This is a genomic window from Simplicispira sedimenti (genome assembly GCF_022760965.1).
GTDB lineage: Bacteria > Pseudomonadota > Gammaproteobacteria > Burkholderiales > Burkholderiaceae_C > Simplicispira > Simplicispira sedimenti.
The window spans coordinates 1-114,304 of the sequence record NZ_JAKVIJ010000002.1; the positions used below are offsets into that span (position 1 = coordinate 1).

General features: G+C 65.6%; 97 protein-coding genes and 1 riboswitch (1 of these 98 cut by a window edge). Of the genes, 71 read left to right on the forward strand and 26 right to left on the reverse strand.

The genetic code is table 11. The features are described from left to right. The 8 genes from MJ602_RS02520 to hslU all read left to right on the forward strand — a co-directional run. A partial coding sequence (locus MJ602_RS02520; RefSeq protein WP_423246678.1) for a MotA/TolQ/ExbB proton channel family protein occupies positions 1–604 on the forward strand: 604 nt, incomplete at its 5' end. Then, positions 597–950, forward strand: coding sequence for a DUF2149 domain-containing protein (locus MJ602_RS02525; protein WP_243019280.1), 354 nt, complete (start codon positions 597–599; stop codon positions 948–950). The genes MJ602_RS02520 and MJ602_RS02525, both read left to right, overlap by 8 nt. A gap of 27 nt (positions 951–977) precedes the next feature. Continuing rightward, entirely contained in the window at positions 978–2,198 is a 1,221-nt protein-coding gene (locus tag MJ602_RS02530) for a class I SAM-dependent rRNA methyltransferase (RefSeq protein WP_243019281.1), read from the forward strand. A gap of 153 nt (positions 2,199–2,351) precedes the next feature. Continuing rightward, entirely contained in the window at positions 2,352–3,452 is a 1,101-nt protein-coding gene (locus tag MJ602_RS02535) for a CobW family GTP-binding protein (protein ID WP_162017383.1), read from the forward strand. Between the two features lie 164 nt (positions 3,453–3,616). Continuing rightward, positions 3,617–4,330: an RNA polymerase-binding protein DksA gene (gene dksA, locus MJ602_RS02540; RefSeq protein WP_162017382.1), complete on the forward strand. Its 714-nt coding sequence runs from the start codon at positions 3,617–3,619 to the stop codon at positions 4,328–4,330. 45 nt (positions 4,331–4,375) lie between these two features. Further along, entirely contained in the window at positions 4,376–6,121 is a 1,746-nt protein-coding gene (locus tag MJ602_RS02545; RefSeq protein WP_243019282.1) for an STAS domain-containing protein, read from the forward strand. A gap of 205 nt (positions 6,122–6,326) precedes the next feature. Continuing rightward, on the forward strand, positions 6,327–6,890 hold the full coding sequence (gene hslV, locus MJ602_RS02550; RefSeq protein ID WP_162017380.1) for an ATP-dependent protease subunit HslV: 564 nt from the start codon (positions 6,327–6,329) through the stop codon (positions 6,888–6,890). An 84-nt stretch (positions 6,891–6,974) separates the two neighbouring features. Beyond that, positions 6,975–8,297 carry an ATP-dependent protease ATPase subunit HslU gene (gene hslU, locus MJ602_RS02555; RefSeq protein WP_162017379.1) on the forward strand — a complete coding sequence of 441 codons (1,323 nt, stop codon included), beginning with the start codon at positions 6,975–6,977 and terminating at the stop codon, positions 8,295–8,297. Here the strand turns inward: hslU and MJ602_RS02560 are convergent. Continuing rightward, on the reverse strand, positions 8,287–8,655 hold the full coding sequence (locus tag MJ602_RS02560) for a hypothetical protein (RefSeq protein WP_243019283.1): 369 nt from the start codon (positions 8,653–8,655) through the stop codon (positions 8,287–8,289). The two genes, hslU and MJ602_RS02560, sit on opposite strands and share 11 nt — an antisense overlap. Between MJ602_RS02560 and mraZ the strand changes: the two genes are divergently transcribed. The 19 genes from mraZ to MJ602_RS02655 all read left to right on the forward strand — a co-directional run bounded on the left by mraZ (position 8,647) and on the right by MJ602_RS02655 (position 32,109). Continuing rightward, on the forward strand, positions 8,647–9,075 hold the full coding sequence (gene mraZ, locus MJ602_RS02565; RefSeq protein ID WP_162018150.1) for a division/cell wall cluster transcriptional repressor MraZ: 429 nt from the start codon (positions 8,647–8,649) through the stop codon (positions 9,073–9,075). The two genes, MJ602_RS02560 and mraZ, sit on opposite strands and share 9 nt — an antisense overlap. Positions 9,076–9,082: 7 nt before the next feature. After that, complete coding sequence (gene rsmH / locus MJ602_RS02570) at positions 9,083–10,012, forward strand: 16S rRNA (cytosine(1402)-N(4))-methyltransferase RsmH (RefSeq protein ID WP_423246679.1); 930 nt, start codon at positions 9,083–9,085, stop codon at positions 10,010–10,012. Then, positions 10,009–10,305 carry a cell division protein FtsL gene (gene ftsL / locus MJ602_RS02575; protein ID WP_162017377.1) on the forward strand — a complete coding sequence of 99 codons (297 nt, stop codon included), beginning with the start codon at positions 10,009–10,011 and terminating at the stop codon, positions 10,303–10,305. The genes rsmH and ftsL overlap by 4 nt, the downstream gene beginning before the upstream one ends. Beyond that, positions 10,302–12,047 carry a peptidoglycan D,D-transpeptidase FtsI family protein gene (locus tag MJ602_RS02580; RefSeq protein WP_162017376.1) on the forward strand — a complete coding sequence of 582 codons (1,746 nt, stop codon included), beginning with the start codon at positions 10,302–10,304 and terminating at the stop codon, positions 12,045–12,047. The genes ftsL and MJ602_RS02580 overlap by 4 nt, the downstream gene beginning before the upstream one ends. After that, positions 12,044–13,534: a UDP-N-acetylmuramoyl-L-alanyl-D-glutamate--2,6-diaminopimelate ligase gene (locus MJ602_RS02585; RefSeq protein ID WP_243019285.1), complete on the forward strand. Its 1,491-nt coding sequence runs from the start codon at positions 12,044–12,046 to the stop codon at positions 13,532–13,534. The genes MJ602_RS02580 and MJ602_RS02585 overlap by 4 nt, the downstream gene beginning before the upstream one ends. Continuing rightward, positions 13,531–14,952 carry a UDP-N-acetylmuramoyl-tripeptide--D-alanyl-D-alanine ligase gene (locus MJ602_RS02590; RefSeq protein ID WP_243019286.1) on the forward strand — a complete coding sequence of 474 codons (1,422 nt, stop codon included), beginning with the start codon at positions 13,531–13,533 and terminating at the stop codon, positions 14,950–14,952. Before MJ602_RS02585 ends, MJ602_RS02590 begins: the two co-directional genes overlap by 4 nt. Positions 14,953–14,970: 18 nt before the next feature. Further along, the gene (mraY, locus tag MJ602_RS02595; protein WP_162017373.1) at positions 14,971–16,149 is read left to right on the forward strand and encodes a phospho-N-acetylmuramoyl-pentapeptide-transferase; all 1,179 of its coding nucleotides are present in this window, start codon (positions 14,971–14,973) and stop codon (positions 16,147–16,149) included. Further along, positions 16,146–18,014 carry a UDP-N-acetylmuramoyl-L-alanine--D-glutamate ligase gene (gene murD / locus MJ602_RS02600; RefSeq protein WP_243019287.1) on the forward strand — a complete coding sequence of 623 codons (1,869 nt, stop codon included), beginning with the start codon at positions 16,146–16,148 and terminating at the stop codon, positions 18,012–18,014. The genes mraY and murD overlap by 4 nt, the downstream gene beginning before the upstream one ends. After that, positions 18,011–19,291 carry a putative lipid II flippase FtsW gene (gene ftsW, locus MJ602_RS02605; protein WP_243019288.1) on the forward strand — a complete coding sequence of 427 codons (1,281 nt, stop codon included), beginning with the start codon at positions 18,011–18,013 and terminating at the stop codon, positions 19,289–19,291. The genes murD and ftsW overlap by 4 nt, the downstream gene beginning before the upstream one ends. Positions 19,292–19,454: 163 nt before the next feature. Further along, the gene (gene murG, locus MJ602_RS02610) at positions 19,455–20,516 is read left to right on the forward strand and encodes an undecaprenyldiphospho-muramoylpentapeptide beta-N-acetylglucosaminyltransferase (RefSeq protein WP_243019289.1); all 1,062 of its coding nucleotides are present in this window, start codon (positions 19,455–19,457) and stop codon (positions 20,514–20,516) included. A gap of 265 nt (positions 20,517–20,781) precedes the next feature. Continuing rightward, positions 20,782–22,215, forward strand: coding sequence for a UDP-N-acetylmuramate--L-alanine ligase (gene murC, locus MJ602_RS02615; RefSeq protein WP_243019290.1), 1,434 nt, complete (start codon positions 20,782–20,784; stop codon positions 22,213–22,215). Further along, positions 22,212–23,219, forward strand: a complete 1,008-nt coding sequence (locus MJ602_RS02620; protein WP_279235682.1) for a D-alanine--D-alanine ligase — start codon at positions 22,212–22,214, stop codon at positions 23,217–23,219. Before murC ends, MJ602_RS02620 begins: the two co-directional genes overlap by 4 nt. Then, positions 23,216–24,013, forward strand: coding sequence for a cell division protein FtsQ/DivIB (locus MJ602_RS02625; RefSeq protein ID WP_162017368.1), 798 nt, complete (start codon positions 23,216–23,218; stop codon positions 24,011–24,013). The genes MJ602_RS02620 and MJ602_RS02625 overlap by 4 nt, the downstream gene beginning before the upstream one ends. Before the next feature lie 34 nt (positions 24,014–24,047). After that, on the forward strand, positions 24,048–25,277 hold the full coding sequence (gene ftsA, locus MJ602_RS02630; RefSeq protein ID WP_243019291.1) for a cell division protein FtsA: 1,230 nt from the start codon (positions 24,048–24,050) through the stop codon (positions 25,275–25,277). A 164-nt stretch (positions 25,278–25,441) separates the two neighbouring features. Beyond that, positions 25,442–26,674, forward strand: coding sequence for a cell division protein FtsZ (ftsZ, locus tag MJ602_RS02635; protein ID WP_243019292.1), 1,233 nt, complete (start codon positions 25,442–25,444; stop codon positions 26,672–26,674). 208 nt (positions 26,675–26,882) lie between these two features. Further along, complete coding sequence (lpxC, locus tag MJ602_RS02640) at positions 26,883–27,806, forward strand: UDP-3-O-acyl-N-acetylglucosamine deacetylase (protein WP_243019293.1); 924 nt, start codon at positions 26,883–26,885, stop codon at positions 27,804–27,806. 176 nt (positions 27,807–27,982) lie between these two features. Continuing rightward, positions 27,983–28,159, forward strand: a complete 177-nt coding sequence (locus MJ602_RS02645; protein WP_243019294.1) for a hypothetical protein — start codon at positions 27,983–27,985, stop codon at positions 28,157–28,159. Between the two features lie 9 nt (positions 28,160–28,168). Beyond that, a riboswitch (TPP riboswitch) is annotated at positions 28,169–28,287 on the forward strand. A gap of 112 nt (positions 28,288–28,399) precedes the next feature. Further along, positions 28,400–30,295 (forward strand): phosphomethylpyrimidine synthase ThiC, encoded by a 1,896-nt coding sequence (gene thiC, locus MJ602_RS02650; protein ID WP_243019295.1) that lies wholly within the window; start codon positions 28,400–28,402, stop codon positions 30,293–30,295. Positions 30,296–30,444: 149 nt separating this feature from the next. Beyond that, positions 30,445–32,109, forward strand: a complete 1,665-nt coding sequence (locus tag MJ602_RS02655; RefSeq protein ID WP_243019296.1) for a methyl-accepting chemotaxis protein — start codon at positions 30,445–30,447, stop codon at positions 32,107–32,109. On the opposite strand, the gene MJ602_RS02660 is transcribed toward MJ602_RS02655, so the two are convergent. From MJ602_RS02660 to ilvA, 3 genes are read right to left on the reverse strand one after another with little or no spacing between them, the layout of a single operon-like run. Beyond that, entirely contained in the window at positions 32,102–32,677 is a 576-nt protein-coding gene (locus MJ602_RS02660) for a histidine phosphatase family protein (protein ID WP_243019297.1), read from the reverse strand. The two genes, MJ602_RS02655 and MJ602_RS02660, sit on opposite strands and share 8 nt — an antisense overlap. Then, positions 32,674–33,489, reverse strand: a complete 816-nt coding sequence (locus MJ602_RS02665; RefSeq protein WP_243019298.1) for an adenosylcobinamide-GDP ribazoletransferase — start codon at positions 33,487–33,489, stop codon at positions 32,674–32,676. Before MJ602_RS02665 ends, MJ602_RS02660 begins: the two co-directional genes overlap by 4 nt. A gap of 56 nt (positions 33,490–33,545) precedes the next feature. Next, a complete protein-coding gene (gene ilvA / locus MJ602_RS02670; protein ID WP_243019299.1) occupies positions 33,546–35,108 on the reverse strand; it encodes a threonine ammonia-lyase, biosynthetic in 1,563 nt (520 codons plus the stop codon). Positions 35,109–35,397: 289 nt separating this feature from the next. On the opposite strand from ilvA, the gene MJ602_RS02675 reads away from it, so the two are divergent. After that, positions 35,398–35,847 (forward strand): OsmC family protein, encoded by a 450-nt coding sequence (locus MJ602_RS02675; RefSeq protein ID WP_243019300.1) that lies wholly within the window; start codon positions 35,398–35,400, stop codon positions 35,845–35,847. 2 nt (positions 35,848–35,849) lie between these two features. Here MJ602_RS02675 and coq7 read toward each other — a convergent pair whose 3' ends face one another. Further along, positions 35,850–36,467 (reverse strand): 2-polyprenyl-3-methyl-6-methoxy-1,4-benzoquinone monooxygenase, encoded by a 618-nt coding sequence (gene coq7 / locus MJ602_RS02680; RefSeq protein ID WP_243019301.1) that lies wholly within the window; start codon positions 36,465–36,467, stop codon positions 35,850–35,852. Between the two features lie 325 nt (positions 36,468–36,792). Between coq7 and MJ602_RS02685 the strand changes: the two genes are divergently transcribed. From MJ602_RS02685 to MJ602_RS02730, 10 genes are all read left to right on the forward strand, one after another. Beyond that, the gene (locus MJ602_RS02685) at positions 36,793–37,719 is read left to right on the forward strand and encodes a porin (protein ID WP_243019302.1); all 927 of its coding nucleotides are present in this window, start codon (positions 36,793–36,795) and stop codon (positions 37,717–37,719) included. 294 nt (positions 37,720–38,013) lie between these two features. After that, positions 38,014–39,594, forward strand: coding sequence for an ABC transporter substrate-binding protein (locus MJ602_RS02690; RefSeq protein ID WP_243019303.1), 1,581 nt, complete (start codon positions 38,014–38,016; stop codon positions 39,592–39,594). 111 nt (positions 39,595–39,705) lie between these two features. Further along, positions 39,706–40,686 carry an ABC transporter permease gene (locus tag MJ602_RS02695; protein WP_162017356.1) on the forward strand — a complete coding sequence of 327 codons (981 nt, stop codon included), beginning with the start codon at positions 39,706–39,708 and terminating at the stop codon, positions 40,684–40,686. A 1-nt stretch (position 40,687) separates the two neighbouring features. Beyond that, on the forward strand, positions 40,688–41,908 hold the full coding sequence (locus MJ602_RS02700; protein ID WP_243019304.1) for a M20 aminoacylase family protein: 1,221 nt from the start codon (positions 40,688–40,690) through the stop codon (positions 41,906–41,908). Positions 41,909–41,964: 56 nt separating this feature from the next. Further along, complete coding sequence (locus tag MJ602_RS02705; protein WP_243019305.1) at positions 41,965–43,545, forward strand: ABC transporter substrate-binding protein; 1,581 nt, start codon at positions 41,965–41,967, stop codon at positions 43,543–43,545. A gap of 100 nt (positions 43,546–43,645) precedes the next feature. Continuing rightward, entirely contained in the window at positions 43,646–44,557 is a 912-nt protein-coding gene (locus MJ602_RS02710) for an ABC transporter permease (RefSeq protein WP_243019306.1), read from the forward strand. A gap of 178 nt (positions 44,558–44,735) precedes the next feature. Next, positions 44,736–45,713 carry an ABC transporter ATP-binding protein gene (locus MJ602_RS02715; RefSeq protein WP_243019307.1) on the forward strand — a complete coding sequence of 326 codons (978 nt, stop codon included), beginning with the start codon at positions 44,736–44,738 and terminating at the stop codon, positions 45,711–45,713. Then, positions 45,710–46,735, forward strand: a complete 1,026-nt coding sequence (locus MJ602_RS02720; RefSeq protein WP_162017351.1) for an ABC transporter ATP-binding protein — start codon at positions 45,710–45,712, stop codon at positions 46,733–46,735. The genes MJ602_RS02715 and MJ602_RS02720 overlap by 4 nt, the downstream gene beginning before the upstream one ends. 102 nt (positions 46,736–46,837) lie before the next feature. After that, positions 46,838–48,742 (forward strand): bifunctional metallophosphatase/5'-nucleotidase, encoded by a 1,905-nt coding sequence (locus MJ602_RS02725; protein ID WP_243019308.1) that lies wholly within the window; start codon positions 46,838–46,840, stop codon positions 48,740–48,742. A 69-nt stretch (positions 48,743–48,811) separates the two neighbouring features. After that, complete coding sequence (locus MJ602_RS02730; RefSeq protein ID WP_243019309.1) at positions 48,812–49,309, forward strand: YbhB/YbcL family Raf kinase inhibitor-like protein; 498 nt, start codon at positions 48,812–48,814, stop codon at positions 49,307–49,309. Between the two features lie 58 nt (positions 49,310–49,367). Here the strand turns inward: MJ602_RS02730 and tyrS are convergent, their stop codons facing one another. Then, positions 49,368–50,597: a tyrosine--tRNA ligase gene (tyrS, locus tag MJ602_RS02735; RefSeq protein ID WP_243019310.1), complete on the reverse strand. Its 1,230-nt coding sequence runs from the start codon at positions 50,595–50,597 to the stop codon at positions 49,368–49,370. Positions 50,598–50,786: 189 nt separating this feature from the next. On the opposite strand from tyrS, the gene MJ602_RS02740 reads away from it, so the two are divergent. Then, positions 50,787–52,148: a M23 family metallopeptidase gene (locus MJ602_RS02740; RefSeq protein WP_243019311.1), complete on the forward strand. Its 1,362-nt coding sequence runs from the start codon at positions 50,787–50,789 to the stop codon at positions 52,146–52,148. A gap of 42 nt (positions 52,149–52,190) precedes the next feature. After that, the gene (locus MJ602_RS02745) at positions 52,191–53,300 is read left to right on the forward strand and encodes an anhydro-N-acetylmuramic acid kinase (RefSeq protein WP_243019312.1); all 1,110 of its coding nucleotides are present in this window, start codon (positions 52,191–52,193) and stop codon (positions 53,298–53,300) included. 31 nt (positions 53,301–53,331) lie between these two features. On the opposite strand, the gene erpA is transcribed toward MJ602_RS02745, so the two are convergent. From erpA to MJ602_RS02775, 6 genes are all read right to left on the reverse strand, one after another. Continuing rightward, the gene (gene erpA, locus MJ602_RS02750; RefSeq protein WP_423246686.1) at positions 53,332–53,664 is read right to left on the reverse strand and encodes an iron-sulfur cluster insertion protein ErpA; all 333 of its coding nucleotides are present in this window, start codon (positions 53,662–53,664) and stop codon (positions 53,332–53,334) included. Positions 53,665–53,763: 99 nt separating this feature from the next. Beyond that, complete coding sequence (locus tag MJ602_RS02755) at positions 53,764–54,162, reverse strand: bactofilin family protein (protein ID WP_162017344.1); 399 nt, start codon at positions 54,160–54,162, stop codon at positions 53,764–53,766. A gap of 43 nt (positions 54,163–54,205) precedes the next feature. Then, the gene (locus MJ602_RS02760) at positions 54,206–54,943 is read right to left on the reverse strand and encodes a DUF6776 family protein (protein ID WP_243019314.1); all 738 of its coding nucleotides are present in this window, start codon (positions 54,941–54,943) and stop codon (positions 54,206–54,208) included. Positions 54,944–55,069: 126 nt separating this feature from the next. After that, on the reverse strand, positions 55,070–55,462 hold the full coding sequence (rpsI, locus tag MJ602_RS02765) for a 30S ribosomal protein S9 (protein ID WP_162017342.1): 393 nt from the start codon (positions 55,460–55,462) through the stop codon (positions 55,070–55,072). 11 nt (positions 55,463–55,473) lie between these two features. Continuing rightward, positions 55,474–55,902, reverse strand: coding sequence for a 50S ribosomal protein L13 (rplM, locus tag MJ602_RS02770; protein ID WP_162017341.1), 429 nt, complete (start codon positions 55,900–55,902; stop codon positions 55,474–55,476). 228 nt (positions 55,903–56,130) lie between these two features. After that, positions 56,131–58,062, reverse strand: coding sequence for a serine/threonine protein kinase (locus tag MJ602_RS02775; RefSeq protein WP_243019315.1), 1,932 nt, complete (start codon positions 58,060–58,062; stop codon positions 56,131–56,133). 241 nt (positions 58,063–58,303) lie between these two features. On the opposite strand from MJ602_RS02775, the gene MJ602_RS02780 reads away from it, so the two are divergent. Continuing rightward, positions 58,304–59,176 (forward strand): 23S rRNA (adenine(2030)-N(6))-methyltransferase RlmJ, encoded by an 873-nt coding sequence (locus MJ602_RS02780; protein WP_243019316.1) that lies wholly within the window; start codon positions 58,304–58,306, stop codon positions 59,174–59,176. A gap of 15 nt (positions 59,177–59,191) precedes the next feature. On the opposite strand, the gene MJ602_RS02785 is transcribed toward MJ602_RS02780, so the two are convergent. From MJ602_RS02785 to MJ602_RS02795, 3 genes are read right to left on the reverse strand one after another with little or no spacing between them, the layout of a single operon-like run. Continuing rightward, positions 59,192–59,671, reverse strand: coding sequence for a CreA family protein (locus MJ602_RS02785; RefSeq protein WP_243019317.1), 480 nt, complete (start codon positions 59,669–59,671; stop codon positions 59,192–59,194). Beyond that, entirely contained in the window at positions 59,668–62,247 is a 2,580-nt protein-coding gene (gene cphA, locus MJ602_RS02790; RefSeq protein ID WP_243019318.1) for a cyanophycin synthetase, read from the reverse strand. The genes MJ602_RS02785 and cphA overlap by 4 nt, the downstream gene beginning before the upstream one ends. A 38-nt stretch (positions 62,248–62,285) precedes the next feature. Beyond that, entirely contained in the window at positions 62,286–64,493 is a 2,208-nt protein-coding gene (locus MJ602_RS02795) for a cyanophycin synthetase (RefSeq protein ID WP_243019319.1), read from the reverse strand. A 232-nt stretch (positions 64,494–64,725) separates the two neighbouring features. Here MJ602_RS02795 and MJ602_RS02800 point away from each other — a divergent pair, with 232 nt between their 5' ends. The 3 genes from MJ602_RS02800 (at position 64,726) to MJ602_RS02810 (ending at position 68,104) form a co-directional block, all read left to right on the forward strand. Next, positions 64,726–67,029 carry a cyanophycin metabolism-associated ABC transporter gene (locus MJ602_RS02800; protein ID WP_243019320.1) on the forward strand — a complete coding sequence of 768 codons (2,304 nt, stop codon included), beginning with the start codon at positions 64,726–64,728 and terminating at the stop codon, positions 67,027–67,029. A gap of 9 nt (positions 67,030–67,038) precedes the next feature. Next, positions 67,039–67,524 (forward strand): cyanophycin metabolism-associated DUF1854 family protein, encoded by a 486-nt coding sequence (locus MJ602_RS02805; protein ID WP_243019321.1) that lies wholly within the window; start codon positions 67,039–67,041, stop codon positions 67,522–67,524. Between the two features lie 148 nt (positions 67,525–67,672). Beyond that, positions 67,673–68,104: a hypothetical protein gene (locus MJ602_RS02810; RefSeq protein WP_162017334.1), complete on the forward strand. Its 432-nt coding sequence runs from the start codon at positions 67,673–67,675 to the stop codon at positions 68,102–68,104. A gap of 78 nt (positions 68,105–68,182) precedes the next feature. Here the strand turns inward: MJ602_RS02810 and MJ602_RS02815 are convergent, their stop codons facing one another. Both MJ602_RS02815 and gspF read right to left on the reverse strand, forming a co-directional pair. Then, entirely contained in the window at positions 68,183–69,088 is a 906-nt protein-coding gene (locus tag MJ602_RS02815; RefSeq protein WP_243019322.1) for a 5'-nucleotidase, read from the reverse strand. A gap of 8 nt (positions 69,089–69,096) precedes the next feature. After that, positions 69,097–70,317, reverse strand: a complete 1,221-nt coding sequence (gene gspF / locus MJ602_RS02820) for a type II secretion system inner membrane protein GspF (RefSeq protein WP_162017332.1) — start codon at positions 70,315–70,317, stop codon at positions 69,097–69,099. Between the two features lie 272 nt (positions 70,318–70,589). Here gspF and MJ602_RS02825 point away from each other — a divergent pair, with 272 nt between their 5' ends. Together MJ602_RS02825 and MJ602_RS02830 are read left to right on the forward strand one after the other, a co-directional pair. Then, positions 70,590–71,075, forward strand: a complete 486-nt coding sequence (locus MJ602_RS02825) for a CZB domain-containing protein (RefSeq protein WP_162017331.1) — start codon at positions 70,590–70,592, stop codon at positions 71,073–71,075. Further along, positions 71,059–71,769 (forward strand): MOSC domain-containing protein, encoded by a 711-nt coding sequence (locus MJ602_RS02830; protein ID WP_423246680.1) that lies wholly within the window; start codon positions 71,059–71,061, stop codon positions 71,767–71,769. The genes MJ602_RS02825 and MJ602_RS02830 overlap by 17 nt, the downstream gene beginning before the upstream one ends. Positions 71,770–71,776: 7 nt before the next feature. On the opposite strand, the gene MJ602_RS02835 is transcribed toward MJ602_RS02830, so the two are convergent. Together MJ602_RS02835 and MJ602_RS02840 are read right to left on the reverse strand one after the other, a co-directional pair. Continuing rightward, on the reverse strand, positions 71,777–72,538 hold the full coding sequence (locus tag MJ602_RS02835) for a LytR/AlgR family response regulator transcription factor (protein WP_243019323.1): 762 nt from the start codon (positions 72,536–72,538) through the stop codon (positions 71,777–71,779). Further along, positions 72,516–73,646 (reverse strand): sensor histidine kinase, encoded by a 1,131-nt coding sequence (locus MJ602_RS02840; RefSeq protein ID WP_243019324.1) that lies wholly within the window; start codon positions 73,644–73,646, stop codon positions 72,516–72,518. The genes MJ602_RS02835 and MJ602_RS02840 overlap by 23 nt, the downstream gene beginning before the upstream one ends. 51 nt (positions 73,647–73,697) lie before the next feature. Between MJ602_RS02840 and argH the strand changes: the two genes are divergently transcribed. Further along, positions 73,698–75,158 (forward strand): argininosuccinate lyase, encoded by a 1,461-nt coding sequence (argH, locus tag MJ602_RS02845; RefSeq protein ID WP_243019325.1) that lies wholly within the window; start codon positions 73,698–73,700, stop codon positions 75,156–75,158. A 15-nt stretch (positions 75,159–75,173) separates the two neighbouring features. Here argH and MJ602_RS02850 read toward each other — a convergent pair whose 3' ends face one another. Beyond that, the gene (locus tag MJ602_RS02850; RefSeq protein ID WP_243019326.1) at positions 75,174–79,007 is read right to left on the reverse strand and encodes an EAL domain-containing protein; all 3,834 of its coding nucleotides are present in this window, start codon (positions 79,005–79,007) and stop codon (positions 75,174–75,176) included. Positions 79,008–79,118: 111 nt separating this feature from the next. Continuing rightward, positions 79,119–79,658, reverse strand: a complete 540-nt coding sequence (locus tag MJ602_RS02855) for a hypothetical protein (RefSeq protein ID WP_162017326.1) — start codon at positions 79,656–79,658, stop codon at positions 79,119–79,121. A gap of 158 nt (positions 79,659–79,816) precedes the next feature. Between MJ602_RS02855 and MJ602_RS02860 the strand changes: the two genes are divergently transcribed. The 7 genes from MJ602_RS02860 to MJ602_RS02890 all read left to right on the forward strand — a co-directional run bounded on the left by MJ602_RS02860 (position 79,817) and on the right by MJ602_RS02890 (position 95,089). Beyond that, positions 79,817–85,807, forward strand: coding sequence for an alpha-2-macroglobulin family protein (locus MJ602_RS02860; RefSeq protein ID WP_243019327.1), 5,991 nt, complete (start codon positions 79,817–79,819; stop codon positions 85,805–85,807). Positions 85,808–85,859: 52 nt separating this feature from the next. Further along, entirely contained in the window at positions 85,860–88,121 is a 2,262-nt protein-coding gene (gene pbpC / locus MJ602_RS02865; RefSeq protein ID WP_243019328.1) for a penicillin-binding protein 1C, read from the forward strand. Positions 88,122–88,203: 82 nt separating this feature from the next. Continuing rightward, the gene (locus tag MJ602_RS02870) at positions 88,204–90,486 is read left to right on the forward strand and encodes a sensor domain-containing diguanylate cyclase (protein WP_243019329.1); all 2,283 of its coding nucleotides are present in this window, start codon (positions 88,204–88,206) and stop codon (positions 90,484–90,486) included. A gap of 168 nt (positions 90,487–90,654) precedes the next feature. After that, positions 90,655–91,818 carry an alpha-hydroxy acid oxidase gene (locus tag MJ602_RS02875; protein ID WP_341474726.1) on the forward strand — a complete coding sequence of 388 codons (1,164 nt, stop codon included), beginning with the start codon at positions 90,655–90,657 and terminating at the stop codon, positions 91,816–91,818. A 9-nt stretch (positions 91,819–91,827) separates the two neighbouring features. Further along, positions 91,828–93,057, forward strand: a complete 1,230-nt coding sequence (gene dinB / locus MJ602_RS02880) for a DNA polymerase IV (protein ID WP_243019330.1) — start codon at positions 91,828–91,830, stop codon at positions 93,055–93,057. Positions 93,058–93,150: 93 nt separating this feature from the next. Continuing rightward, positions 93,151–94,713 (forward strand): methyl-accepting chemotaxis protein, encoded by a 1,563-nt coding sequence (locus MJ602_RS02885; protein WP_243019331.1) that lies wholly within the window; start codon positions 93,151–93,153, stop codon positions 94,711–94,713. A 106-nt stretch (positions 94,714–94,819) separates the two neighbouring features. Next, complete coding sequence (locus tag MJ602_RS02890; protein WP_162017321.1) at positions 94,820–95,089, forward strand: hypothetical protein; 270 nt, start codon at positions 94,820–94,822, stop codon at positions 95,087–95,089. Positions 95,090–95,126: 37 nt separating this feature from the next. Here the strand turns inward: MJ602_RS02890 and queF are convergent, their stop codons facing one another. The 3 genes from queF to MJ602_RS02905 form a co-directional block, all read right to left on the reverse strand. Beyond that, on the reverse strand, positions 95,127–95,972 hold the full coding sequence (gene queF, locus MJ602_RS02895; RefSeq protein WP_243019332.1) for an NADPH-dependent 7-cyano-7-deazaguanine reductase QueF: 846 nt from the start codon (positions 95,970–95,972) through the stop codon (positions 95,127–95,129). Positions 95,973–96,033: 61 nt separating this feature from the next. After that, positions 96,034–96,810: a peroxide stress protein YaaA gene (gene yaaA, locus MJ602_RS02900; protein ID WP_243019333.1), complete on the reverse strand. Its 777-nt coding sequence runs from the start codon at positions 96,808–96,810 to the stop codon at positions 96,034–96,036. Positions 96,811–96,968: 158 nt separating this feature from the next. After that, positions 96,969–99,953 carry an Rne/Rng family ribonuclease gene (locus MJ602_RS02905; protein WP_243019334.1) on the reverse strand — a complete coding sequence of 995 codons (2,985 nt, stop codon included), beginning with the start codon at positions 99,951–99,953 and terminating at the stop codon, positions 96,969–96,971. A 590-nt stretch (positions 99,954–100,543) separates the two neighbouring features. Between MJ602_RS02905 and MJ602_RS02910 the strand changes: the two genes are divergently transcribed. From MJ602_RS02910 to tatC, 12 genes are all read left to right on the forward strand, one after another. Then, the gene (locus MJ602_RS02910; protein WP_423246681.1) at positions 100,544–101,575 is read left to right on the forward strand and encodes an RluA family pseudouridine synthase; all 1,032 of its coding nucleotides are present in this window, start codon (positions 100,544–100,546) and stop codon (positions 101,573–101,575) included. Beyond that, positions 101,572–102,243, forward strand: coding sequence for an HAD family hydrolase (locus MJ602_RS02915; RefSeq protein WP_243019336.1), 672 nt, complete (start codon positions 101,572–101,574; stop codon positions 102,241–102,243). Before MJ602_RS02910 ends, MJ602_RS02915 begins: the two co-directional genes overlap by 4 nt. Before the next feature lies 1 nt (position 102,244). Next, a complete protein-coding gene (locus MJ602_RS02920; RefSeq protein ID WP_243019337.1) occupies positions 102,245–102,625 on the forward strand; it encodes a Rieske (2Fe-2S) protein in 381 nt (126 codons plus the stop codon). A gap of 1 nt (position 102,626) precedes the next feature. Beyond that, on the forward strand, positions 102,627–103,673 hold the full coding sequence (locus tag MJ602_RS02925; RefSeq protein ID WP_243019338.1) for a S49 family peptidase: 1,047 nt from the start codon (positions 102,627–102,629) through the stop codon (positions 103,671–103,673). 24 nt (positions 103,674–103,697) lie between these two features. Next, entirely contained in the window at positions 103,698–104,087 is a 390-nt protein-coding gene (hisI, locus tag MJ602_RS02930) for a phosphoribosyl-AMP cyclohydrolase (protein ID WP_162017314.1), read from the forward strand. Between the two features lie 7 nt (positions 104,088–104,094). Further along, a complete protein-coding gene (locus MJ602_RS02935; RefSeq protein ID WP_162017313.1) occupies positions 104,095–104,442 on the forward strand; it encodes a phosphoribosyl-ATP diphosphatase in 348 nt (115 codons plus the stop codon). A gap of 28 nt (positions 104,443–104,470) precedes the next feature. Further along, positions 104,471–104,851, forward strand: coding sequence for a DUF4870 family protein (locus tag MJ602_RS02940; protein ID WP_162017312.1), 381 nt, complete (start codon positions 104,471–104,473; stop codon positions 104,849–104,851). Beyond that, positions 104,844–105,881 carry a patatin-like phospholipase family protein gene (locus tag MJ602_RS02945; RefSeq protein WP_243019339.1) on the forward strand — a complete coding sequence of 346 codons (1,038 nt, stop codon included), beginning with the start codon at positions 104,844–104,846 and terminating at the stop codon, positions 105,879–105,881. Before MJ602_RS02940 ends, MJ602_RS02945 begins: the two co-directional genes overlap by 8 nt. Before the next feature lie 196 nt (positions 105,882–106,077). Beyond that, a complete protein-coding gene (locus MJ602_RS02950; protein ID WP_243019536.1) occupies positions 106,078–106,443 on the forward strand; it encodes a histidine triad nucleotide-binding protein in 366 nt (121 codons plus the stop codon). Between the two features lie 77 nt (positions 106,444–106,520). After that, positions 106,521–106,766 carry a Sec-independent protein translocase subunit TatA gene (gene tatA, locus MJ602_RS02955; RefSeq protein ID WP_243019340.1) on the forward strand — a complete coding sequence of 82 codons (246 nt, stop codon included), beginning with the start codon at positions 106,521–106,523 and terminating at the stop codon, positions 106,764–106,766. 28 nt (positions 106,767–106,794) lie between these two features. Continuing rightward, positions 106,795–107,265 carry a Sec-independent protein translocase protein TatB gene (tatB, locus tag MJ602_RS02960; protein ID WP_162017308.1) on the forward strand — a complete coding sequence of 157 codons (471 nt, stop codon included), beginning with the start codon at positions 106,795–106,797 and terminating at the stop codon, positions 107,263–107,265. A 53-nt stretch (positions 107,266–107,318) separates the two neighbouring features. Then, positions 107,319–108,110 carry a twin-arginine translocase subunit TatC gene (gene tatC / locus MJ602_RS02965; protein WP_243019341.1) on the forward strand — a complete coding sequence of 264 codons (792 nt, stop codon included), beginning with the start codon at positions 107,319–107,321 and terminating at the stop codon, positions 108,108–108,110. 12 nt (positions 108,111–108,122) lie between these two features. Here tatC and MJ602_RS02970 read toward each other — a convergent pair whose 3' ends face one another. Then, complete coding sequence (locus tag MJ602_RS02970; RefSeq protein ID WP_243019342.1) at positions 108,123–109,271, reverse strand: trypsin-like peptidase domain-containing protein; 1,149 nt, start codon at positions 109,269–109,271, stop codon at positions 108,123–108,125. Positions 109,272–109,345: 74 nt separating this feature from the next. On the opposite strand from MJ602_RS02970, the gene MJ602_RS02975 reads away from it, so the two are divergent. Both MJ602_RS02975 and pdxA read left to right on the forward strand, forming a co-directional pair. After that, complete coding sequence (locus MJ602_RS02975; RefSeq protein WP_279235700.1) at positions 109,346–110,098, forward strand: Nif3-like dinuclear metal center hexameric protein; 753 nt, start codon at positions 109,346–109,348, stop codon at positions 110,096–110,098. A 55-nt stretch (positions 110,099–110,153) separates the two neighbouring features. Next, a complete protein-coding gene (pdxA, locus tag MJ602_RS02980; RefSeq protein WP_243019343.1) occupies positions 110,154–111,200 on the forward strand; it encodes a 4-hydroxythreonine-4-phosphate dehydrogenase PdxA in 1,047 nt (348 codons plus the stop codon). A 16-nt stretch (positions 111,201–111,216) separates the two neighbouring features. On the opposite strand, the gene mscL is transcribed toward pdxA, so the two are convergent. Then, the gene (gene mscL / locus MJ602_RS02985; protein WP_243019344.1) at positions 111,217–111,654 is read right to left on the reverse strand and encodes a large conductance mechanosensitive channel protein MscL; all 438 of its coding nucleotides are present in this window, start codon (positions 111,652–111,654) and stop codon (positions 111,217–111,219) included. Between the two features lie 156 nt (positions 111,655–111,810). Between mscL and petA the strand changes: the two genes are divergently transcribed. The 3 genes in view from petA to MJ602_RS03000 are tightly spaced (at most 17 nt apart) and all read left to right on the forward strand, a layout consistent with a single transcriptional unit that may run on beyond the window. Then, the gene (gene petA / locus MJ602_RS02990) at positions 111,811–112,410 is read left to right on the forward strand and encodes a ubiquinol-cytochrome c reductase iron-sulfur subunit (protein ID WP_162017302.1); all 600 of its coding nucleotides are present in this window, start codon (positions 111,811–111,813) and stop codon (positions 112,408–112,410) included. Positions 112,411–112,424: 14 nt separating this feature from the next. After that, the gene (locus tag MJ602_RS02995; RefSeq protein ID WP_162017301.1) at positions 112,425–113,840 is read left to right on the forward strand and encodes a cytochrome b; all 1,416 of its coding nucleotides are present in this window, start codon (positions 112,425–112,427) and stop codon (positions 113,838–113,840) included. A 17-nt stretch (positions 113,841–113,857) separates the two neighbouring features. Continuing rightward, positions 113,858–114,304, forward strand: the 5' portion of a protein-coding gene (locus MJ602_RS03000) for a cytochrome c1 (RefSeq protein WP_243019345.1). 297 nt of this gene lie beyond the right edge of the window; the window shows 447 of its 744 coding nt (coding positions 1–447); the start codon lies at positions 113,858–113,860; its stop codon lies beyond the right edge, outside the window.

The window sequence follows — 114,304 nt, forward strand, 5'->3', positions numbered from 1 at the left end:
TGCTTGTCACTCATCTCTGAACTCCTTGTCGGTATTTTCAACAAGGGTTAAGAACTCCACTTTCCAGGGGCAACCTCAGTTCTTCCTCACCCCGGTACTGGTGCTGCTGTGCCTGATGTTCGTCTATGCCCTGTTCAGCCTGGGGCAGGTGCTGGTCGAGGCCGTGGCACGCGCGCGCCTGCCGCAGGGCCAGCAGCCGCTGCACCGCTACTGGCAGCGCAATGCCCACCTGGGCAGCGACGGGTTGGAACTGTACGTGCTCAAGCAGCTCGAACTGCAGCGCATCGTCAGCCGCGTGGCGCCGCTGCTCGGGCTGGTGGCCACCATGATCCCCATGGGACCGGCCCTGGTGGCCGTGGCGGCCGGCAACACGCAGGGCATGGCGCAGAACCTGGTGGTGGCCTTCGCCGCCGTGATCGTGGCATTGCTGGCGGCCGCCATCACCTTTGTGGTGCAGACGCTGCGCAAGCGCTGGCTCATGGAGGAGCTCAATGTGCTGCTCATTGGCCTGGACGCTGCGCCCGTGGCCGTGCCAACGCCTGCGCACGGCCATGCACACGATGCGGTGCCCTCGCGCGCCACCCGGGAGCTGGCCCATGGCTGAATCCCGCCGCATGCGCATCGACATCCTGGGCGACTCCGACGAGGACGATCCCATCCTCAGCGTGGTCAACATCATCGACGTGTTCCTGGTGGTGATTGCCGTGCTGCTCATCGCCGTGGCCGAGAACCCGCTCAACCCCTTTGCCTCGCAGGACGTGGTGGTCATCAAGAACGCGGGCAAGCCCAACATGGAAATGCTGGTCAAGGAAGGCAACGAGCTCAAGCAGTACCAGTCCTCGGGCCAGATTGGCGAAGGCCGGGGCATGAAGGCCGGGGTGGCCTACCGCATGAAGGATGGCAGCATGGTCTATGTGCCCGAGACGGGGGCGGATGCCCCAAAGCGCTGACCGATGGCGACGGGCGACAATCCGGGGATGAAAACGATTCGCCTACGCCCCGGCAAAGAGCGCTCACTGCAGCGTCGCCACCCCTGGATTTTTGAAAGCGCCATCGCCAAGGGCGGCGGCGACAGCGGCGAAACCGTGCGCGTGGAATCGCACGAGGGCCAGTTCCTGGCCTGGGCGGCGTTCAGCCCACAGTCGCGCATCCGCGCGCGGGTGTGGAGCTTTGACGAGGCGCAGCGCATCGATGCTCCTTTTTTCATAGCTGCTTGCGCCCGTGCAATAAGCGCTAGAGTCCGATTTGACATACAAAGCAACGGCGTGCGCCTGGTGCATGGCGAATCGGACGGTCTGCCCGGCCTGGTGGTGGACCGCTACGGCGATACGCTGGTGGCGCAGTTCACCAGCGCGGGCACCGAGCGCTGGAAGGGCGTGCTGGCCGACGCGCTGCTCCAGGCCACGGGTCTGACGCGCCTGTACGAGCGCTCGGACGCCAGCGTGCGCCAGCTCGAAGGGCTGGAGAGCAGCACCGGCTGGCTGCGCGGCGGCCCGGCGGCCGGGGGTGAGGCGCCCCCGCTGGAGTTGGAGATCCACGAGCACCAGTGGCTTCTCACGCTGAACATCGCCGAGGGCCACAAGACCGGTTTCTACCTGGACCAGCGCGACAGCCGCAAGCGCTTTGCCGACTGCGTGCAGCGCCTGGGGCTGCGCCGTGTGCTCAATTGCTATTGCTATACCGGGGGCTTTTCGGTGGCGGCGCTGGCGGGCCAGCGCGCGGCCGGGGTGGAGGACGGCGAGGTGGTGTCCATCGACTCGTCTGGCCCGGCGCTGGAGCGGGCGCGCGCGCATGTGGCACTCAATGGCTTCGACGTGGCCCGTGCCACGTTTCTGGATGCCGATGTGAACGCCTCGCTGCGCCAGTTTCTGCGCGAAGGGCGGCGCTTTGACGCCATCGTGCTCGACCCGCCGAAGTTCGCCCCCACGGTCACGCACGCCGAACGCGCCGCGCGCGCCTACAAGGACATCAACCGCCTGGCGCTGCAGCTGCTGGAGCCCGGCGGTGTGCTCTACACCTTCTCGTGCTCGGGCGGCATCAGCGCCGACCTGTTCCACAAGATCGTCGCCTCGGCCGGGGCCGATGCGGGGGTGGACGGCTACATCCTGGAGCGCCTGGGTGGGGCGCCCGACCACCCCATGACGCTGGAATTTCCCGAAGGGGAATACCTCAAGGGCCTGGCCGTGATGCGCAAGTGAGTACGAATGCTATAAAAATAATAGCTGCTTGCGCTTGATGTGAAAGCGCCAGAGGCACAAATCACTCAAAGTTCATACAGCCCCTGCGCACAGGGGCTTGACAGCTCGGCTACAGTTTTTGGGTTGTCTCCCGTATTTCTCCCAAGGCTTCTCATGTCCCTCATCCCCGTCACCATCCTCACCGGCTTCCTGGGCTCGGGCAAGACCACCTTGCTCAAGCGTGTGCTGTCCGAAGTCCACGGCCAGAAGATCGCCGTCATCGAAAACGAGTTCGGTGAGGAGAACATCGACAACGACATCCTCGTGACCGACAGCGAGGAGCAGATCGTGCAGATGAGCAATGGCTGCATCTGCTGCACCATCCGCGAAGACCTGCGCGAAACCCTGCAATTGCTGGCTGCCAAGCGCCGCAAAGGCATGCTGGCTTTTGACCGCGTGGTCATCGAGACCACGGGTCTGGCCGACCCCGGCCCGGTGGTGCAGACTTTCTTCATGGACGACGAGATCGCCGAAACCTACCTGGTGGACTCCATCCTCACCCTGGTGGACGCCAAGCATGCCCAGCAGCAGCTCGACGATCGCCAGGAGGCGCGCCGCCAGGTGGGCTTTGCCGATCAGATCTTTCTGTCCAAGACCGACCTGGTCAGCGCCGAAGAAGTGGACGCGCTCATCCACCGCCTCAAGCACATGAACCCGCGTGCGCCGATCAAGGCGGTGCACTTTGGCGAGGTGCCGCTGTCCGAGGTGCTGGACCTGCGCGGTTTCAATCTCAACGCCAAGCTGGACATCGACCCCGATTTCCTCAAGGAAGAGGACGACCACAGCCACTGCGACCATGACCATGGGCAGTGCGAGCATGGCCATGACCACGGGCACCACCATCACCACGACCATGCGCATGGCGAGCACTGCAACCACCCCTCGCACCAGCATGGCCGCCACCATCACCACGATGACGACGTCAAGAGCTTTGTCTATCGCGCCGAGCGTGCCTTTGACCCGGCCAAGCTGGAAGACTTTCTGGGCGCCATCGTCAACATCTACGGCCCGCGCATGCTGCGCTACAAGGGCGTGCTGCACATGAAGGGCACTGAGCGCAAGGTCATCTTTCAGGGCGTGCACCAGCTCATGGGCAGCGACCTGGGGCCGCAGTGGGCCGAGGGCGAGAAGCGCCAGAGCAAGATGGTGTTCATCGGCATCGAGCTGCCGCGCGACATTCTGGAGCAGGGCCTGGACCAGTGCCTGGTCGCCTGATGCAGCGCCAGCGGTGTGGGGAATGCACAACGCCTGCCCCCAAGCAAGACAGTGCCTATACAATCGCGCCCCGGTAAAGCCAAGGGCATACTACGATCAAACCTCCCGCAGGTGGCGCCGCACCGCCACCGAAGCGGGAAGCCCGTACCGCGAGGAGACAGGACGTGAACGCTGCACCCAGCAAACCCAAGGCCCCTGCAAAGGCGTCTTCCACCGCGGCCTCACCGGCCCCGGCAAAAGTCAGCGCCAAGGCGGCTCCAGCGTCGCCTGACGGCTTGCCCGTGCGCAGTGCTCGGCCTTCTTCCCGCCTGGCCCAATTGACCGTACCATCCATTCAGCAGTCTGTCGCTTCGACGGCTGCCAAAGCGAGTTACACGAATACCATGCCCACCACCCTGCAAGCCCCGCGTGCTGCGGCCCCCAAAAAGGACCCCAAGCTGGCCAACCACTGGAAGACCAAGCCCTTGGAGGAACTGACCGACGCCGACATCCTCGCCATGCCCGACAGCGAGTACATGAACGACGTCCAGATGGCCTATTTCCGCCGCAAGCTGGTGCAACTCAAGCAGGACATGCACAACAACGCAGGTGAAACCACCGAGCACCTGCGTGAGGACACCGTGGTCGTGCCCGACCCGGCAGACCGTGCCACCATCGAAGAAGAACACGCCCTGGAGCTGCGCACCCGTGACCGCGAGCGCAAGCTGCTCAAGAAGATCGAGCAGTCCATCTCGCGCATCGACGCTGGCGACTACGGTTACTGCGACGAAACCGGCGAACCCATTGGCGTGGGCCGCCTGCTGGCCCGACCCACGGCCACGCTCTCGCTGGAAGCGCAGCAGCGCCGCGAGCTCAAGCAAAAGATGTTTGGTGATTGACGGGGAACTCCTTTTGAGCCTCTGCCGCGCAGTACGCAAGCCATCATGAGCAAGGAAGACAACCCCTCCTCCGGCGGTGGCCTCCTGTCCAAGGTGGTGCGTTTCGTGCGCAACCCCACGGTCAACTGGTCGGAGCTGGACTCCATCCAGGACGACAAGGAGAGCCAGTACAGCAAGCAGATGCTCAAGGAGATGATCGAGCGCAAGCGGCGCAACGACTTTGTGCGCCGCCGTGAATTCGATCAGCTGCGCAAACTGCGCCAGCGCGATGCCCTGAGCGGCCAGCGCACGGCCGATCCGGCGGCCCGACCCTCGTTCTTCCAGAGCAGCCTCACCTCGCCTGGCGAGCGTGCCGTCACGATCAAGAAGATCGACGAGATCGAGGCGCAGATGTCCATGCAGTGGTGGAAGAGCAAACAGGCGGGTGACAACCCCGAAGGTGCGGCCCCTGTGCAGGCGGGCGATGCCCTGGCAGACGCGACCACCGTGCCGGCCCACCCCAATGCCTACGCCCCGACGGCTCCCCTGGCTCTGCCACCCACCCCTCCCGCACGCACGGCGCCCGAGCCGCTGTTCGCGGGCGACAGCCTGGCCGCACAGGAAACCTCCCTGCCGCTGGAGGAGCCCGATGCGGCCACATGGAACATGGGGGGGGCAGGTACCTCGGCACCACCGGCCGCACCGGCCTTGGAGAAATTCGTGCACGAACCCGACCTCGAAGAAGCCGCCATCCGCTTTGCCAACGGCGATTACGCGGGCGCAGAGGCGGGCCTGCTGGAAGTGCTGGAGCGCCACAGCGCCGACGAAGCCGATGCCCAGTTCGAGATCTGGATGACGCTGTTCGACCTGTACCGCGCCACAGGCCAGCAGGACCGTTTTGACGCGCTGGCCATCGACTTTGCCGGGCGCTTTGCGCGCTCTGCGCCGCTGTGGTTTTCTATCCCCGAACAATTGGGCCTGCAGGCTGCCGTGAAGGCAGAGGCCACCGCAGTGCCCCAGCGTGAATTCAGCTGGAATGCACCGGCCGCCATGACGCTGCAGTCGGTGGCTGCGTTGCAGGCATCCATCAATCGCTCGGCCTCGCCCTGGACCCTGACCTGGACGCGGCTCAAGTCCATTGAAGACACGGCGCTGACCGCATTGGCCAACGAGTTCACCCGCTGGGCGGACATGAAGGGGCAGTTTGTGTTCACGGGCTCGCAAGCGCTGCTGACCTTGCTGCAGGAGTGCACCCAGTCGGGTAACCGCGAGACCAACCCGGAATGGTGGCGCCTGCGCATGGCGATGTTGCGCTTCATGGGCCAGGCCGACGAGTTCGAAATGGTGGCCTTGGATTACTGCGTCACCTACGAAGTGTCGCCTCCCTCCTGGGCCAACCCGCTGTGCGGCTACAGCGACGATTCCACCCCCGAGGTCGCGCCTGCGCCCGCCCCGGCCCAGGATCTGGTTGCGCGGCCGCACTGGAAAGACAGCACCACCCCGGCGCCGCTCACGGGTTTTGGCGATTCGGTGCCTGCGCTGGCCGGGCTGACCGGCCATATCGAGGGCGACGCCACCCACCTGCTCGAAGGCATGCAGGACCATGTGCCTGCGGGCCAGCCGCTGGCCATCCCGTGCGACAAGCTCATCCGCATCGACTTCACCGCTGCGGGCTCGGTGCTCAACTGGGCGGCCCAGCAGCAGGCCCAGGGGCGCGAAGTGCAGTTCCACAACCTGCACCGCCTGGTGGCGGTGCTGTTCAACGTGCTCGGTGTCAACGAGCATGCCTGGGTGCTGCCGCGGAAGAATTAGCGTACTCCCCCCTGAGGCCCTTCGGGCCTTCCCCCCTCTCTCGAATCGCTGCGCGATTCGGGAGGGGGGACGCTCCCGGCGCGGCGGGGCGGCCCTTGCGCGGGAGCCTTGGTCTGGGGTGTGCCAGTGTCACGCGGCACTGGAAGCGGCTTCACCACTAAAAACTGACTTGTATTGACGGTGGGCGCCCCCACCTAAGCGCCCTATGACCGCATCCAACGAATCCCCGGTGTTCCACGGAACCACCATCCTCAGCGTGCGCCGCCAAACCCCGCAGGGCGTGCAGGTGGCCATTGGCGGCGACGGCCAGGTCACGCTGGGCAATATCGTCGTCAAGGGCACGGCGCGCAAGGTGCGCAAGCTGCACCATGGCAAGGTGCTGGCGGGCTTTGCCGGCGCCACGGCCGACGCCTTCACGCTGTTCGAACGCTTTGAAGCCAAGCTGGACAAGCACCAGGGCCACCTGGTGCGCGCCGCCATCGAGCTGACCAAGGACTGGCGCACCGACCGCGTGCTGCGCCGCCTGGAGGCCATGCTCGCCGTGGCCGACCGCGAGGCCTCCCTCATCATCACCGGCAACGGCGACGTGCTGGAGCCCGAACAAGGCATCGTGGCCATCGGTTCGGGAGGCGCCTATGCCCATTCGGCCGCCAAGGCGCTGCTGACCAACACCGAACTGGGCGCCGAAGACATCGTGCGCAAGTCCCTGGCCATTGCCGGTGAACTGTGCATCTACACCAACATGCACCACACGATTGAAACCCTTTAAGGGAATTTCGTTTGCTATCAAAATAATAGCTGTCTGCGCTTATTTTATAAGCGCTATGTGCCTATTTGATTGGAATTTCTCTCCATGTCTTCCATGACCCCCCAGGAAATCGTCTCCGAACTGGACCGCCACATCGTCGGCCAGTCCAAGGCCAAGCGGGCCGTGGCCATTGCGCTGCGCAATCGCTGGCGCCGCCAGCAGGTGCAGGAGCCGCTGCGCCATGAGATCACGCCCAAGAACATCCTCATGATCGGCCCCACGGGCGTGGGCAAGACCGAAATCGCGCGCCGCCTGGCGCGCCTGGCCGATGCGCCCTTCATCAAGGTCGAAGCCACCAAGTTCACCGAGGTGGGCTATGTGGGCAAGGACGTGGACACCATCATCCGCGACCTGATGGAAGTGGCCGTCAAGCAGGAGCGCGAGGTGCAGACGCGCCAGGTGCGCACGCGCGCCGAAGACGCGGCCGAGGAGCGCATCCTGGACGTGCTCATCCCCGTGGCGCGCACGCCCGGCAGCGAGCCGCCGCCCGACAGCACCGCACGCCAGGTGTTCCGCAAGAAGCTGCGCGAGGGCCAACTCGACGACAAGGAAATCGAGATCGACCTGGCCGAGGCCCGCCCACAGCTCGAAATCATGGGCCCAGCGGGCATGGAGGACATGGCCGAGCAGCTGCGCGGCATGTTCAGCCAGATCGGGCAGGGCAAGCGCAAGACGCGCAAGCTCAGCATTGCCGAAGCCCGGCGCCAGCTCGTCGAGGAAGAGGCGGCCAAGCTGGTCAACGAGGAAGAGATCAAGCAGCGCGCCCTGCTCAGCGCCGAGCAGAACGGCATCGTGTTCATCGACGAGATCGACAAGGTGGCCGCGCGCCAGGAGAGCAGCGGCGCCGATGTGTCACGCCAGGGCGTGCAGCGCGACCTGCTGCCGCTGGTGGAAGGCACCACGGTGCACACCAAGTACGGCATGGTCAAGACCGACCATATCCTGTTCATTGCCTCCGGAGCTTTCCACCTGGCCAAGCCCAGCGACCTGATTCCCGAGTTGCAGGGGCGCTTTCCGATCCGCGTGGAGCTCGACTCGCTTTCGGTGCAGGACTTTGAAGCCATCCTCACGCAGACGCACGCCTCGCTGGTGCGCCAGTACCAGGCGCTGCTGGCCACCGAGGGCGTGGCGCTGGAGTTCACGCCCGAAGGCATCACCCGCCTGGCGCACATTGCCTTCGAGGTCAACGAACGCACCGAGAACATCGGCGCGCGCCGCCTGTCCACGGTGATGGAGCGTTTGCTCGACGAGGTGAGCTTTGACGCCGCGCACCGAGCGGGCCAGACGGTGGCCATCGACGCAGCCTACGTCGATGCGCGCCTGCAGGCGCTGTCGCAGGACGAAGACCTTTCGCGCTTCATTTTGTAAGATCACGAACACGTTCTAAGTGCCTTTTCGGTGCGGGCCGCCCGTTCCCTTGGGGGAGCGGGCGGCCTCTGTCTTTGGAATGCTGCAAAAAGGCAGACTGTCCACATGCCTCAGGTGTTACTTTCATTGGCGCGTCTAACTGCTTTGTGTAAAAGGTTTTTTGCCTGACATGCACATGCAAAACAGCGCCTAAGTCCTTGATTTCATTGCAAGAAGTTGTTGCAAACCCTGTTGCGAACGCTGCTTTTCCTGCTACAGTGCAAAAAAGTGCAATTAGGTGGTGAAAAGTGCCATTTCCGGTCTGTGGCAAGCCGGCAATGGATTCAATCAACAGCAAGGGGTCGGTGCAGTGTTTCAAGGGGCGTCTTCGCTCAGTCTGGATGCGAAGGGTCGGCTTTCTGTGCCGACCCGGCACCGTGACGTCCTGAGCGCCACCGCCGCCGGCCAGCTCACCATCACCAAGCATCCGCACGGCTGCCTCATGGTGTTTCCTCGCCCCGAGTGGGAGAAGTTCCGCGAGCGCATTGCGGCGCTGCCCATGTCGGCCCAGTGGTGGAAGCGCATCTTCCTGGGCAACGCCATGGACGTGGACATGGACGCCACCGGCCGCGTGCTCATCTCGCCCGAACTGCGCCAAGCCGCGGGCATCACCAAGGACGCCATGCTGCTGGGCATGGGCGAGCACTTCGAGCTGTGGGACAAGGCCACCTATGACGCCCAGGAGGCGCAGGCCATGCAGGGCGACATGCCCGATGTGTTCAAGGACTTCTCTTTCTGAGGCGCGCTTGACCACCACGGCTGCACACACCACCGTACTGCTGGACGAAGCGGTCGATGCGCTCCTGGCGGGCGCGGGCGACGCGCCTGCGGGCCAGTGGGTCGATGCCACTTTCGGGCGCGGAGGGCATTCGCGGCGCATCCTCTCACGGCTCTCGCCCCAGGGGCGTCTGCTGGCCTTCGACAAGGACCCCGAAGCCATCCAAGAAGCAGCGCGCATCCAGGATGCGCGTTTTTCCATTCGGCATGAAGGTTTTCGCCATCTGGCCGACCTGCCGGTCGGCAGCGCCGCTGGCGTGCTGATGGACCTCGGCGTGAGTTCGCCCCAGATCGATACCCCCGAACGGGGTTTCAGTTTCCGTTTCGATGGCCCGCTGGACATGCGCATGGACACCACGCGCGGACAAAGCGTGGCCGAGTGGCTGGCCAGTGCCGAAGTAGGGCAGATTGCGGAGGTGATACGTGAATACGGTGAAGAACGGTTTGCTGGCCCCATTGCAAAGGCGATTGTTGCTCGGCGGCAGGAACGGGGTCCTGTTGCATCCACCGCAGAACTGGCCGACCTCGTGGCTGGCGCGGTCAAAACCCGCGAGCCGGGCCAGAACCCTGCAACGCGCACATTTCAAGCTCTTCGGATTTTCATCAACGCCGAGCTTGAAGAGCTGCAACAGGCGCTAGAGGCCAGCCTGTCGGTGCTGCGGCCTGGCGGGCGGCTGGTCGTCATCAGCTTCCACTCGCTGGAGGACCGCATCGTCAAGCAGTTCATCGCGCAGCACTCCAAGGAGGTGTACGACCGCCGTGCCCCCTTTGCCGCGCCGCAACCCATGCGGCTCAAGGCGCTGGCGCGCATCAAGCCCGGTGCCGCCGAGGTGGCGGCCAACCCACGCGCGCGCAGCGCCGTGATGCGCGTGGCCGAGCGTACCGAGGTGCCGGCATGACGCGCCTGAACATCGCACTGCTGCTTGCGGTGATTGCCAGTGCGCTGTACCTGGTGCACACGCAGTACGCATCGCGCCAGCTTTATACCGAGCTGGACCGCGCCAACGCCGAGGCGCGGCGCCTGGAAACCGAGCAGCAGCGTCTGCAGGTGGAAAAGCGCGCCCAGGCCACGCCGCTGCGGGTGGAGCAGCTTGCGCGTGCGCGCCTGCAGATGCGCACGGCCACGCCGGCCATCACGCAGTACGTGGTGAATCCCCTGCCCACACCGGCCGCATCCGAGGTGCAGCGATGAGCCGCAGTGTGTTGTACGCCACCAGCCCGCTGCTGGCCAGCAAGACGCCGGTCTGGCGCAGCAAGTTCATCGTGGGCATGATCGCCCTGGGCTTTGTGGGCCTGGGCCTGCGCGCGGCCTACGTGCAGGTGGTGGGCAACGAATTCTTCCAGCGCCAGGGCGAGGTGCGCTTTGCGCGGACGCTGGAGCTGCCCGCCAACCGGGGGCGCATCCTGGATCGCAATGGTCTCATCCTGGCCTCCAGCGTGCCTGCGGCCAGCATTTGGGCCATTCCCGAGGACGTTGCGCACGACGATCCCCAGGTGCGCGCCAAGCTCAAGGAACTCGCCCGGCTCATGGGCATGCCGCTCAAGGACCTGATGGGCAAGCTGGCCGACGAGGACAAGACCTTCGTCTGGATCAAGCGCCAGCTCGACTGGGACCTGGGCCAGCAGATCGTGGCCCTGGGCATCAAGGGCATCTACCTGCGCAAGGAATACAAGCGCGAGTACCCCGAGGGCGAGGCCGCAGCCCATGTGGTGGGCTTCACCAACGTCGAGGACAAGGGCCAGGAGGGCATGGAGCTGGCCTTCAATGACCTGCTGGCCGGCAAGCCGGGCTCACGCCGCGTGATCAAGGACCGCCTGGGCCGCGTGGTCGATGGCGTGGGAGAGATCAGCCCGCCGGTCGATGGGCGCGACATGCAGTTGTCCATCGACAGCAAAGTTCAATTCTTTGCTTACCAGAAGCTGCGCGACCAGGTGCAGGCGCACAAGGCCAAGGGGGGCAGCGTGGTGGTGCTCGATGCCGTGACGGGCGAGGTGCTGGCCCTGGCCAACTACCCCAGCTACGCTCCCGACAAGCGCCAGAACCTCTCGGGCGAGCAGCTGCGCAACCGCGCGCTGACCGACACCTTCGAGCCCGGCTCGACCATGAAGCCCTTCACCATTGCGCTGGCACTGGAGACCGGGCGCGTGCGGCCCCAGACGGTCATCGATACCTCGCCAGGGCGTCTGACCATCACCGGATCGACCATTTCGGACACGCACAACTACGGCGCACTCACCGTGGAGGGTGTGATCCAGAAGTCCAGCAACGTGGGCACCACCAAGATCGCCATGCAGATGCCCGCGCGCGAGATGTGGGAAACCTTCTCGGCCGCCGGTTTCGGGCAAAAACCCCAGCTCGGGTTCCCCGGCGTGGTGAGCGGTCGCCTGCGCCCGTACAAGACCTGGCGCCCCATCGAGCAGGCCACCATGTCCTATGGCTATGGTCTCTCGGCCAGCCTGTTCCAGATGGCGCGTTCCTACACCGTGTTTGCGCACCAGGGGCAGATCATCCCGGCCACCATGCTCAAGAGCAGCGAACCGGTCGTGGGCGTGCCCGTGTTCTCGCCCAAGACGGCCGACGCCGTGCGCAAGATGCTGCAGATGGCCGCGGGCCCAGGTGGCACGGGCCAGAAGGCGCAGACCCTGGGCTACTCCGTGGGCGGCAAGTCGGGTACCGCGCGCAAGCAGGTGGGCAAGAGCTACGCCACCAACAAGTACCGTGCCTGGTTCACCGGCATGGCGCCCATCGACCGGCCACGCATCATCGTCGCGGTGATGATCGATGAGCCCAGCAACGGCGTGTACTACGGCGGTGCGGTGGCAGCACCCGTGTTCAGCGAAGTGGTGCAGCAGACGCTGCGCATGATGGGCGTGCAGCCCGACATGGACGTCAAGCCGCAGATCGTGGCCGAGGTGGTGGAGGAGCCGCTGTGATCCGCACCCTGACCGATTTCCACGAGGCCGTGCAGTGGCTGCGCGCGCGCGTCACCGGCACGCTGCACACCGACAGCCGCCGCATCGCGCCGGGGGATGGCTTCATCGCCTGGCCCGGCGCTGCCACCGACGGCCGTGCCCATGTGCGCGACGCCCTGGTGCGCGGCGCCACGGCCTGCCTGGTCGAGCATGAGGGCGTGCTGCCCTACGCCTTTGCGGGCGACGACATCGCCGCGCTGCCCCGCCTCAAGCAGGCCACCGGCGACATCGCTGCCGCCTGGTTCGGCCAGCCCAGCCAGGCGCTGAAGGTGGTGGCCGTCACGGGCACCAACGGCAAGACCAGCACCACCTGGTGGTTGGCGCAGGCACTATCGAATCAGGAGCATTCAGCGCTTGGCCCATGTGCCCTGGTGGGTACTTTGGGTGTGGGGCTTGCCGGGCGCCTGGAGTCCACGGGCATGACCACGCCAGACCCTGTGCTGCTGCAGCGCGCCTTCCGGCAGTTTGCCGATGCCGGTGCGCGCTCGTGCGCCATCGAGGCCTCCTCCATCGGCCTGGCCGAGCACCGGCTGGTGGGCACGCGCATTCCCGTGGCGGTGTTCACCAACTTCACGCAAGACCACCTGGACTATCACGCCAGCATGGAGGCCTACTGGCAGGCCAAGGCCGCGCTGTTCGACTGGCCTGGCCTGCGTGCCGCTGCCATCAACATCGACGACCCCCAGGGTGCCGCCCTGCATGCAGCCTTGCAGGGGCGTGGCATCGACCTGTGGAGCCTCTCGCAGCACACGGCCGCCCGCCTGAGCGCCACCGAGGTCACGCTGGGTGAGGGCGGCCTGCGTTTTTGTGTGTGCGAAGGGGAACGCAGCCTGATGCTGCAAACGCAGGTGATCGGCAGCTACAACGTCTCCAACCTGCTGGGCGTGATTGCCGCGCAGCGCGCCCTGGGCGTGCCCTTGGAGCAGGCCGTGCGTGCCTGCGAACAGTTGCAGCCCGTGCCGGGCCGCATGGAGCGCATCGTGCATCCCGGCCAACCGCTGGTGGCCGTGGACTACGCCCACACCCCCGACGCCCTGCAGCAGGCCCTGCAAGCCCTGCGACCGTTGGCGCAAGAGCGTGGCGGCCAGCTCTGGTGCGTGTTTGGCTGCGGTGGCGACCGCGACGCGGGCAAGCGCCCGCTGATGGGCGGCATTGCGCAGCGTCACGCCGACTGGGTCGTGGTGACCAGCGACAACCCGCGCAGCGAGCGGCCTGCCGACATCCTGCACCAGATCCTGCTGGGCACCATTGCCGGGGAAACCGTGCGCGCCGAACCGGACCGCGCTGCCGCCATTGGTTTGGCCCTGCAAGAGGCCGATGCGCGCGATGTGGTGCTCATCGCAGGCAAGGGCCACGAGGACTATCAAGAAACGGCGGGCGTGCGACAGCCATTCTCGGACATGGCACAAGCCATCACAGCACTCCAGCGCCGAGGAGGCACCCCATGACGGGCATGACCTTGCAGCAGGTTTTCGCCTGGATCCAGTCACGCGAGCCGCGTGCACGCCTGGTGGGCGATGGCGCCACGCCCCTGGACCGCGTGCACACGGACACGCGCACCCTGCAGCCGGGCGATCTGTTCGTGGCCCTGCGCGGTGAGCGATTTGACGCCCACGACTTTCTGGCCCAGGCCCGCGCCAGCGGCGCCGTGGCCGCCCTTGCCGAGCGCGGCCTGCAGGCCGCCGGGCTGCCGGGCATCGAAGTGCCCGACAGCCTGCAGGCCCTGGGCCACCTGGCTGCTGCGTGGCGTGCGCAGTTCAACCTGCCCCTGATCGCGGTCACCGGCAGCAATGGCAAGACCACGGTCACACAGATGATTGCCGCCATCCTGCAGGCGCACGCGCAGGATGCCGCGTTTGCCACGCGCGGCAACCTCAACAACGCCATCGGCGTACCGCAAACCCTGCTGCGCCTGAACGCCTCGCACCGCGTGGGCGTGGTCGAGCTGGGCATGAACCACCCCGGCGAGATCGCCCTGCTGGCACGCATTGCCCAGCCCACCGTGGCCCTGGTGAACAACGCGCAGCGCGAGCACCTGGAATTCATGCACACCGTGCAGGCCGTGGCCGAAGAAAACGGCTCGGTGCTGGCCGCGCTGCCCGAAGACGGCGTGGCCGTGTTTCCGGCGGGCGATGCCTACACCGCGCTGTGGCAGCACCTGGCGGCGGGGCGGCGTTGCATCACCTTTGGTGGTGCGCAGGCCGATGTGCGCTGCACACAGGCCCAGTGGCAGGGCGGCGCCTGGCAGGTCATCCTGGCCACGCCGCAAGGGCCGCTGGAATGTGCGCTGCACATTGCGGGCCGCCACAACGTGACCAACGCCCAGGCCGCCGCAGCCTGCGCATTGGCGGCGGGCGTGCCATTGGACGCCATTGCGCGCGGCCTGAGCGCGTTCGCGCCGGTCAAGGGCCGTTCGCGTGCGCTGGGTGTGCGCTGCGGCGAGCGCACCGTCACCGTGGTGGACGACAGCTACAACGCCAACCCGGACTCCATGCACGCCGCCATCGAGGTGCTGGCCGAACTGCCCGCGCCGCGCCTGCTGGTGCTGGGCGATATGGGCGAGGTGGGCGACCAGGGGCCGCAGTTCCACGCCGAGGCCGGGGGCCATGCGCGTGCACGCGGCATCGAGCGGCTGTACGCGCTGGGCACGCTGTCGCGGCACACCGCGCAGGCCTTTGGCACGGCCACGCATTTTGACGACATGGCATCGCTGTTGGCAGCGGTGCGGCAGGCGCTGCCCGAGGTGGGCAGCGTGCTGGTGAAGGGATCGCGATTCATGAAGATGGAACAGGTGGTGGAGGCATTGACCTCCACCGCGCAAGCCGCCGCTGCGGCGCAGGAGGCCGACCATGGCACGACGCATTGAAACCGGTCGAGGTGCACCATGCTGATGTGGCTGGCCCAATGGCTGCAAGGCCTGTCGCCCGAGCTGGGCTTTTTGCGCGTGTTCCAGTACCTCACGCTGCGTGCCGTGCTGGGTGCGATGACGGCGCTGCTCATCGGCCTGCTCGCAGGGCCTGCGGTGATCCGGCGCCTGACGGCACTGAAGATCGGCCAGCCCATCCGCACCAACGGCATGGAAACGCACCATGTCAAAAGTGGCACGCCCACCATGGGCGGAGTGCTGATCCTGCTGGCCATTGCCATTGCCACCCTGCTGTGGGCCGATCTGTCCAACCGCTTTGTGTGGATCGTGCTCATCGTCACGCTGGGTTTTGGTGCCATCGGCTGGGCCGACGACTGGCGCAAGGTGGTCTACAAAGACCCCAACGGCATGCCTTCGCGCGAGAAGTACCTGTGGCAGTCGCTCATCGGGCTGGCGGCGGCGCTGTACCTGGTGTTCAGCATTTCCGAAAGCTCCAACCTCAAGGTGCTGGAGCTGTTCTTCACGTGGGTCAGTTCGGGTTTTGATGTCAGCTTGCCGCCCAAGGCGGGCCTGCTGGTGCCGTTCTTCAAGGAAGTGAGCTACCCGCTGGGCGTGCTGGGCTTCGTCATCCTTACCTACCTGGTGATCGTGGGTTCCAGCAACGCGGTCAACCTGACGGACGGCCTGGACGGCCTGGCCATCATGCCGGTGGTCATGGTGGGCTCGGCGCTGGGCGTTTTTGCCTACGTGGCAGGTAGCTCGGTGTATTCCAAGTACCTGTTCTTCCCGCACATTCCGGGCGCGGGTGAGCTGCTCATCTTCTGTGCCGCCATGGCGGGTGCGGGCCTGGCCTTCCTGTGGTTCAACACCCACCCGGCCCAGGTGTTCATGGGCGATGTGGGCGCGCTGGCGCTGGGCGGTGCCCTGGGCACCATTGCCGTCATCGTGCGCCAGGAAATCGTGCTGGCCATCATGGGCGGCATCTTTGTGGTCGAGGCGCTGTCGGTCATGCTGCAGGTGAGCTGGTTCAAGTACACCAAGCGCAAGTACGGCGAAGGCCGGCGTCTGCTCAAGATGGCGCCGCTGCACCACCATTTCGAGAAGAGCGGCTGGAAGGAGACGCAGGTGGTCGTGCGTTTCTGGATCATCACCATGCTGCTGTGCCTCATCGGCCTGTCCACCCTGAAGCTGCGATGAACCCGCTGGACGAGCACCTCCCCCCCACCGCCGAAGGCACGCCCTTGGCGCTGCCCCAGCCTGCGGAAGATGAGGCTGGCGCACCGGCCATGCCTGCTGAGTCCGCTGCAGCGGATCAGGGGAGCAGTGGCGCTGCGCCCGCGGTGGTGGCCCCGGCGCCCCAGCACGAGCTGCCCCAAACCCTGGACGCCGCGCGCGAGGCCGCAGCTTTTGTGGCGCGCATCTTTGCCGAGACCCCGGTGTCCGACCCGGGCGCCGAGGCCGTCGAACCCGCGGCACCCGAACCCACCGCCGAGGAGCCGCCCGCCGCACCCGACCCCGTACCGGCAAGCTGGCCCCTGGAGGGCAGCAAGCCCTTGCAGGACCAGGAGGTGCTGGTGCTGGGCTTGGGCGCATCGGGCCTGGCCATGGCGCGCTGGTGTGCGCGCTGCGGTGCCCAGGTGACGGTGGCCGACACGCGCGAGGCACCGCCGCAGCTGGCGCAATTGCGCGCCGAGCTGCCCCAGGTGCGTTTTGTGGCTGGAGCCTTTGATGCGAGCTTGCTCGACGGTGCAAACTTCAGCGCGGTGTATCGCTCGCCCGGCCTGGCTCCGCAAGTGATTGCTCCTGTTTTTATAGCTGCTGGCGCCCGTGGAATAAGCGTTGGAAGCGAAATTGACCTGTATTCTGCGGCCTTGCTCGCGCTGCGTGCGGCCCATGGCTACGCGCCTGCCGTGCTGGCCATCACCGGCACCAACGGCAAGACCACGGTGACCTCGCTCACCGGCAAGCTGGTGGCGCACGCGGGCAAGTCGGTGGCGGTGGCAGGCAACATCGGCCCCACGCTGCTGGATACCTTGGCCGAGCGCATCGACGCCGGCCAGTTGCCTGAGGCCTGGGTGCTGGAGCTGTCGAGCTTTCAGCTGGACGGCGTGCGCGGCTTCGAGCCCACGGCCGCAGCCGTGCTCAACGTCACGCAGGACCACCTGGACTGGCACGGCGACATGGCCGCCTACGCCGCGGCCAAGGCACGCATCTTTGGCGAGCAGGCGCTGATGGTGCTCAACCGCGACGATGCGCTGGTGATGCAGATGCTGCCGCCGCCAGTGAAGCAGAGGCTGCAAAAGCCGCAGCACCGCGCCCATGTGACCTTTGGCGCAGACATGCCGCAGCGTCCGGGCGATTTCGGTATCGAGGTCGTCAACGGCATGGCCTGGCTGGTGCGCGCGCAAGAGGCCGACGAAACCCTGCGCCGCAGCAAGAACGCCGAGGAGGAGCTGCACATCCAGCGCCTGATGCCCGCCGACGCCTTGCGCATCCGCGGGCGCCACAACGCCACCAATGCCCTGGCGGCACTGGCGCTGGCGCAGGCAGCGGGTTGCCCGCTCTCGGCCATGCTGTATGGCCTGCGCGAATACCGGGGCGAGCCGCACCGGGTCGAGCCGGTGGGCACGGTGAACGAGGTCGAATTCTTCGACGACAGCAAGGGCACGAATGTGGGTGCCACGGTGGCCGCCCTCAATGGGCTGGGGCCCGAGCGGCGCCTGGTCGTCATTCTGGGTGGCGACGGCAAAGGCCAGGACTTCAGCCCGCTGGCCGCGCCCATGGCGCGCTACGCCCGCGCGGCAGTGCTGATCGGGCGCGATGCACCGGCCATTCGCACCGCGCTGCAGGACACGGGCATTGCCTTGCACGACTGCGCCACGCTGCCCGATGCCGTGCACTGGGCCGCACAGCGTGCCCATGCGGGTGATGCGGTGCTGCTTTCGCCCGCCTGCGCCAGCCTGGACATGTTCCGCGACTATGCGCACCGTGCGCAGGTGTTTGTCGATACCGTGCAGGCTTTGGCGCAGGACGCAGGCCAGGACTTGGGAGGCGGCGTATGAGCAACGCGGCCACACGCACCCCAAGCAATCCATGGCAGCGCCTGACGCAGTGGCTGGGCAGCGCGCGCAGCCAGGCGGCCGATGTACTGCCCGTACGCGTGGGCGGTACCGAGTACCGCCAGACCACGGCCACCCCCGCCAGCGTGCTGGGTTTTGACCAGGCCTTGCTGTGGGTGGTGGTGGCCCTGTTGTCCTGGGGACTGGTGATGGTGTATTCGGCGTCCATCGCGCTGCCGGGCAACCCACGCTTTTCCAACTACGCGCCCACCCATTTCCTCACGCGCCACGCGTTCTACCTGGTGATGGGTTTCGTGGCGGCGCTGCTGGCGTTCCAGATGCCCATGCGCACCTGGGAGCGGCTGGCCCCCTGGCTCTTTGGGGCGGCCCTGCTGATGCTGATCGTGGTGCTGGTGCCGGGGGTGGGCAAGGTCGTCAACGGGGCGCGGCGCTGGCTGGCGCTGGGGCCCATCAGCTTCCAGCCGTCGGAGCTGGCCAAGTTCGCTGTGCTCATCTACGCCGCCGACTACATGGTGCGCAAGATGGATGTGAAGGAGCGCTTCTTCCGCGCCGTGCTGCCCATGGGGGCGGCGGTGGCGGTGGTCGGGGTGCTGTTGCTGGCCGAGCCCGACATGGGCGCCTTCATGGTGGTGGCCGTCATCGCCATGGGCATTCTGTTCCTGGGCGGCGTGAATGCGCGCATGTTCTTCCTCATCGCGGCCATTCTGGTGGCGGCATTCGCGCTGATGATCGTCAGCTCGCCCTGGCGGCGCGAGCGTGTGTTTGCTTATCTGGACCCCTTCAGCGAGCAGCACGCGCTGGGCAAGGGCTACCAACTCTCGCATGCACTGATCGCCTTTGGCCGTGGCGAAGTGTTTGGCGTAGGCCTGGGTGGCAGCGTGGAAAAGCTCCACTGGCTGCCCGAAGCACATACCGACTTCCTGCTGGCGGTGATCGGCGAGGAGTTCGGTCTGGTGGGCGTTCTGGTGCTCATCGTGGCCTTCCTCTGGATGACGCGGCGCATCATGCACATCGGCCGCCAGGCGATTGCGCTGGACCGCGTGTTCGCAGGCCTGGTGGCCCAGGGCGTGGCCATCTGGATCGGTTTCCAAGCCTTCATCAACATGGGCGTGAATCTGGGCGCATTGCCCACCAAGGGGCTGACGCTGCCCCTCATGAGCTATGGCGGCTCGGCCATCCTGATGAACCTGGTGGCGCTCGCGGTGGTGTTGCGGGTTGATTATGAAAACAAGCTGCTCATGCGCGGAGGCCGCGTATGAGCAGTTTGTTTCACCAAAACGGGCTGCTGCAGCGCGCCAGCGCTGCCGAATGCGCAGTATTCGATGCGCGGAGGCCGCGTATGAGCAGTTTGTTTCACCAAAACAAACCGCGCATTGCGCCAGCAATGCCAGGCGCGAAGCGCCTGATGAGAGGAGGGCGTGTATGAGCGCCAAGACCGCCCTCATCATGGCCGGAGGCACCGGCGGCCACATCTTCCCCGGTCTGGCCGTGGCCGAGGAGCTGCGTGCGCGCGGCTGGCGTGTGCACTGGCTGGGGGCACCCGACAGCATGGAGGCTCGCATCGTGCCACCGCATGGTTTTGCGCTGGAGACCATCGACTTTTCCGGTGTGCGCGGCAAGGGCCTGGTCACGCTGGCGCTGCTGCCCCTGCGGCTGCTGCGCGCCTTCTGGCAGGCTTGGTGCGTGGTGCGCCGGGTGCAGCCGGATGTGGTGGTGGGCCTGGGCGGCTACATCAGCTTTCCGGGCGGCATGATGGCCGTGCTGGCCGGCAAGCCGCTGGTGCTGCATGAGCAGAACTCGGTGGCTGGCATGGCCAACAAGGTGTTGGCGGGCGTGGCCGATCGCGTGTTCACGGCCTTTCCGGAGGTGCTCAAGAAAGGCCAGTGGGTGGGCAACCCGCTGCGCGCTGCCTTCACGCGCCAGGAGGCGCCGCAAGAGCGCTTTGCGGGCCGCACCGGGCCGCTGCGCCTGCTCGTGGTAGGCGGCAGCCTGGGGGCGCGTGCGCTCAACGACATCGTGCCGCAGGCGCTGGCGCTCATGCCGCCGGACCGGCGCCCCGTGGTCACACACCAAAGTGGCGCGGCGCAGATCGAGCAACTGCGCGCCAACTACGAGGCCGCCGGTGTGCAGGCCGAGCTGACGCCCTTTATCGAAGACACGGCCAGCGCCTTCGCGCAGGCCGACATCATCGTCTGCCGCGCGGGCGCGAGCACGGTGACCGAGATTGCCGCTGTGGGCGCTGCCGCCGTGTTTGTGCCGTTTCCGGCAGCGGTGGACGACCACCAGACCACCAACGCGCAGTTCCTGGTGCAGGCCGGGGGTGGATGGTTGGTGCAACAACGCGATCTTTCTCCCCAAAGCCTGGCCGAAATGCTACAAAATACAGAGCGTACAGCGCTGATGGAACGGGCGCTGAAGGCCAAAACAATGCAAAAGATCAACGCCACCCGCGAGGTGGTGACCGCGTGTGAGGAGCTCGCATGAGCCTGTCCAAAGTCTTTTCGTGGTGCCCGTTGCCCCGCAGAGGCAGCGGATGCAAGGCGCCCGCCGCAAGCCGCACTGGTGTGCGGCGAGGATGGGCAACGCCGCAGGCGCTGCCTCTGCGGGGCAACCCTTCGGGCAAGGCAGCAAGCAGCCGCACTCGTCGTTGCGCACCTTGCCCAGGCTACCAGCATGGGCCGCGGTACGCGCCTAGATTGCGGCTTCTTGCTTCCTTGCGGGCGCCGCGAAAAGACTTTGGACAGGCTCTATGAAACACGCCATCCGCCACATCCATTTCGTCGGCATTGGGGGTGCTGGCATGAGCGGCATTGCCGAGGTGCTGTTCAACCTGGGCTACCGCATTTCGGGCTCGGACCTGTCCGACAGTGCCACGTTGCGCCGCCTGCAGGGATTGGGCATGCAGACCTTTGTGGGGCATGCGGCAGCGCACATTGCCGGGGCGGATGCGGTGGTCACCTCCACCGCCGTCAAAAGCGACAACCCCGAGGTGCTGGCCGCGCGCGAAAAGAAAATCCCCGTGGTGCCGAGGGCGCTCATGCTGGCCGAGCTCATGCGCCTCAAGCGCGGCATCGCCATTGCAGGCACGCATGGCAAGACCACCACCACCAGCCTGGTCACCAGCGTGCTGGCCGAGGGGGAACTGGATCCCACGTTCGTCATCGGCGGGCGCCTGAACAGTGCCGGGGCCAACGCCAAGCTGGGCAGCGGCGACTACATCGTGGTCGAGGCTGACGAATCCGACGCCTCGTTCCTCAACCTGCTGCCCGTGATGGCCGTCGTGACCAACATCGACGCCGACCACATGGAGACCTACGGCCACGACTTCGCGCGGCTCAAAAAGGCCTTTGTCGATTTCCTGCACCGCATGCCGTTCTACGGCACGGCCATTCTGTGCATCGACAACCCGGCGGTGCGCGAGATCGTGCCCGAGGTGTCCTGCCCCATCACGAGCTACGGTTTTTCGGAGGACGCGCAGGTGCGCGCCGTCAACGTGCGGGCTGTGGGGGCGCAGATGCACTTCACCGTGCAGCGCCGCAATGGCGTGACGCTGCCCGACCTGGAGGTGGTGCTCAACCTGGCGGGTGAGCACAACGTGCTCAACGCCCTGTCGGCCATTGCCGTGGCGGTGGAGCTGAACATTCCCGACGAGGCCGTGCTGCGTGCGTTGGCCAGCTTCCGGGGCGTCGGGCGGCGCTTTCAGGGCTATGGCGACCTGCCCGCCAAGGATGGCGGGCGCTTCACCGTGATCGATGACTACGGCCACCACCCTGTGGAAATGGCGGCCACGCTGGCGGCGGCGCGCGGAGCCTTTGCCGGGCGGCGTCTGGTGCTGGCCTTCCAGCCACACCGCTACACGCGCACGCGCGACTGCTTCGAGGACTTCGTCAAGGTCATCGGCAGCGCCGATGCCGTGCTGCTCACCGAAGTCTATGCCGCGGGCGAGGCGCCCGTGGTGGCTGCCGACGGTCGATCGCTGGCCCGTGCGCTGCGCGTGGCGGGGCGTGTGGAGCCCCTGTTTGTGGAGGACGTGGCTGATCTGCCCCAGGCCATCGCAGCCATGGCGCAGGACGGCGATGTGGTGCTGTGCATGGGCGCAGGCTCCATCGGCAACATGCCGGGAAGACTGGTTGAGTTGCTATTAAATACAGAGCAAAGAGGGCAGGAGGAGAAAGCGCAATGACCGCAATGGATGCCAAGACCACCGGGCAGCTTCTGCCCACCCCGGCCGCGCTGGGCAAGGTGGCCGTGCTCATGGGCGGCACCTCGGCTGAGCGCGAGGTCTCGCTCATGTCCGGTGCGGGTGTGCTGCAGGCGTTGCGCGCGCGCGGCGTGGACGCCCATGCCTTCGACCCCGCGCACACCGAACTGTGCGAACTCAAGCGCGCTGGCTATGCGCGCTGCTTCATCGCGCTGCACGGGCGGCATGGGGAAGACGGCTCGGTGCAGGGCGCGCTGGAGTTGCTGGGCATTCCCTACACCGGTTCGGGCGTCATGGCGTCCAGCATTGCCATGGACAAGGTGATGACCAAGCGCGTCTGGCTGGCCGAGGGACTGCCCACGCCACGCTACGTCTGGCTGGCGCCCGAGCGCCAGAACCGTGAAACCGTGCGCACCGTGCCCGACGAGCTGGGCCTGCCGCTGATCGTCAAGCCGCCGCGCGAGGGCTCGTCCATCGGAGTGACCAAGGTGCAGGGGTGTTCGGACATGCAGGAAGCCGTGTTGCTTTCGTCCCGCTACGACCCCGACGTGCTGTGCGAAGAATTCATCGAAGGCGAGGAAGTCACCTGCCCGGTGCTGGGCCAGGGCGCAGATGCCGTGGCGCTGCCGGTGATTCGCATCAATGCGCCGGACGGTGCGTACGACTATCAGAACAAGTACTTCACCGACGACGTGAAATACCAGTGTCCCAGTGGACTACCCGAGGCCGAGGAACGCGAGATCCAGCGCATCGTGCTGGCCGCCTACCGTGCGCTGGGTTGCCGCGGCTGGGGGCGCGCGGATCTGATGGTGCGCGCCAGCGACCGCAAGCCCTTCCTGCTGGAGATGAACACGTCCCCCGGCATGACCGGCCACTCGCTGGTGCCCATGTCGGCGCGCGCCGCAGGCATCAGCTACGAAGACCTGTGCCTGCGCCTGCTGGCCAGCGCCGCGCTCGACTCGCCGCCGCAGGAGGTTCAGGCGTGAACCAAACCCTGCCCGCACCGCTGGATGTGCGCCTCATGAACTGGACCGCCACGGCCCTGTTCATGGGCTGCGCCGCCCTGCTGCTGGCAGCCTTGGCGGCCTGGCTCATGCGCCTGCCCGCCTTTGCCATCACGCGGCTGGTGGTGGAGGGTGATGTGACGCACCACAGTGCCGTGACCCTGCGGGCCAACGTGGCACCGCGCCTGACAGGCAATTTCTTCACGCTGAACCTGCAGGCCGCCCGCGCCGCCTTCGAGCAGGTGCCCTGGGTGCGCAAGGCGCAGGTGCAGCGCCAGTACCCCGGCACGCTGCGTGTGTTGCTGGAAGAGCACCGCCCGGTGGCCCACTGGGGCGCGGAATCCAGCACCACCATGGTCAATGATTTTGGCGAGGTGTTTGATGCCAGCGCCGACGATCCCGAATACGACCTGTTGCCACGCCTGGCCGGGCCCGAGGGGGCTTCGGCGCAGATGCTGCAAATGCACGCGAAGCTGCAGCACATCGTGGAGCCACTTGACTGGGACATCCAGGTGCTGGAGTTCAACCGCCGGGGGAGCTGGCGCATGGTGCTCGACAGCGGAGCCGAGATCGAACTGGGGGCAGGCAGCGACGAAGAGCTGGCCCTGCGCCTGCAGCGCTTCGTGCGCACGCTCACCCAAGTGGCTGGCAAGTACGGGCGCCGCGCGGACGCGCTGGAATCGGCAGACCTGCGCCACAGCAGCGGCTACGCGCTGCGCCTGCGCGGGGTGACCACGGTGCTGGAGGGGCAGCAGGGCGCTACCGTGCGCCGCTGACAGGCACGCTCAGAACAAAAGGCACAAGACGCATATGGCAAGAGAATACAAAGATGTGGTGGTAGGGCTGGACATCGGCACGGCCAAGATCATGGCCATGGTGGCCGAGGTGTTGCCCGGCGGCGAACTCAAGCTGGCAGGCTTGGGCGTGGCGCCGAGCAACGGTCTCAAGCGCGGTGTGGTGGTCAATATCGACGCCACGGTGCAAAGCATCCAGCAGGCGCTGAAAGAGGCCGAGCTGATGGCCGACTGCAAGATCCAGCGGGTCTATACCGGCATCACGGGCAGCCATATCCGGGGCATCAATTCCAGCGGCATGGTAGCCGTCAAGGACAAGGAAGTCACCACCGCCGACGTCGCGCGCGTGGTGGAAACGGCCAAGGCCATCAACATTTCCAGCGACCAGCGATTGCTGCTGGTGGAGCCGCAGGAGTTCGTGATCGATGGGCAGGACGTGAAGGAGCCCATCGGCATGAGCGGCATCCGCCTGGAGGCCAAGGTGCATATCGTGACAGGCGCGCAAAGCGCAGCGGAGAACATCATCAAGTGCGTGCGCCGCTGTGGGCTGGAAGTGGAGCAACTGCTGCTCAACCCGCTGGCCAGCAGCCAGGCCGTGCTGACGGACGACGAGCGCGAACTGGGCGTGGCATTGGTGGACATTGGTGCGGGCACCACGGATGTGGCCATCTTCACCGGTGGCGCAATCCGCCACACGGCCGTCATTCCGATCGCGGGTGACCTCATCACCAGCGACATAGCGATGGCATTGCGCACCCCCACCAAGGACGCCGAGGACATCAAGGTCGAAAGCGGTTTTGCCAAGCAATTGCTGGCCGATCCCGAGGCACAGGTCGAGGTGCCGGGCCTGGGCGACCGGGGGCCGCGCATGCTCAGCAAGCAGGCGCTGGCGGGTGTGATCGAGCCGCGCGTCGAGGAAATTTTCTCGCTCGTGCAGCAGGTCATCCGTGAGTCGGGCTACGAGGAAGTGCTCTCCTCGGGCATCGTGCTCACCGGCGGCAGCGTGGTCATGCCGGGCATGGTGGAACTGGGCGAAGACATTTTCCTCAAGCCAGTGCGCCGGGGCATTCCGAAGTATTCCAGCGCGCTGGCCGACATGGTGGCCCAGCCGCGCGCCGCCACGGTGATGGGCCTGCTCGAAGAGGCACGCCTGGCCCGGCTGCGGGGTTTCAAGGTGGCGCACAAGGGCGGCGCTGTGCAGTCGGTCTTTGGCCGACTCAAGGACTTCATCGTGGGGAACTTCTGACCATGAACTTCCCCTTGTGGCTTTCGCGGGCCAGCCCGCAACGAAGACTGCGCGGGCGCTGGCGCAGTGCTGGGCCGCCACCGCCCGCGAGTCCCCGAAATTGACACCGTTTCCAGACAAGAACCTGAAACCCATTTGAGAATTGATGAAAGAGGAGCTGCAAGATGACCATTGAAATGATCGAAGCCGAAGACTTCAACCAGGGTACCCAGATCAAGGTGATTGGTGTGGGCGGCGGCGGTGGCAATGCCGTCGAGCACATGATTGCGCGCAGCGTGCAGGGCGTGGAGTTCATCAGCGCCAACACCGATGCACAGGCCCTGGCGCGCAGCACGGCGCACCGTGTGGTTCAGCTCGGTGGCACGGGCCTGGGAGCAGGCAGCAAGCCCGAGAAGGCCCGCGAAGCTGCCGAGGCGGCCGAAGCGGAAATCCGCGCAGCCATCGAAGGCGCGCACATGCTGTTCATCACCGCCGGTATGGGCGGTGGCACGGGCACGGGCGCGGCCCCGGTGATCGCGCGTGTGGCCAAGGAGATGGGCATCCTCACCGTGGGCGTGGTGACCAAGCCCTTCGACTGGGAAGGTGGCCGCCGCATGCAAAACGCCGACAATGGCCTGGCTGAACTGGAAGCCAATGTTGATTCGCTGATCGTGGTGCTCAACGAGAAGCTGCTCGAAGTGCTGGGTGACGACATTACCCAGGACGAGGCCTTTGCCCACGCCAACGATGTGCTCAAGAACGCCGTGGGCGGCATTGCCGAGATCATCAACGAGTACGGCCATGTGAACGTGGACTTTGAAGACGTGCGCACCGTGATGGGCGAGCCCGGCAAGGCCATGATGGGCACCGCCACCGCCAGCGGCCCGGACCGCGCACGCATCGCCGCCGAGCAGGCCGTGGCCTGCCCGCTGCTCGAAGGCATCGACCTCTCCGGCGCCAAGGGCGTGCTGGTGCTGGTCACGGCGGCACGTGGCAGCCTCAAGCTGTCCGAATCGCGCCTGGCCATGAGCACCATCAACGCCTACGCATCGCCCGATGCACATGTCATCTACGGTGCTGCCTACGACGACAGCCTGGGTGACGAACTGCGTGTCACGGTCGTGGCCACGGGCCTGTCCCGTGCCAACGCGCGGCGCCAGCCCATTTCGGTGGTGCAGGGCGGCTTGCGCACCGGTACCGACAACATGGCGTACCCCATGGTGGGCAACGGCATGGCCGCTGGGGGCATGGCTTCTGGCATGGCGGCTCCCGCTGGCGGCGCCGACTACGGCAACATGGCGGTGCCCAGTGTGTGGCGCACCAACCGCACGCAGGCTGCAGCGCGGGTCGATGCGCTGGTGTCGGGCGGTATGGACGATCTGGAGATCCCGGCCTTCCTGCGCAAGCAGGCAGATTGATTCGGAGCAACCCCCCGAGCGGCTTCGCCGCTCCCCCCTTCTCTCGCGCTGCTGCGCAGCGCGGGAAGGGGGGCACCGCCAGCGCGGCGGGGCGGCCCTTGCGCGGCGGTCGCTGGCTTGGAGCGCTAAGGCGCGGGCGTTTTTGTTTCTATTGAAGCCATAGCTGAACAGTGCTGCGGCCGAGGGCCAGCCGCACTAAAATTGCGGGATGCTTGCGCAACGTACCCTCAAGTCCCTCACCCGTGCGGTGGGCGTGGGCCTGCACAGCGGTCAGCGCGTGGAGTTGACCCTGCGCCCTGCGCAGCCCGACACTGGCATCGTGTTTCGGCGCATTGAGCTGCCCGAGCCGGTGGACATTCCGGTGTCCACCCTGGCGGTGACCGACACCCGCATGGCATCGACCATCTCGGTGGGTGACGCGCGGGTGCACACGGTAGAGCACCTCATGTCGGCCTGCGCGGGCCTCGGGGTGGACAACCTGTATGTGGACATCACCGCCGAGGAAGTGCCCATTCTCGACGGCTCCTCGGCCTCGTTTGTCTTCCTGTTGCAGAGCGCAGGCATTGCCTTGCAGAACGCGCCGCGGCGTTTCATTCGCGTCAAGCAGCCGGTGGAAGTGCGCCAGGGCGAGGGCGCGCAGGCCAAGTGGGCGCGCCTGGAGCCCTACCACGGCTTCAAGCTGCGCTTCGAGATCGACTTTGCGCACCCGGCGGTTGATTCCACGGGCCAGTGCGTGGAGTTTGACCTGGGCACCGGCAACTACAGCCGCGACATCGCGCGCGCGCGCACCTTCGGCTTCACCAAGGACGTGGAGATGATGCGCTCCAGCGGCCTGGCTTTGGGCGGAGGGCTGGACAACGCCATCGTCATGGACGATTACAAGGTGCTCAATGCCGACGGTCTGCGCTACGACGATGAGTTCGTCAAGCACAAGATTCTGGACGCCATGGGCGATCTGTACCTCGTGGGCAAGCCCCTGCTGGCTGCCTACAGTGCCTTCCGCTCAGGCCACGCGCTCAACAACCTGCTGTTGCGGGAGCTGGAGGCGCACCCGGAGGCCTGGGAGATCGTCACTTTTGACAACGAGCGCCTCGCGCCCACCGGCTTCGCGCAACCTGCGCGCGCCTGGTGACATGAAACAACCCCCTGTGGCGCTGCGCGCCTTCCCCCTTCTCTCGCCTCGCTGCGCGATGCGGGAAGGGGGGCGCTTGCTCAGCGCGGCGGGGCGACCCTTGCGCGGCGGCCGCTGGTCTGGAGCGCGCCAGTGACAATCGCCCTCGGCGTCACATTGCACGGGGAGTAAGGCGCATGCTGCTGTTCCGCTGGCTCGTCATGCTGCTGCTGTTTGTGGCGGCGCTGTGCTTTGCTTTTTATGCCGGCACGGGGCAGGCGCGCTACAAGCGCCTGGGTTTTGTCGTTCTCAAGTGGACGATGATCGCGGCGGGTGTCTTCTTCGCTGTGCTGATCCTCGAACGCGGCATCTGACCTATACTCGCGCCTGCTCCGGGGTGTGCTGATGCGCTGAGATGCAAAGGGCCTGTTGTCAGGCCTGCTGCGAACCCGACGAACTTGATCCGGTTCATGCCGGCGGAAGAAGAGCCGACCCTCCCAGTTTGCGTGGCTGCCCATCCGGCAGACACGCCGCACCGCAGGCGCGAACCGTGCCTGCGGCGGGCGCAGGTCCAGTCCGGAGCACCCCACCATCCGGACCCAGGAGACCTGACCATGAACGCCCCCGAACCCCTTGCCCATGACTCCTTCGCCGCCCAGCTGGCGCGTGCCCGCGAGCCTTTCCCGGCCTCGCGCAAGGCTTATCTGCCGGGCCAGCTTCACGCAGACCTGCAGGTGCCGGTGCGCGACATTCAGCTGACCAACGGGGAGGTGGTCAGCGTCTATGACACCTCGGGGCCTTACACCGATCCGCAGGCTGTGATCGATGTGCGGCGCGGCCTGCCCAGCGTGCGTGGCAGCTGGATTGCTGCGCGCGGTGATACCGAAGCCTACGCCGGGCGCCCACCCGTGGCGCTGGACGATGGCCAGAAGAGCGAAGACGCCGCGCGCCTGGCGCAGTTGCGCGCCGAGGCCGCCGCGCTGCAGCGCAAGCCGCTGCGCGCCAAGGCGGGCGCCAACGTCACGCAGATGCACTACGCGCGCAAGGGCATCATCACGCCCGAGATGGAATACGTGGCCATCCGCGAGAACGGTCGCCGTGAGTGGATGGCGCAGTACCAGCAGGACGCAGCGCGTGAGCAGCGCCTGATGGGCAACCCACTGGGCGCGAGCATCCCCAAGATCATCACGCCCGAGTTCGTGCGCGACGAGGTCGCGCGCGGCCGCGCCATCATCCCGGCCAACATCAACCACCCCGAGGTGGAACCGATGGCGATTGGCCGCAACTTCCTCGTCAAGATCAACGCCAACATCGGTAACTCGGCCGTCACGTCGAGCATCGAGGAAGAGGTGGAAAAACTGGTCTGGGCCATTCGCTGGGGCGCAGACAACGTGATGGATCTCTCGACCGGCAAGAACATCCACACCACGCGCGACTGGATCGTGCGCAACAGTCCCGTGCCCATCGGCACCGTGCCCATCTACCAGGCGCTGGAAAAGGTGGGCGGCATCGCCGAAGACCTGAGCTGGGAAATCTTCCGCGACACCCTGATCGAGCAGGCCGAGCAGGGCGTGGACTATTTCACCATCCACGCCGGCGTGCGCCTGGCCTACATCCACCTCACGGCGGCACGGCGCACGGGCATCGTCTCGCGCGGCGGCTCCATCATGGCCAAGTGGTGCATGGCGCACCACCGCGAGAGCTTCTTGTACGAGCATTTCGAGGACATCTGCGACATCATGAAGAGCTACGACGTGGCCTTCAGCCTGGGCGATGGCCTGCGGCCCGGCTGCGCGTCCGACGCCAACGACGAAGCCCAGTTTGCCGAGCTGCACACCCTGGGCGAGCTGACGCAAATTGCCTGGAAGCACGATGTGCAGACCATGATCGAAGGCCCCGGCCATGTGCCCATGCACATGATCCAGGCCAACATGACCGAGCAGCTCAAGACCTGCCACGAGGCGCCGTTCTACACCCTGGGCCCGCTGACCATCGACATCGCCCCGGGCTACGACCATATTGCGTCAGCCATCGGCGCGGCCATGATCGGCTGGATGGGCACGGCCATGCTGTGCTACGTCACGCCCAAGGAGCACCTGGGCCTGCCCGACCGCGACGACGTCAAGCAGGGCATCATCGCCTACAAGATCGCCGCGCACGCCGCCGATGTGGCCAAGGGCCACCCCGGTGCCCGCGCGCGCGACGATGCGCTTTCCCAGGCGCGCTTCGATTTCCGCTGGCAGGACCAGTTCAACCTGGGCCTGGACCCGGAGACGGCGCAGGAGTACCACGACGAGACCCTGCCCAAGGACAGCGCCAAGGTGGCGCATTTCTGCTCCATGTGCGGGCCCAAGTTCTGCTCCATGAAGATCACGCAGGAGGTGCGTGATTTCGCCGCCCAGAAGGGGCTGGCCGAGGATGCTGCGCTGCAGCGGGGCATGGCCGCCAAGGCCGAGGAGTTCCAGCGCGCCGGCGGCAGCTTCTACGTGCCCTTGCATCCGCAGCGATGAGCACCTGTGCCCAGCCGTGATAACCCTGTGACACGGCAACAGGGGGCTGGGCTATATTGCAACCAAAGGTAGCCCACAAGGCTACGGGAGGGGTAAGACGCTGCAGAAGGCGCCTTGCCGTGCTTGATGGTTTTGATGGAAAGGGTGCCATGAATCTGCTTGGCCGACTCTCGATCCGTGCGCGCTTGTACTTCGGCACGGGGTTTGCATTGGTGTTGCTGATCGTGATTGGCGCCATGGGCTATGTGGCGCTGGACCGAACACGGGGCACCTTGCAGGAGCTGTTCTCGTTGCGAGTACAGACCCTCACCGACATGTCGGACCTGCGCACCCTGTTGGGGCACGTGCGCCGCGTTGAAAAAGACATCATCATCAATTTCAACAACAGCGTCGAGGTGGCCAAGCTGCGTGAGGACTGGGCTGGCACCATGGGCAAGCTGCGCAAGGATCTGGGCGAGGTGCGCCAGCGCCAGGCACAGGATGCGCAGTTCACTGGCACCATCGACAAGGCCCTGGAAGAACTGAAGCAGTACGACACGGGGATCACCCCCATCTTCCAGCAGATTGAGAACGCGCAACTCGATGGGGCCGGCGGCGGTGCCTATGCCAACCGCCTGCGCAAGCACACCGACGATGCCGACAAGATGCTGGGCGATCTGGCGGCCAGTGCGCGCAGCCAGATGGATGAAGCCCGCGTGGGAGTCGAGACGCGCACCGCATCCATGGCCGTGCTCATTGGCGTGGGGTTGGTGCTGGGGCTGGCGGTGCTGATACCGCTCACCTATTTCAGTGTGCGCTCCATCACGCAATCGCTGGGCGACGCCAGCCGTTTGGCCGAGCGCATTGCGGCCGGCGACCTCACTGAAGACGTGCACACGCAGCAGCAGGACGAGGTCGGTCAACTGGTATCCGCCATGGCACGCATGCAGGAATCGCTGCGCGACCTGGTGCGCCAGGTGCAGGAAGCGGCGGGCAACATCTCCACCGCGAGCAGCGAAATCGCCAACGGCAACCAGGATCTGAGCCACCGCACCGAGCAGACGGCAGCCAACCTGGAAGAAACCTCGTCCTCCATGGAGACACTCACCAGCACCGTGCAGCACAGCGCTGAATCATCGCGCCACGCCAGTGACTTTGCGGTCTCGGCCGCACAGGTGGCCGGACGGGGGGGCGAGGTGGTGGCACAGGTCGTCAGCACCATGGACCAGATCACCACCAGCTCACGCAAGATCGCCGACATCACTGGCGTGATCGATGGCATCGCGTTCCAGACCAACATCCTGGCGCTCAATGCGGCCGTGGAGGCCGCACGTGCGGGCGAGCAGGGCCGTGGCTTTGCCGTGGTGGCCAGCGAGGTGCGTAGCCTGGCCCAGCGTTCGGCCGATGCCGCCAAGGAAATCAAGGCGCTGATCGGCTCCAGCGTGGAGCGGGTCGAGGCCGGTTCTGCCCTGGTGGGGCAGGCTGGCCAGACCATGAACGAAATCGTGGACAGCGTGCGCCGCGTGTCGGACATCATCGGCGAGATCACCGCTTCGGCCAGTGAGCAGCGCGACAACATCGAGCAGGTCAGCCAGGCCGTGCGCCAACTGGACCAGATGACCCAGCAGAACGCCGCCTTGGTGGAAGAGTCTGCCGCCGCCTCGGAGTCCCTGCGCGAGCAGGCCAGCGGCCTGCTGCGTGCGGCCAGCCAGTTCAAGCTGCGTGGCGGCGCGGGCATGGGCCATGCATCAGCGGCCCCGGTGGCAGCTCCTGCACCCCCAAGTACCAGACCCGCGCCACTGACACGCGCCAAGGGCGCCTTGCGGCTCAAGTAGGCGGCAGGGGCACGCAGACCCAGCGCCCGAATGCGGGCGCCTCCCGCGGCCATTCATGGGCCTGGGGCAGTGGGCCTGCGGGGTGTTGCAGCAGCCACTGCACGCAGCGCGCCACGCCCGCGTGGCTGATCCAGAGCACATCGCACTGCCTCTGCACGGCTTGCTGGCGGGCGTCTTGAAGGGCCGCATCCACGCGCTGCACCATGGTGGCCAGGTTCTCGCCGTCACCAGGTCGGTGTTGGGCAAAGTCTGTGGTCCAGGCATCGATGTCGGCGCGGGGCAGGGCGCTCCAGGCCAGGCCTTCCCAGCGGCCAAAGTCCAGTTCCTGCAGGCGGACATCGGGTTTCGAGGCCAAATCTGGTCGCAGCGCTTGCAGGGTGTGCGCGAGCTGCTCGCATCTTTGTAGCGGTGAGTGCCATGCGAGCACACGCTGGGGCAGTGCGTCTGCCAGCGCACGCGCGCTGTCCCGTGTGGCCTGCGCGTCGGCGGGCAGGTTCAGCCGCCCGTAGCACAGCCCCTGTGCTGCCAGCGGGGGCGCATGGCGCACCAGCCAGAGCCGGGGGCTCATGCCAGGGCAGGCCCCAGCGCCAGCGCTGCGCCCAAGTAGAAGCCGATTTCACTCACCTGCTGCGTGGCGCCCAGGCAGTCGCCGGTGAACCCCTGCAAGCGCTGCGCAAACCAGCGTGCCATCCAGGCGGCAGCGAGTGCGCTCAGGCCGGCGCATGCTATAAAAAACAGAGCGCCTTGCGCTTGCCAGACAAGCGTTATAGGCAAAAAACACCACAACCATCCGGCACCCAGCGCGGGTAGCGTGATCTGGTCTGCCAGCGGCTTGCTTTTGGACCGCGCCGTGTCGCCTACATGGGGCAGGCCACGGATGATGAGCAGTGGCCAAAAGCGCGAGAGCACATGCCCGCCCACCAGCGCTGTCAGTACCGGTACCATGCCCTGCGTGCCCAGGTGGGCCAGCAGGCTGGTTTTGGCCAGCAGCGCCAGCACCAGCGCCATGGCGCCGTAGGCGCCGATGCGCGAATCCTTCATGATGTCCAGCGCGCGCTCGCGCTCGGCACTGCCGCCCAGGCCGTCGGCCACGTCGGCCAGGCCGTCTTCGTGAAAGCCCCCGGTGACCAGCACCGTGGCTACCGTGCTGAACACTGCTGCCACCCAGGGCACCAGGGGGCCGGTGCCCAGCCCGGTCATCAGGGCGGCATGGCAGGCCACCGCCACCGCCGCCACCAGCCAGCCCACGCCCGGGAAATGCGCGCTGCTGGCGCGCAGCATGGCCGGGCTGTACCCCACCCACTGTGCCAGCCGCCCCGTGATGGGAATGCGGGTGAAGAACTGCACGGCCAGCAGGTAGTGGCGCAGGGCTTGTGTCATGCTATAAAAACAATAGCTGCTAGCGCCCTAAAAATAAGCGTTAGAGCCATATTTCATCAAGAATTGGCTTGCAGAAACAGGCGGTAGGCCGGGTTCTGGGTTTCTTCCACATAGGGGTAGCCCAGGGTGGCGAGGAAAGCCTCGAACGCCTTCGCGTCGCTCGCGGGCACTTGCATGCCCACGAGGATGCGGCCGTAGTCTGCGCCCTGGTTGCGGTAGTGGAACAGCGAGATGTTCCAGGTGGGCTGCATCAGGCTCAGGAACTTGAACAGTGCGCCGGGTCGCTCCGGAAAGACAAAGCGCAGCAGTCGCTCCTCCTGCGCCAGTGCCGAGCGCCCGCCCACCAGGTGGCGCAAATGCTCCTTGGCCAACTCGTCGTGCGTGAGGTCCAGCGCCTCGAAGCCGTGGCGGGTAAAGTTCTTGGCGATCTTTTCCGACTCGCCCTTGCCGTGCGCGGTGAGGCCCACAAACACGTGGGCGCGCGCGCTGTCGCTGATGCGGTAGTTGAACTCGGTCACATTGCGCGGCCCGCCGGGCAGGCTGCCGATCACTTCGCAAAAGCGGCGAAAGCTCCCGCGCTCCTCGGGGATGGTGACCGCCAGCAGCGCTTCGCGTTCCTCGCCCACCTCAGCGCGCTCGGCCACGAAGCGCAGGCGGTCGAAGTTCATGTTGGCGCCGCACAGGATGGCAGCGTAGGTCTCGCCCTTGGTCTTGTGCGTGGCCACATACTGTTTGATGGCGGCCACGGCCAGTGCACCTGCGGGCTCGACGATGCTGCGCGTATCCACAAAGATGTCTTTGATGGCCGCGCACACCGCGTCGGTGTCCACGGTCATGAACTCGTCCACCAGACCGCTGGCGATGCGGAAGGTTTCCTCGCCCACCAGCTTGACGGCTGTGCCGTCGGAGAACAGGCCCACGTCGGCGAGCTGAACGCGCTCTCCGGCGTGCACCGACTGCATCATGGCGTCGGAATCGTTCATCTGCACGCCAATGACCTTGACCTCGGGCCGCACGGCCTTGATGTAGTTGGCCACGCCGCTGATCAGCCCGCCGCCGCCAATGGCCACGAACACCGCATCCAGCCTGGTGCTGCCCAAGGGCTGCAACTGGCGCAGGATTTCCATGGCGATCGTGCCCTGGCCGGCAATCACGTCCGGGTCATCAAAGGGGTGGACAAAGGTCAGGCCCTGGGCCTGCTGCAATTCCACGGCGTGGCCGTACGCATCCGAATAGCTGTCACCGTGCAGCACCACCTCGCCACCCAGCGCGCGCACGGCGTCGATCTTGACGGCCGGCGTGGTGGTGGGCATCACGATGACGGCGCGCGTACCCAGTTTGTGCGCGCTCATGGCCACGCCCTGGGCATGGTTGCCCGCCGAGGCGCAGATCACGCCGCGCTGCAACTGCTCGGGCGCCAACTGTGCCATCTTGTTGTAGGCCCCGCGCAGCTTGAAGCTGAACACGGGTTGCTGGTCCTCGCGTTTGAGCAGCACCTTGTTGTGCAGGCGGCGGCTGAGGTTGCGGGCAGGCTCCAGGTCGGATTCGACCGCCACGTCATAGACGCGTGCGGTCAGGATCTTCTTGAGGTAATCCAGGGGGGTCAGGGGCTGGTTCATGGCAGAAAAGGACATCTCCGCCACGGCAGGGACAGGGCGGGGCACACATCATAGGCGCTTGCCACACCGCAGCACGTACCACAGGGGTGGGGCGCCACGCACACAAAAAAAACCCCAGGCGGTAAGGCCCGGGGTGGAATCCACCAGGGAGGTGGAGGAGACAATTGGCGCACTGCCCATGGGCAGCGCATGGCGTCAGTGTAGCGCAAGTCTGTTGCGCTGCAGCATGAATACCGCTTCTTTGATGCGGCTGTTACATTTGTCGCAAGAGCACCACGCAGGAGGAACAATGGAATGCACAGTGAGCTGGACGGGCGCCGCAGGCACCCGCTCCGGAATGGGGTTTGTGGCCGAGACCGGCAGCGGTCATGTGTTGGCCATGGATGGCGCGCCCGACGCGGCGCAACCAGCGCTGGGCGGACAAAATCTGGCCCCCCGGCCCATGGAAACGCTGTTGGCCGGCACGGGCGGATGCACCGCCTACGATGTGGTGCTGATCCTGCGCCGTGGGCGGCACGACGTGCGCGGCTGTAGCGTCAAGCTCTCGGCCGAACGCGCCAGCACCGATCCCAAGGTCTTCACGCGCATCCACATGCATTTCACGGTCACAGGCAAGGGCATCCCCGCCACGGCCGTGGAGCGCGCCATCGCCCTGAGCCACGATAAATACTGTTCCGCCAGCATCATGCTGGGGAAAACCGCCGAGATCGTCACCAGCTTCGATCTGATCGAGGCCTGAGATCAAATATGGTGCGCTGTGGAGGTCATCACCTTGGCCGCTGCGCGCATCAGCCAGCGGGCCGGGGGGGGCAGCTCCACCGCACCGGCGCTGCGCGCCCAGGCCGCGTGGCGCTCTTCGTCGGACTTCATGCGCGCCACAATGGTGCGTGAGCGGGTGTCCTGGGCAGGCAGTCGTTGCAGGTGACTGTCCAGGTGTGCGGCGACCTGGTCCTCGGTCTCTGCCACAAAGCCCAGGCTGACCTTGTCGCTGATGCTGGCGGCCAGTACCCCGAGCCCAAAGGCCCCGGCAAACCACAGGGGATTGAGCAGGCTTTCGCATCCCCCCAGGGTTCGGATGCGCTCCTGCGTCCAGGCCAGGTGGTCCGTTTCCTCGCGGGCGGCTTCCAGCAATTGCTGGCGCAGGGATTCGTCGCGCGTGACAGCAGCCTGGCCGGTGTACAGCGCCTGTGCACAGACCTCGCCCACATGGTTCACGCGCATCAGTGCCACGGACTGCTGCCTGTCGGCCGGTGCCAGTGGCGCATCCGGAATGCTCTCGGCCGGGGAAGCTTCCCTGGCCCTTGGTGCCGCCCACAAGGTGCGCAGCGTAGTGTCCAACGCAATCAAAAGGCGATCCATGGGGCTAAGTTTCCCGTGCTTTTCACAACACACTTTTCATATTGATACAAAAAAACAACAAACTGCTCGGGGAGCACCGGGCTCGCTGCCCCTGTATTGCGTCCATTGTGCAGGCAGACGGCGCGGTGTTGCAACAGGACAACGAAATCCTTTTTTAGGGCGCCTTGTGGGTGATTTCCTTTGCGAAACCTGCCGACGTCTGGTGCAATAGCAACAACTTCCCCACCAGGAGGTTGGCCCGGGGAACCGGCGGGATTGCCAAGGTGCAAACCACCCCCAGACCCCCCGTACCGGCGCCCTATGTTTAACCTTGGAGTAACTCGCAATGAAAAAATCCCTGATCGCCCTGGCCGTGCTGGCTGCTTCCGGCGCCGCCATGGCTCAATCTTCCGTCACTCTGTACGGCGTGGCTGACCTGTCTCTGGCCAAGGCCTCTGGCTCCTCCATGCAAATGAGCGGCAACGGCGTTCTGAACAACGGCAACAGCCGTCTGGGCGTGCGTGGCGTGGAAGATCTGGGCGGTGGTCTGAAGGCTTCCTTCAACTTCGAACAAGGCATCAACGCCGAATCCGGCGCTACCGACGCCGTCACGTTCCAGCGTAATGCTTGGATGGCTCTGCAAGGCGGTTTTGGTCGTATCCAAATGGGCCGTACCCTGACCCCCAGCTTCTTCGGCGTTGCTGCCTGGGAACTGACCGGCACCGCCAACTACTCGGCTGTGGCCAACCAGTTCGGTTTTGCTGGCGGCCCTACGCGTAACAACAGCGTGCTGCAGTACACCTTCGCTGCCAACGGCTTTAGCGGCACCCTGGGCTACATCTTCAAGCCTGACAACGGCGGCAATGCCAAGTACGACCTGAACGCCATCTACAGCCAAGGCCCGATCGTTGCATCGTTTGCCTACAACAAGGTCAACAACGCCAAGGGCAACTACGCTCTGGGCGGCAGCTACGACTTCGGCAGCTTCAAGGTTGCTGCTTCTATCCAGAACCCCGCTGGCAACAGCAAGGGCTTCACCCTGGGTGCTACCGTGCCCCTGGGCGCTTTCTCTGTGACGGCTGACATCGCTCGTCAAAACGGCGACGGCATGAAGAACACCGACTTCGTGCTGGAAGGCAAGTACGCCCTGTCCAAGCGCACCTTCGCATACGCTGTGTACTACAAGGATGGCGACGCTGCTCCTGGCGCTGCCGAGTTCTACAACACCGGTGCCAAGAGCCACTTCGGCGTGGGCATTCGCCACAACTTCTAATGGTCTGCTGGCCTGAGCCAGTATTCCAGCAGAATCAAAAAGCCAGCCTTCGGGCTGGCTTTTTCTATTGGTGCGTGGTTTTCATGCCATTCAAAAGTGCTGAGTGGCTTTGGATTTGCAGAATCAGTGCGGACGTCAGGCACTTCCCAACTGATTGACGACAACGTCAATTTCGAGGCTTGTCAAGCAAGGCCTTTTGCATGTCCCCTGTTGGTCTTGGGTAATAAGGGATAACCCATTGGCATGAGCTTATGCCTTGTTGCATAGTTACCTTTTTTCAATACGAGGGGTTTCATGAAGTTCAAAATCAGTCTGTTGACGCTGGCAGCAGCTGCGGCCTTGGCTGCGGCGCCCGGCGTGCATGCCAAGACCTTCAAATGGGCCAGCCAAGGGGAAATCGCGACCTGGGATATCCATTCCCAAAACAATGCGCTGCAAAACGGTCTGCATGCCAATGTGTACGAAAGTCTGGTGTACTACAACAGCAAGACTTTCGCGGTCGAACCGGTGTTGGCAACGTCCTGGAAAGAAATCTCGCCCACCCAGGTGCGCTTCAATCTGCGCAAGGAAGTGAAATTCAGCGACGGTACGCCATTCACTGCCGATGACGCTGTGTTCTCGCTGAACCGCGCCATGGCCAAGACCTCCAACTTCTCGCCCTATGTCCAGGGCATCGACAAAGTGGTGAAGGTGGACAGCCACACCATCGACGTCATCCTCAAAGGCCCCAACCCCGTGCTGCTGCGCCAGATGACGGAGCTGCGCATGATGAGCAAGGCCTGGGCCGAGAAGAACAAGTCGGTGGACCCCAAGGACATGAAGGCGGCGGACGAGAATTTTGCCCACCGCAATGCCATGGGGACCGGGCCGTATGTGCTGACGTCCTGGCAGCCTGACCAGCGCATGGTTTTCAAGCGCAACCCCAATTGGTGGGGCAAGATGGAAGGCAATGTGACGGAGATCGTGTACACCCCGATCAAGTCCGCTGCCACGCGCATTGCTGCGCTGCTGTCGGGCGAGGTGGACATGGTGCTGGATCCCACGCCCCAGGACCTGGGCCGCCTGCGTGCCAGCGCCGATCTCAAGGTGATCGATGGACTGGAAAACCGCACCATCTTCCTTGGCATGGACCAGTTCCGTGAAGAGTTGCCTGGTTCTAACGTCAAGGGCAAGAATCCGCTGAAGGATGTGCGCGTGCGCAAGGCCCTGTACCAGGCCATCGATGTGGACACGATTTCGCGCAACATCATGCGTGGCCTGGGCAAGCCCACCGGTACGCTGGTCGCGCCCCAGGTGGCGGGCTGGACGGAAGGTGTGGCCAAGCGCTTCCCCTACGATGTGGAAGCGGCCAAGAAGCTGCTGGCAGACGCGGGCTACCCCAGCGGTTTTGAAGTGGACTTCGCCTGCCCCAACAACCGTTACATCAACGACGAAGCCATCTGCCAGGCGGTGACCGCGATGTGGGCGCGTGTGGGTGTCAAGGCCAAGCTGCGCACCATGCCGCTGGTGAACTACTTCCCCATGATTCAGCGCTACGAAGCCAGCATCTACATGCTCGGCTGGGGCGTTCCGACCTTTGACGCGCTTTACAGCCTGCAGTCGCTGGTACGCACCGTGGGTCAGGGGGGCGACGGCAACTACAACGTCGGCCGTTACAGCAACGAGCGCATGGACTACCTGGTCGATCGCGTGAAGGTCGAAACCGACGCACCCGTGCGCGCGCGCATGCTGACCGAGGCGCTGCAGTTGTCCAATGACACCGTTTCGCACATTCCGTTGCACGACCAGGTCATCCCCTGGGCCATGAAGAAGAATGTGGAATTGGTCCATCGTGCCGACAACCGCGTGGACATGCTAACGGTGAAGATCAATTGATCCCGTGGCCGGTCGTGCCTACCCTGCACCACCGGCTGTACACCGTATGACGCCCAGGCCGCCAAAAGCAGCCTGGGCAGGCTGACCGAAACCCACTCGACTCCTACACCGATGCTAGCTTTCATCCTGCGCCGCCTGATCCAGGCAGTGATCGTCATGGTCACGGTGGCCTTCATCTCCTTCATGTTGTTCCAGTATGTGGGGGATCCCGTGGTTTTCCTGCTCGGACAGGACGCCACGCCCGAGCAGATTCGGGAACTGCGTGCGCAGTTGGGGCTGGATCAACCGTTCTTCGTACAGTTCGGACACTTCCTCGTCAACGCCGCACAGGGCGAGTTTGGCCTGAGCCTGCGCCAGGGCGCCAAGGTGTCCCGACTCATTGCCGAGCGCTTCCCTGCCACCCTGGAACTGGCCCTGGTGGCCGCCTTCCTGGCCCTCTTGGTCGGAGTGCCCATGGGCGTGTATGCGGCGCTCAAGCGCGGCACTTTCATGAGCCAGGTGTTCATGACCTTCTCCCTTCTGGGGGTCTCCTTGCCCACCTTTTTGATCGGCATTTTGCTGATCCTGGTGTTTTCCGTCACCCTGGGCTGGTTCCCCAGCTTTGGTCGGGGCCCCGTGACGCAGATGGGCTGGTGGAGCACCGGCCTGCTGAGCGCCAAGGGCTGGCACCACATCACGCTTCCCGCAGTCACCTTGGCGATCTTTCAGCTCACGCTCATCATGCGCCTGGTGCGGGCTGAAATGCTGGAAGTCCTGCGCACCGATTACATCAAGTTTGCGCGTGCCCGCGGCTTGACCGATCGCGCCATCCATTTCGGCCATGCGCTGAAAAACACGCTGGTGCCGGTGATGACCATCACCGGCCTGCAACTGGGCGGCTTGATCGCCTTCGCCATCATCACCGAGACCGTGTTCCAGTGGCCAGGCATGGGGCTGCTGTTCATCCAGGCGGTCACCTTTGCCGACATTCCGGTGATGGCCGCCTACCTGTGCCTGATCGCGCTGATCTTCGTGGTCATCAATCTGGTCGTGGATCTGCTCTATTTCGCCGTGGACCCACGGCTGCGCGTAGGCAAAGCCGGGGGGCATTGAGATGGCACAGCTGCGCCTGAAAGCTGGTGGCCGGGCCTTTGCGCACATCGCGCAGTTCCTTCCGGAACTCACGGCCTTGCGCCGCGACCTGCATGCCCATCCCGAGCTGGGCTTCGAGGAGCACTACACCAGCGCCCGCGTCAAGGAAGCGTTGCGCTTGTGTGGTGTCGATGAAATCCATGAAGGCTTGGGCTGTACCGGCGTGGTGGGCGTCATCCATGGCCAGACCCGCGCCAGTGGCGCCATGGTGGGCCTGCGTGCCGACATGGATGCGTTGCCCATCACCGAAGACAACGAGTTTCCCTGGAAATCCTGCAAGAGCGGGCTCATGCATGGTTGCGGGCACGACGGTCACACCGCCATGCTGGTGGGGGCCGCACGCTACCTGGCCGAGACCCGTCGTTTTGACGGCACGGCCGTGCTGGTCTTCCAGCCCGGCGAAGAGGGCTTCGGCGGTGCGCGCGTGATGATGGAAGACGGCCTGTTCGAGCGCTTTCCCGTGCAATCCATCTATGCGATGCACAACTGGCCGCAACTGCGCCCTGGCATGGTGGGCATCAACTCCGGCCCCATGATGGCGGCGGCCGATCGCATCACCATCGAGATCACCGGCCGCGGCGGCCACGGCGCACACGCCTACCAGACGGTGGACGTGGTGCTGGTGGCGGCGCACATCATCACGGCAGCGCAGAGCATTGTTTCGCGCAACGTGCGCCCCATCGAAAGCGCGGTGATCAGCCTGTGCGCCATCCACGCGGGCGACATGGGTGCCTTCAGCGTGCTGCCGGGCGCGGCGCGCATTGTGGGCACGGTGCGCACCTTTGATCCCCAGGTGCAGGAACTGGTGGAGAAGCGCCTCAAGGAAATGTGCAACGCCATCGCCCTGGGCTTTGGCGCCACGGCCACGGTGCATTACGAACGCATCTACCCGGCCACCATCAACACCGAGGCCGAGGCGCAGTTTGCGGGCGACGTCGCCGAGTTGCTGGTGGGCGCGGACCATGTGGTGCGCGACCTGGAGCCCAGCATGGGCGCAGAGGATTTTTCCTTCATGCTGCAGAGCAAGCCCGGCGCCTACCTGCGCATTGGCCAGGGCACGGGCGCCAGCGGCAGCGCGCTGCACAACAGCCGCTACGACTTCAACGACGACATCCTGCCGCTGGGCTCCGCCCTGCACGCCAGCCTGATCGAGCAGTCCATGCCCCTGCCGGCGGCGGCGTGACCACTGCGCGCAGCACACCCGATTCGACGCTTTCATCCACCACCAGGAGACATGCCATGAAGTTCAATAAGAAAATGGCTTACAGCGCCGTATTTACGGCGCTATGCGCTATGAATTTGGTAGCAAATGCGCAAACCGTCCGCATTGCCAACCAGGGGGATGCGCTGTCCATGGACCCGCATTCGCTCAACGAATCGCTGCAACTGAGCGTGACGGGCAACGTGTATGAGCCGCTGGTGGGCCGGGGCAAGGACCTGGGCCTGGCGCCTGCCCTGGCGACCAGTTGGAAGCAGACCGCACCGACGGTCTGGCGCTTCGAACTGCGCAAGGGCGTGCAGTTCCACGACGGCACGCCGTTCTCTGCCGACGATGTGGTGTTTTCGTTCGCGCGTGCTGCTGGTGACGGTTCGGACATGCGCAGCTACACCAACGACATCAAGGAAGTGCGCAAGGTGGGCGACCACGCCGTGGAGATCGAAACCAAGGCACCGTTTCCCATCCTGCCCGACGTGATTTCGCTCGTGTACATCATGAGCAAGAAATGGTGCGAGGCCAACAAGGCCGAGCGCCCGGTGGACCGGCGCAAGGGCATTGAGAACACCGCTTCGTTCAAGGCCAACGGCACCGGCCCGTTCCGCGTGCGCGAGCGCCAACCCAACGTGCGCACCGTGTTCACGCGCCATGGGGGGTACTGGGACAAGATCGAGGGCAACGCCGCCGAAGTCGTCTTCACCCCCATCGGCAACGATGCCACGCGCGTGGCCGCGCTGCTGTCGGGCGAGGTGGACGTGATGGAACCCGTGCCGGTGCAGGACATTGCCCGCGTCAATGCCAGCGGCAGCGTGCGTGCCGTCACCGGCCCCGAGCTGCGCACCATCTTCCTGGGCATGGACCAAAAGCGTGACGAACTGCTGTACTCCAACGTCAAGGGCAAGAACCCCTTCAAGGACAAGCGCGTGCGCCAGGCTTTCTACCAGGCCATCGACATCGACGGCATCAAGCGCGTGGTGATGCGCGGCGCGTCCAACCCCACTGCGCTGATGGTGGGGCCAGGCATCAACGGCTTCAGCACGGACCAGAACAAGCGCCTGCCCTACGACGTGGAAGCCGCCAAGAAGTTGCTGGCCGAGGCAGGCTACCCCAGTGGTTTTGAGGTGGCCCTCAACTGTCCGAACGACCGCTATGTGAACGACCGCCTCATCTGCGAGACGGTGGCCGCCAACCTCTCGCGCATTGGCGTCAAGATCAACCTGCAGGCCGAAACCAAGGGCACCTATTTCCCCAAGATCCTGCGCCGCGACACCAGTTTCTACATGCTGGGCTGGACCCCCGGCACCTACGACGCACACAACGCCCTCAATGCGCTGATGCGTTGCGTGGACGACAAGGGATCGGGCCAGTTCAACCTGGGGGCCTACTGCAACCCCAAGGTGGATGAGCTCACGCTCAAGATCCAGTCCGAGACCGACAAGGACAAGCGCAATGCCATGATCCGCGAGGCCTTCGACCTGCATTCGGCCGACATCGGCCACCTGCCCCTGCACCAGCAGGCCCTGGCCTGGGGGGTGAGCAACAAGGTCAAGCTGGTGCAACTGGCCGACAACTTCATGCCCTTCAAGTGGATGAGCGTGCAGTAAGCCGACGACCGTTTTCTTTCTTTCCCACTGATCCAAGACCGGAGGCAGCGCACCACCACCATCCCGGTGGTGCGTGGCCCTCGGACACTGATTTTCCACAATGAAAAACACCCTTGTCCGCTGGCTTGACAGCGATGTCGGCCACAGCTTCCGCACCTCGCCCATGGCGATCGTGGCGGCCCTGATCGCTTTCGTGTGTGTGTTCTGCTCCGTCTTTGCCGGCTGGGTGGCGCCCCACAACCCGTTTGATCTGGCCACCCTCAACCTCGGCGATGCGCGCCTGCCCCCCGCCTGGATGCCCGAAGGGCGCGGCACCTATCCCCTGGGCACGGATGACCAGGGCCGCGACATCCTCTCGGCGCTCATCTACGGCGCCCGCATCTCGCTGGTGGTGGGCGTAGCCTCGGTCGTGCTGTCGGTGGTGGTGGGCGTGTCGTTCGGGCTGCTGGCGGGTTTCAAGGGCGGCTGGATCGATGCCGTGCTCATGCGCCTGTGCGACGTGATGCTGTCGTTCCCGGCCATTCTGGTGGCGCTGCTGATCGCGGGCGTGGGCCGGGCGCTGTTTCCCAATGCGCACGAATCCCTGGCCTTTGGGGTGCTGATCCTGTCCATCTCGCTCACCGGCTGGGTGCAGTACGCCCGCACGGTGCGCGGCTCCACGCTGGTGGAGCGCAACAAGGAATACGTGCAGGCCGCGCGCGTCACCGGCGTGGCGCCGCTGCGCATCATGCGCAAGCATGTGCTGCCCAACGTGATGGGCCCGGTGCTGGTGCTGGCCACCATCCAGGTGGCCACGGCCATCATCACCGAGGCCACGCTGTCCTTCCTGGGCGTGGGTGCGCCGCCCACCTCGCCCTCGCTGGGCACCTTGATCCGCATCGGCAACGATTACCTGTTCTCGGGCGAATGGTGGATCACCGTCTTCCCCGGCGCCATGCTGGTGCTGATCGCGTTGTCCGTGAATCTGCTCGGCGACTGGCTGCGTGACGCTCTCAACCCCCGTCTGCGCTGAAAACATGGCGAACAACCCCCTGAGCGGCTGCGCCGCTTCCCCCTTCTCTGGCATCGCTGCGCGATGCGGAAGGGGGACGCCACCCGTGCGGCGGGGCGGCCCTTGCACGGTGGCCGCTGGCCTGGGCCATGCCCTTTCTATGGACTGCGTGCAGCGCACAGCACTGTGAATCACTGATATGTCTCTTCTAGAAGTCAAAAACCTCGTCGTCGAATTTCCAGGCCGTCGCGGCACCCTGCGGGCCCTGGACGACATCTCCTTCTCCATCGCTCCTGGCGAGATCCTGGGCGTGGTGGGCGAATCGGGTGCGGGCAAATCGCTCACCGGCGCGGCCATCATCGGCCTGCTGGAGCCGCCGGGCCGCGTGGCCTCGGGCCAGATCGTGCTCGAAGGCCAGCGCATCGACAACCTCGGCCATGAGCAGATGCGCCACATCCGCGGGCGGCATATCGGCGCCATCTTCCAGGACCCGCTGACCTCGCTCAACCCGCTGTACACCGTGGGGCGGCAGCTCACCGAAACCATCCTCACCCACCTGCCCGTCACCCCCGCTGAGGCACGCGAGCGGGCCATCCAGTTGCTGCGCGACACCGGTATTCCGGCGGCCGAGCAGCGCATCGATCACTACCCGCACCAGTTCTCCGGCGGCATGCGCCAGCGCGTGGTGATTGCGTTGGCCCTGGCGGCCGAGCCCAAGCTCATCGTCGCCGACGAGCCCACCACGGCGCTGGACGTGTCCATCCAGGCGCAGATCATCCAGTTGCTCAAGAACATCTGCAAATCGCGCGGCGCTGCGGTCATGCTCATCACGCACGACATGGGCGTGATCGCCGAGACCTGCGACCGCGTGGCCGTGCTGTACGCAGGCCGCATTGCCGAGATCGGCCCCGTGCACGAAGTCATCAACCACCCCGCCCATCCTTACACCGTGGGCCTCATGGCCTCCATCCCCGACATGGAGCAAGACCGCGAGCGCCTCAACCAGATCGACGGAGCCATGCCCCGCCTCAACGCCATCCCCAAGGGCTGCGCCTTCAATCCGCGCTGCACCCGCACCTTCGACCGCTGCCTGCAGGAGCGCCCCGACCTGATGGCCGCGGGTGCCACACGCGCTGCCTGCTGGCTGCACGCCGCACACAGCGAGGTGACCGCATGAGCGCCGCCGCCCTGAACACCGCCCCCCAGCCCCTGGTGCAGGCGCACGACCTGGCGCGCACCTTTGATGTGTCCGCCCCCTGGCTCAACCGCGTGCTCGAAGGCAAGCCGCGCACGCTGCTGCATGCCGTCGATGGCGTGAGCTTCGAGATCGAAAAGGGCAAGACCCTGGCCCTGGTGGGCGAGTCGGGCTGCGGCAAGAGCACCGTGGCGCGCCTGCTGGTGGGCTTGTACGAGCCCACGCGCGGTGGCCTCACCTTCGACGGGCAGGATGCACATGCCGCCTTCAAGGGCAACAACGCCAAGGCCATGCGCCGACGCATCCAGATGATCTTCCAGGACCCGTACGCCAGCCTCAACCCGCGCTGGTTGGTGGAAGACATCATTGGCGAACCCCTCAAGGAGCATGGCCTCATCACCGACAAGGCGCAGCTCAAGGCACGTGTGGGCGAGTTGCTGCAGTCCGTCGGCCTGTCGCCGCTGGACATGGCCAAGTACCCGCACCAGTTCTCGGGCGGCCAGCGCCAGCGCATCTCCATTGCCCGTGCCCTGGCCACCAAGCCCGAGTTCCTGGTGTGCGATGAGCCCACCAGCGCGCTGGACGTGTCGGTGCAGGCGCAGGTGCTCAACATCATGAAGGATCTGCAGCGCGAGCAGCAACTCACCTACCTGTTCATCAGCCACAACCTGGCCGTGGTGCGCCACGTGAGCGACCAGGTGGGCGTGATGTACCTGGGGCGCCTGGTGGAGCTGGCCGACAAGCACACCCTGTTCGACAACCCGCGCCACCCCTACACGCGCATGTTGCTCGACGCCATCCCCAAGATGCATGACACCGGCAAGGCGCGCACCCCCGTACAGGGTGAAGTGCCCAACCCGCTGAACCCGCCACCGGGCTGCGCCTTCAACCCGCGCTGCCCGCATGTCAACGAGCGCTGCCGCACCGAGCGGCCCCAGCTCCTCACCCTGGGCGGTATTCGCATTGCTTGCCACGCGGTGGAGGAAGGGCGACTGCCGGTGTGAGGCGGCGCTGCAAAGTCCCCTGCATATCGCCGTAACATCGCAGGCAAGGATCCACCGCGCCGACATGCGGGCGCTGCATGGGCGGTGGATGGGAGTGTGGCTATGCCTGGATTCTGGAAAAACCGTTTTCGTACCGTTGCGTGGGCTCTGCTGGTGGCGGGTTTGCTGTCGTCCTGTGCCGGTCTGCGGGAGGGCGCACGGCCCTACACGCTGACCCTGCTGCACATCAACGACCACCACTCGCACCTGGAGCCCCAGCCCAGGACCTTGCAACTGGATGCGGGGACGGGTGCGCCGGTGGCTGTGGCGGTCGATGCCGCCGGTTTTGCGCGCGTGGCGGCCGCATTCGAGTCGCTGGCCCAGGCAGCCGGTTCCCAGGTGCTCAAGCTCCATGCGGGGGATGCGCTGACGGGCACGCTCTACTTCAACCGCGCAGGCGCTGCAGGTGCGGCGGATGCCGCGCTGATGAACACGGTGTGCTTCGATGCGTTCACTCTGGGTAACCACGAGTTCGACAAAGGCGACGCAGGGCTCAAGGGCTTTCTTGATGTGCTGCGCCAAGGGCCATGCAAGACCCCCGCGTTGAGTGCCAATGTGCACTTTGGTGCTGGCTCGGCGCTGCATCCCTCCAGGGCGCCGGGTGCGGTGCAGCCGTCCGTGGTGCTGGAGCGGGGAGGGCAGCCCATCGGCCTGGTGGGCCTGACGGTGGCGCAGAAAACCAAGGCTTCCTCCAGCCCTGATCCAGACACCACGTTCGAGGACGAGGCCATTGCGGCGCAGCGTGAGATCGACCGCTTGCACGCGCAGGGTGTGAACAAGATCGTGCTGATGAGCCACATCGGCTACGGCAACGACCAGCGGCTGGCGGGCAGGCTGCGTGGCGTGGATGTGATTGTGGGCGGCGATTCGCACACGCTGCTGGGGCCGCAGCAGCTCCAGACCCTGGGCGTGGGCTCACCGGCGGGGCCTTACCCCACGCGCAGCAAGGACAGGGATGGCAAGACCGTCTGCATCGTCCAGGCCTGGGAGTATGCGCAGGTGGTGGGTGAACTCCGGGTGCAGTTCGATGCGCAGGGCGAGGTGCAGGCATGCGAAGGGCGTCCGCATGTCCTCATCGGTGAGCACTTCACCATCGCCGGCAAGACCCCTTCGGACGAAGAGAACAAGGCGCTGCGGGCCCGTGTGGAAGCCAGCGGCGTGCTGCATGCCACGGCGCCGCAAGCGGCTGCGGCGGCCATGCTCCAGCCCTACCAGGAGCGGGTGGCACGTTTCAACCAGACCGTGGTGGCCACGGCGCCAGCCGAGCTGTGCATGCGCCGTGTGCCTGGTGCCGAGGCTGCGGCGGGCGATCACAGCCAATCCAGCGTGGCATGCAATGCGCAGCCCAGGGTCAACGCGCATGGCGGCGATATTCAGCAATTGGTGGCGCAGGCCTATCTGGAAGTGGCGCAGGCCAGGTACGGCGGCGCAGACGTCGCGCTGCAAAGCGCGGGTGGCGTGCGCGGGGCGCTGCAAGGGCAGGTCACGGCATCCGACGTGATGCAGGTACTGCCTTTTGGCAACATGCTGCACCGCCTGGATATCACCGGCGACGAGGTGCATGCCATGCTGGAAGATGGCCTGGAGGCCGTCTATGGGCCGGGCGGCTCCACCGGCCCCTATCCCTACACCGCCGGGTTGCGCTTTGATGTGGACGCCACGGCGGCCCGGGGCCAGCGCGTCAGCCGCATCGAGGTGCGTGACGCGCGCACAGGCCAATGGGCTCCCCTGGACAGGGCCAGAACCTACCGCATGTTCGCCCTGAGCTTCAATGCACGCGGGGGTGACGGCTACAAGACCCTGGCCGCAGTGCCCGCTGCGCGGCGGCTTGATGTGGGCGTGCTCGATGCCGATGTGTTCCTGAGCTACATCGAAGCCCAGCCCAAGGACGCGGCCAGCGGACTGCCCTTGCTCCAGCCGCTGGATCCAGCGTTCTACAGCACACGCAGTTTCAAGGGCCCGAACTGAGCCATCCAGGTCTGGCCGCACAGGGTGCGAGGCGGCATACTTGCCGGGGTCAAACCACAGGAGGCACGCATGAGCACTTTCACCCTCACCAGTCCCGACATTCCCAGCGGCGGCACGGTGCCGCAGCACTTCGAGTTCGATGGCTTTGGCTGCTCGGGGCGCAACGAATCGCCCGCACTGCAATGGAGCGGCGCACCCGAGGGCTCCAAGAGCTTTGCACTGACCGTGTACGACCCCGATGCGCCCACAGGCTCGGGGTGGTGGCATTGGTTTGTGGTGGACTTGCCGGCCGATACGACGGCGCTGGCACCGAATGCAGGCGCCAAGGGCGGTGCGCAACTGCCGCAGGGCGCGCGCCAGATCCGCAACGACTACGGTGCCATGGCCTGGGGCGGCATGTGCCCGCCACCGGGCGACAAGCCACACCGCTATATCTTCACCGTGCACGCGCTCTCGGTGCCGCGACTGGACATTCCCGACGATGCCACGGCCGCGCTCGCGGGCTTCATGGTCAATGCCCACAGCCTGGCCAAGGCCAGCTTCACGGCCACCTATGGCCGGGCGTGAATGCTATTAAAAATATAGCTACTCGCGCTTGAATGGCAAGCCTTGAAGGCCAAAAAGACTACGAAATGGACACCCGCGCGAACTTGCGCTTGCCTACCTGCACCACGTAGCTGCCTGCGTCCAGCTTCAGACCCTTGTCGCTGAGCACCGCGCCATCGACGCGCACGCCGCCACCGTCGATCAGGCGGTTGGCCTCGCTGCTCGAGGGGGCCAGGTGGGCCTGCTTGAGCAGCGCGCCGATGCCCAGCGGCGCGCCCGAAAGCGCCACCTCGGGAATGTCGTCAGGAATGCCACCCTTGCTGCGGTTGATGAAATCCTGCTCCGCCGCGTCGGCCGCAGCGGCGTTGTGGAAGCGCGCCGTGATCTCCTTGGCGAGCATCACCTTGGCATCCTTGGGGTTGCGCCCGCCGGCGATCTCGGCCTTGAGCGCGGCGATCTCGGCCAGGCTCTTGAAGGACAGCAGCGTGTACCAGTCCCACATCAGGTCGTCCGAGATCGACAGCACCTTGGCGAACATGGTGTTGGCGTCCTCGGTGATGCCGATGTAGTTGTTCTTGGACTTGGACATCTTGTCCACGCCGTCCAGCCCCACCAGCAGCGGCATGGTCAGAATGCACTGTGGCTCCTGGCCATATTCCTGCTGCAGATGGCGGCCCATGAGCAGGTTGAACTTCTGGTCCGTGCCGCCCAGCTCCAGGTCGCTCTTGAGCGCTACCGAGTCGTAGCCCTGCATCAGCGGGTACAGAAATTCGTGCACGCTGATCGACTGGCCTGCATTGAAGCGCTTGTGGAAGTCATCGCGCTCCATCATGCGCGCCACGGTGTACTTGGCGGCCAGCTGGATCATGCCGGTGGCGCCCAGGGGCTCGCTCCATTCGCTGTTGTAGCGGATCTCGGTCCGGGCCGGGTCCAGCACCAGGCTGGCCTGGCGGTAGTAGGTTTCGGCGTTGACCTTGATCTGCTCGGGCGTGAGCGGCGGGCGCGTGCTGTTGCGCCCCGAGGGGTCGCCGATCAGGGTGGTGAAGTCGCCGATCAGGAAGATCACCTGGTGCCCCAGGTCCTGCAGTTGGCGCATCTTGTTGAGCACTACCGTGTGGCCGATGTGGATGTCGGGGGCCGTCGGGTCCAGGCCCAGCTTGATGCGCAGCGGTTGGCCCGTGGTTTCGGAGCGCTGGAGTTTCTTCACCCATTCGTCACGGGGCAGCAGTTCCTCCACGCCGCGCAGCGAGACTTCAAGCGCCCGGGCCACGCCCTCGGACAGTGGTGTGTTTTCAGCAGATGAATTCATAGGGTTTTCTAGGGTGTGCTCTCAAAGCGCTTCGCTATACTTGCGCGCACATTGCAGGAGTGGGGATTTTACGTGCCCGCCCAGCGCCGCCTGCCGGCGCTGCCTGCCGCCTGACATTCTTTGGCGCGCCCGCGCTACCCGGCACCGCCGGTAGCGCGTGGGCTGCCTTGCAGACCTGGGGATCGACTTTTGACACACGGCCTGACCACCGCACGCACCGCCTTGCTGGAGCGAATTGCCCAAGGCATTCAAAAACACCCCCGTCGTATCACCGCTTTTGTTGCAGCCGTCCTGTTGACGGGCGGCGGTGGCGCGTTTGCCGTCGCCTCGCTGGGGCCGGACCCTGCCGACCTGCCAGTGCGTCTGGTGGAGCTGCCAGTGGAATCCCTGGCCTCGGGGGTGGCGCTCGCGGATTTGACCGATACCGGCGGCTTCTCTCTCTACCGTTCGGAACAGGTGCGCAGCACGGATACGGCCGAATCACTCTTGCAGCGCATGGGTGTGGCCGATCCGCTGGCCGCGGCCTTTCTGCGCCGTGACACGCTGGTGCAGCGCAATCTGCTGGGTCGCACTGGACGCCTGGTGTCTGCCGAAACCAGCGACGACCACAGCCTGCAGCGCCTGACGGCGCGTTGGGCCCATGACGACAGCGGCAACTTCAAGCGCCTGGTGGTCGAGAAGACCGACAAGGGTTTTGTTTCGCGCATCGAGACGGCGCCGCTGACGGCCTCCACGCGCTTGGCGGGGGGCGTCATCCACAGCTCGCTGTTTGCCGCGACGGATGCGTCCAACATCCCTGATGGCGTGGCCGTGCAACTGGCCGAGTTGTTCTCGGCCGACATCGACTTCCGACGTGCCCTGCGCAAGGGCGACCGTTTCTCGGTCGTGTACGAAACCCTGGTGGCCGATGGCGAGCCCCTGCGCTCCGGCCGTGTGCTCAGCGCAGAATTCGTCAACAACGGCAAAACCCACCAGGCTCTGTGGTTCCAGGAGCCCGGCTCGGACAAAGGCGCCTATTACACGCTCGACGGTCAGAGCAAGCGCCGCGCCTACCTGGCCTCGCCGCTGGAGTTTTCCCGGGTAACCAGCGGCTTTGCCATGCGCTTTCACCCCATTCTGCAAAAGTGGCGTGCCCACCTGGGGACCGATTTTGCGGCTCCGACAGGCACCCCGGTGCGCACCGTGGGTGACGGTGTGGTGGACTTTGCTGGGGTTCAAAATGGCTTTGGCAACGTGGTCTATGTCAAGCACCGCAACCAGCATGTCACCGTGTATGCGCACCTGAACCGCATCGACGTGAAGAAGGGCCAGTCTGTCTCTCAGGGGCAGAACATCGGTACGGTGGGCGCCACGGGGTGGGCGACCGGGCCGCACCTGCACTTCGAATTCCGCGTCGCTGGCCAGCACCAGGACCCGATGGTCATCGCCCGCCAGAGCGAGGCCGCCGCACCGGTGTCTGCCGCCGCACGTCCAGCCTTCGACCGCCTGGCCAGCACCATGCGCATCGAGCTGTCTTCGGCCGCGCTCATCGAGCAGGCCAGCGCAGAGTAAGCACCTCTGGCGCGCCTGGGCCGCTGAGGTGCCACCAAAACCATGTCCGATCTGTATATCGGCCTGATGTCCGGCACCTCGCTGGACGGCGTGGATGCCGTACTGGCCGACTTTTCCGGGCCGCGCTGCCAGGTGCTGCGACACCACGCCCTGGGTTTTGACCCTGACCTGCGCAGTGAGCTGCTGGCACTCAACACCAGCGGAGCCGACGAACTGCACCGCGCCGCGCTGGCCGCCAATGCGCTGGCGCGCTGCTATGCGCAGGCGGTGCAGGCCCTGCTGCAGGCTGCCGATATCCCCGCCAGCGCGGTGCAGGCCATCGGAGCGCATGGACAGACCGTGCGCCACCGCCCTGGCGCCTTTGACGGTACGGGTTACACCCTGCAGCTCAACAATCCGGCGCTGCTGGCCGAATGCACGGGCATCCGCGTGGTCGCCGACCTGCGCAGCCGCGATGTCGCCGCCGGCGGCCAGGGCGCGCCACTGGTGCCTGCCTTTCACCAGTTCCAGTTTGGGCAACCGGGCCAGGATGCCTTGGTGCTGAACATCGGTGGCATCGCCAACCTGAGCGTGCTGCGTGCCGACGGCAGCGTGCTGGGCTTTGACTGCGGCCCTGGCAATGCGCTGATGGACCATTGGTGCCAGCAGCATCGCGGCGAGCCCTTTGACCGCGACGGCGCCTGGGCGGCCAGTGGTCAGGTGCTGCCTGCGTTGCTGCAACAGATGCAGGCTGAGCCCTACCTGCACCAAAGCCCGCCCAAAAGCACCGGACGCGACCTGTTCAACCCTTCGTGGCTGGAGCAACACCTGCGCCACTGCCCATCCGCGTCTGCGGCCGATGTGCAGGCGACATTGCTCGAATTGACCGCCAGCGCTTGTGCAGAAAGCGCGATGCGCTATCAAAATAATAGCATTTTGCTCGCTGTGTGTGGCGGTGGGGCTTTCAATGGCCGCCTGATGGCACGCCTGCAGGCTCTGTTGCCGAACCTGCGTGTGCAGCCTACCGACACGCTGGGCCTGCCCGTGCAGCAGGTGGAGGCCGCCGCCTTTGCCTGGCTGGCGCGCCAGTGCCTTCTGGGCCTGCCCGGCAACCTGCCCAGCGCAACGGGCGCCCAAGGCGCCCGTGTGCTCGGGGCGATCTACCCCGCTTGATGCCACCAGCGCTGCTGGCGGGTGTGGATTTTCAGGTCGAGAAGCTGGAGCCGCAGCCGCAGGTGGACGATGCGCCAGGGTTCTTGATCACGAACTGGGCGCCCTGCAGGTCTTCCTTGTAGTCGATTTCGGCGCCCACCAGGTACTGGTAGCTCATGGCGTCAATCAGCAGAGACACGCCGTTCTTGGTCATCACCGTATCGTCCTCGTTGACGATCTCATCGAAAGTGAAGCCGTATTGAAAACCCGAACAGCCGCCGCCCTGCACGAAGACGCGCAGTTTGAGATCGGGGTTGCCTTCTTCAGCGATGAGATCGGCCACTTTGGCGGCCGCGCTCTCGGTGAAGAGGATGGGGTCGGGCATGACTTCTTCGGGGGTATCTTGGACTGCGGCACTCATGGCGGGGCTCCGGGATAGGACTTTGGGGCGCAATGCTACTGCAAAGCGCGCAATTGTTCACCCTCAAGGGTTGTTTGCCGCCAGCTTCAATGTGGGCTTTTCTTCCACCACGGCATCGGCTGGAAACATCTTTCCGCAGATGGTGGCGCCTTGGTGCATTTCCAGGGTTTTGTAGTAAACATCCCCGGCAATGCGCGCTTTGGGCTGAAGTTCCAGCATGGTGCCGGCATGTACCGGGCCATGGATCTGGCCGTTGACGATGACATGGTCGGCATGCACCGCGCCTTCCACCTTGGCGGTGGCCGAGATCACCAGCAGGCCCGGCGTGCCTTGGCCCACGCGCACGTCGCCGACCACTTCGCCATCGATGCGCAAGCCATCGGTAAACAGCACATTGCCTTCAATGCGGCTGCCTTCTGCGATCAGGCTTTTGATGGGAGGTTGTTTGTTGCGGGAAAACATGTTCAATACTCCAATGGCGGGCTGGACGCTGCGCCGGAGCGCGCTAACTGGCAGGGCTTGCCGCAGTGTCTTCCAGCGCAAGTGTCTGGGTGGCCCGTGCTGTGCCACCTTCCAGCACGCGGACGGTGACGGTTTTTACCACGGTATGGGGGGGGAGGTCGATCATGCCCTCCAAGCGCCGGTATTGGCGCAGCTGCAGTGCCTGGCCTTGGCCTGGGAATGTGCGGGTCCAAGGCTGGCCTTCGCGTGTGCCGGTCAGCACCAACTCCACCTGCCCCTTGAATTCTGGAGCATTCTTGAGGGTGCGCATCACGAGTGCTTGCCATCGCAGATGCACTCCTGCAATGACTTCAGCCTGAAGGCCTCTGATGGCGACGCCGTTGGTGTCGGCGCCAGCCGGGATGAGTTTTTCAAACAGGCCCAGGTCTTCGCGCAGCGAACGGTTTTCTGCCTCGGCCTGGCGCAATCTTGCGGTGAGTTGCTCCAGGGCGGTCCTTTCGGCCAGCAAGAGGCTTCCCGAGGTGTCCACAAGGGCCTGATGCCGTTGGGACTCGTCCTGCAGGCGCTGCACCTCGGCGCGCAGATGCTTGAGTTCTTCTCGGCTTCCTGCATCCAGCCCGGCAATGGAGCGCCCAAACTCAAAAGCCCACAGCGCCAATGCTGCGGAGAACCCCAGCATCAGCGCCAGCAGGAGCCAGCGCAAAGGCCAAGGCAGCGCACTGCGCACGGCCATCCGGGGGGCGCTGACGGTCAAGCGGCGTCGCAGCAGACGAAAACGCATGGGATCGGTCTCCTTGGCGATCGAAGGCCCGGACTATACCCTCTGGGGTAAGTGCGCCCAAAAAACAAAACCGCCAGCGGTTTGCACCGTGGCGGTTTTGCAGGGAAGGCTTGCGGTCGCAGCGGATCAGCGCTTGGAGAACTGCTTTGCGCGGCGGGCGCCACGCAGACCGACCTTCTTGCGCTCGACTTCGCGCGCATCGCGCGTCACGAAACCGGCTTGGCTCAGCGCGGGCTTGAGCGAGGCGTCGTAGTCGATCAGCGCACGGGTGATGCCGTGGCGGGTGGCACCGGCCTGGCCGGATTCACCGCCGCCATTGACGTTGACCTGCACATCGAAGGCTTCGAGGTTGTTGGTCAGCGCCAGGGGTTGCTTGGCGATCATGATCGAGGTTTCACGGCCGAAATAGGACTGGATGTCCTTGCCGTTGATCGTGATCTTGCCAGAGCCTTTTTTCAGAAACACGCGGGCGACGCTGGATTTGCGACGGCCGGTGCCATTGTTCCAATCACCAATCATCTCAAGGCTCCTTACAGTTCCAGCACTTTGGGCTGTTGGGCGGTGTGGGGATGCTCTGCACCACCGTACACCTTGAGTTTCTTGATCATGGCGTAACCCAGCGGGCCCTTGGGCAGCATGCCCTTGACGGCCTTTTCCAGCGCGCGGCCGGGGTGCTTGGCTTGCATGTCGCGGAAGTTCGTGGCCGTGATACCGCCGGGGTAACCCGAGTGACGGTAGTACACCTTGTCGAGCGACTTGGTGCCGGTGACCTTGAGCTTGGATGCGTTGATGATGACGATGAAGTCACCGGTATCGACGTGAGGCGTGTAAATGGCTTTGTGTTTGCCGCGCAGACGGAGGGCAACTTCGCTGGCTACCCGACCGAGCACCTTGTCGGTGGCGTCAATCACAAACCACTCGTGCACCACCTCAGCGGGTTTTGCGCTGAATGTAGACATGAGAGTTCTCTTTCGAGGGTTTGACCGGCCAAAAAAATAGGGGCCGGTGTCCTGCGGGCTCTTTTCCACGGTCGGTGTTTCTCTCAGGCGGAAACCTCTTAGGTGGTACTTGGGCGCGCCAGTGTATGGCAAACCCACTTCGCCGCGGAGCACCAGTTCGCTGCGAAGCCTGCCATTATACAAAACTCGCCTCATCAACACCAGGGGTGCCGCAAGGGGCGAAAACCCTCAATTGGCAAGCTGGCGATTCTCCAGTGGCTCCATCTGGCGACGGAACTCCACGCAGGCAGGCAAGGCGGCATTGCCGGGTTTGCGGCATTGTTCGCGCAGGCACATGCTGCGGGTGAAGAACGACTCTCCTTCGCACAGCCGCACCGGAGGGACGGGTTTGGGTGGTGGAGGCGCGGGTGCTGGTTCGGGCGCGGGCGGTGGGGGCGGTGCGGGCTCGGGTGTCGGGGGTGGCGCGGCTGCTGCAGCAGCAGCCTTGCGGCGTTGCGTCACACGCGAGGCTGCACGGGGGTCAGAGGCCGCTACAAAGGCAGGAGCTGGATCAGACGCCACCTCCGACGCCGAAGCAGCGCCCACCGTATCGGAGGCTGCTTCAGAGCCAGCAGGCGCCACCGCTGTTGCAGTGGCATCCGAGGCAGGCATTGATGCTGGTGCGGATGCCGGCTCGGCGAGTTCAGTGATGATGTCGTCCTTGGGTGGTGGCGCCTTGGCGGCCACATGGCTGCGCCATCCGTAGGCGCCACCCGCCATCACGACGAGTGCTGCCACGCCGATGGCCCACCAAGCCACACCTGCACCCGTAGCGGGCTTTCGTGCAGCCGTCTTGGGTGCGCCTTTGTGCAGAGGGGTGGGGCGCGATGGTCGCTCACGCTCGGATTCCAGTCCGTAACGCGTGGTGCCCGGAGGCATCGGCGGCTGGGCCGCCTCCACCGCGTCAAGGAGGGAACTGTCGGCCACGTCTTCCATGAGTACGGTGTCGCCGGCGTCCAGCGCCACGGTGTCCTGCGCGTCCAGCATGGCCGGAGCGGGTGGAGTGGGTTCAGCAGCAGGTGTCGGGACAGGCGCAGGCGGAATCGGCTTGTGGAGCTTGCCCATGACTTCGGACGTCAAGTCCACGGTAGGCACCACAATGCCCGGCCCCGGCTGGTCGGTCGGCTCGACCCAAAGGTCGCCGAGCTCGGCACGGAAGTCAAACAACTCCAGCCCGGCAGGCGCCGTGGTCATTTCCATCAATTGCAGGAACTCGTCAATGCTCTGCGGTCGGTCTTGGGGCTGCAAGGACAAGGCCTTGGTGATCGCATCGACAAACGCTGGGGAATACTCTTGTCCGAACTGTTTGCGTACTGTCTTGGCGACTCGGGCAAAGGGCACCATACGGTCACGGATGGCGCGCAGCGTGGACGGCAGGGGCGTATCGTTGCAAAGGCAGCCGTGCACCACTGCCGCAAGGGAGTACAGGTCGCTCCATGGTCCCTGCACCAGCTCGAGGTCGCCTTCGGAATACTGCTCGATCGGTGCGTAGTTGACCTTGAGCACGGCCGTATGCTTGCGGTCCCGGTCGTTGATGGCATGGCGTGCAGCACCCAGATCCAGCAACACAGGCGGGCCAAAGTCCTGCAAGAAAATGTTGTCGGGAGAAATGTCGCGATGCAGCGTCTGACCGCCGTGCAGCACGCGCAGCGCTCCCAGCACACACCAAAGTACCTTGCGCAGCCAGGCCTCTGGGGGGGGCGTTCGCATTTGGGCGCGCGCTTGCTTGAACGTCATGCCGCTGTACAAGGGCATGACCATGTAGGCCGTATGGTTGGCTTCCCAGAAGCGGAATACCTTGACCAAGGAGGGGTGGTCGAATTGGGCCAGCAACCGCGCTTCACCCACAAAAGACTTCAGGCCTGCGTGGAAAGCAGGCTGGTCCGCAGGCGAGCGCGGTACCAGAGCGCCATCGCCACCGCGGGTGGCCAGCGCTGCAGGCATGAATTCCTTGATGGCCACGGCCCGGTGCAGGGAATGGTCGAATGCCTTGTACACCATGCCAAAGCCACCCACCCCCAGGAGAGCCAGGATTTCAAACTCTCCCAGGCGCGTGCCCACTGGCAAGGCATCGACATGCATTGCCGTTGGGGAGGGGTGCTCGGTAACGAGGTCGGTCATGGTGAGAAATCCATAGAGCCAAAGCTGCGGCGACAGCCTACGCAGGTTGGAGCTACAAGAAAGCAGGGGCCATCATCGCCGCTGTGCGCAGCCCCACCGACAACAAAACGTATCTGGTGGGAAAAAACACACGCTGCCTGCCGACTTTTTCCACGATTGTGCCCGCTGTGCAGGCCCGCACAACCCGGTCTAGCACCGTGCTGCGCATCCACATGGGGGATGCGGGGGTTACCATTGACGTATGTTCAGTTACCGCCACGCCTTCCATGCCGGCAACCATGCCGACGTGCTCAAGCACTCCGTGCTGATTGCCACCCTGCAGCACCTCATCGCGAAGGACACGGCCCTGATGGTGCTGGATACCCACGCCGGTGCCGGTCTATACAGGCTGGATGGTGACTATGCGCGCACCAGTGCCGAAGCCGAGGAAGGGGTTCTCAAACTGGCCGCGGCAGCCAGTGCACCCTCTGCCGCGCCGCTTCCCTCGCTTTTGCAGAATTACTTGGAACTGGTGCGGGGTTTCAATCAGGGGGCGCAAATCAGGGTTTACCCTGGTTCTCCATTCATCCTGCAGCATCTGTTGCGCGAACGCGACAAACTGAAGTTGTTCGAGCTGCACCCGACCGATCTGCGTGCGCTGGCAGGCAATGTGGCGCAACTGAATGCAGGGCGCCAGGTGGCAGTGCTGCAGGAGGATGGATTTGAAGGGGTGCGCCGCTTTCTGCCGCCACCTTCGCGCCGGGCGCTGCTTCTGTGTGATCCCAGCTATGAACTCAAGAGCGACTACGCCCGTGTGCCCGACATGCTGCAGGATGCCCTCAAGCGCTTTGCCACGGGAACCTACGCCGTGTGGTACCCCATCATTCCGCGCCCTGAGGCGCACGACCTGCCCCGGCGGTTGAAATCGGTCGCCAGCAAAGCCGGGAAGAACTGGTTGCATGCGTCCCTGACGGTGAAATCAGGGGGGGGTGAGCGTCCCGGTCTTGCTGCGAGCGGCATGTGCGTCATCAATCCGCCGCACACTTTGCACGCAGCGTTGCGCGAGGCGCTTCCGTGCATGGTGGATTTGATGGGGCAGGATCGCAACGCCACGCATACCCTTGAAGCGGGCTGATGGTGCAGCCTTGGCTCAAGGTCTGATGGGAATTGGCAGGCTGCGCTCCACGGGCACCGCCGTGACGCTGTTCTGCGGCGAGCCGTCGATCAGTTTTTCGGAGTAGGTCAGGTACACCAGCACATTGCGCTGCGTGTCCACCATGCGCACGATGCGCAGGCGCTTGAACAGGATGGACATGCGTTCGCTGAACACTTCTTCCTGCTTCTTGAGCGGCTCGGGGATGCTGATGGGGCCTACCTGCCGACAGGCAATGGAGGCCTCGGCGCGGTCTTCTGCCAGACCCAGTGTGCCCTTGATGCCACCTTTGCGAGCACGCGAAACGTAGCAGGTCACGCCCTGCACGGCCGGGTCGTCGTAGGCCTCCACCAGAATGTCGTGATCCCGCCCAATCCACTGGAAGGCGGTGTCCACTGCTCCAATCTTTTCTCCCGAGGCTGCCTGAGCAGCCAGGGCCAGCACCAAGGCGGGCAGGGCGAGCGCACTGCGTCTCATGCGCTCAACCGCGGTTCTGCGCAGCGCTGCGCGAGGTGGGCCAGGGCCTCTTCCACCTGATCGACCAGCACCAGGCACAGGTCGCCCGGTTGCAGGCGAGCCAGTGCGGTGTCGATGGCCAGGAACTCGCCTCGGATTTCTTCCACATGCTGCGTGCGTGTGGCGCCTGCCAGTCCTTCGCGCAGCAGTCCGATGACCTCGCCATCTGCGCGGCCGCGCTGGGCGGCGTCCTGGTAAAGGATCACGTCGTCGAAGGCGGCACCCAGGATCACGGTTTGCACGCGGATGTCCTCGTCGCGGCGGTCGCCAGCGCCGCTGATGACCACACTGCGGCGCTTGCCGGGCAGGGCATTCACGGCCTGTACCAAGGCGCGCATGGCGTCGGGGTTGTGGCCGTAATCGGCAATCACGGTGGCACCGTGGTAATCCATCAGGTTGAAGCGGCCAGGTGCGTTGTCGCTGTCGTTGACAAAGCCCGAGAGGCCCCGGCGAATGGTCTGCCAGGGCAGGCCAGCGCCCCAGGCCGCAGCCACCGCAGCCATGACGTTTTCGACCTGGAACAGGATCTTGCCCCCCCGCGTGATGGGCACATCGCGCAGGTGGATGGTTTCACGCCAGGAGCCTTCGGCTGCCACGATGGAGTCACCATCGACATACACGGTGCGGTGCCCCTGGGCCCGGTGCGTGACCATGACCGGGTGCAACCGGTCGCTGGCAAAGTAGATGGCCTTGCCAGGGCACACACTGGCCATGGCGGCGACGATGGGATCCATGGCGTTGAGCACGGCGTAGCCCGTGGGGGCTACGTTTTGCACGATCACGCGCTTGAGCACCGCCAGGTCTTCCACTGTGGTGATGAAGTTCAGGCCCAAGTGATCGCCTTCGCCGATGTTGGTGACTACGGCCACCTGGCAACGGTCAAAGCCCAGGCCTTCGCGCAGGATGCCGCCACGCGCGGTCTCGAACACCGCTGCATCCACCTCGGGGTGCAGCAGTACGTTGCGTGCGCTCTTGGGGCCGCTGCAATCGCCGCTGTCGATTTGGCGGCCGTTCACATACACACCGTCGGTGTTGGTCATGCCCACGCGCAGGCCCTGGGCCGAGAACAGGTGGGCGATCAGACGCGCCGTGGTGGTCTTGCCGTTGGTGCCGGTGACGGCCACCACGGGAATGCGGCCGTCCTGGCCGTGGGCGTAAAGACGATCGACGATGGCCTGGCCGATGGCGCGCGGTTTGCCGTAGCTGGGCGCCAGGTGCATGCGCAGGCCGGGGGCGGCGTTCACCTCGACAAAGCCACCGCCCTGCTCTTCGAGCGGGCGCAGCACGGTTTCGGCCACCATGTCCACGCCGCAGATGTGCAGGCCCACCATCTGGGCCGCAGCCACGGCGCGTGCGGCGACTTCAGGGTGTACGTCATCGGTCACGTCAGTGGCAGTGCCGCCGGTGGAGAGGTTGGCGTTGTTGCGCAGTACCACGCGCTGGCCCTTCTCGGGCACCGAATCGGGTGTGAGGTTTTGCAACGCCAGGCGCGAGATGGCGATATCGTCGAGGCGGATTTTGGTCAGTGCCGTGCCGTGGCCCTCACCCCGACGCGGGTCTTGGTTGACGATGTCCACCAGCTCGCGCACGGTGCGCTCACCGTCGCCCAGCACCTGGGGTGGTTCACGGCGGGCGGCGGCCACGAGCTGGTCACCCACCACGAGCAGGCGAAAATCCTGCCCGGGCAGGAAGCGCTCGACCATCACGGTGCCATAGTCGGCGGCGTTTTTGTAGGCCTCTTCGAGTTGCGCGCGGTCGGTGATGTTGACCGTGACGCCCTTGCCCTGGTTGCCGTCCTGGGGCTTGACGACCACAGGCAGGCCGACCTTCTGGGCCACGGCCCAGGCCTCGTCCACCGTTTCGACCGGCTGGCCCAGCGGTACGGGCACACCGGCGGCGTGCAGCAGACGCTTGGTCAGGTCCTTGTCCTGGCCGATGGATTCGGCCACGGCACTGGTGGAATCGATTTCGGCCGCCTGGATGCGCCGCTGCTTGGAGCCCCAACCCAACTGCACCAGACTGCCTTGGGTGAGTCGGCGGTAGGGGATGCCCCGATCCACGGCGGCCTGGACGATAGCCCCCGTGCTGGGGCCCAGGCGCACGTCTTCGTCCAGATCACGCAGGTGGGAAATGGCGGCTTCGGTGTTGAAGGAGGTGCCATCGAGGGCCGCCTGCACCAATTGCCGGGCGTACTGGAAGGCCTCGCGGCCCACTTCTTCCTCGGTGTATTCCACGACGACCAAAAACACTCCTGCATCCACGGTGGGCGTGGTGCGCGCGAAACTCACCGGGCAACCGGCCTGAGCCTGCAGCGCCAGCGCGGCCGCTTGCAACACATGGGCGAGCGAGAGATCGGTCTCGCCGCCCTGGGGCTGCAGTACGCCAATGGCGGGAAACAGCGCGCGCAGGCGAGCCTCGAAGCCGTCGATGCGCGACATGGTGCATTCCTGCGCGTTGCAGGAAACGACGGCCTCAATGGCCAGGTGGCGGCTCCAGAGATTGGGCCCACGCAAGGCCCTGATGCGGGTGACATCCATGGGGATATTTCCTTTTTTTCTGCCAAAGCGTCGGCGGTCTACGCAGCCTGGGCGGCAGCTTGATCGGGTTCAAAGGTCTTGATGCCCGCAACGATGAGGTCCGGGGCAATGTCCAGCGCCCAAGCGGCAGCTATGGCGGCCAGCAGGGCGTCGGTATCGGGTGGCGTGGCGCTGCGGCCAAAGCACAGTGCGCTCAAAGGGGCGATGGCTTGCTCGTTGCCACCGGTGGCCAGCACGACACGTCCGCCCTTGATGAACACGGCGCGGCCCTGGTCCTGGATCCGGTGCTGGGCAATTGCATCGAGTCCGCCGTCCTGCGCGTACAGCACCACGGCGCCATCGCACAACGGGGCCAGCTCGGCCACCTGGGCATGGGCTGCATGCAGTACCGCCGCGCCGCTGGGTAGCACCACGTCGACCTGGGTGCGCAGGACCTTGGTCATCTGGGGCTGCTCGTGCACGTCGAATTCGGCCAGGCCCTCTGCGCCCAGCATGTCGGTGACCACGCCGACCTGGCAGCGGTCGTAGGCCAGACCGTCGCGCAGGATCACGCGGGCGTCGTTTTCGATGACGGCGGCCTGCACCATCTTGTTCATCAGCAGACGATACGCGGGCTCCCAATGCGCGCTGTCGGTGGATTCGACGCGGCGGCGGTCCAGGAACAGGCCTTCGCGGCACGCCAGCCCGGTGTGCTTTCCGCTCAGGTGCAGCAACCAAGCCACCAGGCGAGCAATCAAGGTGGTGTTCTGTGTACCCGCCACCCCCACCACGGGGATGCGCCCGGCGGGTTGGTCCGCGTCGTCGTGTTCTTCGGCAGGGAACAGGTGTTCCACGATGGCCTGCCCCACGGGGCGGGGCGCACCCACGGCGGGCTTGAGGTGCATCAGCAGGCCGGGGCCGGCGTTCACCTCCACGATGGCACCGCCCTGCGCCTGCAGGGGCTTGCTGATGTCCTGCGCCACCAGGTCGATGCCAGCAATGTCCAGTCCCACCACCTTGGCCGCCAAGGCCGCCATGTGGGCTACTTCGGGGTGCACCTCATCGGTGCAGTCCACGGCCATGTTGCCGTTGCGCTGCACCACCACCACGCGGCCGGCTGCAGGCACCGACTGGGCATCCAGATCCTGGCGCTTGAGTTCCAGCTGCACCTTGGAGTCGGTGGCCACGTCGATGATTTCCAGGGGGTATTCCTCCTCGTAGCCGCGGCGTGGGTCCGAGTTGAGCTGGGTTTCAATCAGTTCGGTGACCGTGGAATGGCCGTTGCCGGTGATGCAGACCAGCTCACCCCGCGCGGCGGCCACCAGCTTGCCGTCCACCACCAGCAGGCGGTGTTCGTCACCGGGGATGTAGCGCTCGACCATCACGTCGCTGCCCTCGGGGTAGGCCACGTGGTAGGCGGCCTCGATGTCTTCCTGTTTGCGCAGATCCAGACTCACGCCCCGGCCATGGTTGCCGTCCGAGGGTTTGACGACCACGGGCAGGCCGATGTCCTGCGCGGCCTCCCAGGCTTCGGCGGGACTATTGACGATCTGGCCCTCGGGAATGGGAACCCCGCAGGATTTGAGCAGGCTCTTGGTCAGATCCTTGTCCGAGGCAATGCCCTCGGCGATGGCGCTGGTGCGCTCCGTCTCTGCGGTCCAGATGCGGCGCTGGGCGGCTCCATAGCCCAGTTGCACCAGGTTGCCGTCGTTCAACCGGATGTGCGGAATGCCCCGGTCGGTGGCGGCGGTGACGATGCAGGCCGTGCTGGGGCCCAGGTAGCGTTCATCCACCTCGGTACGCACGCGTGCCACGGCGGCCGGTACGTCGAAAGGCTCATTGTTGATGGCGGCCATGATCAGGCGGTGGCCCTGTGCCAGCGCCACGCGGGCCACTTGCTCGTCGCGTGCGCGAAACACCATGCGATACACGCCGCGTGTCGAGGTGCTGCGCGTCTGGCCAAAGCCAGTGGGCATGCCGGCGAGGTTCAGCAGCTCAATGACGATGTGCTCCAGCACATGACCGCACCAGGTGCCCTCTTGCAGCCGTTGCAGAAAGCCTCCGCGCTCACCCACGCCGCAGTGGTGCTCGATCAGCGCAGGCAGCCATGCGGTCAGGCGCTCATTGAAACCGGGGATCTGATGGGAAGGGTGGTCTTCGAGCGCGCCGAGGTCCAGCCAGACTTCGAGCACCGGACGGTAAGTCCACAGGTTGGGGCCGCGCAGGTAGTTGATGCGCAGTAGTTGGATGTCGTTGAATTTCGCCATGGGGTGCAAGGGTGGTTTGCCGGACGAGAGAATTTCAGACCCAGGGTAGGGTGATTTCAGGATTGTGCGTCAGATTGCCATGGTTACAGGCATGTCAGCCACGGCAGGGGGTGGGGCGTTAAGTCGAGATGCCCGGACAGCCTTGCTGCCGTGTAGGGGTACTTCGGAGAGAATTCCCATATCGCTGGGCGCTCACACAGGCAGGGCCCGGGGGTGCAATTACAAGACCACAATGCAACATCACCATCCATTGGATACATCGGGTGTTTTTCAGGGCCCCTTTGGGGCGGGTTTGCGGGCGATGCTCGCTTCCGACGAGAACGTGCGGGCGGCGCTGGCGGTTGACCTTGACGGTGCGCTGCGCTTTGGTGAGGGGGTGATCGTGGTGACAACCCGTCGCCTGCTGGCTCTGGCTCCCGGACAGAACGATTGGCAGACCTGGGATATTGCTCCGCACCTTGTGCTGCGCATGGGAGACCACGCTGGGGTAGGCACTCTGGAGCTGCACGACGCTCAGCAGCGCCTGGCGTTGTGGCGATTCACGCTGGGGGCGCAGGCCCAGGCACTGCTGCTGATTCAGCGCTTCGAGCAGGTGGCCCAGAGCGCCGCAGGTGCGCAGAATGCAGTGCCGGAAGAAGCACGCTGCCCCGTCTGCAACGCCGAACTGCCCCCCGACAGCGAAGAATGCCCCGCTTGTGCGCGTGCGCAGGCCCCGCAGCCCTCCACCTGGGTGCTGCTGCGCCTGTGGCGGTTCGCGCACCCCTACCGTGGGCAACTGGCGGCGGGCTTTGCGCTCACACTGGCCTCCACGGCGGCAACGCTGGTGCCGCCGTACCTGACGATTCCGCTGATGGACGAGATCCTGATCCCGTTCCAGAACGGCCAGAAGATCGACCCCATGCTGGTGCTGCTGTACCTGTCCGGGTTGCTGGCTTCTGCACTCGTGGCCTGGGGGCTGGGCTGGGCGCGCACCTACATCCTGGCGCTGGTGTCCGAGCGCATTGGCGCTGATCTGCGCACCACCACCTATGAGCACCTGTTGCGCCTGTCGCTGGACTACTTTGGCGGCAAGCGCACTGGCGACCTCATGGCGCGCATTGGCTCGGAGACCGACCGCATCAACGTGTTCCTCTCCCTGCACGCGCTCGACTTTCTGACCGACGTGCTCATGATCGTGATGACAGCGGTCATCCTGTTTTCCATCAACCCCGCGCTGGCGCTGGTTACGCTGGTGCCGCTGCCGTTCATCGGCTGGCTGATCCACACCGTGCGCGACCGCCTGCGCACCGGCTTTGAGAAGATCGACCGGGTCTGGAGCGAGGTGACCAACGTGCTGGCCGACACCATTCCGGGTATCCGTGTGGTCAAGGCCTTCGCGCAGGAGAGCCGGGAGGCACAGCGCTTTCGCGATGCCAATCAGCACAACCTGGAGGTGAACGACAAGCTCAACCGCACCTGGTCGCTGTTTTCGCCCACGGTGTCCCTGCTTACCGAAATGGGACTGCTGGTGGTCTGGGCCTTTGGCATTTGGCTGGTCTCGCGCAGTGAGATCACGGTCGGTGTGCTTACGGCCTTTATTGCCTATATCGGGCGTTTTTATGGGCGGCTCGATTCGATGAGCCGCATTGTCTCGGTCACGCAGAAAGCGGCGGCCGGGGCCAAGCGCATCTTTGACATCCTGGACCATGTCAGCAACGTGCCCGACCCGGCACAGCCCGTGAAGCTGGCCCAGGTGCAGGGCGCCATTGCCATGCGCGGCGTGGGCTTTCGCTACGGCAGTCGTGCGGTCATTCGCAATTTGGATCTGGACATCCGCCCCGGCGAGATGATCGGCTTGGTGGGGCACAGCGGATCGGGCAAGAGCACACTGGTCAACTTGATCTGCCGCTTCTACGACGTGAGCGAAGGTTCGATCCAGGTTGATGGCGTCGATTTGCGCCGCTTTGCCGTGGCCGACTACCGGCGCCACATCGGGCTGGTGCTGCAGGAGCCCTTCCTGTTCTTTGGCACGATTGCCGAGAACATAGCCTACGGCAAGCCCGACGCCACGCGCGAAGAAATCATTGCCGCAGCGCGTGCAGCGCATGCGCACGAGTTCATCCTGCGCCTGCCGCATGGCTACGACTCGCTGGTGGGCGAGCGCGGCCAGGGCCTCTCGGGCGGCGAGCGCCAGCGCATCAGCATTGCCAGGGCGCTGCTGATCGACCCGCGCATCCTCATTCTGGACGAGGCTACCTCGGCCGTGGACACCGAGACCGAAAAGGAAATCCAGAAAGCGCTGGACAACCTAGTACAGGGCCGCACCACCATTGCCATTGCGCACCGCCTGTCCACTCTGCGCAAGGCCGATCGCCTGGTGGTGATGGATCGCGGAGAGGTCGTCGAGGTGGGCCCGCACGACGCACTCATGGAGCAGCAAGGTGCCTACTGGCGGTTGTACCAGGCCCAGGTCCGCCGCGCCGAAGAAGACGCGCAGGCTGCTGGCGTGGTCATCGACAGCAGCTTGCAGCACAGCGCTCACCCGGCCGGGCAATGAAAGAGCACCATGCAACACCCCAATGTTTCCATTTCCCTGCAACTGCACCGCGACGCCCATGGTCGCCTGGTGTTGACCCTGCCCGACGGCACTGTGCACAGCGGCGTGGTGCCCGTGCGGGCTTTTCCGCTGGCCGCGCCGCAGGAAGGGCTTTCGATCGTGGGTTCCGATGGGCATGAGCTGATCTGGATCGACCGTTTCGATGCGCTGCCCGAAGCGGCCCGCGCCATGGTCGAAGAAGAACTGGCGGTGCGCGAGTTTGTGCCCACTATCGTGAAAATCAGCACGGTATCTAGCTTCTCTACGCCCAGCACCTGGTCGGTAGAAACCGATCGCGGTCCTACGCGCTTCACCCTCAAGGGCGAGGAAGACATCCGCCGCCTGCATGGGCGCACCAAGCTGCTGGTGGCCAGTGCCGAGGGCGTGCAGTACGCCATTCCCGACTCCACCGCGCTGGACAAAGCCTCGCGCAAGCTGCTGGAGCGGTTTTTGTAGCGCTGCTGGTGGGTTGGCGCAGTAGCGGAGGTAACGGTCAATTTGTTACAAATGGTAATAAGACCTCAATTCCCCCTTCTTTTCGCCGAAATGGAGGCACGAGATGGGGTTAAAGCCCCGTCGTGTAACTTTTCCCAGAGGCCCCATCATGCAACTGCCACCTGTCGACCGATCTCCGATCTGGCGTCCCCAGGGCGCAGATCTGTATTCCACCGGAGCTTCCGGGGCGGTACCTGTACGCCCCATCAACAACCCCAACCCCGTGGAGTCCATGGACCGTCTGGGTGAAGGGGCTGTCGTCAAGGCGCCCGAGAAACCTTCCGATCCCGACGCCCCTAACCGCGACTGGACCATGGTCCAGAAGAAGGAAACCGTGGAAGAGCCTCCCGAGCCACCGAAGGAGCCGCTCTACAAGCAGTTGCTGGAACATCTGCAATCCCTCTGGCGCGCCAGCGGCAGCGCCATTGAGTTGGCGCAGGAGGTCAACAAGGCCACGTTGCAGGAACGCATGGCTCCCCAGGCCAAGAACGAGCCGCTGACCTACTCCGATCCCAAGGTCAAGCGCACGGGGGGCTTATAGTCCGTCGTGATTCTGCTATAAAAAATGTAGCTTTCCGCGCTTATTCAGCGAGCGATATAGGCATTTTTGACCTAATAATCAGACCGTTGGATTGGTGATGCCGCTGCTCACATGTCCTGCAGGTACATGCTGCGCGGCTGAGCGCACATGGCCGGTCTGGTCGTCAAAGAAGAAATCGGGCTCGAACTCGCGCAAAAACTCGCCCTTGGGCAGCCCGCCCAGGAACATGGCTTCATCCACCGCAATGTTCCAGCTCATCAGCGTCTGGATGGCGCGCTCGTGCGCCGGGGCGCTGCGTGCCGTGACCAGCGCAGTGCGGATGCGCATCTCGCCCGCGCTGCTGCGTTGCAGGCGGTGCAGGGCCGACAAAAATGGCTTGAACGGCCCCGGCGGCAGCGGCAGATGGGCTTTTTCCTGCTCGTGCGCCTGAAAGGCATCCAGCCCGGCGGATTGGAACACCCGCTCGGCCTCGTCAGAAAACAGCACCGCGTCGCCGTCAAAAGCAATGCGCACCTCGTGCGGGTGCGCGGCGCTGGCCTGGGCTGACTGGGTGGCCACCTGGGCGGCTGGGTAGCCCATGGCCAAGGCCTGGGCCACATCGGCCCCGTTGGCTGACAGGAACAGATGTGCGCCCAGCGGGCGCAGGTAGCGAAAGGGGGCCGTCCCCTGGGTGAACACGCCGCGCTGCACGCTGGCCAGGCCATGGGCGCGCGCCGAGCGGAACACGCGCATGCCGCTGGTGGGGTCGTTGCGCGACAGCACCACCACCTCCACCCGCTGCTGGTCTGGTGTGTTGAAGGCGAGCAGCTTGCGTACCAGCGAAAAAGCCACGCCTGGCGCAGCGGGGGCGTCCAGCCGCTCCAGTTGCAGCTGCATGTAGGCCCGTGCATCGCCCTGATCGAACAGGCGGTTTTCTTCCTCGAAATCAAACAAGGCGCGCGAGGAAATCGCCACCACCAGCTTGTCGTCCAAGGTCTGCGCCATGGCGGGGCCTACTTCATGAATTGGTTGAGTTCGATGATGGGTTGCAGCACTGCCAGCACGATCAGCAGCACCACCAGGCCCATGGTCACGATCAGCAGGGGTTCCAGCAAGGTGGCCAGCTGCATGGAGCGGCGCTGGACCTCGGTCGAGAACTGCTGGGCCGCACGTTGCAGCATCACGGGCAACTGACCTGTCTGCTCGCCGAGGCGCGCAAACATGGGCAACAGGCTGGGAAAACGTTTTTTCTGCGCCAGGGCGGAGGCCAGGGGAGCGCCTTCGCGCACCATGACGAGTGCGTCGAGTGCGTCGGCCCGCAGGGCGCGGTTGTTCAGCGTTTCGGCAGCGGCCTGCAGTGCCTTGAGGATGGGCACCCCTGCGCCGGCCAGCATGGCCAGCGTACCGGCAAAGCGCGCCGCGTTGTAGCCTCGGGCCAGGCGGCCCAGCAGCGGCAGACGCAGTACGGCAGCGTCGAAGCGGGTGCGCACGCTGTCCATGCGCAGCGCCCAGCGCCCGCCCAGCAGGCCCAGTGCCAGCAGCCCGCCCATCCACAGACCATGGCTGCGCACAAACGCGCTGATGGCCAGCATGGCCACGGTCAGCATCGGGAGCTGGCGCTTAGTGCCTGCAAACACGCCCGCCACCTGCGGTACCACGTAGGTGACCAGAAACAGCACGATCAAGATAGCCACCACGGTAACGATGGCAGGGTACAGCGCTGCGCCCAGCAGCTTGGCCTTGAGCGCCTGGCGCTCCTCCAGGTCATCGGCCAGGCGCTCCAGCACCTGGGCCAGGTGGCCACTGTGCTCCCCCGCGCTGATCACGGCGCAGTAAATGTCGGAAAACTCGCGCGGGTGCTGCTGCAGCGCGCGCGCGAAGGTGGAGCCTGCATTCACCTCGGCGCGCAGCCCGGCCACCAGATTGCGCTGGCCCTCATGCTCGGCTTCGTCGGCCAGGGCCGTCAATGCGCGCTCCAGCGGCAGGCCCGAGGACACCAGCCCTGCGAGCTGGCGTGTCCAGATGGCCAGCGCCGTGGCGTTGAAGACCGGGCGTGTGAACCAGGCGCTGGACGCGGGGCCGCTGGCGCTGCCTTCTCCCACCGCCTGCACGGTCAGTGGCACCAGCGCCTGCGCGCGCAACTGGCTGCGCGCGGCTTTTGCAGTGTCCGCTTCGAGCACGCCCTTGCGGGTTAGGCCCTGATCGTCCAGGGCTTCAAAGGAAAAAGCAGGCATGGGCTAGGTTCGTCGCAGGGGAGGGCGGTGGAAACGGCGATGGTAGCCGCTGATTGTGCCTGTGCGTGCCCAGGGCTTCACGCACAAGGGCAGCGCGCTGACGTGTCGCATGTATGCCCACAGGCCCGACATGGGGGCGTTGCTTTCCTCGAAAGGCGGGAAAACCCCTGGTCAAAGCGTCTTCGGTGTCACAAAATGCTTCTCGATCGCCAAAAAACAATGTTTTGCGTGGGCCAGCGCGGCCCATGAAGCCACCAGCACCAGAGGTTCGCATGGGATTTTTCAGCCGCTTTTTCAAGTTCAAGGAGCAGGACTCGTCCAGCCCCGAAACCACCTGGGCCTACGAGGACAACGCCAGCGAGCTGGTGCTGGATCCGGAGTACGCCGCGACGCTGATGACGGAGTTCGATATCGATGCCGCCATCGTCAGCCATGACGCCTGGAAGGAGCGCTTGCGCCAAGTGGTGGAAGGTACGTCCACCGAAGTCTTGGACCCCGCGCAGGTGGGCGATGCCGATTGCTGCCCGCTGGGGCAGTGGCTCCAAGGCACAGGCAAGGACATGCTGGGCCAGTATCCGGCGTTCGAGATGCTGGTGTCCCGGCACCGCTACTTCCACGCGCAAGCGGCGGCGGTGGTGTCGCTGAGCCAGGCGGGCGAGCGGGAAAAGGCACTGCAACTCTTCCAGGGCGGCTACCGGCACGCCTCCAACCAGGTCACGCTGCTGCTCAAGGAACTGCGCCGTGGCCTGGGCCAGTAGCCAAGGTTCCGCCTGCGAACTGTTGGCTGTGTGCGTGGGGGCGGTGCAAGCCTATGCACGGGGCAGCCGCAGCGGCATTGACAAGCGGCCGGTGGCTGGCAGGGTGCGCGCCACAGTGTCGGGCTTGGTGGGGGATGCGCAAGGCGACCTGCGCGTGCATGGCGGGCCCGACAAGGCCATACACCACTACCCGCAAGAACACAGTGCCCATTGGCAGGCTGTGCTGGGCGCACACCCTTTGCTGCATGTGCCGGGAGCCTTTGGCGAAAACCTGCATACCCGGGGCTTGACCGAGGCAGATGTCTGCTTGGGCGACCACTGGCGCGTGGGCGAGGCGCTGCTCGAAGTGAGCCAGGCCCGCCAGCCCTGCTGGAAGCTCAACGAGCGTTTTGCCCGTGCCGACATGGCGCGTCAGGTACAGGCCAGCCGCCGCACGGGCTGGTACTACCGCGTGTTGCAGGAGGGCGATCTGTGGGCTGGCGCCCCCATGGCGCTGCAAGAGCGGCCGCATCCGAAATGGTCCATGGCGCACCTTCTGGATGCCTTGTACGCGCCCGAACAGGACCCCGAGCGCCTGCGCCCGATGCTGGCGCTGCCCTTGCCTGCATCCTGGCTGCGCCTTGTCCAGCTGCGCATCGACAGTGGCGTGGTGGAAGACATGGCCCCCCGACTGGACGGCCCGCTGCCGACCTGAACGTGGCTTATTGCGAGAGCACTTCGCGCACCACCGCCACCTGGCGGCGCGAAACGGTCAGCAGCTCGGCCAGGCCATGCAGGCGCACGGCCCAGCCTTCGCCCTCCTCGGGATCATGGTGGCGCTCCAGGGCGCGCAGTGCACGCCGCGCTACCAGTGCGTTGCGGTGGATGCGCAGAAAGCGGCCAGGAAAGCGCCCTTCCAGCTCGCTGAGAGAGCCGTCCAGCACATAGCTGCGCGCCGTGGTGCGCACGGTGACGTACTTTTGCTCTGCCTTGAAGTACATCACTTCGGTCAGTGGAACGCGCTCGGTGCGTCCGCGGTCCTGGATCAGCAGCACTTCGCCCGATGCATCCTCACTGAGTGCGGGTTGCGGTGCCGCGACCAAGGCAGGGCGCTGCGTGCGTTGCACCTTGGCCAGGGCCTGCTGCAGTCGCTCCAGGCGCACAGGTTTGGTGAGGTAGTCGATGGCATCCAGCTCGAACGCGCTGACCGCATGGTCGGCATGGGCCGTCACAAACACCACGGCCGGAGGGTGGCTCAGCGCGCGCAGGTTCTGCGCCAGGCACAGGCCGTCCTGCCCGGGCATGTGGATGTCCAGCAGCAGCAAATCGAAGGCCTGTCCGCCGCTGGGTGACAGCAGCCCGAGGGCCTCTTTGGCGCTCGCTGCCTCTCGCACCATGTGGGGTGGCTGGGCTGCGCAATCGGCCAGCAGGGTGCGCAGGCGGTTGCGTGCCAGCGTTTCATCATCGACGACCAGAATGTTCATGGCGTTTCTTGCGAGAAGGGCGTGGGGGTGTGGCAGCTTGCTGCACATTGGGCGAAGCGGGCAGGCTCAGGCGCACCTGGTACAGGCCGTCCTGCACGCCTGCGCTGAAGTCGGCCTGTACATCGTGCAGCAGCGACAGGCGGGCGCGCACGTTGGCCAATGCAATGCCGTTGCCGCGGGACACATCGCCCTTGCTGGAGCGCTCGTCGGGTAGGGTGTTGGTGATGCGTACCACCACCCGGCTGCCACGCAGTTCGGTCAGCACGCGCAGCTTGCCGCCCAGGGTGCTGGGTTCTACCCCGTGCTTGACGGCGTTTTCCACCAGCGGCTGCAACAACAGCGGGGGGAGCAGGGCTGCATCGGCACGGGGGTCGAGCTGCCATTGCACGCGCAGTCGCTCGCCAAAGCGCACCTGCTCGATGGCCAGGTAGCGGCGCGCGAGCCGGATCTCGTCGGCCAAGGTCACGGCTTCGCCTTGTTCGACCAAGGCTGAGCGGAACAGATCGCTCAGATCTTCCAGCAGCGACTCGGCTTTGGCGGGCTCGTCACGCACCAGCGCAATGGCACTGTTGAGCGAGTTGAAAAGAAAGTGCGGGCGAATGCGCGACTGCAGCTCGGTCAGGCGTGCCGTGGTGGCTGCAGGGGTGCGCCCGCGCGCGCGCAGCACCAGCGCCGCCACCAGCAGCGCGGACAGCAATGCGCCACTGGCAGCACTGGCGATCCAGGGTGCGTGCTCGGTGGTGGCAACCACCTGCGTGATGCCACAGGCGCCCAGTCCCGCCAGCGCGCCAAGCACCACACCTGCGGTGTACTGGCCATGCGTGCTCAGACGTTCGAGCCACTGCTTGAGGCTGCAGGCAGCGACCAGCCACGCCAGCGTGGCGGGCAGTGCCACGCCCGTGAGCAGGGCCAGTCGGGCCAGCCAGTCTGGCGGAGAGTCCGCGCCGAAAAGTGCGCCCACGGCGATCACCGCCTCGACAAACAGCACCGCGCGCAGCACCACTCCGGCGTGGCAGGCATCGAACACCAGTGCGCGTCCGGCCGTCAGGGCTTGGCGCGCTGTGGCAGGCGTGTCTGGAAGGGTCGATAAAATTTGCGTCTCTTGCATTGCGGCATCCGGGTGTTCCGGGTGTCTGTTCCACCGGATTATTGCCCTCCCATGCCCACCAGCCAACCCACCCAGCCTTCCCACAACCAGCTCGACACCAAGGCGCAGGCATGGTCGGCGCTGTTTTCCGAGCCCATGAGCGACCTCGTCAAGCGCTACACCTCCAGCGTGTTCTTCGACAAGCGCCTGTGGCAGGCCGACATCGCGGGCAGCCTGGCACATGCCGAAATGCTGGCGGCGCAGGGCATCATCGGCCAGGACGACCACGCCGCCATCCAGCGCGGCATGGCGCAGATCAGCCAGGAGATCGCGTCCGGCCAGTTCGAGTGGAAGCTCGATCTCGAAGACGTGCACCTGAACATCGAGGCGCGCCTGACGCAGCTCGTGGGCGATGCCGGCAAGCGCCTGCACACCGGCCGCAGCCGCAACGACCAGGTGGCCACCGACGTGCGCCTGTGGCTGCGTGGCGAGATCGATCTGATCGGCGGCCTGCTCACCGACCTGCAGAAGGCGCTGGTGGAAGTGGCGGAGAAGAACGTGGACGTCATCCTGCCCGGCTTCACCCATCTGCAGGTGGCCCAGCCCGTGAGCTTTGCCCACCACCTGCTGGCCTACGTGGAAATGTTCGCACGCGACGCCGATCGCATGCAGGACGTGCGCCGCCGTACCAACGTGCTGCCGCTGGGGTCAGCGGCTCTCGCCGGCACCACCTACCCGCTGGACCGCGAGCGTGTGGCGAAAACCCTGGGCATGGACGGCGTGTGCCAGAACAGCCTGGACGCCGTGAGCGACCGTGACTTCGCCATCGAATTCACGGCGGCTGCCAGCCTGTGCATGGTGCACGTGAGCCGCCTGTCTGAAGAACTCATCATCTGGATGAGCCAGAACTTCGGTTTCATCAAGATCGCTGACCGCTTCACCACGGGCAGCTCGATCATGCCGCAGAAGAAGAACCCCGATGTGCCCGAACTGGCGCGTGGCAAGACCGGCCGCGTGGTGGGCCACCTCATGGGCCTGATCACGCTGATGAAGGGCCAGCCCCTGGCCTACAACAAGGACAACCAGGAAGACAAGGAGCCGCTGTTCGACACCGTGGACACGCTCAAAGACACGCTGCGCATCTTTGCCGAGATGGTGGGTGGCCAGATGAACCCGGCCAGCGGCGCCAAGGAAGGCGGCATCACCGTCAACCCCCAGGCCATGGAAGACGCGGCCAAGAAGGGCTATGCCACCGCCACCGACCTTGCCGACTACCTGGTGAAGAAGGGTCTGCCCTTCCGTGACGCGCATGAAACCGTGGCCCACGCCGTCAAGGCCGCGCAAAGCCATGCCTGCGACCTGTCGGAACTGCCGCTGGCCGTGCTCCAGGGCTTCCACGCGAGCATCGAGAAGGACGTGTACGAATGTTTGAGCCTGCGCGGCTCGCTCGGCGCGCGCAACACCCTGGGCGGCACGGCACCCGCGCAGGTGCGTGCGCAGATTGCGCGCCACCAGGCGCGGCTGGCCGTCTGACGCGTCGATCGGAACTCAAATGCCTTCGCCAGCCAACAGGTAGGTGGCTGCCTGCCGGGCATCGGCGTAGGCTTCCAGGGCATTGATCGGCAGGGGGCGGCTGAAGAAATAGCCCTGGTACGCATGGCAGCCGTGGCGCGCCAGGAAATCGCGCTGCTCCACATGCTCCACGCCTTCGGCAATGACTTCCAGCCCCAGGCTTTCGGACAGCGCAATGACCATGCGGGCGATGGCGGCGTCGTTGGCTTCGGTCAGCACATGGCGGACAAAGCCCTGGTCGATCTTGAGCTGGTCCAGCGGCAGGCGCTTGAGGTAGGCCAGCGAGGAATAGCCGGTCCCGAAATCGTCGAGCGAAAAGCACACGCCCCGTGCCTTGAGCGCATCCATCTTGGTGACCACTTCCTCCACGTTGGTGATCAGGAGGCTTTCGGTCAGTTCCAGCTTGAGCCTTTGGGCCGGTGCGCCGGTCTGCTCCAGCACGCCGAGCACCTGCTCCACAAACCCCGCATGGTGGAACTGCCGGGCGCTGACATTGACCGCCATGGTCAGGTGCCTACGGTCCGTGCGCTGGGCCCACACGGCCAGTTGGCGGCAGGCGGTTTCCAGCACCCAGCGCCCGAGAGGCAGGATCAGCCCCGTGTCCTCTGCCAGTGGGATGAACTCGGCGGGTGACACGGTGCCGCGCTGCGGGTGCTGCCAGCGCACCAGCGCCTCCACGCCGATCATGGCGCCGGCCTCGTTCACCTGGGGTTGGTAATGCAGCACGAAATCCTGGCCCTCCAGTGCTGCGCGCAGCTCTTTCTCCAGCCCCACGCGCTCGGCCAGCGTCGACTGCATCTGTGGGTCGAAAAAGCACAGCGCGTTGCGGCCCGAAGCCTTGGCCCGGTACATGGCCAGGTCGGCCTGCTTGAGCAGATCTTCCACAGTGCCCTGGGGCTCACCAAACAGCGCTACGCCAATGCTGGGCGTGTTGTGGTGCACCGTGCCCTGCAGCGTGTAGGGTTCGTTGAGGGCCAGCAGAATCTTGGCACCCACGGCCTCGGCCTGCTTGAGTGCCTGCATCGCATCCTGCCCCAGGCCTTCGAGCATGATGACGAACTCGTCCCCACCGAGCCGGGCCACGGTGTCGCCCTCGCTCACGCAGGCCACCAGGCGCTTGCCCACGTGTTGCAGCAGCAGGTCGCCGATGTAGTGTCCACGCGTGTCGTTGAGGCCCTTGAAGTCGTCCAGATCGATGAAGAACAGCGCTCCGCGATGCTGATTGCGCGCACTCACGATCAGCGCGTGCTCCAGGCGGTCCAGCAGCAGCCTGCGGTTGGGCAGGCCCGTCAGCGGGTCGGAGAACGCCAGCAATTGGATGCGTTCCTCGTTCTGCTTCTGGTGCGTGATGTCCGAGAAGGTGGCCACATAGTGGGTGGGCTGGCCTTGGGCGTCGCGCACGGCCGTGATGGACAGCCACTGTGGGTACACCTTGCCGTTCTTGCGCCGGTTCCAAACCTCGCCCTGCCAGCGGCCATGCTGGCCGATCGTCTCCCACATGCCGCTGTAGAACCGGCGGTCGTGCCGCCCGGACTGGAGCATGCGCGGCGACTGGCCGATCACCTCGTCGCGCGCATAGCCGGTGATGGTGCAGAACGCCCGGTTCACGCCGATGATGGTGCCGTTCTTCTCGGCGATGATCACACCCTCGGCGCTGTTGTCGAACACCGTGGCTGCCTGGCGCAGGTCGTTCTCCATGCGCTTGCGCTCGGTGATGTCCAGCATCACGCCCACCAGTCCGCCCACGCTGCCGTCGGGGTGGGTGAAGGTGGCCTTGTGGAACATCACGTCGTGCAGCTGTCCGTCGGCGTGGCGTACCTGGCTTTCGTAGATTTGTTTGCCTGGCTGGTCCAGAATTTCCCGGTCGGCGGCCAGATAGCGGTCTGCCAGAGCGGGGGGCGCAATGTCGTGCGGCGTCTTTCCAATGATGCTCGACGCGGGTGCGCCGATGAAGGCTTCAAAGGCACTGTTGCAGCCCAGATAGCGTGCCTGGGCGTCCTTGTAGAACAACGGGCTGGGGATGGCCTCGATGAGTTGCTGCATGAAGCTCAGTTGCCGTGACAGCTCCTCGGTGCGCTCCTGTACGCGCTGCTCCATTTGCTCGTAGGCCTGTTGCAGCGCGCTGCTGCGTTCTTCCAGCAGCCGTTGGTCGCGCTTGCGCCCGGTCACGTTCTGCAGGGTTTCGATGGCGCCCGTCAATTCGCCTCGCGCATTGCGCAGCGGTGCGGCCGTGACGTACAGCCATCGATCTTCGCGTCCCTGTCCATCGCCGGGGAGCAGGAGCTCGGCTTCCAGTGCGCCTGCCATCAAGACCGATTGTCTGAAATAGGTGTAATGCTCGGCCAGCGTTTCGTCGCTGGCCTGGGCCACCAACAGGTCGGCCAAGGTCGGGCGCTGGCTGGGGTACACCGCGCGCCAGACCTCGCCACGGCCGATGACCGTGGCGGCATCTACGCCGGTGAGTGCCGTGCAGGCACGGTTCCAGTGGGTGGCGCGGTGCTGTGCGTCAATGACGAAGGTGGCCAGTGGTGTGCCGTCTACGATCTGGGCGAGTTGGCGTTCGCGTTCATGGATGGCCAACTCGGCACGGCGCAGTTCGGTCAGGTTGCTGCCCATGCCGTGGTAGCCCAGAAAGCGGCCTTGGTCATCGAACCGGGGGGCGCCGCTGACCGAGAAGTACTGGATGCTTCCGTCGGCCGCCGTGATTTCATACTCGAAGCGGCGAAATGGCTCATGCCGTTCATGGCAGGCAATGTGTTCTGCCAGTTGTTCGGGGGATACGCCCTGGATGGGCATGTCCCAGCGCCGCTTGCCTTCGAAGTCCTTGGGGTTGCGGCGCAGCTTTTCTGTGGAGTGGCCGAAAAAGCGGGTAAAGCGAAAGTCCGCGTCCTGCTCCCAAAACCAGTCGGAAGACAGGTTGGCAAAGTCGGAGATCTGGCGCGTACGCTCTTGCACCAGGCGTTCGGCATGGGCGTAGGCTTCGCGCAGGGCGGCATCGGCGCGGTGCTTCTCGGTGATGTCGGTGTAGGTGGACACCACGCTGCCATCGGCCAGTGGCCGGTCCACAACGGCCAGCACGGTCCCCGTGGGGCTGGCGTATTCAAAGTGGTTGGTCTGGCCTTCGCGCACCCGCTCCACCCGGCGGGCCACCAGGGCCTGCAGTGCCTCATCGTCAGTGGCCTGGCCGGTGTGCTGCGCGTAGCTGCGCAGCAAGGCCGTCATGGGCTGGCCCAGGCAGGCGGCATCCGTGGGCCAGCCAATCAGCTCGAGGAAGCGCTGGTTCCACACCACGAGCCGCAGCTGTGGGTCGAACAGGGTGATGCCCTGGTCGATGTGGTTGACGGCTTCGTGCAGCCGGGCCAGGCTGGATTCGACGCTCTGGCTGGCATGGCTGAGCAGCTCGATCAGGTCGGTGCTGGTGCCTGGTGGCTGTGGCGCCAGTGCAGGAGGCTCCTCCTGACGGATCTGCAGCAAGGAGGTCACGCAAAAGCACACAATCCGTGCCAGTGGCCGCACCACGTCCAGCGGCCCGGCAATGGCAAAACAGGCCAGGCGTCGGCCCGCCAGGTCTATGCCCATGTTGATGCCTTCGCGCACGGTGGTGGACTGCCGCGCTTCCTCTGCGCTCACGCGGTATTCGTCCATCTCGCCGCGCGCAATGCGCTGCGCTATCGGGTGGATGCTGCCCAGGCGCTGGCGCTCGCTGGACGCCACGATGCGCCCGTCGGCATCCATGAAGCTGCACACCAAGCCCAACTCTGCGTGCAACAGGTCGCAGAGCTCTTGGGCAAAGGGAGTGTCAAGCGGCATGGGCGGGGCAAAAATTTCTTGCCGCAGGATGGCACAGCCGTGCCAGGCTGACAAGCCAACGAACCGTTGCGGCGGTATGGGTTTTCACCGATCCGCCGGTGTCTGCAAAGCCTAGCGGAAGAAGTCGCTCTGCTTCATGCCGCTGTCGCCCATCATGACCACGCGGGTGGTGGTATCGGAGCGCACCATCTTGGCCTGGCCCCATTCGCGCTCGATGTCCTCGGTGAAGCGGATGTTGAATTCCATGATCGCGCCGCCCATTTTCAGGGTCTTGGTGCCGGTCACACGGGCGCTCTTGCGGTGGGGAGCGATTTCGATGTGGTCGATATTTTGCGAGTATTCCATCGACAGAATGCCGCCCATCTTGCCGCCCATTTTTTCGAAAGAATCAAAGGCCGCGCGGTAGCTTTCACAGGTTTGGTCGCGGGTGGTCGTCGCTTCCCGGCTCTCGCCCATCATCTTGATGCGCTCAGTACCATGGAACTTGGTGCTGATGAGCTTGCACATGGCTTCGGGGTCGCGGGCATAGAACGCCTGGGACTCCTGGCGGTAAAAGTCCTGCACCTGGCTTTCGTTGATTTGTCGCCCGCCGACTTGCGAGTACCACCCGGCAGCCACCACCGCCACGACAATGGCTATCTTCTTGATCATCCGCTTCCCTCTCTTGTGTCATGGTGGGGGCGGATTCTAGGCAGGTCCCATGACCGGGGCGCTGGAGGCGGCCCGAACAATGTGTAAGCACATGCAACGGCCATATGCCTGCCCAGTGCATTGGGTACGCTTGCAGGTTCTATTCGTGAGGGGGCAGTGTGAAATCCATCCCAAAAAGTCTCTGGCTGCTCGGCCTGCTGGCCGCTGGCAGCGCCCAGGCTTTGCAGATCACCCAGTTTTCGCCGCAGGGTGAGGTGGCGCGGGTGCGCCAGGTGGTGGCCAAGTTCGACAGTGCCGCCATCACCTTCGGTGATCCCAAGGCCCCGGCGCCGCTGGAACTGCGCTGCAGCGACGCGCAGGTCAGCAAGGGCACGGGCCGCTGGACCAGCGAGCGCGAATGGGTGTATGACTTCGAGCGCGACCTGCCACCGGGGGTGCGCTGCACGGCGCACATCAAGTCTGACTTCAAATCGGCCTCTGGCGCCCCATTGAAGGGCGCTGCTAGCTATCAATTCAATAGCGGCGGGCCTTTCGTGCAGAACCTGCGTCCCGGCACCTACGAGCCCATCGACGAAGAGCAGTATTTCGTGCTGCAGCTCAACGGCCCCGCCACGCTGGAGAGCGTGCAGGCCTATGCCTGGTGCCAGCTCGACGGCGTGGGAGAGCGCGTGCCGGTGCGCCTGGTGGATGGCAAGGAGCGTGCGGCCCTGCTCAAGGCCCAGGGCCTGGAGCGACGTGCGGCGCAGGAGCCGCTGGCGGTGCAGACGCTGGCCTGCGCCCGGCGCTTTACGCCTTCGACCAAGGTGCAGTTGGTGTGGGGCAAGGGGGTGGCCACGCCCAGCGGCGTGCCCAATGCGGTGGAGAAGCGCTTCACCTACCAGGTGCGTGCGCCGTTCACCGCCGAATTCACCTGCGAGCGCGAAAACGCCCAGGCTGCCTGCCTGCCGATCCGCCCGCTCACGGTGACGTTCAGTGCCCCGGTACCGCGCAAGCTGGCGGCGGGCCTGCGGCTCAAGTCGGCCCAAGAGGTGGTCAAGCCCCGGCTGCAGGAAGACGACGGCGGCGAGGCGCAAGCACACCAGGCCGACGAGCTGGTGAGCAGCGTGCAGTTTGCCCCGCCCCTGACCGAGAGCACGACCTACGCGCTGGAGTTGCCCAAGGACCTGAAGGACGCCTCGGGCCGGCCCCTGGCCAACGCGCAGAGCTTTCCGCTCAAGGTGGCTACGGGTGGTTTGCCGCCGCTGGCCAAGTTTGCCGCGTCGCCCTTTGGCATCGTCGAGCGCTTTGCCGAAGGCCCGCAGGGCCCGGCGCTGTTTCCCGTCACGCTGCGCAACGTGGAGCCCGACCTGCGCGTGCAGGGGCTGCAGGCGGGCACGGACGCTCAGCCGCCCCGTGGCAAGGTCAGCACGCTGCGGCCCACGCAGGACGCGGACATCATTGCCTGGTTCCACAAGGTGCAGCGCTACGACCGCTTTTTCATCGACCGCAGCCAGGCGCGGCGCGAGGTGAAGGGCGCCCTGCCCAAGGTGCTGGAGCAGGAGGACAAAAGCGTGGTGCAAACGCGCATGCTCTCGCTGCTGGGCGGCCAGCCGGGCGTGCGCGCGCTGGACCTGCCCCGCCCCGACAAGGGCGATAAGCGGCCTTTCGAGGTGGTGGGCATCCCGCTGGCGCCGGGCTTCCACGTGGTTGAGATCGCCTCGCCGCTGCTGGGTGCCTCGCTGCTGGACGAGCGCCATGGCAAAGAGCGCACCATGTACGTGCGCAGCATGGCCCTGGTCACCAACCTGGGCGTGCACTTCAAGCTGGGGCGCGAGAACGCGTTGGTGTGGGTGACCTCGCTCGACCGGGGGCTGCCCGTGGCGGGCGCGCAGGTGCGTGTGTCCGACTGCAGCGGCAAGGAACTGGCCACCGGCACCACCGATGCCCAGGGCCTGGCGCGGATCGAAGGCCTGTCACCCGAGGCGCCTTATTGCGAGAACGGCGGTGACGCTGGCGCCGGCTACTTTGTCAGTGCGCGCCTGCGCGGCACCGACGGTGTGGAAGACATGGCCTTTGCCTGGAGCGAGTGGCAGCGCGGCATCGAGCCCTGGCGCTTCAACCTGCCCACCAGCAGCGGCCCGCAGCCGGATGCGCGTGCGCACACCGTGTTCGACCGCACGCTGCTGCGCGCCGGGGAAACCGTGTCCATGAAGCACCTGCTGCGCACCGAAACGCGCAAGGGCTTTGGCCTGCCCGAGCGTCGGCCGGACACGCTGGTCATCACCCATGTGGGCAGTGGGCAGCAGTACACGCAGCCCTTGCAATGGCGCAAGACCGCCACCGGTGGCCTGAGCGCACACAGCGAATTTGCCGTGCCCCCAGCCGCCAAGCTCGGTGTGTACGAGGTCGAACTGCGCGGCGAGCAGATGGACATGTACCTGACCTCGGGGCGCTTCCGTGTCGAGGAATTCCGCCTGCCGGTGCTGGAAGGGCGTGTGGGCCCGGCCGACAAGGGCCCGCTGGTCAACGTGCGCACGGTGCCTGCCAGCGTGCAGGTCAACTACGTGGCGGGTGGCGCGGCGGCCCAGTTGCCGGTGCGTGTGTCTGCGTTGGTGCGGCCCAAGTGGCTGCAGTTTGGTGACTACGAGGAATTCAGCTTCCGCCCCCCCCGCAACCGCCAGGCTGCCGCAGCTGGCGACGGCGAGGAAGAAGAGGCCGCCAGCCAGGATGCGCGCGTGGTGGCCGACAAGCTTGCGCTCACGCTGGACCGCAATGGTGCAGGCCGCGTCGTGCTGGAAAACGTGCCGCGCGCCCCGGCGGCGCAAGACCTGCTCATCGAAGCCACCTATGCCGACCCCAACGGCGAGGTGCAAACCCTGCGCAGCACCCACACGCTCTGGCCTGCGGGAGTGCTGGCGGGCATCAAGACCGAAGGCTGGGCCTCGGCCAACCAGAAGCTGCGCTTCCAGGCCCTGGCGCTCACCCCCGATGGCAAGCCCGCTGCCGATGTGCCGTTGCAGGTGCAGGCCATCGCACGCATCACCACCAGCAGCCGCAAGCGCATGGTGGGGGGCTTTTACAGCTACGACCATCGTGTCGAGACCAAGGACCTGGGTACCGTCTGCACCGGCCAGAGCGACGCGCGCGGCCTGCTGCTGTGCGAAGCCAAGATCGACCAGAGCGGCGAGGTGGAATTGGTGGCCACGGCACGCGACAAGGCCGGCAACACGGTGGATGCGGCGTCGTCCGTGTGGATCACGCGCCAGGGCGAGCTGTGGTTTGGTGGCGAGAACCATGACCGCATCGACCTGCTGCCCGAGAAGAAGAGCTACCAGCCCGGCGAAACCGCGCGCCTGCAGGTGCGCATGCCCTTCCGCTATGCCACGGCGCTGGTGGCGGTGGAGCGCGAAGGCATCATTGCCACCCAGGTCGTCGAGCTGACCGGCAAGGACCCCACAGTGCACCTCAAGATCGAGGACGGATGGGGCCCCAATGTGTACGTCAGCGTGCTGGCGCTGCGCGGCCGACTGCGCGACGTGCCCTGGTACAGCTTCTTCACCTGGGGCTTCAAGGCGCCGCGTGAATGGTGGGCGGCCTTCTGGTACGAGGGCAAGGAATACGTGGCACCCACGGCGCTGGTGGACCTGTCCAAGCCCGCCTTCCGCCTGGGCGCGGCGGAACTCAAGGTGGGCACCAAAGGCCACCAGATCAACGTCAAGCTCAACGCCGACAAGGAGAGCTACCCTGTGCGTGGCAAGGCCCAGGTCACCATCACGGCCACCTTGCCCAACGGCAAGCCCGCAGCCCACGCCGAAGTGGCGCTGGCTGCAGTGGATCAGGCGCTGCTCGAACTCATGCCCAACACCAGCTGGAACCTGCTCGACGCCATGCTGCAGCGCCGCAGTTGGGGCGTGCAGACATCCACTGCGCAGATGGAAATCATCGGCAGGCGCCACTACGGCCGCAAGGCCGTGCCCGCGGGCGGCGGCGGTGGGCGTGCACCCACGCGCGAGCTGCTCGACACCTTGCTGCTGTGGGAGCCCGCGCTCCAGCTCGACGCCAACGGCCAGGCCAAGGTGACGGTGCCGCTGAACGACGCGCTCACCACCTTCAAGATCGTGGCCGTGGCCGACGCCGCCACCGGGCTCTTTGGCACGGGCAGCACGTCCATTCGTGCCACGCAGGACCTGCAGATCATCAGCGGCCTGCCACCGCTGGTACGTGAGGGCGACCAGTTCCGCGCCCAGTTCACGTTGCGCAACACCACCAAGGCGGCCATGCAGGTGGAAGTGGCACCGCGCGCCACGCTGCTTGAGCTCAAGCCCCAGACCGTGGACATCCCTGCGGGCGAGGCGCGCGAGCTGGCCTGGATGGTGACCGCCCCCGAGCAATTGGGCCAGACCCGCGCCCAGGCCCTGCTGTGGGAGGTGCAAGCCAAGGCCCAGGGCGGCGGGGCACGCGACGCCCTCAAGGTCAGCCAGCGCATCATTCCCGCCGTGCCGCTGACAGTGCAGCAGGCCACGCTGGTGCAGGTCGATGGCAGCTACACGCTGCCGGTGCAGGCACCCGCTGACGCGCTGCCCGAGACCGGTGCCAAGCGCGGCGGGCTCAAGCTCGCGCTGCAACCCAAGCTGGCCGAAGGCCTGCCCGGCGTGCGCGACTGGTGGGCGCGCTACCCCTTTGCCTGCCTGGAGCAAAAGACCAGCAAGGCCGTGGGCCTGCGTGACGCCAAGCTCTGGCAGACCGTGGTGGCGCAACTGCCCACCTACCTGGACGGCGATGGCCTGGCCCACTACTTCCCGCCGCGCGACGGCGACACGAACCGGGGCAGCGACACGCTCACGGCCTATGTGCTCGCCGCCACGCACGAGGCTGCCGCGCTCAACCCCGCCTTCGCCTTGCCCGACGACGTGCGCGCACCCATGGAGCGCGGGCTCACTGCCTTCATCGAAGGACGCATCGAGCGCAGCTTCTGGAGCCCGCGCAAGGACCTGGACATGCGCAAGCTCGCCGCCATCGAGGCGCTGTCGCGCTACGGCAAGGCGCAGGGCCGCATGGTGGCCAGCATCACCGTGGCGCCCAACCAGTGGCCCACGCACAGCGTGATCGACTGGCTCAACATCCTGCGCCGCGTGCAGGACGTACCCCAGCGCGAACAGCGCCTGCAGGAGGCGCAGCAAATCCTCAAGGCCCGCCTGTCCTACCAGGGCACCAAGCTGCTCTTCAGCACCGAGCAAGACGACTACTGGTGGTGGCTCATGCAGAACGGCGACGTCAACACCGCGCGCCTGCTGCTCGCCGTGATGGACGATCCGGCCTGGAAGGACGACATGGGCCGCCTGGCCAACGGCTTCATCAGCCGCCAGCAGGGCGGCGCCTGGCACACCACCACGGCCAACCTGTGGGGCGGGCTGGCGCTGGAGAAATTCAGCGCCAAATTCGAGGCCACCCCGGTGTCTGGCACCACCCGCGCCAGCCTGGGCGGCGCCAGCGCCAGCGTGGACTGGAGCAAGGTCGAGCGCATCAAACCCAGCGACGCCAGCGGCGCCGCGCACCAAACCACCTGGTTTGGTGCACCGGCAGCCCCCGGCATGCTGCGCGGCAACGGCATGTTCCTGCCCTGGGGTGCGGGCAAGGAGCAGCTTTCCGTCGCACACCAGGGGCCGGGCAAGCCCTGGCTCACCGTGCAATCGGTGGCGGCCATCGCGCTCAAGGCACCGTTCAGCGCGGGCTACCGCATCGCCAAGACGGTGACTCCCATCGAGCAGGCCAACAAGGCGCTGCCGCCAGGCCAGTACACGCGCGGCGACGTGTTGCGCGTGACCTTGGAGGTCACCAGCCAGACCGACATGACCTGGGTCGCCATCACCGACCCCGTGCCCGCAGGAGCCACCATCCTGGGCAGCGGCCTGGGCCGCGACTCCGAGATCGCCACCCAGGGCGAGCGGCGCAGCGGCGCAGGCTGGCCTGCTTTCGAGGAGCGCAGCTTCGAGGCCTTCCGCAGCTACTACGAATACCTGCCCAAGGGCACCGTCAAGATGGAGTACACCGTGCGCCTGAACAACGTGGGCGACTTTGCCCTGCCCCCCAGCCGCGCCGAGGCCTTGTACGCGCCGGAGATGTTTGGCGAGGTGCCGAATGGGCGGGTGCAGGTCGTCCCAGCGCAATGATGGCCGCACAGGGACTGGGCCGGATCTTCAGTGCATGAGGTACAGCACAGGCATGGGGCTCGCAAAGTGGTGTCTGGTGCTGTGTGCGGCCGTGTGCGCGCCTGTGGCCTGGGGCCTGCCCACCTTCGACGAAGTCCGCCGCGCGCACCAGCCCTCGGAGGTGCTGGTGCTCTCGCGTGAGGGGGAGGTGCTGCAGCGGCTGCGCACCGATGCGTCGGTACGCCGGGGTCAGTGGGTGGCCTTGCCGGAGGTGTCGGCAGCGCTGCGCCAGGCCATGTTGCTCAGCGAGGATCGGCGCTTTTATGAGCACAGCGGAGTGGACTGGCGCGCCGCATCGGCGGCGGCCTGGGGCAATCTGTGGAACACGCGCACGCGGGGTGCCAGCACGCTGACCATGCAGTTGGCGGGCCTGCTCGACGAAGACTGGCGCCAGGGCCCCGGTGGGCGCAGCGTGGCGCAAAAGCTGGGGCAGACGGTGGCGGCGCAGGTGCTGGATCGGCGCTGGCGCAAGGACCAGATTCTGGAGGCCTATCTCAACCTGGTGCCCTTTCGTGGCGAGGTGGTGGGCATTGATGCCCTGGCGCGCACGCTGTTTGGCAAGGCGGCGCATGGGCTCGATGCCCAGGAGGCGGCGCTGGCGGCGGCCCTGGTGCGCGCCCCCAATGCGCGTGCCGCCCAGGTGGCGCAACGGGCCTGCGGTGTGTGGCGTGAGATGCAGGTGGCCCCCACCCGTACCGGCCGGGCACCGCCGGTTGCGGCGCAGGCCGCAGACTGCACCGCGCTGGAGATGTTGGCCCATGCCGCGTTGCAGCGCCGCGCCTGGCCCGCCAGCGAAGGCGTGGCTCCGCATGCGGCGCGCCGTGCGCTGGCGCAGGCCCAGCAGGGTGGGGTCTCCCCAGGCGCGCAACTGCGCACCACGCTCAGCGCGCCGCTGCAGCGTTTTGCGGTGCAGTCGCTCACCCAGCATCTGCGTGAACTGCAGGGCCGTCAGGTGGAAGACGGGGCCGTGCTGGTGCTGGACAACGCCAGCGGCGAGGTGCTGGCCTGGGTGGGCTCGTCGGGGGCCCTGAGCGGAGCTGCCGAGGTTGATGGCGTGCTGGCGCTGCGCCAGCCGGGTTCCACGCTCAAGCCGTTTCTGTACGCGCAGGCGCTGGCCGAGCGCAGGCTCACGGCGGCCTCGCTGGTGGAAGACTCACCGGCGCAGATCGCCACGCCGGGCGGGCTGTACATCCCGCAGAACTACGACCGCCAGTTCAAGGGCTGGGTGTCGGTGCGCACGGCGCTGGCCGCGTCGCTCAACGTGCCTGCGGTGCGCACGCTGGTCATGGTGTCGCCCGACGCGTTCTACCGGCAACTGCAGGCGCTGGGCCTGCCGCTGCGCGAGAGCGCGGGCTACTACGGCTACAGCCTGGCGTTGGGCAGTGCTGAACTGCCGTTGCTGCCATTGGCCAATGCCTACCGCGCGCTGGCCAACGGCGGGCGCCACAGCCCGGTGGCGCCGCTGCTGCGCGCCGAGCGGCCCGTGCGCCCTGCGTTCACCCGGGCGGTGGATGAGGGCGCCGCCTGGATCGTGGGTGACATCCTGGCCGACCCGCTGGCCCGTGCGCGCACCTTCGGCACCGACAGCGTGCTCGCCACCCGCGCCTGGACGGCGGTGAAAACCGGCACCAGCAAGGATATGCGCGACAACTGGGCCATCGGCTGGTCCAGCCGCTATACCGTGGGCGTGTGGGTGGGCAACGCCAGCGGGGCGCCCATGCACGAGGTCAGCGGTACCAGCGGGGCGGCGCCCATCTGGGCCGCACTTATGGCGCACCTGCATGCCCGCAGTCCCAGCCGCGCCCCGGCGGCGCCTGCGGCGCTGGTGCGTCAGCCGGTGCGCTTTGGCGCCGGGCCGGGTGCGGAGGTGCCGCTGGAGGCCGCGCGCACCGAGTGGTTTGTGGCGGGCACGCAGCAAGCATTGTTTGCTATTAATAATGTAGCTGATAGCGCTTATTTGACGAGCGCAAAAGGCCAATTTGGCTTAGATTCCGAGGTGATGGGTGCGGTGCGCATTGCGGCGCCCGCGCCGGGCAGCATCGTGGCATTGGACCCCGATATTCCACCGCAGCACCAGCGCGTGCACTTCATGGCCTCGCCCGCCTCGGCGCCGGGCCTGCGCTGGCGCATGGATGGCAAACCCCTGGGCCGGGGCGCGCAAGTGGCCTGGCTGCCGTGGCCAGGGCGGCATGTGGTGCAGCTGACCGATGCGCGGGGGCGGGTGCTCGACGAGCTGCGCATCGAGGTGCGGGGCGCAGGGGTTGCCCGGCGCTGACACCCTGGTGTCGGCGCTCTGACAGCGGCGTGCGTCTCGCTACTTCGCCCCTACAATCCAGAGCGCACACCCCACCAACGCGATGCGCCGATTCCTATCCCAACGTCCGATCTGGCTCGCCCTGCTGCTGAGCATGGGGATTGGATCGATGGTGGCGCGCACGGTCTGGACCATGCGCCAGGACGAGTGGGCCTTTGCCGAGCGTAACAACGCCAATCTGGTGAAGGCGCTGGAGCAGTCCCTGGGCTGGACGCTCAGTGCGATGGACCAGTCGCTGCAGGACGTTGCGACCAAGCTGGAACATCCCGAGGTCATGCAACTGCAGCAGGAAGTGCGCAACACGGTGCTTTTTGACCGCCCCCTGCGTGCCGCCGGCATCATGGATGTGTATGTCATCAACAGCCAGGGTGAAATCGTCATCGACTCGGGCGCCATGCCGCCGCGCACGGCCAACTACGCTGACCGTGACTATTTCCAGGCCTTGATGCGGGGCGAGAAGGAAGGCCTGGTGATCGGGCAGCCTGTGCTGGGCAGGGTCACGCAGACCTGGATGTTGCCGGTGGCACGGGCCTACCGGGGGGAGAATGGGCGCGTGGCCGGGGTGGTGGTCAGCTCCATCCGACTGAGCTATTTCAACGAGTTGTTCAAATCACTGGACCTGGGGCCGGGCAGCGGTGTGAACCTGTTCCTCGGTAGCGGCACCATCGTCAGCCGTTATCCCTATGGGGATGACCATGTGGGCAAGTCCCTTGCCGGTACGCCGAACATGCTGCGGTTTTTGTCGGAGCGCTCGGGCAGCTTCGTGGGGGTGGCTGCGCTGGATGGTGTGGAGCGTTTCTATACCTTTCGGCATGTGGGGCCGTATCCCCTGGTGGTGAACGTCGCCCAATCGACCGATGTGATTCTGGCCGACTGGCGCAAGAGCGCCTTGCAACTGTCCTTTTTTGCCCTGGTGCTCATGGCCGGTTGCGTGGGCTTGGCTGTCTTGTTCACGCGCGAGCTGGGGCGTCGCCAGCAGGTGGCCAGCCAGCTGCAACAGGCAGAGCACTACCTGCGCACTATTCTGGACAACCTGCCCTCGACCATCAGCTATTGGGACCAGGAGCAGCGCAACCGTTTCATCAACAAGACCAGTCGCGAATTCTTTGGCAGCCCCCCCGAGGCGCTGCAGGGCAAGACCGCTGCCGAAGTGCTGGGCGCCGATGGCTACGCCATGGTCCAGCCCTATGTGCTGCAGGCGCTGCAGGGCCACCCCCAGGTGTTCGAGCGCACCGTCACCACGGCGTCGGGCGAGGTGCGGCACGTCCACATCACCTACACCCCCGATTGCGAGGGGAACGATGGTCCGGTGCGCGGCATGTTTGCGCAGATGACGGACATCACCGAACGCAAGCGCATGGAGGAGGAGCTGTTCAGCGAAAAGGAGCGCATGCGCCTGACGCTCCAGTCCATTGGTGATGCGGTGCTGTGTACCGATGCGCAGGGGCGTGTCACCTATATCAATCCGGTGGCCCAGCGCATGTCCGGCTGGCAGGCCTTCGATGCGGCGGACCAGGATGTGGATGTCGTGGCACCGCTGTATCGCAACAATGGCGAGCGCGTGGAACCCAGCCCGGTGCGCCAGGCCCTGGGGTCGGGGAAGCCCTGTGGTCCTACGCGTGGCGTGGTGCTGCACCGCAAGGACGGACACCGCTACGTGGTCGAGGAAACCGCCAGCCCCATCACCGATCGCCACGGTCACCTCAATGGTGCAGTGATGGTGCTGCACGACGTGACCGAAACCATGGCCCTGGCCGAGCGCATGGCGCGCCTGGCCCAGTACGACGCCCTGACCGATCTGCCCAACCGCGTGCTGCTGCAGGACCGCGCACGCCAGGCGCTGGCGTTGGCGCGGCGCGAGGGCAAGTCGCTGGCCGTGATGTACATCGACCTGGATGGCTTCAAGCAGGTCAATGACCGTCTGGGCCACGACCTGGGTGACGAATTGCTGGTGCAGTTTGCACGCCGCATGCAGGCGGCGGTGCGTCAGTCGGACACCGTGTGCCGCCAGGGGGGCGATGAGTTCGTGGTGCTGCTGCCGGGCCTGGACGGGCCGCAGCAGTCCGCGGTGGTGGCGCGCAAGGTACTGGCCGTGTGCCAGGCGCCGTTCGACCTGCAGGGCCACGAAGTCCGCGTGGGTCTCAGCGCAGGGCTGGCGCTGTTCCCGCAGCACGGCAGTGCCTTTGAAGAACTGGCGCGTCACGCCGACACCGCCATGTACGCGGCCAAGCGTTCCGGGCGCATGCAGGTGCGCTGCTACGCGGGGGAGGCGCAGGAGCCTGAATTGCTGGCTCAGGCCTCGGACAGCACCTCCGAGCTGGTTTGAGTTGCTATTAAAACAATAGCTGCCAGCGCTCTTGTCGACTGCCTTGAGGCCAATTTGGGTCTTGAATGCAAATTTGGTCCAAGGCGCGAAAGTAATTTTTGATGGCCTGGCGCCAGCATGCGACCTACCATTGCGGCCAACCAGAACCAGACCCCCAAGGAGATCCGCGTGCCCGACCTGTCCACCATCACCTGCATCGAAGACCTGCGCCGCATCGCCAAGCGCCGCGTGCCCCGCATGTTCTACGACTACTGCGATTCGGGCTCGTGGACGGAGGGCACCTACCGCTCCAACGAGGAAGATTTCCAGAAGATCAAGCTGCGCCAGCGCGTGGCCGTGAACATGACCGGGCGCACCACGCGCACCACCATGGTGGGCCAGGACGTGGCCATGCCCGTGGCGCTGGCGCCCACGGGCCTGACCGGCATGCAGCACGCCGACGGCGAGATCCTCGCGGCCCGTGCGGCGCGCGATTTCGGCGTGCCCTTCACCCTCTCGACCATGAGCATCTGCTCCATCGAGGACGTGGCCCAGCACGCCGGCCCCGGCTTCTGGTTCCAGCTCTACGTGATGCGCGACCGCGACTACATCGAGCGCCTGATCGACCGCGCCAAGGCCGCCGGCTGCTCGGCCCTGCAGCTCACGCTGGACCTGCAGATCCTGGGCCAGCGCCACAAGGACATCAAGAACGGCCTCTCGTCGCCCCCGAAGCCCACGCTGGCCAACCTCATCAACCTGGCCACCAAGCCGCACTGGTGCCTGGGCATGCTGGGCACCAAGCGCCGCACCTTCGGCAACATCGTAGGCCACGCCAAGGGCGTGGGCGACATGTCCTCGCTCTCGTCCTGGACGGTGGAGCAGTTCGACCCCGAGCTCAACTGGGGCGACGTGGAGTGGATCAAGAAGCGCTGGGGCGGCAAGCTCATCCTCAAGGGCATCATGGACGCCGAGGATGCGCGCCTGGCCGTGGACAGCGGCGCCGACGCGCTCATCGTCAGCAACCACGGCGGCCGCCAGCTCGACGGCGCGCCCTCGTCCATCGCCGCGTTGCCCGGCATCGTGCAGGCCGTGGGCAAGGACATCGAGGTCTGGATGGACGGCGGCATTCGCAGCGGCCAGGATGTGCTCAAGGCCCGCGCCCTGGGCGCGCGCGGCACGCTGATCGGGCGCAGCTTCCTCTACGGCCTGGGCGCCTACGGCGAACTGGGCGTGATGCGTGTGCTGGAGATCATCCGCAAGGAGCTCGACCTCACCATGGCCTTCTGCGGCCGCACCGACATCAACCAGGTCGATACCTCCATCCTGCTGCCGGGAACGTATCCGACGGCTTGAGGTGAAACAATGGCGGCCGTGACCGCCACCGACAGATCCTTGCCGCGCCGCATCGCCCACCTGGACATGGATGCCTTCTATGCCAGCGTGGAACTGCTGCGCTACCCGCAACTCCAGGGCCTGCCCGTGGTGATCGGCGGCGGGCGCCGGGCCTGCGACAGCGTGCTCACCACCGAAGGCTCGGGCCTGCCGCTGCACGAGATTCCGCGCTCCGCCTTTCCGCTGCTGCAGGGCTACACCGGGCGCGGCGTGATCACCACCGCCACCTACGCGGCGCGTGCGTTCGGCGTGGGCTCGGCCATGGGGCTCATGAAGGCCGCGCGCCTGTGCCCGCAGGCCATCCTGCTGCCAGTGGACTTTGACGAGTACCGACGCTATTCGCGCCGTTTCAAGGAAATCATCACCGACATCGCGCCGGTGATGGAGGACCGGGGCGTGGACGAGGTCTATATCGACTTCACCCACGTGCCCGGCGGCCAGCGCGAGGGCGGGCGCGTGCTGGCGCGGCTGATCCAGAAAAGCATCTTCGACGCCACGGGCCTGACCTGCTCCATCGGCGTGGCGCCCAACAAGCTGCTGGCCAAGATGGCGAGCGAATTCCACAAGCCCAAGGGCATTTCCATCGTGCACGAGGCCGACCTGCAGGCGCTGGTCTGGCCGCTGGCCTGCCGCAAGATCAACGGCATCGGCCCCAAGGCCGACGAGAAGCTGGCGCGCCATGGCATCCACACCATCGGTGAATTGGCGGCCCGCCCGCGCGACTGGCTGGTGCAGCATCTCGGCAAGGCCACCGGTGCCTGGCTGCACGACGCCGCGTGGGGCCGCGACGAGCGCCCGGTGGTCACCGAGAGCGAGCCCGTGAGCATGAGCCGCGAAACCACCTTTGACCGCGACCTGCACGCCGTGCACGACCGCGCCGAACTCGGCGCCATCTTCACCGACCTGTGCCAGCGCGTGGCGCAGGACCTGCAGCGCAAGGGCTACGTGGGCCGCACCATCGGGATCAAGCTGCGCTACGAGGATTTCCGCGCCGTCACCCGCGACCAGACCATTGCCGAGCCCACGCACGACGCGGCGACCATCCGCCGCGTGGCGGGCCTGTGCCTCAAGCGTGTGCCGCTGCAGCGGCGCATACGCCTGCTGGGGGTGCGCGTGGCATCCCTGGTGCCGGTGGCGCCGCACAGCGCCGACAGCATGCCGCCGGGGCGGGAGCAATGTTCCACCCTGGGTCTTTTCTGACAATCCGGGTTATTACGTAAATTTTTGTGTCAGCATACAGGTGCACAATGGTTCGCACCGTTTCAGTGCTGAACCTTTCGGCTGGACTTACCTATGCGCGTCAACCTTCCCGTCACCAACAACGAATACGATTTCCCGGCCGACGAACTGCTGATGTCCACCACAGATACCAAGGGGGTGCTGACGCACTGCAACGCGCCCTTTGCACGGGTCAGTGGCTTCACCATGGAAGAACTCATGGGCCAGCCGCACAACATGATCCGCCACCCGGACATGCCGCCCGAGGCCTACAAGGATATGTGGGCCACCATTGGGCGCGGCCGCAGCTGGACGGGCTTTGTGAAGAACCGGCGCAAGAACGGCGACTTCTACTGGGTGCAGGCCCATGTCACGCCCATCATGCGCGAGGGCAAGCCGGTGGGCTACCTGTCGGTGCGCACCAAGCCCACGCGCGAGCAGGTCCAGGCCGCCGAGGCCTTGTATGCCCGCGTCAAGCAGGAACGCGAGTCCGGACGCCAGACCATCCGTATCCATGCGGGCGGCGTGCGCAGCACCAGTGTGTGGGACAACGTTCGCAGGGCGTATCGCTCGGGCCCCACGCTGCGCTTGACGGCCATGATGCTGCCGCTCATGCTGGTGTCCCTGGTGCCGGGCTGGATGGGCTGGAACGACGGCATGGCCGTGGCCTTGCAAACCCTCGCCTGGTTGGTGGTGGCGGGCCTGGTGCTGGCGCGTTACCACGTGAGCATGACGCTGCCCATCCGCAGCCTGCGCAGGCTGCTCAACGGCATGGCCAGCGGTGATCTGACCCACCGTGAGCCCACCCTGCCCATGACCCATGTGCTGGGCAAGGTCATGATGCGCGTGCAGCGCCTGCAGCTCAACATCCGCGCGGTGGTGGGCGATGCGATGGAGGAGATGGAGAAGTTCAGTGCGGTGTCGGCCGAGATGGCGCAGAGCGCGCTGGATTTGTCCGGCCGTGCCGAATCCCAGGCCAGCAGCCTGGAAGAATCTGCCGCCGCCATGGAACAACTCTCTGCCACGGTGGAAAACTCCAGCGAGGCCGCCCAGAAGGTGGTGCGTGAAAGCCACCACAGTGCCGAACTGGCGACCCAGGGCGGGCAGGCGGTGAATCAGGTCAGCCAGGTGGTTGGTGCCATCGAGCAGTCTTCACGCAAGATGGGGCAGATCATCTCGACCATCGAGGGCATCGCCTTTCAGACCAACATCCTGGCGCTCAATGCAGCCGTTGAGGCCGCGCGTGCGGGTGAGCAGGGGCGTGGCTTTGCTGTGGTGGCAGGGGAGGTGCGCAGCCTGGCGCAGCGCTCGTCCGAGGCTGCCAAGGAAATCCAGGCGCTCATCAACGAGTCGGCCAGCAACATCGGCCGCGGTGCGGGCCTGATGCAGTCGGCCAGCAAAACCATCGAACAGGTGGTGCAGTCGGTGGCGCACGTCAATACCCTGATGGGCCAGATGGGTGTCGCAGCGCGCGAGCAGGCAGAGGGCATCTCACAGGTCAACGAGGCCGTTACCCTGCTCGATCGGGACACCCAGCAGAACGCAGCCTTGGCGGAACAATCGGCCGCAGCATCCCGCGTCATGAGTGACAGTGCTGCCGTGTTGGGCCGTACCTTGGAAGTGTTCCGCGTGCATTGAAGCTCGGCTGCGGGCAGGACGGGTGTTCGGCTGAGGCCGCACCCGCTCCTTGACGAAAACTTACGTCAGTCTTACATTGGAGTCCCCGTCGCGCCGGGAGACTCCAATGACCCTCGAAGAGCTGCAACGCATCAAGCAATGGCATGTGGACCACAAGGCCGAGCATCCCTTGGAATACTACTTGTGGGATGTCGTGCTGACACTGTGGCTCATGGGCTGGGTGGGGTGGTTTCCCGCCTACCTGTTTGACCAGTGGTGGGGTGTTCCCTTGTGTTGCTTGGGTATGCTGATTCCCAGCATCTATGTCACTTGGCGCAGCAGCGCGCACCGGCGCCACAAGCTGCGCTGCGACTGGCTGGATTTTCGTCGTTCGTGACCCGCCCTGGGGCGGTTGCTTGCAGCACCCAAGGCGCTCACTGGCGCGCAGTACGGATGTTCTTGGGCATCGCCTGCGGGTGGCTGGTGCGCCAGGGGTTGATGTCCAGGCCCCCGCGGCGCGTGTAGCGCGCATACACCTCCAGTTTGATGGGCTTGCAGCGCGTCCATAGGTCCATGTAGATGCGCTCCACGCATTGCTCATGGAATTCGTTGTGGTTGCGAAAGCTCACGATGTACTGCAGCAGCCGTTCCTGGTCGATCTGTGGGCCGCTGTAGGCGATGCGCACGCTGCCCCAGTCGGGCTGGCCGGTGACCAGGCAGTTGCTCTTGAGCAGGTGGCTCACCAGCACCTCGCTGACCGGCGCTTCGTCCATGGCAGCGCGCAGCAGCTCGGGCGCGGGCTGGTAGGTGTCGCATTCGATGTCCAGCCGGTCCAGCAGCAGCCCGTCGAGCTCGTGCAGCGGCTCCTGGTCAAACTGCTCCGGCAGCACCAGGCGCACGCCCACGGTGCCCGGAGTTTCGGCGCCACGCCAGACGGCCTCACTGATATCGGCGCGCAGGCGCGCCTGCACGTCCTGTGCGGTGGCAAAGCGCGTGTTGTTGTAGCTGTTGAGGTAGAGCTTGAAGGACTTGCTCTCCACAATGTTTGGCGTCTCGCACGGTACGGTGATGTGTGCAAGGGCCACCTGCGGCTTGCCGCGCTCGTTGAGCCAGGACAGTTCAAACGCCGTCCACAGGTCTGCGCCGACAAAGGGCACGCTGCCCGTGATGCCGATCTCAGCCCGCTTGGGCGCACGCGCCAGGGGGAACAGCAGCGAAGGGTCGTACTGATCGGCGTAGGCCGACGCCTTGCCCAGTGGGGATTGGTCTGGCGAATGCATGGGAAATTGATTTTGCTATAAAAATGATAGCTTTTAACGCTTGTTTCGCGGGCGCTAGAGGCTACTTTAGCCTGCGTCTGAACACCATCCGGTCGGTGCTGGAGGCGGCGGCATCGTGGGCCCAGCCTTCGGCGTCGAAGCCCCGCAGATCCTCTGGTTTGCGTGCCCGCTGCTGGATGGCGTGGCGGGCCATCAGCCCGCGTGCGCGCTTGGCGTGAAAGCTGATGATTTTCCAGCTGCCGCCTTTCCAGTCCTCGAACACGCATTCGACCACGCGTGGACGCAGCGCCTTGCGGTCCACGGCCTTGAAGTATTCCTGCGAGGCCAGGTTCAGCAGCACCGGCGCCGGGTCGTCGGCCAGGCGCTGGTTCAGGTGCTCGGCCAGCCGGTCACCCCAAAACTGGTACAGGTTGGCGCCCGCCGGCGTGGCCAGGCGCGTGCCCATTTCCAGGCGGTAGGGCTGCATCCAGTCCAGTGGGCGCAGCACGCCGTACAGGCCGCTGAGGATGGCCAGGTGATCCTGGGCCCAGTCCAGGTCGCTGCGTGCCAGGCTGCGCGCGTCCAGCCCTTCGTACACATCGCCGTTGAAGGTCAGCAGGGCAGGGCGTGCGTTCTTTGCCGTGAAGCGGGGTGACCATGCCGCATAGCGCGCCACGTTGAGTGCGGCCAGCGCATCGCTCAGGTGCATCAGCGAGGCCACCTGCTGCGGCGCCAGGGGGCGCAGCACCTCGATGAGTTGCGCGGCCTCCTGGCGAAACTCCGGCAAGGTGTGCGGCAGCTCAGCGGGCAGCGGGGTGTCCAGGTCGAGTGACTTGGCGGGGGAGAGCATGATCAGCATGGCAGAGGTGGGCGGCAAGGGGGATGACAACAGCTTTCAGCTTAGCGCCGCTGGACCGCCCTGGCGCGGTCGCCGCGGCAAAGCCACAGAAGGCACAAACCCTGCAAAAGGCCGCGGCTGCAACCTTGCAGGGTTTGCTGTATGCCTTGCGGCTCCGGTCAGGCGGCTGGACCTTGCTCTTGCTCGAACGGCAGGTGCAGATCGCGCAGGTCGCGGCGGGTTTCCACCAGCACCAGCGGGCCTTCATCCAGCACCACGACAGGGGGGCGTTCGCGCGGCACGTGGATGGGGCGGGGCTCGGCGGCGATGGCCGCCTGCACGGCTGCGACCTTGTCTGCGTCGGACTGCACCCATTGCAGGCCGCTGCTTTGCGCGATCTGCTGCATTTCCTGCACCGGCAACTGGTAGGGCGCCACACGGGGCAGGCCTGCGCTTTGCGGTGCTGGCTGGGGTGCGGCGGCAGGGGCCGGTGCGGCGGGCGCTGCCGTGGCCTCTGTGGGTGCTGCTGCGACGATGGGCGCCTCGGCCTGCACGGGGGCGGGCGCTGCGTCTTCGGCAGGCGCTTGCACCGGCGCGGGGGCAGCGGCTGCAAAGTAGCTGCGGCGCGGCGGCTCGTCCGTGGCAGGTTCGGCTGCTGGGGCGGCGTGGCTGCCCGTCAGGTCGATGTCCAGCAGGTTGCCGCTGTCGGCCTCGGTGCTGGGTGCGGCGGCCTGATCGTTGCGCTCACCGCGCTCGCGCCGGTTGCGGCCATAGCGGTCACGCGAGCGGCGCTGACGGGGCTCGCCGCCTTCGGCCGAGGTGTTGCCCGGAATCTCATTGCCGGTCAGATCCAGGTCCGGCAGCAATTCCTGAGGTGCCGTGTCAGCAAAACCGGTTTCGGCCGTGCTGGTGTCGGGTGCCGGGCGGGGCTGGCGCTCACGTCCCTCGCCACGCGGGCCGCGTTCACGGCGGCCGTTGCCGTTGCGGGGGGCGCGTTCGCTCGCGTTCGCATCCGCTGCGGCGGTTTGGGGTGCCTCGGTGGCGTTCAGACCGGTGTCGTTGGCCTGAGGGGCGCGGGCCTCTGCATCGCGGCGCGGACGGTTGCCCTCGCGGTTCTCGCGCGGTGGGCGGCTTTCGTTGCTGCGTACTTCGCCATTGCGTGGCTCGCGCTCGGTGTTGCGCTCACCACGGCGGCCGCGTCCGTCGCTGCCGCCTTCGCGACCGGCGCCGTCACGGGGGCCGTTGCGTTCACCCTGGCGCTCGCCGTTGCGTTCACCACGGCGACCGCGTCCGTCACGCCGGGGCTCGCGGGCGCCGGGTTCTGCGGCGGGCGCAGGGCTGGCCGGTGCCACGGGTGCGGGGGCTGCAGGGGCCGAGGGGCCGAAGCCAAACAGGCTCTTGAGCCAGGAGAAGAACCCTTGTTCCTGCGCGGGAGCCGCCGGAGCCGCAGTGCCAGCAGCCTTGGGGGCGTTGGCCCGAGGGGCCGCCGCGCCAGCGCCCTGGGGGGCGTTGCGTGCGGGACGCGGTGCGGGTTCGGGGCGGGGCTCGGCCACCGGTGCGGGGGCATCGGGCAGCACGCCCTTGATCACGGGCGTTTGCTTGTTGGTGGGCTCTTGCGAGCGGCGCGTGACGGCGGTGGGGTCCTCGAATTCCTCGGCGAGCTTGTAGCTGGCGTCGAGGTGGTCCAGGCGCGGGTCGTCGTGCTTGAGGCGTTCGAGCCTGTAGTTAGGCGTTTCCAGCGTCTTGTTGGGCACCATGAGCACGGCCACGCGCTGCTTGAGTTCGATCTTGGCGATCTCGGTGCGCTTTTCGTTCAGCAGGAAGGAGGCCACTTCCACGGGCACCTGGCAGTGCACGGCGGCGGTGTTGTCCTTCATGGACTCTTCCTGGATGATGCGCAGGATCTGCAGCGCGGAGCTTTCCGTGTCGCGGATGTGGCCCGCGCCGCCGCAGCGCGGGCAGGGGATGGAGGAGCCTTCGCTCAGGGCGGGCTTGAGGCGCTGGCGGCTCATTTCCATGAGGCCGAACTTGCTGATGTTGCCGAACTGCACGCGGGCGCGGTCCTGGCGCAGCGCGTCGCGCAGGCGGTTTTCCACTTCGCGGCGGTTCTTGCTCTCCTCCATGTCGATGAAGTCGATCACGATCAGGCCGCCCAGGTCGCGCAGGCGCATCTGGCGCGCCACTTCGTCGGCGGCTTCCAGGTTGGTGCGGGTGGCGGTTTCCTCGATGTCGCCGCCCTTGATGGCGCGGGCCGAGTTCACGTCCACGCTGACCAGCGCTTCGGTGTGGTCGATCACGATGGCGCCGCCGCTGGGCAGTTGCACGGTGCGTGCGTAGGCCGACTCGATCTGGTGCTCGATCTGGAAGCGGCTGAACAGGGCTGCGTCGTCGCGGTAGCGCTTGACCTTGCCAGCGTGCTCGGGCATCACGTGCGACATGAACTGGTGGGCCTGTTCATAGATGTCGTCGGTGTCGATGAGGATGTCACCGATGTCGCTGTTGAAGTAGTCGCGGATGGCGCGGATGACCAGGCTCGATTCCTGGTAGATCAGGAAGGCGCCCTTGCCGCCCTTGGCTGCGCCGTCGATGGCGCTCCAGAGCTTGAGCAGGTAGTTCAGGTCCCATTGCAGTTCGGGGGCGCTACGACCGATGCCGGCTGTGCGCGCGATGATGCTCATGCCGTTGGGGTACTCGAGCTGGTCCATCGCCTCCTTCAGCTCGGCGCGGTCCTCGCCCTCGATGCGTCGGCTGACGCCGCCGCCGCGCGGGTTGTTGGGCATCAGCACCACGTAGCGCCCGGCCAGGCTGACAAAGGTGGTCAGCGCTGCGCCCTTGTTGCCGCGCTCTTCCTTCTCGACCTGGACCAGCAGCTCCTGGCCTTCCTTGATGACGTCGTTGATGCGCGCCTGGGAGGGCGAGACGCCTTCCTTGAAATACATGCGCGAGATTTCCTTGAAGGGCAGGAAGCCGTGGCGGTCTTCGCCGTAATCGACGAAACAGGCTTCCAGGCTGGGCTCCACGCGGGTGACCACGGCCTTGTAGATGTTGCCCTTGCGCTGTTCGCGCCCTTCGATTTCGATTTCGTAGTCGAGGAGCTTTTGTCCGTCGACGATGGCCAGGCGCCGTTCTTCGGGCTGCGTGGCGTTGATGAGCATCCGCTTCATGAGCGTTTTCCTTCTTCCAGTGGCGGGACGCGCCTGCGCAGCAGCACTCACGCCGCGCGGCGACCGACCCGCTGATTCCAAACACATGACAGGCTCTTGCTGAGCCAACAATGCCTGGACTGACGCTCTGGAACGAAGGGAATTGCCAAGGATGCCGCAATACCCCGCACAGCTTCTAGCTCTGCGGGGGCGGCAAGGGCGCGTGGATGGGGGCGAAAAGCCTGACAGTACGCTCAAATGCTACAAAAAATGTAGCTGGTTGCGCAGGCTGGAAGGGCGCTGGAGCATGATTTGATGCCCATGCCGCAGGCAGGCGCCTACGCCACAGTGCTTGAACCATCATGACCAGTGCCCACATGTTCGCTTCGATCCTCCGGCAGGACGGGCCCGGGTGGGGTGGCCTGCCAGATGGGGTATTCCGTATCGGTGTTCCAATGTGTCAGCCACCCGTGCGCCACACCGGCCATGGCAGGCAATGGGCCTGTCATCTGCTGGTGCGACACCCGCCGGCATCGACCTGCCTGCGCATGGGGAAATGGCCGCGTGGACTAAACTCCAGACGAATCAACCACTTACAAAACACTGCGCAGGTGAAACACATTATAGGGGCCAAACCGCTGCCGCGGGCGACGACACGCTCGCAAACCCCAGGCACTGCTGCACCATCGGCGGTACGTACCGTGGAGGTCGATGCCGAATCGGCGGGCCAGCGGCTGGACAACTTTTTGCTGCGCCAACTCAAGGGCGTGCCCAAGACCCACGTCTATCGCATCATCCGCAGTGGCGAGGTGCGCATCAACAAGGGACGCGCCAGCGCCGACACCCGGGTCAATGCGGGCGACCAGGTGCGCCTGCCGCCCGTGCGTTTGTCCGAAAAAATGGCCGACAAGGCCGAGCGCCCTGCACCGGCGCGCGAATTCCCGCTGCTGCTGGAGGACGAGCACCTCATTGCCATCGACAAACCCGCAGGCACGGCCGTGCATGGTGGCAGCGGCGTGAGCTTTGGCGTGATCGAGCAACTGCGCCAGGCACGACCGCAGGCCCGCTTTTTGGAGCTGGTGCACCGGCTGGACCGCGAAACCTCGGGCATTTTGCTGGTGGCCAAGAAGCGCAGCGCGCTCACGCAGTTGCAGGACCAGTTCCGCCAGCGCGAGACCGGCAAGACCTATCTGGCCCTGGTGGTGGGCGCCTGGCCTGCGCGCAAAAAGCTCATCGACACGCCGTTGCACAAATACCTGCAGCCCGATGGTGAGCGCCGCGTGCGCGTGACCACGCCCGAGGACCCTGATGCCATGCGTGCCATCACGCTGGTCAAGGTACGCAGCATGCTGCCCGAACGGCCCGATGCAGGCCTGCCCGCGTTCACGCTGCTGGAGGTCACCATCAAGACCGGGCGCACGCACCAGATCCGCGTCCACCTGGCCAGCCAGGGTCATCCCATTGCCGGGGACGAAAAATACGGCGACTTTGAGCTCAACCGCCAGTTGCAGCGCCAGGGCCTCAAACGCATGTTCCTGCACGCCTGGCGGCTTCAGTTCGACCACCCCGCCAGCGGCGCGCGCACCGAACTGCTGGCACCACTGCCGCCCGATCTGGCCATTTTTGTTCACGACACACCATGAATTCCATCGCCCGTGCGCGCCGCTTCGACCTGATCGCTTTCGACTGGGACGGCACGCTGTTCGACTCCACGGCCATCATCGTGCGCAGCATCCAGGCCGCCGTGCGCGACGTGGGCGGCGCCACCCCCAGCGTACAGGCGGCCTCCTATGTCATTGGCATGGCGCTGCCGCAAGCGCTGGCCCACGCTGCGCCTGATGTGCCGCCCGAGCGCTACCCCGAACTGGGCCAGCGCTACCGCTACCACTACATGCAGCACCAGGACGACCTGAGCCTGTTCGATGGTGTTCTGCCCCTGCTGGAGCGGCTGCGCGAGCGCGGCCATCTGCTTGCGGTGGCCACCGGCAAAAGCCGCCGTGGCCTGGACGAAGCACTGCGCAGCGTGAGTCTGCGCGGTGTGTTCGATGGTTCGCGCACCGCCGATGAAACCGCCGGCAAGCCCCACCCGCTGATGCTGCAGGAGCTGATGGCCGAATTCGACGTGCCGCCCGAGCGCCTGCTCATGGTGGGCGACACCACGCACGACCTGCAGATGGCGCTGAACGCGGGCTGCGCCAGTGTGGGCGTGAGCTATGGCGCGCACGAGCCCGAGGCCTTTGCGGCGCTGAATCCGCTGCATGTGGCGCATTCGGTGGCTGACCTGCACGCCTGGTTGGATGGAGCGGCATGAGATGAGCGAGCACACCGATCCACCAGCCTTGCCCCTGTGCCCCAGCGCCGACCTGCAGGAGGGCGGCCTGGCCGTGCCGTTTGACGTGCTGTACCACGGGCAGCATTGCCGCGCCTTTGCCATCCGCTTCGAGGGGCGGGTGCACGCCTATCTCAACCGCTGCGCCCATGTGCCCATGGAAATGGACTACCAGGAAAACCGCTTTTTCGACGACAGCGGGCGCTGGCTGATGTGTGCCACCCACGGCGCTACCTATGCCCCCGACACCGGCACCTGCGTGGGCGGCCCCTGCCGGGGCGGGCTGGTCAAGATCGCCCTGACCGAGAGCGATGGCATGGTGCACTGGCATACTGCGCAATCTTTGAAACCTGTGGATTTCTGACATGACCGACCCCCAAGCGACTTCTGGCGCTGGATCTGAGCAAAAACCATTGCCGACGCCCGATCCATGGGCGCAAGTTGCTACTCAATCGGTAGCAAAAGAGGATGCTTCCAGCGCTCCGGGCTGGGAGCGCGGGGTGCTCGAAAAACTCGCCTTTGCCGCGCTGGCAGAGCAGCGTGCCGCTCGGCGCTGGCGCATCTTCTTTCGCCTGGTCTGGCTGTTGCTGTTTGCCGGCCTGGTCTGGACGCTGGCTTCCAACGAAATGGCCAGCAATGCCAGCAAATCGGCGCCCCACACGGCGGTGGTGAACGTCAAGGGCGAAATCGCCGATGGCGCGGAAGCCAGTGCCGAGAATGTGCTCGCTGCGCTGCGCAGTGCGTTCGAGGACCAGGGCTCGCAGGCTGTGGTGTTGCTCATCAATTCGCCCGGTGGCAGCCCGGTGCAGGCAGGCATCATCAACGATGAGATCGTGCGCCTCAAGCAAAAGCACAACAAGCCGCTGTACGCAGTGGTGGAAGAAACCTGCGCATCGGCCGCTTATTACATTGCCGCCGCCGCCGACGACATCTACGTGGACAAGGCCAGCATTGTGGGCAGCATCGGCGTGCTGATGGATGGTTTTGGCTTCACCGGCACCATGGAAAAGCTCGGGGTCGAGCGCCGTTTGCTGATCGCCGGGGAGAACAAGGGCTTTCTGGACCCCTTCAGCCCGCAGTCGGACAAGCAGCGCCAGTTCGCGCAGTCCATGCTCGACCAGATCCACCAGCAATTCATCGCGGTGGTCAAGGAAGGGCGAGGCGACCGGCTCAAGTCCACCGACGAAACCTTCAGCGGCCTGTTCTGGACGGGCCAACAGGCCATCGATCTGGGCCTGGCCGACCACCTGGGCAGCCTGGACTACGTGGCGCGCGAGGTGGTCAAGGCCGAGGACATCATCGACTACACGCGCCGCGAGAACGTGGCCGAGCGCCTGGTCAAGCGCTTTGGCATGACCCTGGGCGAAGGGGCCGTGCACGCGATGCGCTCCTGGGCGCCGCAGTGGCGCTGAACGGCTTTCAAGGACAATGCCGACATGAACTGGCTGGACGAAGTGAAATGGGATGCGCAGGGCCTGGTGCCCGTCATCGCGCAGGAAAAAGACACGGGCGATGTGCTGATGTTTGCCTGGATGAACCGCGAGGCCCTGGCCAAGACGGCCGAGCTGGGTCGCGCGGTGTATTTCAGTCGCTCGCGCGGCAAGCTCTGGTTCAAGGGCGAAGAGTCCGGCCACGTGCAGACCGTGCACGAGATCCGCACCGACTGCGACACCGATGTGGTCTTGCTCAAGGTCACCCAACTGGGCCATGAGCCCGGCATTGCCTGCCACACCGGTCGGCACAGCTGCTTCTTCAACGTGCTGCAGGGCGATGCCTGGCAGGCTGCCGACCCGGTGCTCAAAGACCCGGAATCGATCTACAAGTGATACCCACATGACCCGCAGCGACACCCTGGCCCGCGTGGCCGCCACCATCGAAAGCCGCAAGCCCGCGCTGGGCGCCGACCCCGCTACCAGCTACGTGGCCCGCCTGCTGGCCAAGGGGCCGGATGCATTTCTGAAGAAAATCGGCGAGGAAGCCACCGAGGTCGTGCTGGCCGCCAAGGACGTGGACCATGGCGCCGACAAGGCCAAGCTCGTGTACGAGGTGGCCGATCTGTGGTTCCACAGCCTGGTGGCGCTGGCCCACTACGGGCTGCACCCCGACGACGTGCTGGCCGAACTGGAGCGCCGCGAAGGCACCAGCGGCATTGCCGAAAAGGCCGCACGCGACCGCACCTGAAACCCGCATCCCCGAGGAGGGCTGTGCCATGAGCGACATCACCGATGTGGAAGACCAACGTGCCGAGGGCCTCAAGGCCTGGGGATGGGTCAGCTACCTGCTGCACCTGATCGTGGCCGTGGGCGCCGTGATTCCGGGCGCACAGCCCGGCGCGGCGCTGCTCATCATTGCGCTGGTCATCGACCTGGTGAAAAAAGGCGATGCCGACGGTACCTGGCAGGCCAGCCACTACGCCTGGCGCATCCGTACCGTGATCTGGGCCGGGGTGTTGTACGTGCTGACGGCGCCCTTGTGGGTGTTGTTCCTGTTGCCGGGCTGGATTGCCTGGGGGCTGATCTCCATCTGGTTCCTCTACCGCATCGTGCGCGGTATGGTCACCATGAACCAGAGCCGTGCGATCGATGCCTGAGCCAGAGCGCACCCCAGCCAAGGGCCTGAACCTGGCCTTGCAAGGCGGGGGCTCGCACGGTGCGTTCACTTGGGGCGTGCTCGATGCGCTGCTGGAAGACGGGCAGTGGACGCTCGACGGCATCAGTGGCACCAGCGCTGGGGCCATGAACGCGGTTGCGTTGGCCCACGGTTTTGCACAGGCGGCGCGTGAGCATGCCGACCCGCTGGATGCACGTCAGGCGGGTGCCGCATTGGCACGCGCCACGCTGCGTCGCCTGTGGGAGGGTGTGGGCGCCCTGGGCAACATGGCCTGGGGGCTTCCTCAGTCCCAGGGTTTTGCCGGGCTGCCGATGATGGCCACGCCCTGGCTGGCGCCCGCGCAGATCAATCCCTTCGACATCAATCCGTTGCGCAGCCTGCTGGCGCGCGTAGTGGATTTCGAGCTGCTGGCGTCGCAGCGCAAGGGCGTGCCCCAGGTGTTTGTGTGCGCCACCAACGTGCGCACGGGGCGCGGGGAAATCTTTGCCGGCCCTCGGCTGTCGGCCGATGCGGTCATGGCCTCGGCCTGTCTGCCCTTGATGTTCAGCGCGGTGCGGATCGAGGGCGAGCTGTACTGGGACGGGGGCTATTCCGGCAACCCGGCGTTGTACCCGCTGATCTACCAGACCGAGTGCAGCGACATCCTGCTGGTGCAGATCAATCCGATCGAGCATTTGGGCGTGCCCGACACCATGCCGGAGATCATGGATCGCATGAACGAAATCACCTTCAACGCCAGCCTGCTGGCCGAGTTGCGGGCCATCGAGTTCGTGCGCCGCCTGCTGGCCGAGGGCAAGCTGGACCCGCGCCGCTACAAGAACGTGCGCATGCACCGCATCGATGGCGGAACCCCGCTGCAAGGCCAGGGTTTTGCCAGCAAGTCGCGCGCGGATGCGGCCTTTCTGCACAAACTCTTCGACCTGGGCCGCGAGGCTGGGCAGCAGTGGCTGCTGGCGCACCGCGCCGATGTGGGCGTGCGCGCCACGCTGGATCTGGCGCAGCATGCATGATGGGGAGCAACCCCCTGTGGCGCTGCGCGCCTTCCCCCTTCTCTCGAATTGCTGCGCAATTCGGGAAGGGGGACGCTCCCAGCACGGCGGGGCGGCCCTTGCGCGGGAGCCCTGGCATAGCTTGCGCTCGCTTCCTGCGGTGTGGGTGGAATGCGGCGCCACACCTCTTTCTATCTTGACTTTTTGAACCATGACCATGGCGACTTTGCACGATCCCAACTGCCTCTTCTGCAAGATCATTGCGGGCCAGATTCCGTCCCGCAAGGTGTACGAGGATGACGAGATCTTTGCCTTCCATGACATCCACCCCTGGGCGCCGGTGCATTTTCTGATGGTGCCCAAGCTGCACTTGCCCTCCATGGCGCAGGTGCAGCCGGAGCATGCGGGGCTGCTCGGGCGCATGATGGCGCTGGCGCCGCGCCTGGCGCTGGAGCAGGGCTGCCGCCCTTATCCCGAGGGGGGGTTCCGCATTGTGGTGAACACGGGGCTTGAAGGCGGGCAGGAAATCCACCATCTGCATGTGCATGTGTTGGGTGGACCGCGTCCGTGGCTCAAGGGCTGAGAGCTGTTTTGCAAGGTCTCTGACAGATTCGTCACAGGCGCCGACTAAAATGGCCCGCATTCGTTAGGAGAATTTCCATGGGTACTTTTTCCATCTGGCATTGGCTGGTTGTCCTGCTGATCGTCGTGCTGGTGTTTGGCACCAAAAAGCTCAAGAACATCGGTTCTGATCTGGGTGGCGCCGTCAAGGGCTTCAAGGACGGCATGAAGGATGGCACTTCCGGTGATGCGTCCGCCCCGGCCACGCCGCCCGCAGGCCAAGTCACGGGCAGCACGGCCGCCGACAAGACGACCATCGACGTCGAAGCCAAGCAAAAAAGCTGATGCTTGAAACCGAGAGGCGGGCGCACGCATGATTGATATCGGCCTGTCCAAGATGGCGCTGGTTGGCGTGGTGGCGCTCATCGTCATCGGGCCTGAGAAGCTGCCGCGCGTTGCGCGCACCGTGGGCACCTTGCTGGGCAAGGCGCAGCGCTACGTGTCCGACGTCAAGGCCGAGGTCAACCGTTCCATGGAGCTTGACGAGCTCAAGAAGATGAAGGAAACGGTGGAAAGCGCGGCCCGCGACGTGGAACACTCCGTCCAGACCGCGGCCAATGAGTTCGAGCAGGACTGGGCTGAAGCCACCGGCCAGGCCAGCGCGGAGCTGGAGGGCAGTGCCACGGTGGAGCCGGCGGCTCCCGTGTACCGGCATCCGGGCAAGAACTGGCGCCTCAAGCGTGGCGCGGTGCCCCAGTGGTACAAGTCGCGCAACGGCGTGCGTACCAAGGCGCAATCTGGCGCTGCGCGTGTTGCGCGCTACCGGCCCCAAAAATTCCACTGACGCGCGCTTGCCAGCGACGCCACCGCAGGCCGTAGTCCTGCAGGCAACCCATCATGTCCGACCAACCATCCAAAGACGAAGAATTAGCCGGCACCGAGCAGCCCTTTGTGGAGCATCTTGTCGAGCTGCGCGACCGACTGGTCAAGGCACTGATCGCCGTGGGTGTGGCTGCAGCGCTGCTGTTTTTCTTCCCCGGGCCAGGGGCCCTCTATGACTTGCTGGCCGCTCCCCTGGTGGCCCATCTGCCCAAAGGGGCCACGCTGATCGCCACCTCGGTGATTTCGCCCTTCATGGTGCCGCTCAAGATTTTGCTGGTCTCTGCCTTTCTGCTGGCCCTGCCTGTGGTGTTGTGGCAGGTCTGGGCCTTCATCGCGCCGGGGCTGTATGCCCATGAGAAGCGCCTGGTGCTGCCCCTGGTGGTTTCCAGCACCTTGCTGTTCTTTGTGGGTGTGGGCTTTTGTTATTTCTTCGTTTTTGGGCAGGTGTTCAGCTTCATCCAGAGCTTTGCGCCCAAGAGCATCACGGCCGCGCCTGACATCGAGGCCTACCTCAGCTTCGTGCTGACCATGTTTATTGCCTTTGGCCTGGCCTTCGAGGTGCCCATTGTGGTGATCGTGCTGGCGCGCCTGGGGCTGGTGAGCGTGGAGAAGCTCAAGGCGTTTCGGGGGTATTTCGTCGTGCTGGCCTTCATCGTCGCTGCCGTTGTGACGCCGCCCGATGTGGTGTCGCAACTGGCACTGGCCGTGCCCATGTGCCTGCTGTACGAACTGGGTATCTGGGCTGCGCAAGTCTTCATCCGGCACACGCGGGCGCCGGACGACGTGCAGGAAACCACGCCGCGCTGACCGGCGCGCTGCTCAGCGCTGGCGGGTGCGTCGGGCCTGTGGCCGCACGCCGGGCGTCAGCTCCAGGTCGAGCATCCGGTTGCCACGCTGCACCTGGAACGGTGCCGCTTCTCCGGGGCGCAGCGCCGCCACCGAGGACAGCAGGCCCGCCACGTTGGTCACGGGCTTGCCCGCCACTTGCACGATCACGTCGCCAGGACGGATACCGCCCACGGCTGCAGGGCCGTCTTGCAGCACGCCGGTGATGATGACGCCTTCGGTGGCTTTGACGCCAAAGGTCTCGGCCAGTTCGGGCGACAGTTCGTTGGGTTCCACGCCGATCCAGCCGCGCGTGACCTTGCCCTCGCGCACGATGCCGTCGAGCACCATGCGCGCCGTGGACACCGGAATGGCAAAGCCAATGCCCAGGCTCCCGCCCGAGCGTGAGTAGATGGCGGTGTTGATGCCCAGCAGGTTGCCGTTCACGTCCACCAGGGCGCCCCCCGAGTTGCCGGGGTTGATGGCGGCGTCGGTCTGGATGAAGTTCTCGAAGGTGTTGATGCCCAGCTGGCTGCGCCCCAGCGCGCTGACGATGCCGCTGGTCACCGTCTGCCCCACGCCAAACGGGTTGCCAATGGCCAGCACGATGTCGCCCACGGCCAGCTCGTCGGAGTTGCCCAGCACGATGACGGGCAGCTTGTCGAGTTCGACCTTGAGGATGGCCAGGTCGGTCTCGGGGTCGGTGCCCACCACGCGGGCGCGCGCCCGGCGGCTGTCGGAGAGGGTGACGTCGATCTCGTCGGCCCCCTCGACCACGTGGTTGTTGGTGAGGATGTAGCCATCGGGGCTCACGATCACGCCGCTGCCCAGGCCGGTCTGGGGCTCGTTGCCCATGTCGCCAAAGAAGAAGCGGAACCAAGGGTCGTTGCTGCGCGGATCGCGCGCCGGGGCGGTGCTGGTGTTGATGCTCACCACGGCGGGCGAGGCCTTGCGCGCCGCGCCGCTGAGGCTGCCTGGCGGCACGTAGCCGCTGGCGGCTGGAGGGGCCTCGATGAGCGCAATGCCGGCGCTCGACCGGATGGCGCCCTTGCGGATCCAGTCCGGTTGCAGGGTGGCAACGACAAAATAGGCCGCGACGAGAACCGTCACGGTCTGCGAAAACAGCAACCAGATGCGTTTCATGGACGATGGGCGATGAGAGTGCGGCTGCTATTGTGGCCCAAGCGCTGCCCCCTGCGCCGCACGACAATACGGCCATGCCCATTCACCGAGACACCATGCTGCAGGCGCTGGACGCGCTCTTGCAGCCCGAACGCTTCAAGGACTACGGCCCCAATGGCCTGCAGGTCGAAGGCAAGGCGCAGATTGCGCGCATCGTCAGTGGCGTGACGGCCAGCCGTGCGCTGATCGACGCCGCCATTGCGCAGCAGGCCGACGCCATCTTTGTGCACCACGGCCTGTTCTGGCGCGGGCAGGACGGGCGCGTCACCGGCTGGATGAAGCAACGCCTGCAGCGCCTGCTGGCGCACGACATCAGCCTGTACGCCTACCACCTGCCCCTGGACGCGCACCCCGAACTGGGCAACAACGCCCGCCTGGGCGCACTGCTGGGCTGGCAGGCCGACGCGCGCTTTGGCGAGCAGGACCTGGGCTGCGTGGCCAGCGTGGACTATGGCAACGCGCAGCTGCTGGCGCAGCATGTGCAGCAGGTGCTGGGGCGCGGCACCACGCTGGTGGAGCCCGAGGACGCCAGGCCCATCCGTCGCGTGGCCTGGTGCAGCGGCGGGGCGCAGGGTTACTTCGAGGCCGCCATGGCCGCCGGTGCCGATGCGTTCATCACCGGCGAAATCTCCGAGCCCCAGGCCCACCTGGCGCGCGAGAGTGGCGTGGCCTTCATCGCCGCCGGGCACCACGCCACCGAACGCTATGGCGCCCCGGCGGTGGCCGCCCATGTGGCGGCACAGCTGGGGTTGGAGCACCGGTTCATCGACATCGACAATCCCGCATGATACGCTATAAAAATGATAGCTGCTTGCGCAATGAATACGAGCGCTAGAGGCATAAATGACTGAAAAATCTACGCTGCGCCCTCTGGCCATCACCCAGGGAGACCCTGCAGGCATAGGCCCCGAGATCGTCGCCAAGGCATTCCGGGACGCACCTGAGCTGCTGCGCGGCTGTTTCGCCGTGGGCGACCTGGCTACGCTGCGCCGCGCTGCACAGTGCATCGTCCGGCCGGGCCAGCCCGAGCTGCCGGTGGCGCAGATCGATGCGCCCGTGCAGGCGCTGGACATGCCGCCGCGTTGCCTGCCGGTGCTGCCGCTGCCCGGCCTGCCGGGGCCGGTGCCCTGGGGCCAGGTCTCGGCGCAGGCCGGCCGGGCGGCAGCGCAGTGCGTGGTGTGGGCCGCGCGCGCGGCCTTGCGTGGCGAGGTGGCCGGGCTGGTGACGGCACCGTTGCACAAGGAATCCTTGCACGCGGCGGGTGTGGACTACCCCGGCCACACCGAGCTGCTGCAGGCCGAGGCGGCTGCGCACGCAGGCGTTGCGCTGGCCGACATGCCCGTGCGCATGATGCTGGCCAGCGATGAGCTGTGCACAGTGCTGGTCAGCATCCATGTGTCCTTGCGCGACGCGCTGGCCGCCGTGACGCAAGGCAACCTGTTGCAAACCCTGCAGATCACGCACGAAGCGTTGTCGCGCAGCCTGGGGCGCGCGCCGCGCATCGCTGTGGCTGGCCTGAACCCGCACGCGGGCGAAGGGGGGCTGTTTGGCCGCGAGGAGATCGAGGTGATCGCCCCCGCCATCGCCGAGGGTCTGCGCAGGGGCTGGACCGTGGTGGGGCCTTTGCCGCCCGACACGGTGTTCATGCGCGCACGCAATGCGCCGGGTCATCCAGGCGAGTTTGATGCGGTGCTTTCCATGTACCACGACCAGGGCCTGATTCCCATGAAATACCTGGGCGTGGACAAGGGCGTGAACGTGACCCTGGGCCTGCCGCTGGTGCGCACCAGCCCGGACCATGGCACCGCTTTCGACATCGCGGGCCAGGGCGTGGCCGATGCCTCCAGCCTCATCGAGGCCGTGCGCATGGCGCGCCGCCTGGCGCTGTAAAACTCAGCGCAGGTGCTCAGCGCTTGAGGCTGTCGCGGATTTCGCGCAGCAGCACGATGTCTTCGGGCGTGGGGGCGGGGGCGGCGGGTGCTTCGGGGGCCGCAGGGGCCTCGCGCTTGAGGCGGTTGATCTGCTTGATCATCATGAAGATGATGAACGCCAGGATGAAGAAGTTCACCGCCACGGTGATGAAATTGCCATAGGCAAACACCGGCACGCCCGCCTTCTTGAGCGCATCCAGCGTCATGGCTGTGCCTTCGGGCACGGTGCCCAGCACCAGGAACAGGTTGGAAAAATCCAGCTTGCCGAACACCAAGCCTACCACCGGCATGATGAGGTCGGACACCACCGAGTCAACGATCTTGCCAAAGGCGCCGCCAATGATCACGCCCACGGCCAAGTCGATGACGTTGCCCTTGATGGCGAATTCACGAAATTCCTGCATCATTCCCATGGTTCGATTCCTTTCAAAACGACAAGCCCGCAGTATCACGCAATCGCCGTATTTTCGATCCAGGTCATGACTGCGCGAGAAAGCGGCGGTTGGTTCATTGCAGTCCGCTACAATTTACGGTTGTCCCAACCCTAGCGATGATCATAGAGGACCCCCATGAGTGACACTCCAATCGACTCCAGCAAACGGACGTGGCTGATCGCGACCGGCTGCGCGGGCGCTGTGGGCGGCGTAGCAACCGCCGTTCCGTTCGTGAGTACCTTCCAGCCCTCCGAGAAGGCCAAGGCCGCCGGTGCTGCGGTTGAAGTGGACATTTCTCAGCTCAAGCCCGGTGAGCGCGCCATCGTCGAGTGGCGCGGCAAGCCGGTCTGGATCATCAAGCGCACGCCCGAGCAGCTGGCCGATCTGCCTGCGCTGGATGCGCAGCTCGCCGATCCCAAGTCCGAGCGCAAGCCCGACGAGTTCACGCCAGCCTACGCGCGCAACGGCCACCGCTCCATCAAGCCCGAAGTCCTCGTGGCCGTGGGCATCTGCCCGCACCTGGGCTGCTCGCCCTCTGAAAAATACACGCCCGGTCCTCAGCCTTCGCTGCCCGACGACTGGAAGGGTGGCTTCCTGTGCCCTTGCCATGGTTCGACCTTCGACATGGCCGGCCGTGTGTTCAAGAACAAGCCTTCGCCGGACAACCTCGAAATCCCGCCGCACATGTATCTGTCGGATACGCGCCTGCTCATCGGTGAAGACAAGAAAGCCTAATCGAGGACCCCACCATGGCCGAATTCAAGGAAATTTCCCCCAACGCCTCGGCGGGCGCCAAGCTCACCAACTGGTTTGAGAACCGCTTTCCCACGGCATTCGACGCCTATCGCGTCCACATGTCGGAGTACTACGCACCCAAGAACTTCAACTTCTGGTACATCTTCGGCTCGCTGGCCCTGCTGGTGCTGGTGATCCAGATCGTCACCGGCATCTTCCTGGTGATGCACTACAAGCCCGACGCCGCCAAGGCCTTCGAGTCGGTCGAGTACATCATGCGCGACGTGCCCTGGGGCTGGTTGATTCGCTACATGCACTCCACGGGCGCCTCGGCATTCTTTGTCGTGGTGTACCTGCACATGTTCCGCGGCCTGCTCTACGGCAGCTACCGCAAACCGCGTGAGTTGGTCTGGATCTTCGGCTGCGCCATCTTCCTGGCGTTGATGGCCGAAGCCTTCATGGGCTACCTGCTGCCCTGGGGCCAGATGTCGTACTGGGGCGCCCAGGTGATCGTGAACCTGTTTGCTGCCATCCCGCTCGTGGGTCCCGATCTGGCGCTGCTGATCCGTGGCGACTATGTGGTGTCTGACGCCACCCTGAACCGCTTCTTCAGCTTCCACGTGATCGCCGTACCCCTGGTGCTGCTGGGCTTGGTCGTGGCGCACTTGCTGGCCTTGCACGACGTGGGTTCCAACAACCCCGACGGCGTGGAAATCAAGAAGGGCCCCAAAGGCAACCGCTGGTCTCCCAATGCACCTGCGGACGGCATTCCGTTCCACCCCTACTACTCGGTACATGACATCTTCGGTGTCTGCGTGTTCCTGATGGTGTTCTCGGCCGTGGTCTTCTTCGCCCCTGAGGCGGGTGGCTACTTCCTAGAGTACAACAACTTCATCCCGGCCGACCCCATGGTCACGCCGGCACACATCGCTCCGGTGTGGTACTTCACGCCGTTCTACTCCATGCTGCGCGCCATCACCGCCGAGATGATGTATGCGCTGGTCGCGTGCGTGGTGCTGGCTGCAGCGTTTGGTGTGTTCAAGGCGCGCATGCCGGTGCTCTTCAAGGGCATCGTCGCCGTGGCTGCTGCGGTGGTCGTGGCCCTCATGCTGGCCATTGACGCCAAGTTCTGGGGCGTGGTCGTGATGGGCGGCGCCGTGATCATCCTGTTCTTCCTGCCTTGGCTGGACAACAGCCCGGTCAAGTCGATCCGCTACCGTCCGAGCTGGCACAAGTACGTGTATGCCGTGTTCGTGGTCAACTTCGTGATCCTGGCCTACTTGGGTGTGCAGCCGCCGTCGCCTGTGGGCGAGCGCGTTTCGCAGGTCGGCACGCTGCTGTACTTCGGCTTCTTCCTGCTGATGCCCTGGTGGAGTGCCAAGGGTGAGACCAAGCCGGTGCCCGACCGTGTCACCTACAAAGCGCATTGAGCCGGAGTCAACCCACCATGAAAAAAATCATTCTCTCGTTCATTGCAGCCCTGGGTCTGGCCGCTGGCGCGGCGCACGCTGCTGGCGGTAGCACCATCCCTTGGGACAAGGCGCCCAACAAGCTCAACGATCTGCCTGCCCTGCAGAATGGTGCCAAGCTGTTCGTGAACTACTGCGTGGGCTGCCATTCGGCCGCGTTCATGCGTTACAACCGCCTCAAGGACATCGGCCTGACCGAGCAGCAGATCAAGGACAACCTGCTGCTGACCACGGACAAGATCGGTGAGACCATGAAGGCCAACATCGATCCGAAGCAGGCCAAGGAATGGTTCGGCGCCAACCCGCCCGACCTGACCGTGATCGCTCGCTCGCGCGCCGGCCATGGTGGTACGGGTGCCGACTACCTCTACACCTTCCTGCGCTCCTTCTACCGTGATGAAGCCAAGGCCACGGGTTGGAACAAC

What these genes read in the sequence shown, in the direction of transcription:
- MJ602_RS02525 (WP_243019280.1), top strand. Translation starts at nt 597, where the DNA reads ATGGCTGAATCCCGCCGCATGCGCATCGACATCCTGGGCGACTCCGAC.
- MJ602_RS02530 (WP_243019281.1), top strand. Translation starts at nt 978, where the DNA reads ATGAAAACGATTCGCCTACGCCCCGGCAAAGAGCGCTCACTGCAGCGT.
- MJ602_RS02535 (WP_162017383.1), top strand. Translation starts at nt 2,352, where the DNA reads ATGTCCCTCATCCCCGTCACCATCCTCACCGGCTTCCTGGGCTCGGGC.
- MJ602_RS02545 (WP_243019282.1), top strand. Translation starts at nt 4,376, where the DNA reads ATGAGCAAGGAAGACAACCCCTCCTCCGGCGGTGGCCTCCTGTCCAAG.
- hslV (WP_162017380.1), top strand. Translation starts at nt 6,327, where the DNA reads ATGACCGCATCCAACGAATCCCCGGTGTTCCACGGAACCACCATCCTC.
- hslU (WP_162017379.1), top strand. Translation starts at nt 6,975, where the DNA reads ATGTCTTCCATGACCCCCCAGGAAATCGTCTCCGAACTGGACCGCCAC.
- ftsL (WP_162017377.1), top strand. Translation starts at nt 10,009, where the DNA reads ATGACGCGCCTGAACATCGCACTGCTGCTTGCGGTGATTGCCAGTGCG.
- MJ602_RS02580 (WP_162017376.1), top strand. Translation starts at nt 10,302, where the DNA reads ATGAGCCGCAGTGTGTTGTACGCCACCAGCCCGCTGCTGGCCAGCAAG.
- MJ602_RS02590 (WP_243019286.1), top strand. Translation starts at nt 13,531, where the DNA reads ATGACGGGCATGACCTTGCAGCAGGTTTTCGCCTGGATCCAGTCACGC.
- mraY (WP_162017373.1), top strand. Translation starts at nt 14,971, where the DNA reads ATGCTGATGTGGCTGGCCCAATGGCTGCAAGGCCTGTCGCCCGAGCTG.
- murD (WP_243019287.1), top strand. Translation starts at nt 16,146, where the DNA reads ATGAACCCGCTGGACGAGCACCTCCCCCCCACCGCCGAAGGCACGCCC.
- ftsW (WP_243019288.1), top strand. Translation starts at nt 18,011, where the DNA reads ATGAGCAACGCGGCCACACGCACCCCAAGCAATCCATGGCAGCGCCTG.
- murG (WP_243019289.1), top strand. Translation starts at nt 19,455, where the DNA reads ATGAGCGCCAAGACCGCCCTCATCATGGCCGGAGGCACCGGCGGCCAC.
- murC (WP_243019290.1), top strand. Translation starts at nt 20,782, where the DNA reads ATGAAACACGCCATCCGCCACATCCATTTCGTCGGCATTGGGGGTGCT.
- MJ602_RS02620 (WP_279235682.1), top strand. Translation starts at nt 22,212, where the DNA reads ATGACCGCAATGGATGCCAAGACCACCGGGCAGCTTCTGCCCACCCCG.
- ftsA (WP_243019291.1), top strand. Translation starts at nt 24,048, where the DNA reads ATGGCAAGAGAATACAAAGATGTGGTGGTAGGGCTGGACATCGGCACG.
- ftsZ (WP_243019292.1), top strand. Translation starts at nt 25,442, where the DNA reads ATGACCATTGAAATGATCGAAGCCGAAGACTTCAACCAGGGTACCCAG.
- lpxC (WP_243019293.1), top strand. Translation starts at nt 26,883, where the DNA reads ATGCTTGCGCAACGTACCCTCAAGTCCCTCACCCGTGCGGTGGGCGTG.
- MJ602_RS02645 (WP_243019294.1), top strand. Translation starts at nt 27,983, where the DNA reads ATGCTGCTGTTCCGCTGGCTCGTCATGCTGCTGCTGTTTGTGGCGGCG.
- thiC (WP_243019295.1), top strand. Translation starts at nt 28,400, where the DNA reads ATGAACGCCCCCGAACCCCTTGCCCATGACTCCTTCGCCGCCCAGCTG.
- MJ602_RS02655 (WP_243019296.1), top strand. Translation starts at nt 30,445, where the DNA reads ATGAATCTGCTTGGCCGACTCTCGATCCGTGCGCGCTTGTACTTCGGC.
- MJ602_RS02660 (WP_243019297.1), bottom strand. Translation starts at nt 32,677, where the DNA reads ATGAGCCCCCGGCTCTGGCTGGTGCGCCATGCGCCCCCGCTGGCAGCA.
- MJ602_RS02665 (WP_243019298.1), bottom strand. Translation starts at nt 33,489, where the DNA reads ATGACACAAGCCCTGCGCCACTACCTGCTGGCCGTGCAGTTCTTCACC.
- ilvA (WP_243019299.1), bottom strand. Translation starts at nt 35,108, where the DNA reads ATGAACCAGCCCCTGACCCCCCTGGATTACCTCAAGAAGATCCTGACC.
- MJ602_RS02675 (WP_243019300.1), top strand. Translation starts at nt 35,398, where the DNA reads ATGGAATGCACAGTGAGCTGGACGGGCGCCGCAGGCACCCGCTCCGGA.
- coq7 (WP_243019301.1), bottom strand. Translation starts at nt 36,467, where the DNA reads ATGGATCGCCTTTTGATTGCGTTGGACACTACGCTGCGCACCTTGTGG.
- MJ602_RS02685 (WP_243019302.1), top strand. Translation starts at nt 36,793, where the DNA reads ATGAAAAAATCCCTGATCGCCCTGGCCGTGCTGGCTGCTTCCGGCGCC.
- MJ602_RS02690 (WP_243019303.1), top strand. Translation starts at nt 38,014, where the DNA reads ATGAAGTTCAAAATCAGTCTGTTGACGCTGGCAGCAGCTGCGGCCTTG.
- MJ602_RS02695 (WP_162017356.1), top strand. Translation starts at nt 39,706, where the DNA reads ATGCTAGCTTTCATCCTGCGCCGCCTGATCCAGGCAGTGATCGTCATG.
- MJ602_RS02700 (WP_243019304.1), top strand. Translation starts at nt 40,688, where the DNA reads ATGGCACAGCTGCGCCTGAAAGCTGGTGGCCGGGCCTTTGCGCACATC.
- MJ602_RS02705 (WP_243019305.1), top strand. Translation starts at nt 41,965, where the DNA reads ATGAAGTTCAATAAGAAAATGGCTTACAGCGCCGTATTTACGGCGCTA.
- MJ602_RS02710 (WP_243019306.1), top strand. Translation starts at nt 43,646, where the DNA reads ATGAAAAACACCCTTGTCCGCTGGCTTGACAGCGATGTCGGCCACAGC.
- MJ602_RS02715 (WP_243019307.1), top strand. Translation starts at nt 44,736, where the DNA reads ATGTCTCTTCTAGAAGTCAAAAACCTCGTCGTCGAATTTCCAGGCCGT.
- MJ602_RS02720 (WP_162017351.1), top strand. Translation starts at nt 45,710, where the DNA reads ATGAGCGCCGCCGCCCTGAACACCGCCCCCCAGCCCCTGGTGCAGGCG.
- MJ602_RS02725 (WP_243019308.1), top strand. Translation starts at nt 46,838, where the DNA reads ATGCCTGGATTCTGGAAAAACCGTTTTCGTACCGTTGCGTGGGCTCTG.
- MJ602_RS02730 (WP_243019309.1), top strand. Translation starts at nt 48,812, where the DNA reads ATGAGCACTTTCACCCTCACCAGTCCCGACATTCCCAGCGGCGGCACG.
- tyrS (WP_243019310.1), bottom strand. Translation starts at nt 50,597, where the DNA reads ATGAATTCATCTGCTGAAAACACACCACTGTCCGAGGGCGTGGCCCGG.
- MJ602_RS02745 (WP_243019312.1), top strand. Translation starts at nt 52,191, where the DNA reads ATGTCCGATCTGTATATCGGCCTGATGTCCGGCACCTCGCTGGACGGC.
- erpA (WP_423246686.1), bottom strand. Translation starts at nt 53,664, where the DNA reads ATGCCCGACCCCATCCTCTTCACCGAGAGCGCGGCCGCCAAAGTGGCC.
- MJ602_RS02755 (WP_162017344.1), bottom strand. Translation starts at nt 54,162, where the DNA reads ATGTTTTCCCGCAACAAACAACCTCCCATCAAAAGCCTGATCGCAGAA.
- MJ602_RS02760 (WP_243019314.1), bottom strand. Translation starts at nt 54,943, where the DNA reads ATGCGTTTTCGTCTGCTGCGACGCCGCTTGACCGTCAGCGCCCCCCGG.
- rpsI (WP_162017342.1), bottom strand. Translation starts at nt 55,462, where the DNA reads ATGATTGGTGATTGGAACAATGGCACCGGCCGTCGCAAATCCAGCGTC.
- rplM (WP_162017341.1), bottom strand. Translation starts at nt 55,902, where the DNA reads ATGTCTACATTCAGCGCAAAACCCGCTGAGGTGGTGCACGAGTGGTTT.
- MJ602_RS02775 (WP_243019315.1), bottom strand. Translation starts at nt 58,062, where the DNA reads ATGACCGACCTCGTTACCGAGCACCCCTCCCCAACGGCAATGCATGTC.
- MJ602_RS02780 (WP_243019316.1), top strand. Translation starts at nt 58,304, where the DNA reads ATGTTCAGTTACCGCCACGCCTTCCATGCCGGCAACCATGCCGACGTG.
- MJ602_RS02785 (WP_243019317.1), bottom strand. Translation starts at nt 59,671, where the DNA reads ATGAGACGCAGTGCGCTCGCCCTGCCCGCCTTGGTGCTGGCCCTGGCT.
- cphA (WP_243019318.1), bottom strand. Translation starts at nt 62,247, where the DNA reads ATGGATGTCACCCGCATCAGGGCCTTGCGTGGGCCCAATCTCTGGAGC.
- MJ602_RS02795 (WP_243019319.1), bottom strand. Translation starts at nt 64,493, where the DNA reads ATGGCGAAATTCAACGACATCCAACTACTGCGCATCAACTACCTGCGC.
- MJ602_RS02800 (WP_243019320.1), top strand. Translation starts at nt 64,726, where the DNA reads ATGCAACATCACCATCCATTGGATACATCGGGTGTTTTTCAGGGCCCC.
- MJ602_RS02805 (WP_243019321.1), top strand. Translation starts at nt 67,039, where the DNA reads ATGCAACACCCCAATGTTTCCATTTCCCTGCAACTGCACCGCGACGCC.
- MJ602_RS02810 (WP_162017334.1), top strand. Translation starts at nt 67,673, where the DNA reads ATGCAACTGCCACCTGTCGACCGATCTCCGATCTGGCGTCCCCAGGGC.
- MJ602_RS02815 (WP_243019322.1), bottom strand. Translation starts at nt 69,088, where the DNA reads ATGGCGCAGACCTTGGACGACAAGCTGGTGGTGGCGATTTCCTCGCGC.
- gspF (WP_162017332.1), bottom strand. Translation starts at nt 70,317, where the DNA reads ATGCCTGCTTTTTCCTTTGAAGCCCTGGACGATCAGGGCCTAACCCGC.
- MJ602_RS02825 (WP_162017331.1), top strand. Translation starts at nt 70,590, where the DNA reads ATGGGATTTTTCAGCCGCTTTTTCAAGTTCAAGGAGCAGGACTCGTCC.
- MJ602_RS02835 (WP_243019323.1), bottom strand. Translation starts at nt 72,538, where the DNA reads ATGAACATTCTGGTCGTCGATGATGAAACGCTGGCACGCAACCGCCTG.
- MJ602_RS02840 (WP_243019324.1), bottom strand. Translation starts at nt 73,646, where the DNA reads ATGCAAGAGACGCAAATTTTATCGACCCTTCCAGACACGCCTGCCACA.
- argH (WP_243019325.1), top strand. Translation starts at nt 73,698, where the DNA reads ATGCCCACCAGCCAACCCACCCAGCCTTCCCACAACCAGCTCGACACC.
- MJ602_RS02850 (WP_243019326.1), bottom strand. Translation starts at nt 79,007, where the DNA reads ATGCCGCTTGACACTCCCTTTGCCCAAGAGCTCTGCGACCTGTTGCAC.
- MJ602_RS02855 (WP_162017326.1), bottom strand. Translation starts at nt 79,658, where the DNA reads ATGATCAAGAAGATAGCCATTGTCGTGGCGGTGGTGGCTGCCGGGTGG.
- pbpC (WP_243019328.1), top strand. Translation starts at nt 85,860, where the DNA reads ATGGGGCTCGCAAAGTGGTGTCTGGTGCTGTGTGCGGCCGTGTGCGCG.
- MJ602_RS02870 (WP_243019329.1), top strand. Translation starts at nt 88,204, where the DNA reads ATGCGCCGATTCCTATCCCAACGTCCGATCTGGCTCGCCCTGCTGCTG.
- dinB (WP_243019330.1), top strand. Translation starts at nt 91,828, where the DNA reads ATGGCGGCCGTGACCGCCACCGACAGATCCTTGCCGCGCCGCATCGCC.
- MJ602_RS02885 (WP_243019331.1), top strand. Translation starts at nt 93,151, where the DNA reads ATGCGCGTCAACCTTCCCGTCACCAACAACGAATACGATTTCCCGGCC.
- MJ602_RS02890 (WP_162017321.1), top strand. Translation starts at nt 94,820, where the DNA reads ATGACCCTCGAAGAGCTGCAACGCATCAAGCAATGGCATGTGGACCAC.
- queF (WP_243019332.1), bottom strand. Translation starts at nt 95,972, where the DNA reads ATGCATTCGCCAGACCAATCCCCACTGGGCAAGGCGTCGGCCTACGCC.
- yaaA (WP_243019333.1), bottom strand. Translation starts at nt 96,810, where the DNA reads ATGCTGATCATGCTCTCCCCCGCCAAGTCACTCGACCTGGACACCCCG.
- MJ602_RS02905 (WP_243019334.1), bottom strand. Translation starts at nt 99,953, where the DNA reads ATGAAGCGGATGCTCATCAACGCCACGCAGCCCGAAGAACGGCGCCTG.
- MJ602_RS02915 (WP_243019336.1), top strand. Translation starts at nt 101,572, where the DNA reads ATGAATTCCATCGCCCGTGCGCGCCGCTTCGACCTGATCGCTTTCGAC.
- MJ602_RS02920 (WP_243019337.1), top strand. Translation starts at nt 102,245, where the DNA reads ATGAGCGAGCACACCGATCCACCAGCCTTGCCCCTGTGCCCCAGCGCC.
- MJ602_RS02925 (WP_243019338.1), top strand. Translation starts at nt 102,627, where the DNA reads ATGACCGACCCCCAAGCGACTTCTGGCGCTGGATCTGAGCAAAAACCA.
- hisI (WP_162017314.1), top strand. Translation starts at nt 103,698, where the DNA reads ATGAACTGGCTGGACGAAGTGAAATGGGATGCGCAGGGCCTGGTGCCC.
- MJ602_RS02935 (WP_162017313.1), top strand. Translation starts at nt 104,095, where the DNA reads ATGACCCGCAGCGACACCCTGGCCCGCGTGGCCGCCACCATCGAAAGC.
- MJ602_RS02940 (WP_162017312.1), top strand. Translation starts at nt 104,471, where the DNA reads ATGAGCGACATCACCGATGTGGAAGACCAACGTGCCGAGGGCCTCAAG.
- MJ602_RS02945 (WP_243019339.1), top strand. Translation starts at nt 104,844, where the DNA reads ATGCCTGAGCCAGAGCGCACCCCAGCCAAGGGCCTGAACCTGGCCTTG.
- MJ602_RS02950 (WP_243019536.1), top strand. Translation starts at nt 106,078, where the DNA reads ATGGCGACTTTGCACGATCCCAACTGCCTCTTCTGCAAGATCATTGCG.
- tatA (WP_243019340.1), top strand. Translation starts at nt 106,521, where the DNA reads ATGGGTACTTTTTCCATCTGGCATTGGCTGGTTGTCCTGCTGATCGTC.
- tatB (WP_162017308.1), top strand. Translation starts at nt 106,795, where the DNA reads ATGATTGATATCGGCCTGTCCAAGATGGCGCTGGTTGGCGTGGTGGCG.
- tatC (WP_243019341.1), top strand. Translation starts at nt 107,319, where the DNA reads ATGTCCGACCAACCATCCAAAGACGAAGAATTAGCCGGCACCGAGCAG.
- MJ602_RS02970 (WP_243019342.1), bottom strand. Translation starts at nt 109,271, where the DNA reads ATGAAACGCATCTGGTTGCTGTTTTCGCAGACCGTGACGGTTCTCGTC.
- MJ602_RS02975 (WP_279235700.1), top strand. Translation starts at nt 109,346, where the DNA reads ATGCCCATTCACCGAGACACCATGCTGCAGGCGCTGGACGCGCTCTTG.
- pdxA (WP_243019343.1), top strand. Translation starts at nt 110,154, where the DNA reads ATGACTGAAAAATCTACGCTGCGCCCTCTGGCCATCACCCAGGGAGAC.
- mscL (WP_243019344.1), bottom strand. Translation starts at nt 111,654, where the DNA reads ATGGGAATGATGCAGGAATTTCGTGAATTCGCCATCAAGGGCAACGTC.
- petA (WP_162017302.1), top strand. Translation starts at nt 111,811, where the DNA reads ATGAGTGACACTCCAATCGACTCCAGCAAACGGACGTGGCTGATCGCG.
- MJ602_RS02995 (WP_162017301.1), top strand. Translation starts at nt 112,425, where the DNA reads ATGGCCGAATTCAAGGAAATTTCCCCCAACGCCTCGGCGGGCGCCAAG.